This is a genomic window from Lysinibacillus sp. NPDC093197, from assembly GCF_044754025.1.
Lineage (GTDB): Bacteria > Bacillota > Bacilli > Bacillales_A > Planococcaceae > Lysinibacillus.
This window is the reverse complement of record NZ_JBIVOH010000001.1, coordinates 115,344-230,686: the sequence shown is the minus strand read 5'-3', so window position 1 is coordinate 230,686 and position 115,343 is coordinate 115,344. Positions and strand designations below refer to the sequence as shown.

The following is a 115,343-nucleotide window of genomic DNA, read 5'->3' as shown; positions in this document are numbered from 1 at the left end:
CCAGTAGATTTAAGAGGCAATTACGAAGAAATTAATGTATTCCTTAAAGATGAAAATGACAATGTTCGTGGTGGTATTCTTGCTGAAGTATGTTGGAATTGGCTAGAGATTCACACGTTAATGATAGATGAGGACATACGAAAATCGGGATTTGGCACAAAATTATTACTAGAACTCGAGCATATGGCTTTAGCAAAGCAGTGCGATTTTATAAAGGTAGATACATTAAGTTTTCAAGCGTTAGAATTTTATGAAAAGCACGGTTATCAAATATTTGGGACGTTAGATAATGTAGGTAGAGACTTTAAGCATTACTATTTGAAAAAAGATTTAACTAAGAAATAAATGGAGGTTTAACAATGCACAATTTATTTACAATCGACTGTGGTGAAATTTTATTGAGAGAGTTTAGTAGTGAAGATGTCGATGGAATTTATAAGCTTACTTCACAACCAGAAGTATATGAGTTTTTGCCAGATTGGTGTTCTACGAGAGAACAACGATTAAACTGGATAATAAATGACGAAATACCTTCCAATAAAGCATTTTTATCTGCTATTCCTAATATCAATGGTCAAAATTATTTGAAACTAGCAATCATATTAAAGGAAACTGGGGAATTCATTGGTTTTTGCAATACCGGGCCAAAAGAAGAGCTAAGTGAACCAAATCAAGAAATTGCCTATGCTATGTCGAAACATTTCAGAAATCGTGGCTACACAACTAAAGCAGTAAAAGGTTTACTACATTTCTTATTTGAACAGACAAATATCGAACAACTGAATGCTATCGTTCAACCCCGCAATGTAAGTTCTTTGAAGGTGATTGAAAAATGTGGCTTTGTTTTTAAAGAAAATATAGAAATAGATGCTCTAATATATCGACATTACATATTGCATATAGAGGATTGGAAAAATAGAAAAGTTCATTAATTGTATCTAATAGTGCATGTGACTCTTAGTCACCAATTATTAGAGCTAATCGCATACCAAATTTACAATAATTATAATTAATGCTACTATTTATGTACCATTTAATATAACAATACAATAAGTAATACTACTATTAATTTGGATAAAACATAATGGGAGTAGCTGCCAATAACATATACCTATTTTAATATTTTTGTCTTTAAAATTACGTCAAAAATGATAATAGGAGAATAAATATGATTGAATTGAACACAGAAAGATTAAGAATACTTGCGCTAAATGCAGAAAGTCTAAGACTACTCATTGATAACCCAAAGAAGTTGGAACTTCAATTATCATTAAAGAAATCAGATAGCTTTTTAGATGCGGAACTTCAACAAGCGATGGAAATTCGACATGCTAAGTTGGTACGTGATAAGGAAAATTATATGTGGTATACCAATTGGTTAATTGTGTCGAAAAGTCAAAACTGTAGTGTTGGAGGAATCATGTTAAAAGGTCTTCCAAACGACTATGGTGAGGTAGTAGTAGGGTATTACACGTTGCCTGAATATCAAGGAAATGGCTATATGACAGAAACGATTAATTCTATGAAAAACTGGTTGTTAAGCAAGCCTAATGTGAAATTTGTTGTTGCTGATACTGAAAAAGATAATATCGCATCTCATAGAGTATTAGAAAAATCAGGTGCTGTACTTTATAAAGAAACTGCGGAATTATTGTATTGGAGATTTGGCTGAACATAATTTCTACTTACTTGCTAATCCTAAATTAGCTCTATGGTGGGAGAACGCAAATATTTTACCATAAGGGTTGAAAATGTATTTTAACATTAGTTAAACTAAAAAATTAAAGAGCCATCGTATTTACGATGGCTCTTTTTGTTATGAAAAAGTCAAAAAAATGCACATTTTAGTCTGAAATCGTACTATACGCTTCATTGTATTAATCCCTATCATTAAGCACATTTCGTGTCCTTCGATTAATTACGTTTAATATTGTAATATAGTTCTGAAAATCTTCCACTGTAAATTGCTCAAGATTCTTCAAATGGCTTCCGTACTCTTCTTCATCGAGCTTTTTATGATATTCATACACTAACTTTCCTTTTGATGTTAATTCGATAGTCAATTCTCGATAATTGTTAGGATTTCTATATTTAATTGCTAAATCCTTTTTGATAAGTTTATCGACCATTTGAGAAACAGCACTTTTTGTGCGATTCGTTATTTCCGCAATTTCAGAAGTATTTGTTTTTACTTTATCGCCAATTAAGTTCAGAGTATGTACTTCTATCATGTAAAGCTCATCATCAGTACCATATTTTCTTGGGATATTTTCGTATGAACTAATCAGCCTAGATGTCTCGTAAAGCGTTTCCATTAGTTCATAAAAAACTTTCTCCTTATCCATCACCCAGCCTCCTTTCAATAATTTATAGAGGATTATTATTTTATTCTAACATATTAGAAAATCTTATAATGAAAGTTACTTGCAAAACAAATAATTTTTAAAAAAATCTGAATTTTTATATTGACCATTTTACAGTTAAGGTGCTAAACTGAGAAAAATTAATTTTAAACGTTTAAAAAAATGTATTTAAACAGAATTATTTGTGAATTGTTAGAGGGGGGAGAAAGTATGCAATACAATTTTGATGAAGTGGTTCAGCGCCGAAATACGTATTCCTTAAAGTGGGACGGTGAGGAGTTAATCAAACAAATTGGTTATACAGAGAGATATGATCATGAAACGATTCCACTGTTTACAGCTGATATGGATTTACCAGTACCTCAACCATTGATAGAGGCGCTTCATAAAACCGTCGATCATCGTATTTTTGGATACTCTATTTTTCCAAACGAGTATTATGAAGCGATACAGCATTGGTTTAAAAAAAGACATAATTGGACGATTGAAAAAGATGAAATTGTTTTCAGTCCTGGAACTGTTCACGCATTAAATATCGCGGTAAGAGCATTAACTAAGCGCGGTGAAGGTATCATAATCCAACGTCCTGTTTACCCACCATTCACAGCTGCTATTGAAGGGAATGGCAGGGTTGTTCGTAATAATGCATTGATTCGAAACAGTGATGGCAATTACACCATTGATTTTGAAGATTTTGAAGCGAAAGCTCAAGAAGAGAACACTAAAATGTTTGTTCTTTGTAATCCACATAACCCGACAGGTAGAATTTTTACGAATGAAGAATTGAAAAGGCTTTCACATATTTGTGAAGAAAACAATGTCATCATTGTTGCGGATGAAATACATGGAGACTTGATTAGAAAAAATCAAACCTTTACACCATTAGCTAAAATTGCAAGTAATACAGACCATATTATTACTTGCACGGCCATCAACAAAACGTTTAATGTCGCTGGTCTACATTGTACGAATGTAATTATTTCAAATCCTGAAATTCGAAAGACCTTTAGCGAAAAAATGGGCATGCAGTTACCATCTCCATTTACAATTGCTGCTCTTATAGCTGTTTACAATGAAGGGGAGGAGTGGTTGGAACAATTAACCGAATATATTGACGACACAATGATCTATGTGAAAAGTTTTCTAGCTGAAAAACTGCCAACGGTGAAAGTCACTATACCTGAAGGAACTTACGTTATGTGGATGGACTTTAACGGATACGGTCTTTCAGCAAAAGAAGTTCATCATCGAATTTATAACAAAGCGAATGTACTGCTTGAAGATGGAGACTTGTTTGGAAAAGAAGGTGATGGATTCCAACGAATTTGCATTCCATCACCGAGACCACTTATTAAAGAAGCACTTGAAAGAATTGCTAAGGAATTTCAGGATATCGAAACAAACACTTAATTAGAAAGGTGAGAATAATTATGAAAACTTCCTATGAACTTGAAACGTTAAAATGGGCACAAGAAATAGAGGACTATGTAATTGGAATAAGACGAGATCTTCATAGACACCCCGAGATTGGTTTACACGAAGTAAGAACAATCAAAGTAGTAACAGAAGAGTTAAGCAAACTTGGGATTGATTATGAGATTGTCCCTGACGGTGGCATTATTGGCTTTATCGATGGAAATCAAGCTGGAAAAACTTTAATACTTAGGGCAGATTTAGATGCACTACCGATGAAAGAGGAAGCTACTAATTTAAAAATGAAAAAAGTAGTCGTTTCTAATACCGATGAAGCTGCTCATACTTGTGGTCATGATGGACATACCGCCATGCTATTAGGTGCTGCGAAAATCTTAAGTCAACATAAAGACAAAGTGAAAGGTAGAGTGCTACTCGCTTTTGAGCAAGGGGAAGAAATGGGCGGAGGCATTTTTAACCTTTTAAAGCGATTATGCGAAATTGGGGCAGACGGTGTTTGGGGCATCCATTTAAAATCTGATATGCCGACAGGAAAGATATCTGTTGAAGCAGGGCCGAGAATGGCAGCTTCGTTTAGTTTTAATGTTGTCATAAAAGGAAAAAGTGGTCATGGCTCACGACCAGATTTATCAGTTGCGCCATTAGATTGTTTTACAGACTTTTATAGTAATTTGAAAGCGATGCGATTAAGCTCTTTAGATCCGTACAAAACGATTACTTATTCAATCGGAACAATTAATTCGGGCACTGCAATAAATATTATCCCAGAAAGTTTACAGTTTTCAGGCACTGCAAGATATTTAGATTTTGAACAAGGTGCTCATGCTGCAAATGAATTTAAGAGAATACTAGAAAAGGTTTGTGAATTACATCATTGTACTTTTGAATTTATTACAGAGCCTAAGGAATGTGATTTAATTGTCAGCAACCAAAAAGATTGTGCTCAACTAGCCATAGCTGCAGTAGAAGGTGCAGTTGGGGTAAATGCTTTACATTCCACACCAGCGTGGATGGCTTCCGAATCATTTGCCTTTTACGAAAAGTATTTTCCTGGTGTCTTTGCATTCGTTGGGATACAAAATATAGAAAAAGGAATAGGGGCAGAACATCATAATGTTTATTTTGATATCGATGAAGATGCATTAAAGCTTGGTGTAGCGGCTACTGTTCAATACACAATCAATTTTTTAGATAATGAAAATCAAATAGAATTTACTCCTGACAAAAGAGATATTAAAAGTTTATTTGTTGAGAACGGTTTTGCGCAGTTAGTAAGACATTAAGCTACATTCAAAAATTGATTGAATAAAAGGAGATAGAAAAATGACACGAAAAAGACTTTGTTACTTACTATCGTTCATTGCATATTTTGGAATGCCTTTAGGAATCCCCTTTATTAGAAGTTCCGAACCTTACGTTCTAGGTCTTCCATTTCTGTTATTCTGGATGGTTTTATGGATTTTGTTAGGGACAGGCTTAATGCTAATAGTGCACCGATTAAACCCTAATGCTAGAGAGGAGTTAGAATAATATGATTATTTCAGTAGGAATCATTGCATTTTTCTTATGTGTTGCTTTACTTTTAGGTGTTATAGCGAGTAGAGGAAAAGATATGAGCCTAGAGCAATGGAGCGTTGGTGGCAGAGGATTTGGCTCAATTTTCATTTTTCTATTAATGGCCGGCGAAATATATACAACTAGTGCATTTTTAGGTATTAGTGGCTGGATGTACGGAAAAGGCGGCGCTGCATTTTACAATATTATGATGCTCAACTATGTTATTGCATATTGGTTAACACCTAAAATATGGGGTTATGGAAAGAAACATAAATTACTATCGCAATCTGACTTTTTTGAAAAAGCCTATAAAAGTAAAGCGCTTGGCATGCTTGTAGCTGTTGTAGGGTTAGCGGCTTTAATCCCTTATTTAATTATCCAACTAAAAGGTCTAGGCATTATTGTTTCTGAAGCTTCCTATGGTGCAATTGATCCGAAAATTACGATTTGGATTGGCACAATTGCTATGATTGTCTATGTAATGGTTTCCGGCATTCATGGCTCAGCTTGGACAGCGGTTATTAAAGATTTTCTTATTCTTGGTGTAGTGTTATTTTTAGGGATTTATTTACCTTTCCATTATTATGGGGGCATTCAACCAATGTGGGAGGCAATAGAGGTTGCTAATCCAGGGTTTTTATCACTGCCAGACTCAGGTTTGAGTGCATCATGGTATGTATCAACGATGATGTTGACTTCATTAGGGTTTTATATGTGGCCACATACATTTGTTGCTACATTTTCAGCGAAGAGCGGGAATGCCTTAAGGAAAAATGCGATTATGCTCCCTATTTATGCTTTATTTATCTTATTTGTTCTTTTTGCGGGAGCAGCAGCTATTTTACAAGTTCCAAATCTTTCAGGTGGGAATGTAGATTTAGCATTATTTAAAATTTCCACACAAACATTTAATCCAGTTATTGTTGGCTTTATTGGTGCAGCAGGGCTGTTAACTGCCATTGTGCCAGGTTCATTAATCTTAATGTCTGCAGCAACACTCTTTGCAAAAAATATTTTAAAACCGCTTCGACCTCAAACTACGGATCAGCAAATTGGAATCATTGCACGTTATACAGTTCCTGTGGTGGCATTGATTGCATTGTATTTTACGTTTAGTGGTGGAGGAGCTATTACATTATTATTCTTAATGGGTTATGGTCTCGTTACGCAATTTGCACCTGCCGTTGTTTTTAGCTTTTTTAAGAAAAATCCATTCACAGTACAAGGCGTATTTGCAGGGATTATAGTTGGTGTGGCGATAGTTGGTTGGCAGGCTGCTACTGGCACAAATTTAAGTAAACTGTTCCCAAGTTGGCCATCCTATTTGCAAGACATCAACATCGGTTTCCTTGCATTAGGTGTTAATATATTTGTAAGTTTAACAGTTAGCGCGTTTACGAGAAAGGGAATCGTTATGAATGATGAATCTTCCAACGAAAGTGCAGTAGAAAGTATTTCATAAGTATTATTTTCAGAAAATTATGAATATTATTTATAAATTAAAAGATAAACGGAGGCATTTCTAATGGAGAATAATAGTCTATACCAAAAATCATCTATTCGTAGATTACCTGAGCTTGCAAAACTAACACCTGAGACATTTAAAGCATTTGCTGAATTCGATAAATTAGCGCTTTCTGATGGCATAATTCCTAAAAAAACGAAGGAGTTAATTGCGATTGCAGCTGCGCATGTCACTGGTTGTCCTTATTGCATCGATGCTCATGTTACGAATGCAAAAAGATTAGAAATTTCTAAAGAAGAAATAGCAGAAGCGATAATGGTGGCCACTGCTTTAAAAGCTGGCTCTGCTATAGCGCATAGCTTAAATGCATTACAGGCATATGATGGAGAGAATAATGAAGATTTATATCAAAAATCAAATCTTGCTCGCTTTAAAGAACTGAATCAATTAAGCCCTGAAGCTTTTCGTGCATTTAATAAGTTTGATTTAGAAGCATTGAAGCCAGGACTTTTAAGTAAGAAAGACAAAGAGTTAATCGCTGTTGCGATTGCCCATATAACTGGTTGTGCATATTGTATTGAAATTCACGTCAAAAATGCGAAGAAGTTAGAAGTTTCCCGAGAAGAATTAGCAGAAGCTATTTTTGTTGCTACAGCGTTAAAAGCAGGATCAGCGCTTGCTCATAGTGTGAATGCACTTAATGCGTATGACTTGTAACAATAAACAATTAGAATAAGGATGGATTAGCAAATGACACAAATCATTTATACGGACATGGCACCGAAAGCGATTGGACCCTATTCTCAAGGGGTAATTGTAGGAGAGTTATTATTTTTATCAGGACAAATTCCTGTTGATCCAACATCTAATGACGTAGTAGAAAGCGAGATTATAACACAAACAAATCAAGTTATGAAAAATATAGCAGCTATTTTAGAATCTCAGCATCTTTCTATAAAGAATATTGTTAAAACGACAATTTTTTTAAAAGACATGCAACAATTTTCACTTGTAAACGAGGAATATAGCAGACATTTGGGAAATCATCGTCCTGCGAGATCCACTGTAGAGGTAAGTCGACTTCCAAAAGATGTCCTCGTAGAAATCGAAGTCATTGCAACATTTAAAAACTAAATGGAATTATTTTAAAACGATGAGACATTGCCTATCAATTTGAGGGAATGTCTCTTTTCGTTTTATTCTTTCAAGCCTGCTGCAAAAAAAGGACCATTGAGCGTAATGGTGGATAATATTTGAGCCATTTCTTGTGGTGTTTCTTTTCGATCTTCCAGCAACCATTGTTGAATAACGCCGATATGTGCTGAAGCGATATAAGAAACTAAGTATTCTCCTGGAACTAGTAATTTGGCGGGCTTTATTGGATTGTCAGTACTTTCAAATAACGTTTTCCACATAAAGTTTTTTAATTTTGTTTGAAAAGATAAATCTCCATTGGGGCCTAAAATCGCCTTCATAAATTTTCTATTGCGATCCAAAAATTCAAAAATTAATACGGCAATTTCAAGTGGTTGTAAGCTTGAATTTTTCGCATTTAAGCTTGCCATTAATTTTGCTATATTTTGCTTTGCGATATTTGATATTTCTAGCATAAATTCTTCTTGGTAGCGATTCATTAAATCGTACTTATCTTGATAATGTGCGTAAAATGTTCCTCTATTAATTTTGGCTTTTGTTGTAATGTCCTTAACTGTAATCGACTCAAAGCCTTTTTCTTCAATTAATGCTACAAATGCATCTTTAATGGACTCAATTGTACGAACTACACGTAAATCATTGTAATTTTCTTTCACATTCACTCCTCCTAAATTTTATCCGACATATTGCTGGAATGTGTTCTGTAAACGACATCAAGACCATTTTTGATCATTGAATGCATAAGATGTCGCACTTATAATTCAAGTTGTAATAAACAACAGGTTGTTCATTATTATAACTCAAAAGAGGAGAGGTAATGAAATGTTCAAAAATAAATTGGTTTGGTTTGCGCCCATTCTTGCATTAGTCGTTATTTTTGTTTTTTCGCTCACTTTATTTCCATCAGTGCAAGCAAAACCAAAAAATTTACCGATAGCGATTGTCAATGAAGACCAAGGGGTTGATATTCCGAATCAACCACATGTAAATTTAGGTGAAAGCATTATTGAAATGATTCAAAATTCAGTAGAAGCGGGGAAAGATGAAGAACCTGCAGTTAAGTGGGTTATTGTAAAAAGTAATGAAGATGTTCAAAAGGGATTAGATGAACAAAAATACTATGCAGCGCTTGTATTTCCGAAAGATTTTAGTGTCAAACAAGCATCTTTACAAACTGCAGAACCTACTTTACCCGAAGTTCATATATATATTAATCAAGGTATGAATATGGCAGCTTCAACGATAGCAGGGCAAGTTGTAAATGGGGTAGTTGATAATATCAACAATAATGTACGTACACAACTCTTTGCAGGATTTTCATCACATGGAGGAACTTTAACGGTAGAGCAGGCTTCGAATTTAGTCACACCCATTTCAAAAACCATTACGAATGTAAATGCAACGGGAGACCATAGTGCAAACGGCAATGCGCCTATTTCTTTGTTTCAACCATTATGGATGGCTATTATGGTAAGTGCAGCCATCGTCTATCTTGCAATCAGTAAAATAGCTATTACTACACGTAAAGAAAAGCTTTCTGTAATGATAGGTCAAATTATTATTGGGGCGATGGTAGCTTTCGTTGTAGGTTTCGGACTTACATGGATAGTAGACGGTATGGTAGGAATCGAAATTCCTTCATATATGGATACTTCCTTATTTTTAACTATTACCTCCTTTAGTTTTTTCTTATTAATAACAGCCGTAATTTCATGGCTTGGCATTCGAGGAATAGCTATTTTTGCACTAATGCTATTCTTTGGTGGACCACTGCTTGCATTAGCTCCTGAAATGATGTCTTCTTTTTATCAAAATTGGATATACCCATGGTTGCCAATGCGGTTTATGGTTGAAGGTTTACGAGAACTCTTTTTCTTTGACAAAGGTTTTTCTTGGAACAACGCCGTATCAGCCCTTGTATGGATTGGAGCAGTTAGTTTAATTGCTATTTTTGCATCCGTTTTAAAAACTAAAGCAGTGCGTTTGGAACAAGGAGTACAAGATTGAATAATCATTATATTTAAAAGTCAAATAGGGTTTCAGAGTGTAGACAAACGGCATCAAGTATAATTTCTTGATGCCGTTTGTCATTTTTTTAAACATTTAATAGATATAAATTAGAATCTCTTTTCAATGTGTTCTGTTGATTGAAGTGAAAGGCTAGCGACTCCTGCGGGAAAGAACATAATGTAAGACGCAACAGACCGCGCGTATAGCGAGGGGTGTGGCTTACGTTATGCCCGCGGAAAGCGCTAGCCCGTAACGGAAATCAACTGCAGGAGACGTCTTCTATTTTTTTGATTATATCTCATGTTTATACTTCTTCTCTCATTAGTCTCTTTGCCATCATCCATAACCACAAATTTTTCATTGCCTATTAAGTTGATTAAAGCGAAAGGCTAGCGACTCCTGCGGGAAAGCACAAAACGTAAGACGCAACAGACCGCGCGTTAGCGAGGGTTGTGGCTTACGTATGTGCCCGCGGAAAGCGCTAGCCTGTAGCGGAAATCAACTGCAGAAGTGTTTTCTTTTAAAGTAGATGCCATATAAATAAACACTATCAAAAAGATAAATATAGAATATTCTGTTAACTGGTGATAAAATTACAAGTATAAACATATAGTACAAGTTAAAAGTCATACTGTTCGTATTTTTTTCAAGGAGGTATTCATGATAAATAAAAATGATTACGAGAATGTTGCCTTTAACCAATTAGAAATGCTTCGAAATGAAATTAATAGAACGAAAATGAATAGAAATTTATTCAATAAAATTGATAACTATTATGTACTTTGTATTTATGAACAACAGAAAATTGCCAGCAATGATAACACGACCAAAGCTATTACATTGACTAAAAATGTAATCTCCAATTCTTTTGTTATTTGGGATCGTACCTATAAAGAGAGCGAACAATTATTCATGAATTTACGAATTTCTTCAAGAAATCGCGTAATTATTGAAATAGCAAAAAACATCGTTTCATTTTTACTGCAAAAATACGAGGACCAACTAAACGAATCACAGAAGCGAAAATCAACACATCGTAATGCACTTCAGCTTGAAAAATATGTCCTTCGTATGGAGCATATTATCAAAGCAAACACGTTTCTTGGAGAAGATACTGCATGGGAAGAGTTTTGCTCTTGGTTTCAAGTCTATTTAACAGAATGGGTACTTGAGGAGCTAGAAAGTTTAATTGGTTATGAAATGATGGATCAGATGAGCAATGAGGAATTAAATGAAGTATTTTATCAACAAATGACGAAAAACCTGTCATCAAATGATACGTTTATTTCAAAATATACAAACATAGTGAATAACTATATGACAGAATGGTTTCATAACATTATTGCATCAATGAAGCTAGCAGTTTTAACAGTAGAAGAAATTGAATCTATGTTGCAAATAACTGCATCTAAGAATCAGGATTCCCAGCCTCTTAGTAAAACTATCGCTTTTACATTAGGCGTAGAACATCATCTACATGTCATGAATAATGCCCCTTATCAATATGTGAGGGAAGCACTTTATAAAAATAGTTTTCAAAACATCGAAACTACACCATGGCCCACAACACCTTTATATAAAGGTAATTTAGAAGGAATTATTCAAATACGTCCATATCACACTACTGAGCACTCCTTCGCTACACAATTGTTGATAGAGAAAGCACATAATCAAGCGCAAAACTTAACAGATTTAGACGTAGATATGTTTGATGCATTATGTAGTATTTTTTTATCAAAAGCACGGTATACAGAAGATATCATTGAAATACACTTTACTGATTTATTGATGATTCGCGGCTTGAAACCAAAGTTAGGTGGTGAAGGGAGAAGAGGCGGTTATGAGCAGCAACAAAAGGACAAAGTTTTGCAATCGCTTACAAAAATTCAGAGCTTATGGCTCGAATTAAATAAAGCAACGGTCTATGAAAAAGGAAAAGCTGTTCAAACGCAGCTCCAAGGACGGACATTCCTTTTTGTCGATCATAATCGGAAAGAATATGATATCGCACAATTAGATAATCAAAAAACATTTACATTTACAGTTGATAAAGTTTTTACAAAGTATTTGTATGGATCTGGACGGCAAATTGCCCTTTTACCTATTCAAACGCTTCATTACAATCCGTACAGTCAAAAATGGGAAAAACGATTAGCGAGATATTTTAGTTGGCGATGGCGAACACAAGCAAGAAAGGGCGATTTCTTGCAGCCAAATAAAATTCGAACTTTACTAGAGGCAATTGGAGAAAATGTAAATGAACGCACACCATCCCGTACGAGAGACCGCTTAGAAAAAGCATTGGATCAATTGCTGGAAGATGGCGTACTATCTGCTTGGCATTATCATAAATGGGATGAAACAATTGCTAATAATAAAGGCTGGGTTCGGTTATGGTTAGATGCAACCATTCTTGTTGAACCACCTGAAATTATAAAAGAACAATATCGGTCTATTGAAAAAACAAAAAGTACAACTCATTATGCACTAGATTTCCAAGACAGTGCCCAACATAAAGCGAAAGGAGCCACAATTGGTAATCAATTAAGAGCGATACGCAAGCAATTTAATTTGTCTCTTTTACAAGTTTCAGAAGAACTTGAAATTTCACCTTCTTATATTAGTAATATAGAAAGAGGGGTTAAAACCCCCTCCGTCAAAATCCAAACTAATATAAGTCGCTGGTTGCAAAAGTTTATTTAAAAGAATATTTATAACTGCCTTCATATATCGAGCAAATACGATATAAAAGGGCAGTTTTTTTATTTGTCGCCACCTATCTGCTATTTTCATTTTTGCTCCTTTCACCATTTCTACGGCTTTTATCTTGTACATTGCTAATCATTTAAATGGCGTATATTTCGTTTTTTAGCTTTTATCCTTCCCATAAGTCGAGGTTATCGTGCGTAGATGTCGTGAGTAGTGTGTACACGAAATAAAACACAAATTTTTAAACCCTTGCTATAACTACGTTTTTCACATGTTTTTCTTTTTTTTACTCCCTAATAATTAAATCATTTTACATGTATTTATTTTCAGAATATTTAAAATGGGTTCGTTACAATAGACAACATAATCAATTGTTTTTCTATTATTGGAAACCGAGGTGAAATAATGAATAAAGAATTGAAAGCTTATGAATCGCTAGAACCATTGTTTAATCCAAAGTCTGTTGCAGTACTTGGTGCTTCCACAAATCCATATAAAATTGGATACATTCAATTGAAAGCGCTTATAGACGGCGGTTTTGCTGGAGACATTTATCCTATTAATCCGAAAGCTAGTGAAATAGAGGGCCTAACTTGCTATCCTTCAATCACAGCTGTCCCAGGGGATATAGATTTAGCAATATTTTGTGTCGGTGCGGAACAAATTCTGGACAATCTTAAGGCATGTGCGAAGAAGAATATAAAAGCAGCAATTATTTTCGCATCTGGATTCTCTGAAACTGGGGAAGAGGGTGTACTGTTACAACAGGAGTTAGCTAACATCGCAAAGGAAAATGGCATCCGAATCATAGGTCCAAACTGTGTTGGGTTAGTTAATACAACGAATGGAATGATTGGCACGTTTTCACCAGCTATTTTGGCAGTACCATTACATGAAGAAAAAGCTGTGGGCTACGTTTCGCAAAGTGGCGCATTTGGTGTATTAACGTATATGGCTGCAGCGCAAAATGGTTTAAGTTTTAATTATTTTGCAAGTGTTGGAAATGAAATGGAAACAGAATTTTCAGATGTAGTAGAATACATGATTCATGATCCAAAAACAAAAGTCATTACAGGCTATTTAGAAGGGGCTAAAGATACTAAGAAGCTTCGACGTTTAGCAAAGGAAGCACTTAATCGTAACAAGCCAATTGCATTGATGAAAACAGGCAAAAGTTCAGCCGGCAGCAGAGCAGCTGCTTCACATACAGGCTCGCTTGCGGGATCAGATTTAGTTTACGATGCATTTTTCAGGCAGAGCGGTATCGTTAGAGTCGATGATTATGAAGATATTATTACGTTTTCAAAGTTATTTTTATCTAATAGACTACCACAAGGGAAAAATACAGTGTTAATTACAAGTTCGGGTGGACGAGGTATTAACGAAGCAGATCGATGCGAAGGGCTAGGGTTAAATATTATTGCGCTAAGTGAAAAGACAAAGGCAGAAATTAAAAAGCATGTTCCATCTTACGCAAGTGCAATCAACCCAATTGACTTAACAGCTGCCGCTTCAGTAACGAATCCAGAATTATATATAGCGCCACTTCGAGCACTTGTAGCTGATCCAGAAGTTCATAATATTATCTTAACTGAATTTCCGTTGTACTGGGAAGCAGATAATCCATACTTACAGGAGTTTATCGATATATGTAAAAACTCAGATAAATTCGTCTTTATTACGACATTCCCATTAGAAGGCATGTCTGTCCCTAAAGGAAAGGATGAACTTGAGAAAAATGGCATTCCTGTCATTCCAGGTAATTTAAATCCAATCAAAGGCTTAGCAAAGCTTGTAGAATATAGCGAAAGTTATAGGAAACATCAACAAGCAACGGTCCAAGAAGAGGATTCCGCTAAGAAACGAATAGACATGTCACATGTAACTGGTTCGACATTAAGTGAAGCCCAAGCAACTGACATTTTAGATCTTTACGGGATTCCAACAACAAAACGTACTGTCGCTACGACGGCTGATGAAGCTGTTCAGTTTGCGAATAGGATTGGTTACCCAGTCGTGTTAAAAGTCGATTCAGCGGATATTCCACATAAAACCGAGGCAGATGCAATTCGACTAAATGTTCAATCAGCGAACGATGTAATGAAAGCGTTTACCGAAATTTATCACAATGCAAGAAAATACAAAGCAGATGCTCAAATCAACGGTATTTCTGTTCAGGAAATGCTTCCTGAAGGAACAGAGGTCATTATCGGCGCAACAAAGGATCCGAATTTCGGTCCAGTAGTCATGTTTGGCTTAGGCGGTATTTTTGTTGAAGTATTTAAAGATATTTCATTTAGAGTGGCGCCACTAACAAGGGCTGATGCCGTTGAAATGATTGAAGAAGTAAAAGGCAAAGCGCTTCTGACAGGGGCACGTGGAAAAGCGCATGGCGATATTGAAGCCATCATTGACGTGTTACTGAAGGTATCGAAGCTTGTCACTGAAAATGAAGAGATAATAGAAGAATTAGATATTAATCCTTTAATCGTCTATGAAGACGGCGTAAAAGCAGCAGATGCAATGATCGTCGTGCAGAAAGATGTGTTAGAAAAGTCAGTAGTCAGGGGGTAAGGATATGGAGCTAGATCAAAGCTTAATTGGTTTAACAGGACCACAATACGTTTTTGAAGTAGAAAAAAGGCACATTCGCCAATTTGCCGAAGCAATTGGTGATCCTAATCCATTATATGTGGATGAAGAATATGCAAAATCAACTATTTATGGCAGCATCATTGCACCACCAAGCTTTCCGGTCGCGATAGGAGCTGACAGTGGGCAAGGAATTAATTTGCCGTTAGATTTTAGTCGCATGCTGCATGGAGAGCAAGAGTTCATTTATCATCGTCCAATTCGCCCAGGTGATCGTTTGCACTGTCAAATGAAAGTGACTGACGTATATGAAAAAGAAGGAAAAAATGGGCCAATGCAGTTTTTAGTAATGGATACAGAAATGAAGGATGAAGAAGGCGAACTAGTTGTAATTAGTCGTACAAATATCATTTATCGTGCTGTAGCGAGTAGCAAAGCGTAAATAAGCTGTTGAACGAAGATACAGATGTCTTCGTTCAACTTTTAATCCATCACTAAAGGGGGAAAAAACATGCTTCAATTTAAAAATTTACATGAAGGACAAAAGCTCGAACCACTTTTGAAGCCTGCTGTTACAAAGGTACAGCTTGTGAAATATGCCGGTGCATCAGGGGATTTCAATCCGTTACATACAGATGATGCATTTGCGCAAAGTATTGGGATGCCGGGTGTTATTGCACATGGCATGCTTGTAATGGGCTTTCTTGGTCAGTACATGATGGACCTAGCAGGTACTTCAGCTGCACCGACTAATTTTAAAATGCGCTTTGGTGCGATGACAAGACCTGGTGATGAAATTACATGTTCTGCCATTGTCAAAAAAATTTATGAAAACGAAGCTAAACAATTCGTTGATTTAGAACTATATGCGGAAAAAGCTCCAGGAAAAGTAGTTGGATTTGGAGAAGCGACATTACAAATGATTTAACAAATGGAAACAAGGAGGTTGGCAATATGGCTACTATTAAAGATCGCTATGCCATTGTAGGCGTAGGAGAAAGTGAACGTTCGAAAAATTCAGGTACAACACCTTTACATTTAGCATTAGACGCTGCCCGTGCTGCGTTAAAAGATGCAGGTTTAGAAGCGAGAGAAATCGATGGCTTTATGAGCTACTCTGAAAATGATTCTTGTACATCCCATCAGTTAGCAACCTATTTAGGCGCGCGACCGAAATATGTTAAAGACATTATGGGAGGCGGAAGCAGTACAGAAATGTTAATTGCGGATGCCATCGGATTAATCGAAACAGGTCAAGTCAATACCGTGTTAATTTATCGTGCAATGAATGGCCGCTCTGGCGTTCGTATGGGCGGTGGTGGCTGGGATGTAAATATGCTTCAAGGGGCAATGGATGGCGGAAGTTTTTTCATTCCTTATGGGGCAGGTGGACCAGGTCAATGGTTCGGCTTATTCGCTACGCGTCATATGCAACAAACAGGACTTACACACGAACATTTAGGGCACGTCTGTGTGAGCTTTTATGAGCATGCACAACGAAACCCAAAAGCGTTCTTCTATGGTAAGCCATTATCAATGGAAGAGTATTTAAAGACACCATCTTTAAGTTATCCATTTAATAAACATGATTTTTGCTTAGAATCAGACGAGGCGAATGCCATTATCGTCACATCCGCTGAGAAAGCAAAGGATTGCAAGTCAAGACCTGTCTATATTATGGGCATTGAAGCGAGACGGACTGTATCACATGCGCATTACTGGACGAATTTAGATGAAGTAGCATCAGACTTCGTTGCACCTTCCCTTTATAAAAAAGCAGGGGTTACACCACAAGATATTCAAGTCGCTTCGATATACGATTGCTTTAGTTGGGTAGTACTGCGCCAATTAGAAGCATATGGCTTTGCTGCACGTGGCGAAGTAGGTGATTTCGTTGCAAGTGGCAATTTAAAAATGGGTGGCAAGCTTCCTACGAATACAGCAGGGGGCATGCTATCGGAAGGTTATACGCATGGCATGAACAATGTCCTTGAAATTGTTCGTCAAATTCGTCACGAGTATAAAGGTACTGATCGTCAAGTCGAAAATTGCGAAATAGGCATTTGTACTGGCTGGTCTGGCCCAGATATTGCGGGTGCAATGATTTTAAGAAACTAGGAGGGAAAATCATGAGTTATCAAAAACCAATTCCACTTAAAACACAAGACAATCAACCATATTGGGATGCAGCTGATCGGCATGAGCTAGTCCTACAAAAATGCGAAACATGTAATTCTTATAATCACCCACCTGGCCCAGCTTGTTCAAAATGCGGTTCCACAGAACTTAGCTGGGAAAGTCAAGGTTCGGCTATTACGGGAACTATCTATTCGTATGTTGTGTCGTATCGCCCGTTCCTACCGGGTTTCCAAGATGATTTACCAACGATTATTGTTGTCGTACAACTAGATAATTTAAAAGAAGTAAAAATAATTGGCAATGTGCTTGCATGTCCACCAGAGGAAGTAAAAATCGGCATGCCTGTAAAAATGACATGGCAGGATATTACGGAAGATCGAGCTCTTCCACAATGGATACAAGCATAACAGATTAATATCGTTTTAAAAGAAAGGAATGATTACATGGATTTTTCATTTACGAAAAAGGAAGAGCAATTTCGTCAAGAGTTAAGAACTTGGCTAGAAGCGAACTTACCAGATGGATGGTTACAAGGCGAAGTGCAATTAGATAAGGAATCAAAAGAATATGAGTTATTTTTACGAGATTGGCAAAAGAAACTATATGAAGGTGGTTGGGCAGCGATTGCGTGGCCTAAACAATATGGTGGGCGCAATGCAACGCTTATGGAGGAAATTGTCTATCAACAAGAGATGGTACGTGTCAAAGCACCACCGTTAATAAATTATGTAGGTCTGCATATGGTTGCACCGACATTGATGCAAATTGGTACGGAAGAACAAAAGGAAAAATATATCGAAAAAATTATTACAGGTGAAGAAGTTTGGTGCCAAGGTTATTCAGAGCCGAATGCAGGATCAGATGTAGCGGCTATTCAAACGACAGCTGTAAAAGATGGTGACCGTTGGATTATTAATGGGCAAAAGGTTTGGACGAGTTTCGGTCATGTAGCGGATCGCTGCTTTTTAATAACTAGAACGAGCCGACTAGAGAAAAAACATAAAGGTATTACAGTATTCCTTCTCGATATGCATCAGCCAGGGGTGGAAACACGACCAATCGTCTCAATGGATGGTCAAAAAGATTTTAATGAAGTGTATTTAAATGATGCCATTGCGTATGATGCAGAAATTATCGGTCAAGTAGATGAGGGCTGGAAGGTTATCATTGCTCTTCTAATGCATGAACGAACTGGAATTGGTGGTCAAGTATTTACGCTAGAGCAACAATTCAATGATCTAGTTGCGTTAGCTAAGGAATTGAATGATGAAGATGAGCCGCTTATTAAAAATCCATTCATTCGTAAAACAATGGTGGATTTATACACTCGTTCACGTGGGTCACTATTAAACTATTATCGAAATTTAACAAAGCAATTGAAAAATGGCCATCCTGGTGCAGAAAGCTCTATGGATAAACTACTTGTTAGTGAATTAACAAAAGAACTGTTTGCGCAAGCGATTTCGATGCAAGGCCATCATGGCGTCCTATGGAAAGAAAACGCATTAATGGATCGGTCCTATTGGCAGGACAATTATTTGTACTCTTTTGGTCAGACAATTGGCGGTGGAACAAGCGAAATACAAAAGAATACCATTGCTGAACGAATTCTAGGTTTACCAAAAGATATGGGTCGATAAAAAGCGGGGGTGTAAGATATGGATTTCTCTTTAAATCAAGAACAAGAAATGTTTCGAAACTATGTACGTAAATATTTAGATGATGTCGGACAAACAAAAGTAGCCCGTGAGTTTACAGAAGGCAATACAAGCTCATTTCAAGCACTGTATGCTGGATTAGCGGAACTTGGCTGTGCAAGTGTGAATGTGTCAGAAGAAAATGGTGGTATGGGGCTAGGTCAGTTAGATTTAGTACCTATTTTAGAAGAGACAGGTCGAGCATTGCTTCCAGGCTTATATTTAGAAACAAATGCTTTAGCGGTACCGTTATTGGAGAGATTTGGTACTGAAGACCAAAAAGCTAAATATTTATCAGCTATTGCTAGTGGTGAGCATACCTTTACTGTTGCATGGTTAGAGCCTAGCGGAAACTATAAGCCTTCAAATGTAAAATTAAGTGGCACATTGCAGGATGACGTTCTAACGTTGAATGGTGTGAAATCATTAGTTCCAGACGTTGAGCTTGCCAATAGCTTACTCGTTCTAGTGCGTACTTCTGAAGGGCAAGGAGCGGAAGGAATATCATTAGTAATCGTTGATTGTGATGATGTGTCACTACAAGTGCAACCGCAAAAAAACATGGATGAAACCCGTTTGCTTGCAGAAGTGACTTTTAATAATGTCCAAGTTTCAAGTCAGCAAATTCTTGGCACTATTGATCATGGGTGGGATGTTTTGCAAGAAGGTCTATTATCATTTAATGCAGCCCTTTGCTCATCGATTGTTGGAAGTATGGAAAAAATCGTTGAAACAGCCGTTGAATATGCGAATATTCGTGAACAGTTTAATCAACCGATTGGTAGATTCCAAGCGATTAAACACAGATTAGTCGATATGAAAATGGATTTAGAAACAGCTCGTTCGTTAGCCTATTATGCAAACTGGGCGATTGAAAGTGATGCTGCTGATAAAGTTGAAGCGGTTTCAAGTGCTCGCTTATTTGCTACCGAGGCATTTATAAAAGTCGCATCTCAAAGTATTCAAATTCATGGTGGGATTGGTTTTACTGAAGAAATTGATTGCCATCTATATGTGAAAAGAGCGCGTTTCTATGAAAATTATCTAGGAAGCACACAGCAATATTATGAGCAGGCAGCAGTTGCCTTAGGTTGGTAGTAGATTATCTTACGTCTTAAACATTGCAAAGGCACTATGCTGCAATGTTTAAGCAAATCTCATATTTGAAAGGGTGGGAAAGACATTGAAAACATTGAATAATTTGAAAGACTATCAAAATGTCATTAACGGGAAGGCAATTCCATCATCTTCAGGTAATAAAATGGATAGCTATGATCCGGCAACTGGTAAGGTGTGGGCAACCATTCCTTGTAGCACTGTCGAAGATGTTGAAGCAACGGTGACGGCTGCTCGTACTGCCCTTCCAGGTTGGTCAGCGCTTCCTGCTAGTGAAAGAGCAAATTATTTACGTCGTATTGGCGATATGATTGCACAATATGGCGATGAATTGGCTGAACTAGAAACGAAAGATAATGGTTGGGTTATTCGTGAAACAAAGTTCGGACTTATTCCTATCCTATCAAGTATGTGGTATGATGCCGCAGCGGCAGCTACTAATGTTGGGAGTAAAGGCGAAACCGCGCAACTTGGGCCAAATACTGTAGGATTTACAATGCGTGAACCTTATGGAGTCGTAGTAGGCATTATTCCTTGGAATTCAGCATTATGGACATTTACGGTGAAAGCAGCAGCGGCACTTGCTGGTGGCAACACGGTCATCATTAAACCATCGGAATTAGCAGCAGCTGCACCGCTCCGTTACGGAGAACTTATTCAAAGTATTTTACCACCAGGCGTTTTAAATGTTATTTCTGGTACAGGCGCTGAAGTGGGCGATGCGCTCGTTCGTCATCCAAACGTCAATAAAGTAAGCTTAACCGGTTCAGGGAAAACTGCGAAAGCAATCGCCGAGTCCACTGCGCAACATCCTAAATCAATGGTATTAGAATTAGGTGGCAAATCACCGAATATTGTTTTTGAAGATGCTGATTTAGCGAAAGCAGCAAATGGCGTCACAGTAAATGGTATTTTCACAGGCAATGCAGGACAGCTTTGTGTCGGCGGCTCACGAATCCTAATTCAACGATCTGTCTTAGATAAAATGATTGCTCTAATGAAAGAAGAAATAACAACACATATTCAATTGGGCAACACATTAGACATGCAGACGCCAATGGGACCAGTTGCCAATGAAATGCAATATAAAAAGGTTTGCTCCTATATTGAGCTAGGGCAACAAGAAGGTGGAGAAATCATCGTTGGCGGACGCTTCGGTGGTGCCAACTTGTTACCAGGTCAAGATGATTTAGCGGATGGCTATTGGATCGAACCGACCTTACTAAAAGTAGAAAGTAATAACTTGCAAGTTTGCCAAGAAGAAATTTTTGGGCCAGTTGCTGTCGTGATACCATTTGATACAGAAGAAGAGGCACTTGCCATTGCCAATGATACAGAATACGGATTAGGTGCCGGTGTTTGGACATCTGATTTAAATCGTGCACATCGAATGATTCGCTCTATCGAATCTGGAAATGTGTGGGTAAATACGTATCGCATCGTTGGAACTGAACTTCCATTCGGTGGACAAAAAGCGAGTGGCTTTGGTACAGACTCTGTACTCGAATTCACACGTGAAAAAACATGCTATATCCAAATTGGCTAACGTCTAACGACGGATAGACAGGTATGAAAATATAATCGTTAGGACAAGTAAACATGAAACGGGGAATAGTATGCCACAAGCAAAAAATGGACTATTTTATGGATGGTATATTGTTTTAACAAGCTTCTTGATTATGTTTTCGGCATTCTCCATTGTAAATTCTCTACACAGTTTATTTCTTGTGCCGGTAACAAGCGAATTAGGCATGACAAGAACGACTTTTTCAATTGTACTTTCCGTTGGAGGTCTTGGTGTTGCGATAGCTTCACCTTTTATGGGAAAGCTCCTTGCTAAAGGCAATATGAAGTTAATAATGTCTGTATGTGTTATTTTTGCAGGCTGTGGCTTTATGTTGTATTCCTTTGCGCAGTCGGCAATCTATTTTGCCATCATCGCTTTTTTTATAGGGGTATGTGTTGCTGGATTTTCCAATATTCCTATCTCCATTATGCTAACGAATTGGTTTTATGAGAAAAAGGGGCTAGCAATGGGATTGGCATTCGCTGGATCAGGTGTCGGGACGGCAGCACTTAGCCCTATTTTAACAACGTTAATTTCAAATTATGGTTGGAGAACAACTTATGTCATTGCAGGCGTACTAATTATCGTTATTTCATTGCCATTAATTTTATTTTTCACTAAGAAAAACCCTGCTGAAAAAGGGACGATGGCACTTGGTGCAGATCGTGTCCAAGAGGAGCAAGCGAATACGGCTCAATCGGGTTTAACGCTGGCTGAGGCAAAGAAATCAGGCGTGTTTTGGCTATTTATTTTCGGTGTCGTATGCTTTGCGCTTGTTGCAGGCGGGGTACAAATGCATATACCGGCTTATTTAATTGATATTGGCCATCCTGCGTTATTTGCTGGAACAATTTTCGGTCTGTTATCTTTATCAAATACTGTTGGAAAGCTAATTCTTGGAGCCATATTCGATAAATTTAGAACAACTGGCGGAATCCTATTTGTCGGTGTTTGTATGACAATAGCGATGGTGTCATTGCTAATGGCAAACGCTAAGAGCTTTGCATTTGTATTCGCGATCGCTTACGGATTTAGTATTGTCATTGCCACAATCGGCCCTCCGTTTATGACAGATGATTTGTTTGGCAAAAAAGATTTCGGTGCCATTTTTGGCTTCGTACAGGTATTCTTCGTTGCAACGAGCTCACTAGGCGTTATCGTTTCTGGTCTTATCTATGACCTTACAGAAAGCTACAAAGTGGCATGGATTATTTTTCTAGGTTTATTTATTCTTAGTATGCTTTGTATTTTAATCGCAAATAGTATGACAAAGAAAAAGCGCTCAAATGTTGAGGAAATTGTTATGGAAGAAAGTATTGAAGTTATTTAATATCGTTCGTATTTTTAAGAGAGTTTCCTCCAACAGGAAGCTCTCTTTTTGTTATGGCTTCATCAGCAACGTCAAGAGACTGATTGTAGCCTACTGCATTAAGTTAAAACTAATCAAATGAAAAAAGCAGAAATGGTGATCAATCCCCATTTCTACCTATCGATTAAGCAATTCGGCAAAGAGGAATCATAGAAAAAACCTATGATTATTATAGAAATTATAGAATTGATTGATAGGTGGTCGTTTTTTATAATTTTATATAAGCACTAATTATTGCGAATGGGGGAGGAACTACTGATGACAAACATTGCTGGTATTCATATACCTGACAGCCAATTGGCATTAGACGCACAGGATATTTTAAAGGAACATGGTTCACAATTGCTGTGGAATCATTCAAATCGAGTGTATTTGTTCGGTGCGCTACAGGGCGAAAAAGCAAAGAAAAAATATGATGGAGAGCTTCTATACGTAAGTGCCTTGTTTCATGATTTAGGCCTAACAAAGCATTATAGTAGCGAAGACAAACGCTTTGAGGTGGACGGTGCCAATGCAGCACGTCAATTTTTAGCCCATTATCAAATTGATGAAAATGCCATTCAGTTAGTATGGGATGCCATCGCCCTCCATACAACAATCGGAGTTGCTGAGCATAAAGAAAATGAAGTGGCATTGCTCTATGCAGGGGTAGGGCTCGATGTGATGGGAGAAGGCTATTATAATTTGACTGATGAAGAACGCAAAGCCATTATAAAAGCATTTCCACGGAATCAATTTAAAAAAGAAATTTTGCCAGCCTTTTTTGAAGGATTTAGACATAAGCCTGAAACAACATTTGGCAATATAAAATCGGATGTCTGTGCACTATATATTCCAGACTATAAACCTAAAAATTTTTGTGATTGCGTATTGCACTCACCTTGGTCTGAATAAATTAAGCGTAGATAAGGGGGATATATTGATGTTAAAACTTGCACAAAAGAAAATTCGACATGAAGCATTACAACATAAAATTGTATCAGCTCAAGAGGCCGCATCTTGGATAAAAGATGGCATGTTATTAGGGATGAGTGGCTTTACACGGGCGGGTGATGCAAAAATAGTACCACTAGCACTTGTAGAAAAAGCAAAAACGGAAAAATTCCAAGTGGACGTTTATACAGGAGCATCACTTGGTCCAGAGGTGGATCAACTGATGGCTGAAGCAGGGATTATTCGTAAGCGTGCACCTTATCAAGGTGATCCAGCTATTCGCCAACTAATAAATAGTGGAGAAGTATTGTATACAGATGCCCATGTATCGCATAATGCCGAATTAATTCGCCAAGGAATCGTTGGGCCGATTGATTATGCGATCATTGAGGCTACTGCGATTACTGAGGATGGCTTGCTTATACCGACTACCTCTGTAGGAAATTCTCCAATTATTTTACAAATGGCTAAAGAAATTATTATTGAACTAAACGTTTCGCATCCTGATGCACTGGAAGGTATTCATGATATCTATATACCAGATGTACAAGGGAAAAGGGAGCCAATCCCATTAACGCATGCAGGGGAGCGAATCGGAACAATCGGCATGCCAATAGATATGACAAAGGTACGTGGTATCGTGCTATCTGAACAAGCAGATGCGCCTTCTACAATTGTACAACCAGATGAAGAAACTGCTAATATGGCAGAGCATTTACTTAATTTTCTACGTGATGAAGTGAAAGCTGGCCGTTTAACAAAAACGTTAGCACCGCTCCAATCTGGTGTAGGATCGGTAGCAAATGCCGTTTTAAATGGGTTTTTAGAATCTGAATTCGAAGATTTAGAAATCTATTCGGAAGTATTGCAGGATGCGGTATTTGAGTTAATCGACGCAGGCAAAGTGAAATCTGCTTCTGGGACATCCATTACATTGTCAAAAGAACGTGGTGAGCAAGTATATAGTCAACTAGAAAACTATTTAGACTGTTTGATTTTACGACCTCAAGAAATATCGAATCATCCTGAAATTATCCGCCGTTTAGGTTTGATTTCGGTCAACACAGCACTTGAAGTTGATATTTATGGAAATGTAAATTCTACACATGTTTCTGGAACGAAGATGATGAATGGTTTAGGAGGTTCAGGTGATTTCGCACGCAATGCACGTTTAGGTATATTTGTAACGAAGTCCTATGCCAAGGGCGGTACTATTTCAAGTATTGTCCCGATGGTCTCTCATGTAGATCATACCGAGCATGACGTAGACGTTATTGTGACAGAGTTTGGTGTAGCGGATTTACGGGGCTTAGCACCAAAAGAACGTGTACCATTAATCATCAATCATTGTGCACATCCAGATTATCGTCCGCAATTATGGGCGTATTATCATGCTGCAGTAGAGAAAACAGGCAATCATCATACACCTCATTTACTTGAAGAAGCACTTTCATGGCATGTGCAACTTGCGAAAACAAAGACAATGAAAAAATAAAGCGAAAGATGGCTAAGTTTAGTACTTAGTCATTTTTTTCGTTAGCCCATAATATAAATCCACAGAACTTCACTTATTTACAGCGAAGTTTTGTGGATTTGTTTTGTTAAGAAGATTTTATTAATAGATGAATAAGATTTAGACTCTCTTTTGAAATAGAAAAACCAGCTTTTTTAAGTCCATTAATCATTAATTGAATGTAAGCTTTCGCTGCAAAATTAATGAATTTATCTTTTCTATATAATAGGACGATTTCACGTTCTAAGGGAGGATTGAATATTGTGCGCTTGCAAATCGTATTGGAATAATATTGGTCATAAAGTGTTTCTGAAATAATTGTTGCGCCAACATTTTGTTCAACTAAATTAAAAATGGCTTGAACACTCGCAGTTTCTATTTTTGGGTGGACATGAAGCTTTTCTTTACGCGCTACACGATCAATCAATTTCCTGCATTGATTGATTGCTGGAAACAAGATAAGTGGTGTCGTTAATACATCTTGAAAGGCGATTTTTTCAGACTCTATAGGATAATCACGATGTGCTACAAATAGCAGTTCTTCTGTAAACAGTGGAATCATGATAAGCTGCTCTTCTTCATAATCAAAATATTCTTGTTTATAGGAAATAGCAAAATCAATTTTATTGTCTTTAACCTGTTTTAATAAATCATCTGAACTATTAATACATACTTCTAAATCTGGGTAATCACGATGGTAGTCTGCTAAATAATTGGACACCAAATTTGTTAATTCACCAGGTAACGTACCAATTACTAATTTACCTGCTTTTAATTGTTTCAAGTCAATGATTTGATTGCTTGTATTATCGATGGCACGAAATATATGAATACATTGCTCATGCAATATTTTACCGGCTTCTGTAATCGCGATTTTTTTCCCTATACGATCAAAAAGTGGAATGCCAAGCTCCATTTCCAGTACTTTAATTTGTTGGCTTAGCGTTGGTTGAGAAATATTTAATTTTTCAGCAGCCTTTGTAAAATGAAGTTCATCACATAGTACTTTAAAGTATTCAAGCTGGCGTATTTCCATAGACGTACCTTCTTTATTTTTTTCTAATATTATAACATGCTTCAAATAGAGAATCTTACAATCTAGCGAATGACAACTTGGTTTTGATAATGCCAAAAGGCTTGTAAAAGATGGATTGTAATAGTAATTTTCAGCTTCGAAAGCCTACAAATCACGCATCTACAACCATCTTGTGAACCTAAAATTCCAGATTAAACGAGCGAATAGAACGTTTAGTATAAAGTGCTATCGGTTAACCTAATTGTATTAAAAAATACTTAAATGGAGGTGTGTAATGCTTGGATAATATGGCTAATTTGAATTTTCCTCCGTTAATGGTTGAGCTATTAGAAAAGTTTTCACCTTCCGATGACACAAACTTAAAGCCTTTACAAATAGAAGATAATACAGTATTTATCTTTTACTTAAAATCAGCAATAGATGGTGCTAAATTGCACGAAATGCTCATAAAGCCTTTTTTCGAAATGAAATCAAATAAAAGTTTTACATTCTATATTGAATCGTTACCGAACTTAACAAAAATGCAATGTGGGGAAGAGCTTCTAATCGAAATAACGAAGGGCTATGTACTATTAGCGATTAATGATGCTTTTTATTTGATTGATATTAAATTAGTCAATTCAATGGCTTTACAACAAACACTCATTGAGCCTACTGTATATGGACCTCAAACAGCATTAAGCGAGGATATTGAAACGAATTTAAACATCATTCGCCAGCGTTATCATGAACCAACATTAAAGTTTGACACGCATGCTTTAAAAGGAAAAAGTCACAAGACTTTAATCATTATGTATGATGAAAGAACAGTAAAGCAATCTGTTCTTCAAAATATTCAAGAAAAAATAGAAAATTTAGACGTCCCGCTTATTCAATCTACTGGAGAATTACAACTACACCTAAATGGCTCTAAATTTTCCCTTTTCCCCATTACCATTTTGACGGAGCGACCTGACCGTATTTCTTACAATCTGGCGGCAGGGAAAGTGGTAATTATGTTAAATGGGAGTCCTCAAGCTTTAATTGCTCCCGTTGTATTTTTTGACTTTATGACATCGATGGAAGATAACTACCATACTTACTGGATAACTACTTTTACATTAATTCTCCGGTATATTGGTTTATTTGTCTGTTTTGTATTACCTGCTATGTATGTTGCGATAACATCCTATACGCCAGACATACCAAGAACCGAATTGGCACTTACTGTTGCTGGGAGTCGAGTAGGCGTTCCATATCCGTCCTTTATCGAAGTAATATTTATGCTTATTTTTATGGAGTTTCTTACAGAGGCAAGCATACGATTGCCAAAGGCTATTAGTGCAACGGCTACGACAGTTGGTGGGCTAATTTTAGGGACTGCGGTTACTGAAGCTACATTAGCATCGAATATAATGATCATTATTGTTTCAGCTGTTGCCATTACAAGCTTTGTCATCCCGATTAGTGAGATGAGTTTTTCTATTCGAATTTGTAGGTATTTATTAGTCATCTATACTACGCTATTCGGTATGATGGGGTTAATTTTAGGATCTATATGGCTGCTAATGTTTTTAGTAAATAAACGGAGTTTTGGTGAGCCATATTTAAAAGTGTATTGGCGGTCAGATAGGAAGGAATTAGAGGTGCAATCAAAAAGATGAGCAGGTATCTATATTACTTTATACTTGTCACAATGGTTACAAATCTTATTGCATCAGTGCCCAGAATTTTAATGAGAGATAGTAAAGACGGCGTCATACTATCTATGATAATTGCAGTCATTTTCGGGGCTATTCTTACTATCATTGTCATTAATTTATTTAGTTACTTTCCAAATAAAAGCTTTCCAGAAATAATGAAGAAGAGTACGCCTAAATGGTTTTATTATCCCGTCTTATTCTACTTTGCCTGTTCATGGTTTGCAGCGGGGCTCATTACACTTACAACGTATGTCTTTATGTTTAATACATTTTTGTCCTATGAAACCTCTATAACCATTACGACACTTGCATTTTTATTGGTCATTTCTTTTGGCTTGTTCATAAAAGAAAAAAGTGTTCTTTATATGACTGAGCTAATATTAATCATTTTTTTACCAGTCATTATCTTTTTAATCATAAAAATATATACTGAACCAAAATTAGAATGGGACTTTGTCAAAATTGCATTTACGTACATCAATGATTATCCTAGCTATAATTCTTTTTCAGCATCTACGTATATTTTTATTGGCGCAGTGAACATCATTATTTTTAATAAATATATTAAAATAAAGAAAAAAGCCGGATTAAAGCAATTTGCCATATTAGGTATTGTAGGTGCCTTTACTTTATTTACAACTTATTTTATACCGATTGGATTTAACGGCTTCGAACAAATTGAAAATCTTACGTTTCCATGGATTACTACAAGTGATTCAGTACGTATGAAGTATTCACTTATTGAACGCGTTACGTTTCTTTTTGTCATTGTATTTATTGCGGTTGCCTTTATTAGCTTATTAATACATTGGTATGTGTCGTTAAAATTATTTGAAAGCATATTCCATTTTAAAAAATTGAAATGGAAAGAAACAAACCTCACACCTTTTTTAGTTGTACTTCTATTTGGGTTAATTGCATTAGCTACGACACGTGTCATAAATGAATTTGAATTAGTGAAATTATCAATGCTTTTTTATGATTTATTACCGTTATTTTACGGTGTGTTAATCGTTAGTTTACTAACTGCTAAACGGAGGCTCAAATTATAATGGCACATTTAAAATATTTTGCTATGATGGTTGTCGTTATGAGCTTTCTTACGGGCTGTGGATTTAAAGATATTGATAACCGAGTATTTGTTACAGGAATTGGAATTGATCCTTCCGAGAATGAGGAAGGGACGTATAGAGTCACTTTGAAATTAGCGATACCTGTTTCCATCAAATCAAAGAGTAATACTAGTTCAAGTTATCAGTTTTTAGTGCATGAGGGAGATAATATCGGAGAGATTATTCAAATTTTAGAGACTCATACAGATAAAGTTTTAGAGTTTGGACATGCAAAAGTTATTTTAATAAATGAAATACTGTTAGAAGAAAATTTAAAAAATTTTATGGATTATTTATTTAGAAGAGGGGATATCCAATCTATTGCATATATAGGTGCCGCTAGAGATTCTGCTGAAGAGGTGTTAAGAACTTTACCAAAAGGGGAATCTGTAGTAGCTTCTCCACTAACAAAGTTTTTTGGTGAAACAGGGAATGATAGTCCTTATGTCGTTTCTGTCTATTTATATGAAATTCGAAGGGATTTTCACAGTAAAGGGATAGATGCAATACTACCTATCGTTGAGACCAACAAATCAGGTACACAATTAATCGTAAATAAATTATTAGTAGTAGGCGATAAAGGGAAACCACTGGAACTGACGTCTAAATATACGCAAGCGTTTAATGCGCTTAAAAATAGCGTTCCTGGATATAGTTTTAGACTCGATAGCGAAGGTTACAAATTATTAATAAATATGACGACAACGAAAATGAAATACAACATCATACAAGAAAATGGACAACCGAAATCTATAAAGGTTAATGTTGAAATGTCTGGTACAATAAGTCAGTCAAATAAGACGTTATTAATGGATAAATTGGAAGACTATAATAAATTAGCTTCGAGAGAAATAAAACAGGAATTGGAAAAAATGTTTACTTCCTTTCAAGAAAAAGACCTCGATCCTTTTGGATTTGGACTGAGGTACCGAACAATGCAATTACATCAAAAGGGTACCATTAAAAAGTGGGAAAATGCTTATCCTGCATTACCATTTGATGTAACCGTAGACATCAATTTAAAAACTACAGGAACCATTGATTAATTTCTTTATAGGTTGTTATCTAGCACTTGTTAAGAACATGAACGATTAAATAATTTAAAGGGCCTTTCTAAATAGAAAGGCTTTTACATTTTATAAAAGCATATGTGTGGCAGAAGCGGAAGAACAATTTAAGGTATCTTTGCATAAGACATTCGTTCAAAGTCAGATGAAACAAAGATGTACCACAAGAAAAATTCTTCATCCATCGAAAAAGTAGACGAGCATCCTGAAAGAATAAGAAACAAAAGAGTTAATAACGAACATTTTTAAGGTAATTACATTTTAATGTTCGTATAAATTAATTGAAAATGCGCCTTGCTCATCAGCCGGACACTAGGCTAAATGTTTAAAACACGAACAATACATTGAATGCAAACTTAACATGGATGTTGAAATGTGGGAGCGGTATAAAATACATGAACGAATGGAATTTAATATTTTTGGGTCAGGATCGAATCAGCAGGGAAGAAATCAGTTGGAGGGGCTATTAACACCTGCATTGCAAAAAAGATGGTCACCTTTCACTAGCACTTTCATGGTGGGGGGGGATATGGTCAATATGGCATTTGCCATTATGGTTTATAGTTGGTTCAAATCAAACGAGCATGAATTTTCTTTGGTTTACACTTATTGCTTTAGCATTATCATTTTTAATGACAATCATTAATCAATACACGGTAAGTATTTTTCTCTGTATTATATTTCATGCTTTGGTCAATTCATTTTGGGAAGTGTATATTCCAAATTCAAATGTTTCGTCCGGGTTACTTACGCTTGTCTTTGCACTAATTATTTTTATTGCATTTGAAGTCTATCAAAAGAAGAATATAGCAAAACGTCATCATTTTCTTAATGGATAACAATCCATGAAGAAAATGATTTTATTTTAAAAGAGCGTTACTACACAACAATGTAGGAACGCTCTGATTGTATTTAATCGTATAAATTAGATGCGCCAGTGTCTATTTGGGCTTCAAAGTAACGGTTCCAAGGAAGACTTACATCTGAATCAGTTAATGTAGGAGCAGAATTAAAGAATACTAGACCTAAGCTTCTAGGCCCATTCATTTTTTCGATAACACGTCTGCCAGAAAAAGATTTAACAACCTCATTTTGTGCAGCTTGCATTTGAGTTAGCAGGTAATTATCAATAGCTTTTATTTGAGAAGATGACATTGTACTAGATTGTTCAGGCACACCACTTTTCATATTCCAAACATTACCTTTGTACGTATTAACAATTTCTTTTTTAACATTTTCTTGTCGATTCGCCTTGTAACCATAATCTTCGATAATTCGATCAATTGACAAAGAAGCAAAAGCTTTTGAAGCATCTCTCAGTTTAGTAGGATCTGTTTCATATTTCATAAAATTCATCCTTGAGCCTGCAGTACCTAAAGCAATACCCATACGATTTCCTAATGTATTCCAGGCAGAATACGCAAGCATACGAGAGGCATTTGTTCCCGCTAATATGTTGCTCATTATATAACTATCAGCATGATCACTATAAAAATCCAACACAACTGTAGGTATACTGTTTACCATATTGCTTTCAAAAGCAGAAACTAACGCACCGCGATAAATGGATGCAGGACTTAAAACTAGAAGACTGACATCAGCTGAATTTTTATCGGTTACATAAGTACCACCACTAATTTCAATTTGTTTCTTTAAAGTAGCGTGTACATTTTCATAACCGTATTCATCCTTAATGACCGTTGTTTTGCCGTCTGTTCCAAAATATTCAACATAGTATTTTAAAGATGGCTGATTGTAAAGCTCTTTCGTCATACGAGCTAATAAGTTTAGAGAAATACCGTCAATATCAGATACAATTCTTGATTTAGCGATCCCTAAGACGTTATTTTGTTGCCATGTAAGCCAATTAATCTCATTAGTTTGAATTGTATTTTCCAATGGATTTGAATCATCTACACCGAAAACGGCATAATCAATTTTACCAGCAGATGTTTTGTCAACGACTATTTTGTTTAAATCGAACTTTCTAGCTCTAGCTGCATAATATTTAGATTTTGTTGCTTCAGAAAGATTAGTAAATTGAATTTTTCCACCACCAGCTGGGTTATCTTTAACATAAGCAATATCATAGTTAGCTTTAACATTGGCGTGGCTTGAAGAATTAAGATTGCGAGGAATTTTCCCAAGTATACGTAAATTGTCATAATCTTTCTGTGTCAAACCCTCGTATTCTAGCGTGGACGCAAAACGCATTACAGAATCAAAAACATAAATAGGCTTGTTAGGGAAAGCTTTATCAATTTCATCAATAATATTTAAATTAGAAGTCCCTTGAGCAGTTGAGTACGCTGGTGAAAAGCTTCTAGATTCAACTAAACCACCAGAATGAATCATGTCAGCCGAAAAGATAAATCCGTCTGCTAAATGGTCATTATCTTTAATCCATTGAATAACAGCAGAAGCATCACCGCCATGTGACCCTGTACCTGTATAGTCTTCTTGTAAATTAGTAGCAATAATGTTTTTAGGTGGCATGATTAATTTAATACCAGCCGCGGCTGCTGCCTTTTTAACGGTATCTGTGTTCATAGGTCTGTCGTCCAAAGGCACAAGCATAACTGTTTTGTTTGGATTAGCTACTTCTGGAATAGCTGCTTCAGCCTTTGAGAAAGGAAGACTGGACAATATGAGTCCTGCTGCTAAAACGGAAACCATAATCTTTTTCATTTTATTTTTTTTCAAAATCAACTCTCCTTAGTTATTTTATTATAGAAACTAAGGACTGATATAAACCAATCCCTAGTTTTATAATCCAGTAGTTTAATATGAATATTGATCAATTTCAGCTAGTAATGATGAGCCTGATTGCCCTTCATTAGCTGTGATTCGGTCGAGTTGGTGTCTAGGAGAATCTTTAAAGGCTACGCCAAATTTAACGGTAGGTGCTAAATCAAACCCTACTTCTAAAGCTACTTTCTCAACAGTTGCATTAGTCTGACCGTATGGATAAGCAAGTGTTTGCGTATTTCCAATCCCTATGTTGTTTTTAATAGCATTATAGGAGGCTTGTAAATCTGCTTTAATACGAGCTTCATATTGTGTTTGTGTTTCATTGTAGTACGGTGCTGAAAGTAAACTTTGACTAGCGGGACCAGTAACTCCATCATGCTTTTTGTGAAGATCATGTGTATGGCTTTGGATATCAATTAGACCAGAATTTTTCATCATTTGAGCTTGATTCCAATCAAAATGCTTTAAAGAACCAGGAGTTTGTCCCATTTGACTTGAAACGACAAACATTGTTGCTTTCATCCCATACTGTTGAAGTATTGGGAAAGCTTCTGTGTAGTTATTTTCATAGCCATCATCAAATGTAATAATAATTGGCTTATCAACCCCTGAAGGTAAATTGCCAGTAGTTTTATATGTCAAATACTCATCAAACGAAATACCATCAAACCCTGCATTTTTTAAGGCAGCAATTTGCTCTGCAAATTGTGAAGTCGGCATCTCTGCTCCAGAACCAGTTCCAGTAGGTGCAGTTGAACTAATGCTGTGATACATAATAATCGGAAATTTAAAAGTATCATGCACAATACCTACAACATAGTTAGGTGAACCATCCCAATTCACTTCTGTATTATTAAAACCTTGAGAGAACGTTCTAGTTGGAACCATTGTTCTCCCACCTTTTATATAAGGGGCTTGTGGCAGTGTAAATGGAACACCATTTTTGTAAGCTGTTTTACTTCCAACAATTACTTTAATAACTGTTCCATCATTATCTGTAATTGTACTTTCCTTTGTTGTCCCGTTATATACAACTGTTGCCCCCATAGAGGGGATAATTTGCGAAATTGGAACCATAGTTGTTCCATTTAAAAGCTCTGGTGCAGAATCGGATGTAAAAGTAATTTGTTTACCATTTACATAAACATCTGGAGAAGAAGCAGTTCCTGCAAAAGCTTTTTCTGTAGATCCTAAAACACCAAAACTAATCGCTAAAGCAAGAGAAGAAGAAAAGATTTTTTTACTCATTCCTTTAATCCCTTTTTGGAAATCATTAGTTTTCAAAAGATTTTTCGGCATTATTTGTAGTACACTCCTTTTTTATCCATAATTTCCTATCTCGCTGGCATATACCCGTTAAAGGTGAAAGCCAAACCGAAATCCTTTTTCTTCACTCCTATTACACCCAAGAAAGGGGGTTATTAGTACTACTGTTAATAAGAACTATATTAATATTATTATATTATAATTTATATTTCACTATTTTTTTGTTACTTATAGAAATTACCTCATTTTAAATAAACTACCATTTTTCCTTATATAGTTGTATTCAGTAATTTCGAATGAAACTAATAAATTGTCGTCTAATAAAATGAGCAGGGATTAATGCTAATTATTTGCATATCAAAATTGTACATAAGTCCAAACCTCTTCAAAGCTGAAGTTCAGTTTATTGCAAAAAAGCCGCTTCCCTTTAAGGAAACGGCTTTATCGATGCCTATAAACTTTGTGATTGGAAAAATGAGTGTAAATTACAGTCATTTAACAAAAGCTAACTGTTGAAAAAGCATTTACTGCAGTAGAGAAGAACAAATTTGGGTAGTTTATAAGTGAAGGGGAAATTAATCCATTCTAATTTGCTTGGATTTGAAAATTATAATACAGAATGCTTTACAAAAAGGGGACCGTACATGGAAATTTTAATCTCAATATTATTTCTACTCGTTTTATTATTAGTTACAAATGTGCTCGCACATTATATTCCTTTCATTCCAATTGCTCTTATTCAAATAGCAGTTGGCATTGTCGTTGCTTTAGTAACAAAAGATTTCACCTTTGAGATTGAATCAGAATGGTTTTTACTATTGTTTATTGCTCCGTTACTTTATTATGATGGGGCACATTTTCCTCGTGAACAATTATGGAAAATGAGGTTACCTATTTTAGGTAACGCAATTGTTTTAGTATTATTAACTACTATCATTGGTGGTCTATTTGTGCACTGGATGATTCCTTCAATACCTTTAGCTGCTGCATTTGCATTAATGGCTATTTTATCGCCAACTGACCCAGTCGCGGTAAATGGTATCGCCAAAAGAGTCCACATTCCAGACCATATAATGAATTTGGTTCGTGGCGAATCTTTAATTAACGATGCATCGGGGTTAATTGCGTTTAAATATGCTGTTGCAGCAATTGTAACAGGGTATTTTTCAATGAAATCAGCAACAATTGACTTTATGTATATGTTCTTTGTAGGCGCACTTATTGGGATATTCGGTGCATTATTTCTGTTTTGGATACGCCTCCAATTACGGCGCATAGGAATTATAGATGTAACATTTTACGTACTGCTACAAGTACTAGCACCCTTTATTTTATTTTTTCTATCCGAAGAAGTATTTCACGCATCGGGTGTTATAGCTGTCGTTGCAGGAGGAATTATTGCAACCATTATTAAAGAAAAAGCAGTAAGTATTATTGCACAGGAACATTTAGTAACACAGCATTTTTGGTCAATGTTAACATTCACATTAAATGGAATTATTTTTATTTTACTAGGATTGATGCTACCTACTGCAACAAAACTTATACTCGTCAGTGAAGAAATTAACAATAGTGTGCTCATTTTATATGTATTGGTTATTGGTTTTCTGGTGTTAGGTATCCGCTTTATTTGGACGATGTTTTTCGATCTACTGGATAAAAAACTATTTAAAAGTGAAGATACTTTAACATTTAAAGATCATATCGTGACAACACTTGTTGGGGTTCGAGGAACAATCACGATGGTAGGGATTTTATCGATACCGTTACTAACCAATCAAGGGGAACTATTTCCTGAGCGGCAATTACTTCTCTTCTTAGCTGCTGGTGTCATTTTATTTACCTTGGTAATGGCTACTTTATTTTTACCTTTTTTAAACAAGCAGGAAGCACCACAACAATCCAATTTAATGAATGAAAAACGAAAGATGATTGAACATGCAATTCAAAGTATTCAACTTGAAACAGATGAGGAAAATGCTCCAGTTGCTTTAAGTTTAATAAATCAATATAACGCCATGCTATTAAATATTGAGCTAGAACAATCAGAGGCAGTACTTCAAACTTACAAGCAAAAAATACTGGAAGCTAGGAAAGTTGGGATGGAATTAGAAATATTTTATACACATCAATATATGACTGAGCACGGATTTAATCAAACAATCCAACATGAAATAAACTATATTCTTAAAGAAAGAAAAGATATGTTGAATAACCGTTCATTTACTTTATTAAAACGTCGTTTGCGTAATTTTTCACATGAACGCAAGTTGAGCAAACTACCTATCGATATTGTAGAACAAATAAATAATGTAAAAAAAGATTTAACGGATTATGTATCATCTTCAATTGTAAGGCATGTGCAAGAAACGAATGAACATTCTTTAGATATTGCGCAAAAAGTGGCGATGTACTATCGTCACCCACAATATGCTACTAATAAATTGGATTCTTCCAAACAGGAGGAACTAAAAGAATACTTAGCTTTAATAGCAATTGAAACACAACGAAGCCTTATAAATGAATGGTATCAAGCTGGAAATATTAATAATGAAGTGGCAAAAGAATTAAGAAGATTTGTTATTAATCTAGAAAGTGTTATTTTACTTGAAGAAGAAGAGTAGAACGTGAATGCATAGGTTCATTCTTCTTCGGAATAAATAGTTGTATTCAAGTTACAACACCAGCTATTATCAAAATCAAAAAACTGTGAAAGTGAAAATTTTTGCTTGTAAAGTGAAATGATTGATTATATTATTTATATTAAATAATTGCATAAGGCGACATGACTATGGACGTCATGTTAGCGAATTAACAAAGAAAATGTTTAAATGCAGCGCCTCCTAGCATCTTAGGAGCGCTGCATTTTTTATTTTATTTAGGAGTGAGAAGATGGATAAAAGAATTTACCTACTTGCGATTATTACTTTTATAGTAGGTCTAGTTGAATTAGTTATTGGAGGATTGCTTCCACTTATAGCTGAAGATTTGAATATTTCATATGGCCAAGTAGGATTGTTAATCTCAATGTTTTCGTTAAGTTTTGCAATATCAGGTCCCATTTTATTGTCTTTAACCTCAAAGATGGAGCGCAAAAGGTTATTTCTAATTGTCTTGTTCATTTTCTTTGTGACGAATATGATAATTGTGTTGAGTGATTTGTATGTTTTCCTTATGGCAGCAAGAATTTTATCTGCTATGTGCGCGTCGCTCCTTGTTTCCTTGTGCATCACAATCGCTTCTCAAATAAGCGATGATTCGCATACGGCAAGAGCAATTGGCCTTGTATTAATGGGGGTTAGTGCTTCTCTCGTTTTTGGAGTTCCGTTTAGTTTATGGTTGGGAAGCGAATTAGGTTGGCGAGCACCATTTTTATTTATTGCCATTTTGACATTGTTGCTTATGTTAATAGTATTTTTCGCATTGGGAAAAATTGAGCCAAATAAGAAATTGCCTTTGAAAGCACAAGTAAAAGCGATAAAGGATAGAAAAATTTTACTTATTCATTCAATCTCTATCGTGTTTTTCACGGGTCACATGACTCTATATGCTTATTTAACACCATTTCTACAGTCAACACTAAATCTATCAGAGAAATCTCTTAGCCTTATGTATTTAATCATTGGTTTATTCTCGATATTTGGAAGTTTATTAGGTGGTTATTTTACAGATCGTATTAGTGCAAAACGGACTATTATTTCAGTATTGTCCTTATTTACAATAACTATTATTGCGATACCACTACTGAAATTTTCCGTTGTTCTATTCATTGGGGCAATATTATTATGGAGTTTGCTAAGTTGGTCACTGCAACCTGCTATTCAAAGCTATATCGTTTCTTCTGCATCTTCTACATCCGATATCCATCAAAGCTTAAATAATTCTGGTGCTCATATTGGGATGGCTATAGGCTCCACAATAGGTGGAACTATTATAGACTCATATTATGTTGAATTAAATGCAATAATCGGTGGTACAATTACTTGCATCGCAATAGTCATCTCTATAATAACCTTTAAAATGCAAAGAAAATTAGGGTAATTGGAGTAGGTTAATCAAAAATACTATATACAGTCAATTTTTTGTACAATACTGGCAAGAAAAAAAGAATGTAATCATAAATAGGTTAAATTAAAACTAGTCCCCTAAAAATGGAGGCTAGTTTTATTTTTTATGGAATAAGCTAATTGTGCACTTTAGTTTAAGCAGACATTTCACTTTTACAATTGAATATATTTTGAATTAGAAAGCTAATATTTAATTGTGGGGGAGATTGTATGAACACTTCATAAGCTAAGAATAAAGAGGATTTAAAAATTTCCATCGTCATACCCGCCCTAATTTCCAGCAGAAAGTTTGATAAACATGGCGACTGGGTTTTACTTAGACGTCCGAAAATGATTCTAGCCTATCTTAAAGGAACAGACCAAAAATATGCGGATGAAGCATATTATGAAAATCAAGACAGATAAAAGGGAACAGCTTGTATAAAATCTATATAAATAAATTGGCACGTTAATCGAAGAAGGATTAACGCTTTTTTTGTTGAAGTTATCAAAAGAAATAAGTCTGGCAGATTGTTATACCTAACGATAAAGGAGGAGAGGAATAAATGGTTAAACATTTAATTATCGGCGACGTAACACAAGAACTAACTTCTACGCGTCGCATTTTGGAACGCTTGCCCGAGGAGCATATGTCATGGCGGCCACACGAAAAATCGATGACGCTCGGCGGGCTAGCCACACACCTGATCAACCTATTAAATTAGCAAATTGCAATATTTCAGTACCAGGACTTTGATCTTGCTACAGTACCGCTACGGCGAGAGGCTTTAGAAAAACGCTCTGACATTCTGGATGAGTTTGATATGAACGTCGGCAAGCTTGAAAAGTTACTGTCCGAATGCGACGATAAAACGCTTGGCGAAGAATGGACACTGCGCCATGGTGATTATATCATCCAACGAGAGCCAAGAGCGATTTCGTTCCGGACCTTTGGTATAAGCCATATGGTCCACCATCGTGCGCAGCTTGGGGTATACTTACGCCTACTCGATATTCCGGTGCCAGGTTTCTACGGCCCTTCAGCAGACGAGGAAGCCCAATGAATTTGTAGAATAGCTATTCAATAAAAGGTAGTCAAAAATAAAAATAAATACACCCCCTTATTGATGTAGTAAGGGGGTTAATAGCGTTGAATTTAGTATAATTAGATACCTTTCATCTGTTTTATTGTGTGTCAGCTCATGTTATAATGAGGAGCTTAAGATAATTAAGACTTTTTTATTTGAACGGATGCCAAAAGAAGCCTCCGCAGAACGATAAAGTATGGAGGTGTATGAGAATGAATAAACGTTGGACGATTGGTGAAATTAAAAAATTTGTTGAAAACAATTCGGAAAGTAAGTTGCTAACGACGGAGTATCTCGGATTTTCTCAAAAGTTACTATTCAAATGTGCATGTGGTAATAACTTTGAAAAAACATTTGCGAAATTTAAAAATAAAAACCAAACAAAATGTGAAGTATGCCAACCTATAAAGGAATCACGCTAAACGTAGTGCCGATTTTTATTTTAAAATAATTGTCGTTATTTTTATTAGTTTGATTTAAATCACCTTATTTCTATAGTTACTTTATAGATGAGGTGATTTTTTGGATATTTATTACTGAGTAGATTTTGATAGTTGATAATATTTGTGAAAAAGATATTCTTTATTAAACTAATGAGTTGAGTTAGTTCAATAATAAGAATTAACTTACCGGGTTGTTACTTATCAGGCAATGAGGAAGCATCAAAACATGTAAAATTCGATTTACCAAAAACAGGCGTATGTAGTATTAATCTTGTCAATCAAATACATGTTGTTAAAAAAGGACTATTAGTGCATGCTAACAGTCCTTTTAACTTAGTCTGTAGTTCAAAAGCTTTGAATAACTGAAGAAATAATTCAAAAAAACCGGCAAAATAATTGCGGTTTTAGGAACTTAAACTTATTTTGAATTATTTTCGTTTGCATAACGACCAGAAGCATATTTTTTGTTCGTTTCTGCTTGTTGATTTTGTTGTTTCACATGATTTACATCCGTTTCAGTCCCAAATTCCACATCCATTGATTTCATCGAGTTCGTTGAACCAGAAGCATATTTTTTCTTCGCTTCTGCTTGTTGATTTTGTTGTTTTACATGATTTACATCTGTCTTATATTGATTATTGTTAGCCATTGAAAATCACCTCCTGCAACTAGTCTGTACAGAAGATGATTTAGTATCCTTAATTTATTTTAGAAAAGGTTAACAAATCTCATTCAGGTAAAGTAACTTTGATAACTAAACGACGACCATCTAGATATAAGATATTTCACTTTATATAAAAATATAGCAATTTTTTGGGAAACTTGACTTATTTTTTATGAATTTATCTAAATATATTGTATTCATTTTAAATCTTTTTTAAAATGGAAGCGAATTCACATTTAAGTGCATGCACATTTGTTAATTAACATGAATTTCTTACTTTTAAGGAGGCATATTAATTATGAAAGCAGCAGTCGTAACAAAAGAAAAAAGTGTAAGTGTGGAAGAGAAACAACTTAGACCATTAAAACATGGTGAAGCATTAGTGCAAACAGAATTTTGTGGTGTATGTCATACAGATTTACACGTAAAAAATGCTGATTTTGGTGATGTAACAGGAATCGTTCTAGGACACGAAGGTATTGGTAAAGTTATTGAAGTAGCTGAAGGCGTTACTTCTCTAAAAGTTGGTGACCGTGTATCAATCGCTTGGATGTATGAAAGCTGCGGACACTGTGAATACTGCACGACAGGTCGCGAAACACTATGTCGTGACGTAAAAAATGCAGGTTACACAGTAGATGGCGCTATGGCTGAGCAAGTTATCGTATCAGCTGATTATGCTGTAAAAGTCCCTGATAATTTAGATCCAGCAGCCGCTTCTTCTGTAACTTGTGCAGGCGTTACAACTTACAAAGCTGTGAAAGTATCAAATATCCGTCCTGGGCAATGGATCGGGGTATTTGGTATTGGCGGTCTAGGTAACTTAGCTGTCCAATACGCTAAAAATGTTTACGGTGCAAAAGTAGTTGCATTCGATATAAATGATGATAAGTTAGCGTTTGCTAAAGAAGTAGGTGCAGACGTTGTCGTAAACTTATTAAATGAAGACCCAATTGCAAAAGCGAAAGAGCTGACAAATGGTAGAGGTTTAGATGCTTCAGTAATTACAGCTGTAGCTAAAACGCCATTCAACCAAGCGATTGATGTTGTAAAAGCTGGCGCACGCGTTGTCGCTGTTGGTTTACCTGTAGATACTATGGATTTGAATATTCCACGTTTAGTTCTAGACGGTATTCAAGTAATTGGCACATTAGTTGGAACACGTCAAGACTTACAAGAAGCATTCCAATTTGCAGCAGAAGGTAAAGTAGTACCGAAAGTAACATTACGTAAAATCGAAGAAATTAATGAAATTATGGAAGAAATGGAACAAGGTAAAATTACAGGCCGCATGGTTATTGACTTTACAAAATAAATGAATTGTTCATTGCAAGACAAGTGTAAATTAAATTTACACTTGTCTTTTTATTGTTATGGATATTTTATGTAAGGTAAGTAAGCTTGTAATCAGATAACACTACACACCAAATAATTTCGTTTACTTAAAATATATACCTTTGTCATATAAAAATCGTGATACTAATATTTTATGTTTAGTTGAAATCGAGAAAAATACATTAGGCTGTTAGTTCTTTATCAAATTATCTAACATGTAATTTTTTCACGACAATTTACCACGTAAAAACTATTTATATTTATTTACATTAGATATACCATTAAGTACTATTATGTTATACGATATATCGTATAACATAATAGTTTATAGAATGAAAGAAGGTTTGTAACCGATGGCATATAATGGGGGACCGATGACAGAAGCAATGTATTATGTATTACTAGCATTAATGCGCCCTAACCACGGGTATCAGCTAATGCATTCCATTACAGAAGTTTCGAATGGCCGATTAAAAATGGGACCGGGGACACTTTACGGTGTACTCTCCCGAATGCAAAAAGACGGTCTTATTTCATTAGCGGAAGATGATGGCAGAAGGAAGACCTATCAAATTACAACAGAAGGAGAGCAAGCGCTGCGTTTCGAGTACAGTCGATTAAAAGCGTTGATAAAAGATAGCCCCATTTTAGAGGAAGGTGATGAGCATGAATAAAATCGTCCGTAAACTTCGACCTAGTGATTATTGGCGCATCGGTGAACATGAATCTTGGTTTTCAGACATGGCAGCAATGGGGTTCCATCTAAAAAAGATGGGGTTACATTTCGCCCATTTTGGTAAAGGTGAACCGAAAAAAATGAGGTTCAGAATAGATGTATCCATAAATAAGAAGATTACGCCAGAACAAATACAGATGTATGAGGAAAGTGGATGGGATTATGTAACAAGCTATAATTTTTTTCACGTATATTCTTCACCCGTTGAACTCAACGCACCAGAACTACATACAGATCCCGCTGAGCAATCGCTATTCAACAAACTATTGTAACCGCCTTTATCGGATATACGACCTATAATGCGCTACAAGCAGCTTTTTCCATTCGTGCTTTGCGAAAAAATCTTATTGAAGGAAAACCGATTGATCATCATGCCCCTTGGAAAAAGCACTACCGATTAAATTCAACTTTAGCTTTCCTCATTACAGTAGTTATTGGATTGAGTGCAATACTTCCATTGTTACAGCTTGTAAAAGGGGAGACGAAAACATTGCCCAAAGAAAATGTAGATTTACCCATTGTCAGATTAGCAGATATCGAGAAAAATCCTGCATTAATTCGAGGAGAAACTTCATATATGAGAGATGGTGTTGATTGGGAAAACCGATATACATATAATTGGGGTCCATTAGCACCGGTGCAATATGATACAGATGAAAGTGGGATCGTTCCCGGAGAAATGTGGGAAGACGGGAGTGGTGAATATTCACCAAGTATTCATACGAAGGTTTATCAGTTGAGCATATCGGCTCTAACGGATAATCTGATCGCTGATTTAATAAAAAGATATAGGTATGGAGATAGTCATGAAGATTTTGTTGAAATAAATCATCCACAATTAGATCTATTGATTGTTCATGAGGAAGGGGCTTCAAAAGAAGTGTTTGCTTCTAATGGTAAAGCCGTTATATATGTTCGTTACTATGGATATGCAGAAATAAATTCAATAATAGAAAATCTAATAGAGAAGATTCATTTAATATCAGAATAAAAATTAATTCGACTTGTAGTAGACAGATTCAAACTCAATCTGGTCATAGCTCTAGCATTAGCAAATGCGGTTCTAAAGTAACGTCAAACAAGTTAGTTTGATGAAATCTTCAAAAAGGCTTAGCAGATTTTTCTAAGCCTTTTATTACTCTCTAGCTTCATTTCCATATTCTCAAGCATTTCATACATGGACAACATCCTCAATCGGCAAGTTCGCTTACATACGCTCTGGTTAGTGCTAACTCAGTATAGACCGCGTCTAGCTTGGCAAGATCAAATAAGGAATAGCCCAACTCAGCACTCTTTGTTTGTCCGCAATCTTGAATTTAAACCACATGTCACTTTTCATATTTGATTTGCCACGCCCCATTTGCACATTTTCTTTACTTTTTCGAACTTATTAAACTAAAGGCGTTCTCAAAAGAAATTTTCAAATTGAGTAAATATCTATTGCATATCAAAACATTAAATCATAATATAAGTATATAGTTATATACGGATAAATCACCTTTTTTTAACGAGGTGATTTAATTTAAACTAATATATAAGCAAATGATTATGTAAGGGGTGCAGATAATTGGAAAACACACTAATTGAAAAACAATTAAAAGCAGCAGCTGATTTGAACCGTATTAAATTACTTGCATGTATGAAAAATGGGGAGGTATGTGTATGTGATTTTGTGGATGTTTTAGGCATATCACAGCCAGCAGTTAGTCAGCATCTACGCAAATTAAAGGAGGCAGGCATTATTACGGAACGAAAAGTAGGGACTTGGAAACATTACCGTTTAGTAGAGGAACAAACGCCATTAATGAAGGGCATTTTAGAACAAATTCAGCCTTTAAACGGCTGCAACTGTAGCACAGATTGTAGCCATGTAGGGGGAACTGATAATGAGTAATGAATCTTTAACCAAACAGCTTTCTTTTCTAGATCGTTACCTTACCCTTTGGATATTTATTGCGATGGGTATTGGTGTTTTATTGAGTATTACGATGCCCAATATTGGTGAAGCACTAGAGTCCATGTCTATCGGTACAACATCGGTACCGATTGCTATAGGGTTAATTGTCATGATGTATCCGCCTTTAGCGAAAGTTAAGTATGAAGAAATGTGGCGAGTATTTAAGGATTGGAAGGTTCTTTTACTATCACTTTTTCAAAACTGGTTGCTCGGACCTTTTTTAATGTTCTTTTTAGCTATTATCTTTCTTCATGATTATCCAGAATATATGGCTGGACTCATTATGATTGGTTTAGCTCGTTGTATTGCCATGGTCATTGTATGGAATGATTTAGCACGTGGAGACCGTGAATATGTAGCTGGTCTAGTTGCCTTTAACTCTATCTTTCAAATTTTAACATATTCAATATTTGCTTACTTTTTCTTAAATGTATTACCTGGCTGGTTTGGTTTAGAGAATTTCCATGTCTCCATTTCCATGTGGGAGATTACAAAGAGCGTACTTATTTATTTAGGCATTCCATTTGCAGCAGGGTTCTTCTCTCGTTGGATAGGGATTAAGACGAAAGGGAAACAGTGGTATGAAGAAAAGTTCTTACCGAAGATTTCACCACTGACTTTAATTGCACTGCTGTTCACGATAGTGATGATGTTTGCCCTAAAGGGTGAGCAATTAGTCGAATTGCCACTTGATGTAGTTCGTATCGCAATTCCGTTATTTATATACTTTATTGTGATGTTTGCTGTTTCATTTTTCTCTTCACGTAAAGTTGGCGCATCTTATCCTGTTACAGCAGCTTTGTCTTTTACAGCCGCTAGTAACAATTTTGAGTTAGCTATCGCCGTAGCAGTTGGCGTGTTTGGCCTTCATAGTGGGGTGGCATTCGCTGCTGTTATTGGTCCACTTGTAGAAGTACCTGTTCTTATAGGACTTGTTTGGGTTGCCTTACGTTGGCAACAAAAATACTTTAAAACTAATAAATTATAAGGAGCAATCCTTATAAACTTTTAAATAAATGTATATCTATGCTATTTATATAAGGAAATGCTTATATAATAATAAAAGAGGAGAAGTTATTTATGAAATCAATAAAAGTAATCAATCAAAGTGGATCTTGTTGTACGCCTGCTACCGATATGGAGGTACAAAAAGGCATAAATAAATCCAATAATATTTTACCCATTGTAATAATTGGCGCAGGCCCAATTGGTTTAGCTACAGCAGCTCATCTAGTAGAACAAAAGCAATCATTTATTTTATTAGAGGCAGGACAGGAAATAGCACATAATATTCGTAGTTGGGGGCATGTTACGTTATTTTCTCCATGGCGATATAACATCAATAAAGCTGCAAAAGCTTTATTAGAGCATTCTGATTGGGTACAACCTAATTTAGATAAGTTACCTACGGGACATGAATTAATTGATCTGTATTTAAAACCTTTGGCAGAGTTAGGACAAATTAAGCCGAATATTCAATTAAACGCAAAAGTAGTAGGGATTTCACGACAATTTAATGACAAGATGAAGACAAAAGACCGAGTAAATCAATCCTTTAATGTTTATGTTGAAAAAGAGAACGACATCAAGGTCATAGAGGCGAGAGCTGTCATAGATGCGACAGGTACTTGGGGCAATCCAAACCCAGCAAATTCTACAGGAATATGGCTACAAAATGAAAAAGCATTAGCAAATCACATTGAGTATAGTATTCCAGATATAAAATCGAATTGTAAGAGATATGCCAATAAGAAGATTGCTGTTATTGGCGGTGGTCATTCAGCGATCAATACGTTATTGACACTTGCAGAATTACAAAAAGAAAATCCTTCAACAAAGTTAGTATGGATTTTGCGAAAAAATTCTGTAGAAGACGCTTATGGTGGCGAAGAGAAAGATGCATTAGCAGCACGAGGCGCACTCGGTTTCCGTATTCATGAATTAGTAGATACAGGTAAAGTTGAGGTAGTAACACCTTTCTATATTTCTCAGGTTAAAAAAGAAGAAAAAATTAATATTATTGGTACTTTAAAAGGTAAACAGAACGTATTAACAGGATTCGATGAGCTTATTGTCAATACAGGTAATCGACCTAATTTTTCAATAAACAGTGAACTGCGCCTATCTATTGATTCAGCCACTGAAAGTGTGCAAGCATTAGCACCACTAATTGACCCTAATGAGCATAGTTGTGGAACAGTAAGAGCACATGGAGAAGAAATACTAAGACAACCAGAAAAAGGCTTCTATATTGTCGGTGCAAAAAGCTATGGCCGCGCACCAACATTTTTAATGGCAACGGGCTATGAACAAGTCCGTTCAATAACATCTTACTTATCTGGCGATGAGGAAGCATCTAAACGTGTGGAATTGGATCTTCCGGAAACAGGCGTATGTAGTATTAATCTTGCCAATCAATCAAATACATGTTGTTAATGAATCGACTGTTAGCAAAAGTTTACAGTGTGTTGCAAATGAGGATGACTTAAATGAATTAGTCATTAAAAAGGACGCTTACTATGATGTAAGTGGATATACAAGTTATCCATTCATTTATGAAGTAAATTTTATCTATTCAGAATTGAGAGCAAAGCAATTACTGGCGTACCTCAAAGAAAATATTAAAAAAGGACAAATAGTAGAACTTTGGAGAGTATGGATTGGTCATGACGAGAATGAAATAAAAATACCGTACACTAGATGTTACTATGAAGAACTACCTCTAAATCATCTGGTACAAATATACAATTGGAACGATGGAAAATATAAAGAACAATATTGTATAGTTTTAGAACGATGATAATAGAAGAGCTCAAGTGATTTCTTCAAGTCTTTTTAACGTTTTATTGCTCATAGAAAGCATTTATTTCGCGCTGTGAGAGCGATTGAGATGGGTAAGAGTACGTAGAACTGAATCTCGATGCGTTTTATCGCGTTGTTATTATTGTTAAAATTAAGCATGAAATTAAAATTCTGCAAATAAACGCTGACATGAATCTACGGACAACCGAAAAGGCATTAAATTCTTGTCCAAATTCACATTCAAAAAAAACGAGACAAACTTGTTATATTTCAATAAGAAATAGTAGTTGATGGATAAGAACAATCGCAGTGGGATAAAATATTTGTGAACTTAAAAAGTTCAAATTTCAAGGATTGGGAGGACTAAATATGTCATCTGAAATGGGAGAAATACCTCGTACTGCTCGAGACATTAACGACGGAATTGTACATTTTGGTGGGCAAGCTGAGAGTGTTTTTAGTTCATTAGCTGAACAAGCACGACTTTCAATACAAAAGAAAGCAGACGACCTAGCTGCACAGTACCTTGATAATAAACCTAATCCAGACTATTATGAATGTGTTGAAAGTGTAGCAGAGGGAGTTTTGACAGCAGGGAACGAAATAAAGGCTAGCAGTGGTTCTTGGGGAGAATCGGTAGATGCAGCACTTGAGGCTGGGGTTGGAACTACCGCAGCAAAAATAGCTTGCAAAAGAATATCGATGGCTGAACATTAAGTTTAAAAAAGCGTAGGCGTAACATGCTTATGCTTTTTGCTATTTATTGATTTCTTTTATGCTCTCCGCATAGCAATAAATTTGCATAAAAAACGCAGCTAATAGATAGCCACGCTTGATAGTGTAATAAACGTTAACTCATCAAATTGTGAACGTGAGCTTCAATGGATTTAAGTTGATCTTTGTTAATTTTACTATGAGGTTGTGGTTGAAACCATTGAACTTCATTATCATGAAAGATTCCTCTATAGTCATTCCCCTCAATGTTTATTTTAAATTGAAAACGTTCGTGAATGTGACCTTCAAACAACGGTGTAATTACCTCAAAATTTTGTAGCATAATGACAATCTCCTTTCTTCTTTTTTGTTGAATTTTTAGTATTCCCTGAACTAATTTGCTTATGTCCTCATATTAGAAACGTAAAATTAAATAATAAGGCGAAAAAAATTAGAATTTCATAAGAGTAAAACAACAAAGTATATCTTTTAGTTCATAACTTAAAAGATACATACATATATGAAGATGTAGGAGCATTAATTATATCTTATTATACATTAAAGAGTAATAATGGTATTTTATAAATAGATAGACTTTTCACGCAATTAAAAAAAGTAGGAGGTTTCATTATGATATCTTTTTCTAAACCAGATGTAGAACAGTTTTTACGAACATTTTCGATTGGTGATTTTGCGGTTAGTCCAGATGAAAAACAACTAGTTTTCAGTACAAATTTAAGTGGCAAGTATAATTTATGGGCCATGAATTTACCAAATACGTTCCCGACGCAGCTTACTTTTATTGACCAAAGCTGTCATGGCCTTCTCTATGATAAACAAGGGCGATTCATCATTGCTGGTTTTGACCATAATGGGGACGAAAATACGCAATTTTATGGACTTCCACTTCAAGGTGGGACAATGAAGAAAATAATTTATGAAGAAGGAACTCGCAATGTTGGACCAATTTTATCAGAAGATGGGACCAAGCTTTATTATACTTCTTCGAAAGACAATCCAACGTATTTAAATGCATATGTCTATAACTTGGTGACTGATGAGGAAGAAACCGTTCTTGTCGGAAAAGATGCACCCACTTTTTTACTCGATTTTAGTCCGAATGAAGAGGTAGCCCTCTACTATAAACATTTTGCTAATACGTATACACTCCTATACGCCAAACGAGGAGAGGAACATATTCTTCTAACACCGCTAACAGATCAGCAACATACGGTCAGTGACGCAGTTTTTGTATCCGATGAGCTCATCTATTTATTAACGAATTACGATGCTGATTTTACGTATTTGGCTTCGTATAATTTAGAGACAAATGAGTTTGTAAAATTGAAAGATTTAGAGAATGAAAGCTTTACTACGTTGAAATATAACAAAGAAAATCATTGCCTGTATTTAATCAGTGAAAAAGGAGTAGAAGATCATTTATACATGCATGATTTGCTTTCGGATAATTGGGAAGAACTAGATTCACCATGCAGTGTCATTGAAAAACTGATAGTCACAAAATCCGGTAATTTGTATTTATTAGGAAGAGGAGCTACAAAGCCGCATAATATTTATCAACTGAAGGAAAATGGTTGGACATCTTTAACGGAATACACAGTTCCAGGTGTAGATCAAAGCGAATTAGTTGAACCAGATGTGATCACTTATTCTTCCTTTGATGGACTTGAAATAGAGTCCTTATTTTTCAAAGCTAAAAAGGAAAATGATAATGGTGAAATCATCTTTTGGCCACATGGTGGTCCGCAAGCTGCAGAGCGTAAATTTTTTAGAGCTTCCTTCCAATTCTTTTTAAATCATGGGTATAGCATCTTTGCTCCAAATTTCCGTGGTTCTACAGGCTATGGATTGGCTTTCATGAAAATGGTAGAAGGAGATTGGGGACACGGTCCACGTCTTGATAATGTAGCTGGACTCGACTGGCTCATAGAAAATGGATACGCGGAAAAAGGCAATATTTTATTGATGGGGGGAAGTTATGGAGGTTACATGGCGTTATTGCTTCACGGTAGACATGCTGATTATTTCAAAGCCGTAGTGGATATATTTGGTCCATCTGATTTGTTCTCATTTATCAACTCGGTTCCTGAAGACTGGAAGCCAGTTATGAATCAATGGGTAGGAAACCCTGAAAGAGACAAGCAAAAACTTATTGAATACTCACCATTAACGTATCTAGAAACTATGGTGAAACCAATGCTAGTTATCCAAGGAGCGAATGATCCACGTGTTGTGAAAGAGGAATCTGATCAAATCGTGCAAGCTTTAAAAGAAAAAGGTCGTGATGTCGAGTACATGCTTCTTGAAGACGAAGGACATGGGTTCTCTAAAAAAGAAAATGAAATTGCTGTTTATCAAAAAATCCTCTCATTTTTGAATCAATTCGTTGAATCTAAAGTGAAAGCGTAATGATGCGTTCATTGGAAAAAAGAATCCTCGACTGAGAAGATACAATGAGATTTAAAAAATCTTTCTTTAAGTAATGGTTGGAAGTTAATGAAAAAGACTAGGTTCTACAATCGTAGGACCTAGTCTCAATTGAAGTTTATTATTACTTAATATGTGAGCTAATAAGTATAAGTGTAATTCCAGTAAATAGGCAAATGATTCTCGTCACAGGAATTTTATCAGCTAGTCCAAATAATGCAATTGCAGTCGTTACGATTAAAACTGTTGGACCAACCAATGCAAGCATTGTATTAATATAGAAAGCTTTTTCTAAACTATTATACTTTAGCATTAAAAATCCAGCACTTACTTCAATACTCCCAGATAATACGCGTAAAATAACCATAGCAAGAATAGATTTTTCAATAATCGCCATCATCCTATCTTTATAAGTAATTTTCGCTTATATTTTAATTCCATCATTAGAAATAATTATAGACTTCTGTTTTAATGAAATATTAACATCAATATATGTATGATTCTAATCAAATAGAATCAGTTTTATATATCCATTTTCTGCTTTTAAAAATACATATAATAAAACCTAAAGATTTATGGGGATTTTAAAGTGATGAAGACCTACAAGTATATCAATTGAACAAAAAATATGTTTTCGAAAATTATATTTTCAGCTATTTTTGCAACAGCTAAAAAGTTGATAAGGAGTATTTCTCCTTATCAACTTTTTTCGTGTGCCGGGCATGTCTGCAATCTATCGAGTGCAAGTATTAAACCGAGCTTATTAGCAAAGGCATAAGGCGTTCGTGGTGACGCTAAATCTGAAGGGTTACATTTGGGAGCTTAAAAATACGATTTATTACTTTCAATAGTGCAAAATTTTACATAAAAAACGTGTTCTAAAATTTTCACTTCAAGTCATGTTACTGATTGTGAGTATATATATCTTTCCTTGGTGTTTACTCCAAGGTTTATAATTTAAACTGAATATACAAATTATACGAGGTGAATAGTTATGAATATTAAACAAGCTGCTGAAATGTTTGAATTAACAGTGGATACTTTACGTTACTATGAAAGAGTTGGCGTTATTCCGTCTGTTCATCGTAATGAGAACGGCTATCGCGATTATACTACGAGTGATTTGAACTGGATTTATTTAGCTAAAAATCTTCGTAATGCTGGGCTGTCAATTGAGTCTTTAATCGAGTTTGCGACTTTGGCTCAATTTCGAGAAATGCAAAATGTTGAAGAAGCTCAAAAACAAATATTGAGGGATCAATTGAAAGAGTTGGACGAAAAATTAGCTAAAATGAATCAAGTACGAGATTTACTGGTCTATAAAATTGAAACTTATGATGAACACATCGCTAAATTTAAGACTGGAGAAATGAATTCCGAAAACGTGGAAAAACTATGGGAGAGAAAAAGTGATTAAATCGCTTGCTATGGAGTCAACTCCAAAGTTTATAGTTAACAATGTAATCAAAAATAGTTGTTTGGAGGAATTTTGATGCAAACTGTTAAATTAAACAATGGAGTAGAGATACCAATTTTAGGATTTGGGACATTTCAAATTACTGACCCTATGCAAGCGGAAACTTCGGTAAAAGAAGCTATCAAGGCTGGCTACCGTCATATCGATACCGCGCAAAGCTATATGAATGAAGAAGCTGTAGGACGTGGAATTGCTAGTTCTGGCGTTTCGCGTGAAGAACTATTTATCACTACAAAAATATGGGTAGAAAATGTCAGCTCTGATGGTGTCAAGTCATCATTTGAGCGTTCTTTGAATCGTTTAGCCTTAGACTATGTTGATTTATTATTGATTCACCAACCATATAATGATGTTTATGGCGCCTGGCGTGCAATGGAAGAACTTCAGGAGTCAGGGAAAGTTCGTGCGATTGGTATTTCAAATTTTGCGGTAGATAGAGCTGTTGATTTAGCTGAATTTAACAAAGTAACTCCGCAAGTCAACCAAATTGAAATCAATCCTTTTCAGCAGCAAGTGAAAAATATTGATGCGTTAAAAGCAGAAGGCATAATGCCTGAAGCATGGGCGCCATTTGCTGAGGGGAAAAACGACATTTTCAATAATCCTATTTTAGTTAAAATTGGTGAAAAATACGGCAAATCAGTTGCACAAGTAATCACTCGCTGGTTAGTTGAACAAGATATTATTGTTTTAGCAAAATCGGTTAAACCAGAGCGAATTGTAGAAAATATTAATGTATTTGATTTTGAATTAACTGAGGAAGACAAGAAAGATATCGCGACATTAAACGAAGGAGAAAGCCAATTTTTCTCTCATGCTGATCCTGAAATGATTCGCTGGATGGCAAGCCGAAAAATCAATGTTTAATATTCTTTACATTATTGGCCATCACAAATAACTAAAAAAAAGAACCCATTTTGATTAATCTTTTTTTTCAAAATGAGTTCTTTTTGATTACAATAAATGCCATTTTGCATGAAGTTTTTAATTAAACTTTATTCCTAGGCAGGGGAGAAAGGAAGTATTTTATGCATTAAAATAAGCAAGCATTCGTTGGATCAATTTATAATTCGTCTGATTTCGATCGTAGATGGCACCAAAAGATAAGGAAAAATTAAAAGGATATCCGATTAACGGTATAGCCTTAATTCTGCCACTATCAATATATGGATCGTTTTCAATCATCATTTTGGAGACAATACTAACGCCTAGACCAGCTGCTACGGATTTTTTTATTACTTCCGGGTTATAAGAATGAAATATAGTGGATATTTGACTGTATCTTTCTTCAAATTCCTTCATTAAGTTTCTATAATAATGTTCTCCATATAAAATAAATGATTCACTTAGTACATCTTGCAATTGAATCTCAGAGTGTATCGCAAGAACTGATTTTGCTGAAACAAGAAGATAAAAATTACTTTGAAGTTTTAATGGATGAAAAATCAGCTGATTGTCTAACGATTGTGATTCGTTTGTTAATGTGATAAATCCAACATCTGCTTTTTTTTGCATGATTGCTTTAATCACATTATGATTTTCCATTTCTGAAATCGAGTAATGTACAAGTGGAAAATCTTTTTTGAAACTTACCAATGCATCTGGTAACAGGGTCATAAAAATGCTTGGAATAGTAGCGATTTCAACTTTTCCTGAAAAGGTTGCATTTTTGGATTGAATCTCCATTTTAAGTTGATTAGATTTTTGCAAAATATCCATTAACTTTGGAATAATCCACAGACCATCTTCGGTAGGTAATGTACCATTTCGAGAACGTTGAAATAATTGAATACCTAATTCCTTTTCAAGCATCGAAATGGACTGACTAATTGCTGATTGGGTGACATGCAATTGTTGTGATGCAATCGACATTGATTTATTCTCGACAATTGCTTTAACATACTCAAACTGTTCAAAATTCATTGGGGTCCTCCCATTAGTAAAACTAATACAAAACATCATTAAAGTTAATTATACATTAAATTAAATTAACTTTATAATAAATATCGTTATATTTTTAAATAGAAAGTGGGGAGGCAGAATTGGGTCGACCAAAAATTTGGACAAAAAATTTCTTATATCTTTGCGGTAGTAATTTTTTAATTGGTTTGATGTTTTATATGCTGGCGACAGTTTTTCCTTTATATGTGCAATCAGGAATGAATGGTAACCAACAACAAATGGGTTTAGTTATTACGATATATGTAATTGGTAGTGTAATAGCGCGTATTTTTTCAGGTTTATGGGTGGACCGCTTTGGTAATAAGAAAATAAGTATAATAGGATTTACTATATTTTTTATTGCTACGATATCCTATTTTGGTGTAATAAATGGGATCATTTTATTTTTATTTGTCCGTTTTATTCACGGAATGAGTTATGCAGTTGCTTCAACAGCAACAAACACAGCAGTAGTTTCTGTCTTACCACGTTCTCGTCAAGGTGAAGGAATTGGTTACTTTAGTATGTTTCTTAGTTTAGCCATGGTTGTTGGGCCATCAATTGGTCTACTTTTATGGGAAAGTGAAAATATTTATTTGCTATTAATTGTAGTTTCTATTCTTTCTGCAATTGCATTACTTTTAGTAACACGTGTCAAACTACCAGAAATGGTAAAACCAGTACCAACCGTAAAGAAAAAATTAAAATGGAATGATATTATAGAAATCAGAGCGTTGCCAATTTCTCTCGTGTCCTTTTTCTTATTTTTCTCCTATAGTTCATTATCAGGCTTTTTAGCATCTTATACGAAGGAAATTCATCAATCTTCTATAACTGGTTTATTTTTTATTGTCTTTGCCTTAATGATTGTTGTATTTCGCCCAGTAGTTGCTAAATTATTTGATCGCTTTAAGGAACATTATATATTTTATCCATCGATCATCGTTTTTACGATAGGTATGTTTTTGTTAAGTCAGGCTCATTCAGTAACGATTATTTTAATTGCAGGCACTCTTATGGGGCTTAGCTACGGTATTCTGTTCCCTTGCTTCCAAGGTCTTGCAATCAAACAATCGCCTGCTGTTAGAAGTGGGGCTGCTACTGCTACTTTCTTTTTACTAAATGATCTTGGATATGGTTTAGGCTCTTATTTCATGGGGTTCACAGCATCTATTAGCAGTTATCGAATAATGTATGTCTTTGCGGCTGTTATTTCATTTGTTTCATTAGTTATTTATTTGTTTTTATATCACTTCCCAGATAAAAAACATCAATCGGTTCAAACAGAAATTTAAAACCGTAATTTCGCGTCAATGGAGCTCGCAATTACAGGTGGGGAAGTTCGGTATCAAGAAGAAAGCTTACACAACGACTAAAGAATAGGGCGTTGTAAATATCCCTCCAAATATAAAGAACTAGCATGGTGTAGTAGGTTTGTAACTGGAGAAACAGAATGGCTAGAACCTTTATTTGATGAAAGGCACATAAATAATCAAACAATAAACGTATCGAATTTTTTATTTCGATACGTTTTTATGTTGATGTTCAATATAGATAGTGTAATAGGTAACAAAACTTTTTGATCTGGTGACAAGAGTTCTTGGCCATATACAGATATTATAGGTAATTGACAAGCCTTCCTCCTGGCCAAATAATTTTAGTTTACAGAATATAAATACTTTGCTCACACCTTTCTACTTATTGGATGCTTCTAATAATATATAAAGCTTTAACTGAAAGATTTCCAATCTTCCACAATCGGACGCACTTCTTTAGTAAAGAATGAGACTTTTTTAACAAAAGTATTTAAGCTAATGGGCAGGATTGTGAAATAAGTTCTTCTTTATAAAAACAAGAAAACCAATATTAGTGTGTAAAGAATGGAAATTCATGATGGGGGAATACTGTAGTTCTCTGTTGCAAATACAATTTAAAATAAAACCATATCAATACGGAGGTAAAAAATGAATGTCCTTGATTGTATCATTATAGGTGGAGGTCCTTCTGGCTTAAGTGCTAGCTTAACATTAGGAAGGGCCAGGAGAAACATTGCATTATTTGATGATGGAACAAATAGGAATAAAGTGACACAATCGTCACATGGATTTATTACTCGAGATGGGATAAAACCACAAGCATTTAAAGAACTCACGTTAAAAGAGGTGGAGAATTACCCGTCCGTATCTTATTTTACTGCAACAGTTACTGAAATTATTAAGGATATAGGTAATGAGCGATTTACTGTCAAAACATCTACTAGTCAGGAATTTGTTTCAGAAAAAATAATACTCGCCACTGGTATTCAAGAAATATTTACGATACCAAGTATCAAAAAGTTTTATGGAAAAAGTCTTTTTAGTTGTCCGTATTGTGATGGCTGGGAGCAAAAAGATAAGCCATTAGTGGTTATTGCAGAAAAAGAAGAGCATGTACTGCATCTGACTAAGTTAATTTATAATTGGTCGCAAGATTTAGTTGTCTTAACGAATGGAGTTCAATTATCTAATGAAGGTAAAATGGAGTTACAAATACACAATATCAAAATTATATCGGAAAAAATAAAAGACTTAATAGGTAATGACGGTTACTTACAAAAAATAGAGTTTGAATCAGGAGCAACAATTATAAGATCGGGTGGATTTGTTGCCCCATCTTATTATCGTCCAAATCAATTTGCTGAGAAGCTTGGCTGTGAAATTCATGAAAATGGAAAAGTTATAACAGATGGTGTTGGTAGAACATCCCAGAAAAATGTATATATTGCAGGGGAAACCGAAAGATCTAAACCATCCTCTTTAATGATTTCAGCTGCTAAAGGTAATAAAGCTGCGGTTTCAGTAAATACTGACCTAACGATGGAACGCTTCTGATTCGTCATAAGCCCTTTTGCTTCAACTAAATAGGTACTTAGCTAATATAATTACACATCAGCGCCAATGTGTTGCCACATATACTTCAAACATTGTGTTAGAGTTACTATAAGAAATTAAGAAGAACGGATTTTGATTTTAGAATTCGTTTTTTCTTTACTTTCTTCAAATTTAAAGACAATCCTGAACCATCGTACAGAGAGCAAGAATTTGGATTTAAATTGCTCAAACAAAATCTTGGAATTAATCAATCATAATCCTTTAACTATTAAAATGAATCTGAAGTTCGGTTAATTTTAAATATAGCGAGTGAAGTTTTTGCTACGTATGAAAGAAAGTAATTTGATTATTTTTGACACATCATTTAAACATTAAGTAGAGTATAAGCCATCGAGAGAGTGATTCTCGATGGCTTTTGGTTAAAGTCCTAAATTTGTTTATATATGAATTTTTTCGAAAATCCCAATTAATATTTGATGTGGATAATATCTCTTGTCTGATTAAATTGAAGTGCTGTAAATTTGAATCTACAGCACTTATTTAATTAGCACTTCTTTGAAGTTCAAGTGAGAGAAAGCTTGAACAGCGCTTTGGTAAACCTCAAGTGAAAGTAAAACATACACAAACGACGAAAAGAATATGAAATTGAAGTAATTTTAGAAATTGCATAAATATTTATACAGTTTCCTCTTTACTTTTAAATAATTATTTTGTAAGATAAAGCCAACTTCAAAAGTGGCCAGACCACTTTTGGATTCATTCAGTAAGAGACGCCATCATCTGAAGATGGTGGATTTTGTTTCTTTTTAGTAGGTATCCAAACACCTACTGAATGAAGATAAAGCCTTTGGATGCATTGTTTATCTGCGCGAAAGGAAAGCGACAGTAATAATTATTTTAAGGCGAATAGATTGACCGAGGAGTTGATCGTATGGATAAAAAAACCGAACAAAAGAAAGTGTTTTTAGATATCGTCCAACAATTACGACAACTTATTAAAATAGAAAAAATACAGGCTCGTGGCTGGTGAAAAGTCACCTTCCGAAAGAGTCCTTTCAGAACGTCTAGGTGTCGGGCGATCCTCTGTGAGAGAGGCATTGCGAAGTTTAGAGTTATTAGGTCTTATTGAAACGAGACATGGGGAAGGTACGTTTCTAGCTTCTACAAAAGCATCAGCTCGTAGAAATATTGTCGATGTTTATATTAGAAGATGAAAATCAAAAAGGATATCGAATTAACGCGACAAATTCATGGAAAGGAAGCCATTCGCGTTATAAGTTGTACAGAGACGCTGAGAACACTACCAGTGTGGGGTAGTTTTTTGTAAAGCTAGAGATAGAAAGTACGATTAATTGTCGGGATGTTTTACGAGAAATAATCATCACGGCAGGAAATCTTCTTTCACTAAAAGTCTGGTTTCAGTTAGCAGTTTATGCCGGTGACCGTTTAAATCGAAACTCAACAGAAGAAGAAAAATTAATCATTCAAACTATGTTGAAATCGATGCAGCTTGGCTATGAAAAAGAAGCAATAAAAGCTTACCAACAGTGGATGAATGCTGAACAAGGCATTTAGACAACAAAGGGGGAGTAAAACATGGTAATACGTAGCTTATTTAGTAAAAAGAAAGAGGACGGACAGGAAAAGAGATTTCCAGAAGGACTTATGACAAAATGTCCAGAATGCCGTCACATTCAGTTAACAAAGGAATTAGAAAAAAATCATAAAGTGTGTACAAAATGCGACCATCATTTCAAAATGACTGCACAGGAGCGCGTAGCATATCTCTTAGATGAAGGTTCATTTGTTTCAATGGATGATCATTTACAAACAAGTAATCCACTTAATTTCCCTGATTATGTAGAAAAAATTTCAGTGGCTAAACAACAAACGGGATTAAGCGAAGCTGTACTGACTGGGTTAGGTACTCTTGATGGAGAAGAAATTGTTGTAGCCATTATGGATTCTCATTTCCGTATGGGCTCAATGGGCTCCGTTGTAGGAGAAAAAATCACACGTGCCGTTGAAAAAGCTATTGAATTACGTGTACCGGTTATTATTTTTACTGCTAGTGGTGGAGCGCGCATGCAAGAAGGTATTCTATCATTAATGCAAATGGTAAAAACGAGTGTGGCATTAAAACGTCATAGTGAAGAAGGACTATTATTTATTTCAATTATGACGCATCCCACATACGGTGGCGTTTCAGCAAGCTTTGCCTCTGTTGGAGATATTAATATTGCAGAACCGCAAGCATTGATTGGCTTTGCTGGTCGCCGTGTCATTGAAGAAACATTAAGAGAAAAATTACCAAATGATTTCCAAAAGTCAGAGTTTTTACTAGCGCATGGTCAGCTTGATGCAGTTTTCCATCGGAAGGATTTACGAAATCAAGTAGCAATGCTCGTAAAAATGCATACAAAAGGCGGTGTGCAACATGTCTAAAAATTTCGCTTTTGAAGAACCAGTAGTACAATTACGAGAAAAAATTGATGAATTAAAAACGATTGCTACAGAGGCAGATGTAGATATGACAAGAGAAATCGAAAAGCTTGAAACACGTCTAACACAGCTAGAACAATCTATTTATGCCAATATGAAGCCATGGGATCGTGTACAGATTGCTAGACATCCAGAACGACCAACTACTTTACAATATATAGAGGCTATATGTGAAAACTTTATTGAGTTACATGGAGATCGTACTTTTGGTGATGATGCAGCTATTCTTGGAGGAATTGCTCTCTTTGAAGAACAGCCAGTAACAATTGTTGGACATCAACGAGGAAAATCAACGAAAGAAAATATTCGACGAAATTTTGGTATGCCACACCCTGAAGGATATCGTAAGGCATTACGTTTAATGAAGCAAGCTGAGAAATTTAAGCGCCCAATTATTTGTTTTATTGATACAAAAGGAGCCTATCCGGGTAAGGCAGCCGAGGAACGCGGCCCAAGTGAAGCCATTGCTAGAACTCTCTCTGAAATGGCGATTCTAACAGTACCAGTTATTAGTATTGTTATTGGGGAAGGTGGAAGTGGGGGTGCCATTGCGTTAGGGGTAGCTAATCGCGTCTTTATGTTAGAGAACTCAACGTATTCGGTTATCTCGCCTGAAGGAGCTGCATCGATCTTATGGCGAGATGGTAGCCTAGGGAAGCAAGCTGCAGAAGCCATGCGGATAACAGCACCTGACTTAAAAGAGCTCGACGTTATTGATGGAATAATCCCTGAAATAACTGGTGGAGCACACCGCAATGTTGCGAAGCAAGCATCTTATATAAAAGAATGTATAAGCGTCACACTAAAAGCATTGCATTCTCTAAATGGCGAACAATTAATTGAAGATCGCTATGAGAAATTCAGAAAGATTGGACAATATACAGAAGTTTAAATTCATTTTTAGGTTATTGGACATATGATGGAAGAAAAAAGATTTGTAATAAAGTTTGGTAAAAATAATTTCGCATTTAAATAAAACCCATTCATTTTGATCAAACTTCCAACCGTAAAAAGCCTTTTAGAGTTAATGCAGTACGGAAGTTTATTTTGAACCGGGATATGCGGAAAAAAATAAGAAGACACCAAAATCTAAACTTATTTGACATTAAGTAAAGTTTAGACTTTGGTGTCTTTAAAGTTTTTACTTTGATGTAAAAGGACATTTATCAGGCATATTTATTTAATACTATATACATTTTTCATTCACCTTATATTACCGTAAAACAGAGGCGACTTCATACTAAGTATAAAGATGTCGAAATGAATAGAGTGTACACTTTGTGTCCCAAACTGAGACATCTTTATGTCCTTGTACATGGAGTTAGAGGATATATTCAAGCCCTCCTCCTCGCCAAATAATTTTAGTTTACATAATATAAATTATAGGAAGTTACGTTTCATAGAAAAGTATACTTAGGATAGTGAGACAAAATTAAAATAAACTCAGATAATCGTTAAATCATCTGAGTTTATTCATCCTATTTAGTTAATGCCTTCATATCTGCTACGATTGTTTCAACAGGTACATTTGTAGCGCCGTCATAATCTTTCACGACAACTCCGTCAGCATTTACTAAATAAAAGCTCGACATATGTACAACTTGATCAGAATTCGGATCATTCTTTACTAATGAATTAAATGATTTTCGGGCAAATTGCTCAATATACTGTTGCTTATAGCCAGTTAGTAGCTGCCATTTGCTATCATCAATTACTGAATATGTTTTTAAATAATCTTTTAAAACATCTGGTGCATCTACTTCAGGATCTACACTAAATGCCACTATTTGATAATCTTTTACACCTTCATCCTTTAATGACTTCTGCACATCCGTCATATTATATGTCATCGGTGGACAAATCGAGTTGCAATTTGTAAATATGAACATGGCTAGCCACGGCTGTCCTTTTAAGCTCTCAAGGCTTACTTGCTCATTGTTTTGATTCGTAAATGAAAAATCCTCTACATCAATGCTCATTTCAGGTTCAAATTTATAACTGCCACAAGCTGCCAATATGGTGCTTAATACTAGTAACCCAACTAGCATGATCCTTTTCTTTCCCATCAAAATGTACACTTCCCTCCAATTTATCATCGTATTTTATTGTATAAATAATAAAATACAAATACAAGATAATGAACTTGAATCATTTCCTTCATTATGTCAAATGCCCTTAAACTGTATGTTTTTGGTATTCGAAGGCTAATTCCACACCTTTTATTCAGAAAATTTTCAAAAAAAATTCACAACATTTTTTTACTAATTTTCTTATTTCCCAATACGTCATTACGTTGTTATATAACAATATTTTTTTGCCATTCTTTTATTACTTACAATTTATACAAAAATAAGAAAAACATTAAATTTCTCTTTTGTGTTCATTTTTTCTCCTACATTCAATATTATTATCAATAAACTATTTCTAAAATACTATTTTACAAATAAAATGCGTTCTCTTTCTTACGGATAATTTCTATTAAATCCTTATTATTTCTACATTATTTCGACTATCTAAATTTAACTAAAAATTAAAAAAACTAAAAATTTAGTATTGCATTATAGGATTATACCTCATAAAATAAGTGAATATAACGACGAACAACAAAGAAATATGTCGTTTAAAACAGAAATATATAACTTTAGGGGGAATAATAATGGCTAACATTACTGGGAACAAAAACGTGCAATCAGTTGACTATAATGCAATTGAAGCTATGGAATCGTTCAACATTTTCGTGAAAAAGAAAAATACCTTCCTTTTCTCGATTACAGCAGGGTTTTTATTACTTTATATTCTATTGCCTATCCTTGCATTTCAGCCTGTACTACAACAAAAAATTATTGGCAGTATAACGGGCGTTTGGATCTACTCAGCAGGACTTTTCATCATGACAATTATTCTTTGTACAGCATATGTAAAAAAAGCTGCTTCATTCGATAAAGCTGCTGCTGCAGTTCTTGCAGAGTATCAAGCGAAAGGTGGAAAATAAATGAATTTAGTATCAGTAGGTTTCTTTTTAGGAATCGTAGGTTTAACATTAATCGTTACGTATATTGCAGCGAAACGCACTTCTTCTGCAAGCGATTTCTATACAGCAGGCGGTGGTCTGAAAGGATGGCAAAATGGTTTTGCAATTGCCGGTGATTACTTATCAGCAGCAGCATTTCTAGGCGTTTCTGGTGCTATTGCATTAACTGGTTTTGATGGCTTCTTTTTCTCTGTAGGTTATGTCGTTGCAAATTTAGTTCTATTATATGTAATAGCTGAACCAATGCGTAATCTAGGACGCTATACGTTGGCTGATATGTTAACAGCTCGCTTTAATGAAAAGCGTATTCGTGGTGTAGCTGCTACTGGAACAATTATTATCGTTATTCTCTATATGATTGCGCAATTAGTCGGTGCTGGAGCACTTATTAAGTTATTATTTGGCATTGAGTACTGGGTTGCGGTGCTAATCGTAGGAGTTATGATGACAACATATGTATTGTTTGGTGGTATGACGGCGACTTCTTGGGTACAAATTATTAAAGCTGGACTTTTACTATTTGGGACAGGTCTATTAGCAACACTTGTACTAATGAAATTTGATTTCTCATTAGTAAAGATGTTTGATACTATCTCTGCCGATCATGGCGATAAATTTTTAGTACCAGGTATGAAATACTCTAGCTCAATTGACTCTGTATCGATGATGATGGCACTTGTCTTAGGTACGTCAGGTTTGCCACATATATTAATGCGCTTCTTTACTGTGAAAGATGCGAAAACAGCTCGTTCTTCTATTTCTTGGACAACTTGGATTACGGCTATTTTCTTCTCGTTAACAATTTTCTTAGGCTTTGGTGCAATGCACTTTGTCGGTCTTGATAAAATCATCGCAGAAAGCAAGGCTGGTAATACTGCTGCTCCACTATTAGCTGAATTCCTTGGTGGTGATGTATTAATGTCATTCATCTGCGCTGTCGCTTTTGCGACAATTTTAGCGGTAGTCTCTGGTTTAGTATTAACAGGTGCATCTGCTATTTCTCATGATATATATGGTGAGATCATTAAAAACGGTAAATTAACTGAGAAACAACAAGTTGTAGCTGCTCGTACAGGCTCTATTTCTATTGCCATTGTTTCTATTATTCTTGCATTATTTGCTCAAAGCTTAAATGTTTCATTCTTAGTATCTTTTGCATTCTGTATCGGAGCTTCTGCTAACTTACCAGTTATTTTATACACAATTTACTGGAAAAAGTTCAATTCAACTGGTGCAGTTACTGCAATGGTAACAGGTTTAGTTTCCTGCTTAGTTTTAGGCGCAATGGGTCCGAATGTTTGGAGTCCAATAGAAGGCGCTGCACTCTTTGTTGGAAAGCCATTAGTGCCACTGGCAGTTCCTGCGATTATTACGATTCCGTTAGGCTTTATCGCTGGATACTTAGGTACAGTTCTTTCTGCAAGTAAAGTGTCTCAAGCTGAAGCAGATCGTATTTACAAAGAAATTCGTGTGAAAGCGAATACAGGTGTATCAGTTTCAGATATTTCTCATTAATAGACTTTTATCGTAATCTAACATCAATTATTAATAAAAAAACTCGACTTCAGTCGGGTTTTTTTATTTTTTTACTATAAAAATTCAAACATTTTACTTATTGAACAATACTATTTATTTTCCAAATTTAAGAAAATATCCATTTTCCACTAGAGAAATAGTGTTTATTTTTTCTGGAAAAAACGCATTTTTTCTCGGTTATTACATCCTCATTTTTGTCAAGAAGCTAGTAATATCCTTACTTCGTTGATTTATCTGAATATTCTAAAACCCTTTAATTTCTAGGCTTTGTCATGTATTTTCTGTTTCAAGACTATTTTTAAAGAAATTTTTTTTCCATAATTTTTCTGAAATGTATTGCAATTTTGTGAACTGTCTCATAAAATTAAGATGTGAATTCACAAAAGTAGCAAAATTCAGTATTTAAGCAGTAAAAATAAACACAAAATGGGGAATGTTTATGGCGAACAATCAAGCAAGCAAAAGCATTGTAATTGATTATGATGCAATTGCAAAACAAGAATCGTTTAAAGCACTTGTAAAAAAGAAGAACGCATTTCTTTGGTCAATCACTGTATTCTTCTTAGCAGCTTACCTGTTGCTTCCGATTCTTACATCTTACACAACAATCCTACACCAAAAAGCTTTTGGGGAAGTTACTTGGGTATGGATTTACGCAGCAGGATTATTCATTATGACTTGGTGCTTATGTCACTTATATGTTGCGAAAGCAAATAGCTATGACAAAGAAGCAAAAGCAATTATCGCTGAATATGAAAACGGAGGTGGCCGCCTATGAGCCCAATAGCAATATTCTTCTTCGTAGCAATCGTTGGTCTTACATTAATTATTACTTGGTGGGCATCTAAACGTACTTCTTCTGCGACTGACTTTTACACTGCAGGTGGCGGTTTAACTGGCTGGCAAAATGGACTAGCAATCGCTGGTGACTACTTATCAGCAGCTTCTTTCCTAGGTATCGCTGGTGCAGTTGCATTATTCGGTTTTGATGGATTCTTCTTCTCTATCGGTTATTTAGTAGCTTACTTAGTGGTGCTTTATATTGTAGCTGAACCATTACGTAACCTTGGTAAATTTACATTAGCTGACATGATTACAGCACGTTTTAACAGTTCAAAAGTTCGTGGTACAGCAGCATTAAGTACAATTACAATTGTTTTATTCTACATGATTGCACAACTAGTTGGTGCAGGCGCACTTATTCAATTACTTCTAGGAATCGACTATTGGGTTGCAGTATTAATCGTAGGTGTTATGATGACGACTTACGTTTTATTCGGCGGTATGACTGCAACTTCTTGGGTACAAATTATTAAAGCTTGTCTATTAATGTTAGGTACAGTCATTATTTCGTTTTTAGTGTTAAAAGAGTTCGGCTTCAGTATTACAAATATGTTCTCAGAAATGACTACTGCTACTGAAAGCGGTGCTGCATACTTAAATCCTGGTCTTAAGTATACAAACGGTATTGATACAATCTCGATGTTAATCGCACTTGTATTAGGTACTGCGGGTCTTCCACATATTTTAATGCGTTTCTTCACTGTAAAAGACGCAAAAACAGCTCGTTCTTCAGTAATTTGGGCTACTTGGATCGTAGGTATTTTCTATGTATTAACGATCTTCTTAGGATTCGGTGCAGCTGCATTCGTTGGTAAAGATAAAATTATTGCTGCTAACGCGGCTGGTAACATGGCTGCTCCACTTCTTGCAGAAGCACTTGGTGGCGACATTCTATTCTCATTCGTTTGTGCGGTAGCATTCGCAACAATCTTAGCGGTAGTAGCAGGTCTTGTACTTTCTGGTGCATCTGCCCTATCACATGATATTTATGGTCAAATCATTAAAAAAGGTAAAATTACAGAAAAAGAGCAAGTACTTGCTGCTCGTATCGGTTCTATTACTATCTCTATAGTTTCTATCCTTCTTGCTCTTGGTGCACAAACGCTAAACGTTGCGTTCTTAGTATCACTAGCATTCTGTATTGCAGGTTCTGCAAACTTACCAGTAATTATTTACACAATTTATTGGAAACGCTTTAATACTACTGGTGCAGTGACAGCGATGTTAACAGGTTTAATTTCTGCTTTAGTACTTGTAGCTGTATCACCAAACATTTGGAATCCAGTTGAAGGAAAAGCAATCTTCGTTGGTGAACCGTTAATTATGTTAACGAATCCAGCACTTATCTCTGTTCCACTTGGTTTCCTAGGTGGATTCATCGGAACTTTACTTTCTAAAGAATCTGATGATGCGAAATACCGCGAAGTTGATGTTAAAGCAAACACTGGTATTTCTGTGCAAGACGTATCTCACTAATATTATGACTAAAAACCTCGTAGGCATTGGCTTACGGGGTTTTACTTTTCTCTCCTTTTTCGGTAATATATTGGTAATATTATATGGAGGTATTATCATGGCACAATCTAAGGCTAAAAAGAAGCGTTTGCATTTAAAACGTACACAAGGTAAAGACGTTGAGAAAAAGCGTCAAACTTCCCCTTTCAGTACACATGAGCGCGTTACTAAAACGAAGCGTGCTACACTAGAACAAAATAGAACAAAGCATAGGAAACAGCCACATGTAGACGATTCGTCGTACTAGATGTGGCTGTTTTTGTCGTGTCTTTATAAATTATAAAATAACTTTGTATTTCGTGTTACAATTTTTGCCGCTTCTTGTGTTGTTAAGCCTTTAATAGTTGCAATAACTTCAATGGTTTTAGACATCATATACGGCGAAGTACGAGCTTTGTCAAATGGTCCTTCAAATGGCCAAGGACCATCCGTTTCAACCATCATGAGTTCCAATGGATATCTTTTAATCAATGCTTGAATTTCTGCTTCATAAACACAATCAGGTGTAATTGAAATATAATAGCCATTATGTATCATGCGCACAATCGCCTCTTCGCTTCCCTTAAACCAATGAAAATGTGCTTTCGTCACACCATGTTGCTCAAGTAAATCACATGCGATTAAAGCGTCTTCGTAAACAGCATGTAACACAATCGGTTTGTGAAGCTCTTTAGCCAATTTAATAAATTGTTCTAATAAATGTATATAAGGCTGCTCATCAATCTTCTGAGCTTGTCTGCGATAATAAGGTAACCCGACCTCTCCAACGGCAATCATCTCATTAGCATGAAGCCGTATCCAATCAAATAAAGCTTGTCTGTCCTCGTCACTTGGTAAAGATTGTTCAGGATGAAAACCATATGCTGCCTTAACCTTATCGTATGATTTCGTTAACTTCAGCGTTTTTTTACTCGATTGCAAGTCCATACTCACCGCAATGACATATTGTGCTTCTTCAAGTAGCAGAGGCACTTCTTCTTCCTTATACTGATCTAAATGAATATGTGCATCAATCAACATATGCATCGTCCTTTTCTTCTTTTAAGTAATGGAAAAGTTGTTGTTTTAATTGTGTAAATTGCGCACTATGGCGAATTTCCTCAGATCGTGGTCGTGCAAACGGAACTATTATTTCCTCCTTAATAGTAGCTGGACGTTTTGTTAAAACAATAATGCGATCTGCTAAAAATAACGCCTCTTCGATACTATGTGTAACAAACAGGATAGATTTTTTATGTTCCTCCCAAATCGATAACAGCCATGCTTGCATTTCTAATCTTGTAAACTCATCCAGCGCTGAAAACGGCTCATCTAAGCATAAAATTGGTTTCTCACTGACGATAGCTCGCAGAAATGATACACGTTGCTGCATGCCTCCTGATAAAGCATGAGGATAAGCATTTTCAAAAGAAGATAGGCCAACCTTTTCTAACCATTTTCTTGCAAGCTCTATATTAGGTCGATGCTGCAATTCTTCTACAATTGTGACATTTTCCAAAATTGTCCGCCACGGTAATAAGCAAGGTTGCTGTGGCATGTAACCAATAGTGCCTGTTTTTTGCTGAATGTCGTCTCCATTTAACAAAATAGCACCATGATTCAAAGGCGTTATACCTCCTATTAATTGAAAGAGAGTGCTTTTACCACTACCAGAGGGACCAATGATTGCCACAAATTCTCCTTCCTTTACTGTAAAGGATAAGTTTTTAACTACTTCAAGCGAGCCAAAGGATTTAGATATGTCTTGAATGTTCAGCATGTGATCCCCTCCCCTTTACAACTAGCTTTTCAACAAAACGAATAACGCCAAACAACAATAAACTTAACAATACAATCGCAAATATCGCCACAAATACACGATCCGTCCGAAACGATGATTGGGCAAGTGTCATATAAACACCAATCCCCTTTTTCGCACCAAGCCATTCCGCGATGACAGCCCCCATTACACTATATGTCGCTGCAATTTTTATACCAGAAAATATAGACGGATAGGCAAATGGCCATTCTAACTTCCAAAATGTTTGACCTTTTGTAGCACCTATCATTGCAAAATAATGCTTAAGCTCAGATGACGTTTGACGAAATCCATCCATTGCCGCAATAACGATAGGAAAAAAGCAAACGAGACAAATAATAATCAGCTTCGGTAACAGCCCAAAACCAAACCAAATAATTAATAAAGGTGCAAGGACAAGCACAGGCACATTTTGTGACACAATTAAAATCGGATACACAAATGCCCGTACCGTCGCTGAACGGTGTAATAATATCGCAACACTCAAGCCGAAAAATATACCAATAGCAAAGCCAAGTACCGCTAGCTGTATAGTAGCGAACACATGGGGCATGAACGTCTTATAAGAGTGAACACCCTCAGTAACGATGGCACTCGGCGCTGGTAATAGCCAATGTGGGATGTCAGCCAAACGGATAACGACTTCCCAAATAACTAACAGGAAGGCGATAAAAATAATCGACCTTCCTTTCGTTACTACTTGTTTCATCCTCGATACTTCTCCGTCAACGTCCCCATTGTAATGCCAGTTGGTTGATATAAAATTTTCACTTGCGTAATAACATTAATAGCACCCAATTCAATCATTTTTTTATTCATCTCTTCTATAATTTGGAGTAAGGTAGACAGTTCACCTTCCATTGTCGTTTCTAGTGGTTGCACTTCATAGCGCACACCTGAAGCATCAATGATCGCAATCGCCGCATCAACGAATGGAATCACATCCTCGTATTTTTCTGTTTTAGGTATAATTTGTACACTAATTAATGAATTAGCCATTTATTTTGCCCCTTTCTTTGGTAAGAAATCATTTGTAAAAGCTTGATCTGCATGAAATTCGCCTTCTAATACGTTGTTCTTTGTCATCCAGTCCGCATAGTTTTCCCAAACTGCTAATTTTTGTTCGCCCCATTGCGCCGCATCATCTTGATACTTGTTTGCTAACCATTCCTGACTTTTATGCACAAGTGCTTTATCTAAATCAGGTACCGCTTCAAGCAATATATCCGCTGCTTCACTAGGATGCTCAATAGCATACTCATAACCTTTTGTAGTAGCTGCAACAAATGCCTTTACCACATCAGGATTATCCTTAATCATCTTTTCATTCGTTGCAAGTACAGGTGTATAATAATCAAGTTGCTCACTATAGTCTGTTAAATACTGCATATTTAATTTTTCTCCACGAAGCTCCGCCTCAATACCTGTCCAAGCATAATAGATCCAAGCAAAATCTATATCCTTCTGCATCATTGTGAAAAAGTCTAAGTCTCCTGCATTCACGATATCTAATTTCTTTATATCAGCATTTTCTTTTTGCATTAGAGATTGTAAAACAGCTTGTTCTATTGGGCTTCCCCAACCACCATACGTTTTGTCTTCGTAATCTTTTGGTGACGTAATGCCTTTTGAAGCATCTGATGCAAAGCCAGATGTATTATGCTGAATAATTGCTGCAATCGATACAAGAGGCACGTCTTGAACACGTGCTTGCGTTATACCTTCCTGGTAGCTAACGCCAAACTGAGCTTTGCCTGATGCAACAAGTTGATCTGCCCCCGCATCACCAGGTAATAAAATGTCTACGTCTAAACCTTGCTCCTCAAAGTAGCCAAGCTTTTTCGCAACATAAAGTCCTGTATGATTCGTATTAGGTGTCCAGTCCAGTACAACGGATACCTTTTTCAATGTGCTTGTTTCCTCTTTGTCCTCTTTTTCGCTACAACCAACTAATGTTAATAATGCAGCAACAAGAACGAAAAACCACTTTTTCATGCTGTGTCCTCCAAGTCTAGTAGTTTGAAAGTGTTCACGATTGAATGTTTTCACCAGAAAAGGTATTCTCAGGCCATTTGCATCGCTTCTAATAGATTACTCCTAGTTTTAGGAGGAATAATGAATCCTAAACAAAAAAACGCCTAGGAGTTATCCCAGACGTTTGCAAACGGTATCAAAAAATAGTATACGAATATTTTTGAATAGATGTTCCCTACGCTGGTACGAGCCAAATCAGGTTCAAAGGGTCAGCATCTAAACGGACGCAATCTCAGCTGGCAACTTCCAGCCCCCCTACATTCTTAACTTATGAACTTTTCGTTGATTATTATACCCATATCTATCGTAAAATGACAAGCTAGTATTTTCGTAATTGATAAAAATGAGCTTCTATTGGACTATACAAGTATTCTGCAACATGACTTTTGCAAATAGAATATGCATGGAATTTGGAACATCAAAAATTCTCCAATACGAAACAGTTAATCTTTTGCAAAACCAACAAGTTAAAAAAGAGTTATTCTCCATACAACACGATATAACTTCCATCGCCCTTTGAAAAGATAGTTGCTATGTGTCATTTAGTTATAATTGAAATTAAACTAATTATAGAAAACATTTTTTCTTCGTGATTTTTGAGAGTTTGTGCTTTATTCAAAGTGTCAGGAGTGAGTTGATGAAAAAGCTTTTAAAAATTACCGTAGTATTTCTTGTTTTACTCGGAGCAGCTGGCTATGCTGTATGGCATTTAGGGACAAATATCGCTTCCGAAAAAATAATTGAAAAAGTGAAATCTAATTTAGATGACGAAAATTTAGAAGAAGTTAAATCTTATATCGAGAACGATTCGAAGGTTCAAGAAATTGTAAGCGAGGCAGCAACTACAAATCCGGATACTCTTCCCTTCCAAACTAAGGAAGAAGCGACACGTGTGTTAATTAAAAAAGTGGGCGTTAATCGTTTACTTGAAATTCAGGAACAAGCGCAAAACGGTTCAATTAGTAAGGATGAAGTATTATCCGAAATTGAAGGTAAACTGTCTGAAGATGAAATTTCTGCTTTAAAATATGTTTTATATAAGGAATTGAATAAATAAAACTAGCCATTTGAAAATTTCAATTAAAGATACAGAGACAAAGATTCATATAAAAATTTTCAATACAGCTAAGCACCACATTCGTGTTAGTGGATATATTAAAACAGGCTCGAGTCCTATTAAGTGAAATCGAGTCCTTTTTTCTATTATTTTTCTATTGTTGCTAGTTAAACTTAAGCGCACGATTGTTATATAATTTAAGCATTTACAACGTTAAACATAAAGATGTTATCAAATAAGATTTTGAGAAGCATTCAATTAGAGCCGTTGCAATTACTAAAGTTTTAATGTTGCGCATAACTTATAGTGACTTGAGTACCTTTTTCGTTAGATTGGATTGTACTCTGTAGTTCAAGCATTCGGCAAATATCTTCGATGATTCGTAGGCCAGTACCCTTTTCCTCCACATTAAACCCAACCCCATTATCCTTAAATATAATTGAGTTTTTTTGCAAAGTGATTTCCAATGTATCGCACACTGCATGGCGCAAAATATTTTGGAAGATATTATCAAATAATCTGTGCAACCAAATTTCATTACTCTTCCAATGGCATTTAGTTGAGGAATCGTTTAACACAATAGAGATTTGGTTAACTTTATATAAAAAATTCCACTTTAAAATGATGGTATTGATAAGTTTTGGAACATCTACTTTTTCCATGATTATATAGGAATTATCAACACGAGATAAGCGCTCAAAGTCATATTCATTGGATAACTTTGAAATATAGTTTATTTGTTCGTTTAAAGAATTGAAAATATCCTGATGTTGTGAAAAATCATTTTCGATTGTGTAAAGTTGTAAGCGCATAGCTGTTAAAGGTGTATTAATATCGTGGCGCAACTGAGTTAAAAGTTCTAGTTTCATTTGCTCTTGTTGCATTATTTCAATTTCCTTCGATATCGTCCGGTCAATGAGAAGGTTTACTGCATTGGTTAAATCCCCTAATTCATCATCTCGAGAGTAAGGAATCTTTTGAAGTCTCTTCTTGTCGTTACTCGCCAACTCCATAATGGTTTGGTTTAATTCATTAATTCGTTTAATTAATGAATTAATGGATTTGGAGAATAAAATAGCCAAAGTAATAAAACAGACGATAAATAACCCTAGCATAATTGGATAGGCTTTTGACTCAAAAAAATGTGTTTCTGTATCATTTGAAAAATGATTGTAAATTACCGTTACGATTACATTAATTACTACAATCGAAAGAGGAACACTGAATATAACCGACAATAGCAATAGTTGATATTTCTTTTTTAGTTTCATTGTTTAACACGGGTATTCATACGATAACCTTCTCCATATACATTTTGAATAATCACACCATCTGTATCCGCAATCTTGTTGCGGACCTTTTTAATATACACGTTAATTAAATTAGGATTACGATCTTCTAGCTGCCAAAGATAATCAATGAATTGTTCTTTAGATAAAATAAAATCTGCGTTTTCATAGAGGTAAAAGAATATTTTCTTTTCAAAGGCTGTAAATTCGACTTCTTTATTATTCTGATTATTAACGACACGCATATGAGTAACATCAATGGATAAATGCTGTATTTGTTTGTGAATTCCGTAAGAAGCAATTAATTTATTTTTTATTCGTATTAATAATTCCCTTGGATCAAATGGCTTCACCATGTAATCTTCTCCAATTTCAAGCCCTCTTAATTTACTATCAATGTCACTTCTAGCAGTTAAAAATATTATAGGAATATTATGCCCTAACTGATTAATTCGCATTGAAATCTGATACCCGTCCTCTCCAGGTAGCATAATATCCATAATAACAATGTCCACTTGCTTTATAACTGTATATAAAGATGCTCCATTTTCTAACCAGATTACTTTATAACCTTCTTTTTGAAGTATATTCTCCAATAAACTTCCAATCATTTTATCATCTTCTACAAGTAAAATTGTAAACAACATTTTTGTCTCTTCCTCACTATTTTTCAGCCATTTCTTGCAAGAACTTTTGGGTTTCTTCATAAATTTCAGTTGGATGGTACAAGTAAATACTGTGCTTGCTTTTTATTTGAATAACACTTGAAACTTCTAACTTCTTTGCGAAATCTTGATAGTCTTTTAGTGATGCTTTAGCAGCTTCAGAATTTTTATCAAGGTACGCATCAATAAATAAAATAGGGGTTGTTTTTGGAATAGATAATGCGGTAGACTTTTTGCTATTTTTTACGGAATGTAGCATTTCTTGTTCCATATCATTGTTGATTCCCTGTTTATTTGATACTGCTTTAAATATATCTTTTTCTTGTGAAGTCAGAAAATCTTTCTCTAAGACGGCATCGTTATATGCTAAAATCGGAAACACTCTTTGGAATCCTAATTCACTTAATATAGTTCCTGCCTTCATAAAAGCCTTTTCTACGAAACCTACCGGATGTTTTATATATTGAGAAGGTAAACCAATATCTAACGCCACAATCGCTTTAACTTCTTTCGGATATTTCTGCGCCCAATAGATAGCTTCGATTCCTGAAATAGAGTGTGGGACTAAAATATAAGGGGGCTTATTGCCACTTTTAAATAGTGCCTCCCTCGTTTGTTCTAATATTACATCTATATCTCGATTGTCGTTAAATTCATCACTATACCCATATCCTGCTCTTTCCACAACGGCAATTTTATTTTCTTTTGAAAAATGACGATACAAGCTTTTTAATTCATAAATAGGTGCTGCTACTGCTGAGCCAGCCATAAATACAAATGTATCTGCATTCTGACCTTCAGAATAAATGTTAATCTTCTTCCCATTAAAATCGATTAACTTGCCCGTATTATTCTCTAGTAACAATGTCTCTTTATTCTCTTTGAACTTATGGAAGCTAAATACAGAACCGATAAGCACAATCAATAAAGTGAAGAAACTTATCGAAAACCACTTCATCATTTTTTTCATTTTCTACTTGCCCCTTTCAATTATAAATACAAGGTTAAAGTAGAAAAATATAATTCTTATAAACTTTTGATAAATTTTTGAATGGTAATATCGACTGACTAAAGTTCGTGCACACATTAAAAAGTCACGAATGTTTTTAAATCAACGATTCGTGACTTTCCTTATGAGATTTTTATAGGTGTATACAGCAAGGTGTTTTCACTCGCTAACCCTAAAAAATGTTTTTCAACTAAATGGATCCTTTAACGAAACCGTTCGCTGATTCTTGAGATTACGCCCGTTTATTGTATTTCAAGTTTATAATTTCTACCAATTGGCTGCTAACCTGAGTACATTTAAAAATAAAATAACGCCTAGTTACTAATTACATTAAAAATTTTCTGTTGAGCATCTTTGGCTTCAGGGATTGGCATGACAGCAAACACATGAATCATTTTGGGATATACATAGGAAAAAGTCTTTATCAAAAAAGCCCAGTTCTCTGATAGAACATGGGCAAAGTAATTTGTTATTCTTCTTTTTTCGTTTTTACTACATGAGAAATGGCACCATCTGTAGCGATATCGACTTTAAAGGAGCCGTTTGAATGACGATCAGCGCGAGTTAACGCTTTGACATCAATGATTTCTTGCACGCCCTTATCTGTTTCAACAATAACCTGTTCCTCATCACTAGCCTTTACTACCGCAACAATTCGGTGTGGATTTGCTTTTAATTCTGTTAACACTTTTAAACCACGTTTTGCGCGACTAGCTATATCGACTTCTGCGACATTCATCTTTTTCACGGCACCACGTTGTGTAACAATGACAACATACTCCGTGTCAGACGGTTTTAATATTGTAACACCAACCAATGCTTCCCCATCTTTTAATGTAATACCTTTCACACCACCAGTTTTAACGCCAGTGACAGGCAGCTCTTCAATCGGGAAGCGAATAGCATATGCAGTATCTGTGATTAATAACAATTCGGCATCATCTGATACAATGTCCGCAAGTATCATTTCATCACCCGATTTCACATTCATCGTTTTAATCGGTTTAGAATAACGTGTAACGGCGTAATCAGCTAATGGTGAACGTTTGATTTGCCCTTCTTTTGTAGCCGTTAAAATATATGTGTTAGCCTGTTCAAACGAGTCAAAACCATAAACAGCAATAATGGTTTCGTCTTCACCCGTTGGCACAATACTTGATATATGTTGACCAAGATCCTTCCAACGAATATCCGGCAATTCATGCACAGGCTGATAAATATAATTTCCACGATTAGTGAACAGCAGTACATGATGCTGTGTATTTAACGTTGCCTCATACAGTAAATAATCCGAATCTTTCATCGCAAAATCTTGCCCATTGGACGCTGCGTGAGAACGAGTAGATGTACGCTTAATATAGCCATCTTTTGTCACTGTAACCACAACTTCTTCACTTGGCACAAGGACATCTAGCGTAATTTTAATTTCCTCAATTTCTTGTTCGATTTTCGAGCGACGTGGCTCAGAAAAACGTTTTTTAATGTCGAGCAATTCTTGTTTTATGACACGAATAAGCTTAGCCTCACTATGCAAAATACCTTCTAGCTTTGCAATTAGTGCATTTAATTCATCTTGTTCATGACGTAGCTCTGTAATATCCGTATTTGTTAAACGGTATAATTGTAAGCTCACAATGGCCTCAGATTGAACTTCAGTAAAGTCATACTTCACCTGTAAATTCGTTTTCGCATCACGCTTATCATTCGATGAACGAATCGTCGCAATCACTTCATCTAAAATAGAAAGTGCTTTAATCAAACCATCAACAATATGCGAACGGTCTTTCGCCTTTTGCAAATCATAAATCGAGCGGTTTGTCACCACTTCCTTTTGATGGGTTATGTACGCATCAAGTAGCAGTGGCAAGGTCATCATCGTAGGACGACGGTTATGGATAGCAATCATATTAAAATTGTAGGCTACTTGTAAATCAGTAGTTTTGAATAAGTAATTTAAAATTCCTTTTCCTGGCACATCTTTTTTTAGCTCAACTACGACGCGCAATCCTGTACGATCGGATTCATCACGAATTTCAGCAATGCCTTCAAGTCGTTTATCGACACGTTGTTCATCAATTTTCTTAACAAGATTCGCCTTATTTACATCATACGGTAATTCCGTAATAACGATTTGCTCTTTCCCGCCTTTTAATGGTTCAATAGCTGCTTGAGCACGCACAATAATTTTGCCGCGCCCTGTTTCATAAGCTTTTTTAATGCCATCTACACCTTGGATAATCCCTCCTGTTGGGAAGTCAGGGCCTTTAATAACCGTCATGAGCTCATCAACAGTAGCATTCGGTTGATCTAAACGCATTAAAACCGCATCTAACACCTCATTAAGTGCGTGAGGTGGAATATCCGTCGCATAACCAGCAGAAATCCCTGTCGAGCCGTTTACAAGCAAATTCGGGAAGCGAGCAGGTAATACAGTTGGTTCCATATCCTGATCATCAAAGTTCGGCACAAACTCCACCGTTTTTTTCCCTATATCACGTAGCATTTCAGCAGCAATTGCTGACAATCTTGCTTCTGTGTAACGCATCGCAGCTGGAGGGTCACCGTCAACGGAACCATTATTACCATGCATTTCAATCAACATATGGCGAGCCTTCCAATCCTGACTCATGCGCACCATTGCTTCATATACCGAACTATCACCATGTGGATGGTAGTTACCGATAACATTTCCGACTGTTTTTGCAGACTTACGGAACGGTTTTTCATTTGTATTTCCTTCTGTATACATCGCAAATAAAATACGACGTTGTACAGGTTTAAGACCGTCGCGCGCATCTGGCAACGCTCGGTCTTGAATTATATATTTACTATAGCGACCAAAGCGGTCACCCATTACTTCTTCTAAAGGTAAATCTTGAAACTTTTCCGTACTACTCATGCTTGGTCCTCCTCTTGTTGGATGAATTCATTGTCTAAAATATTTGAATCATCCTCCATGCCGAAGTCTACATTTGCTTCGATCCATTTACGGCGCGGCTCTACTTTATCGCCCATTAACGTCGTCACACGACGCTCTGCACGTGCGCCATCCTCAATCGTTACACGAATTAAAGTACGTGTGTCAGGGTTCATCGTTGTATCCCACAGCTGATCTGCATTCATCTCACCAAGACCTTTATAGCGTTGCAGAATATAGCCTTTTCCGACCTTTTTAATGGCTTTTTGTAAATCGTTTTCGGTCCAAGCATACTCAATGACCTCTTTTTTACCCACACCTCTAGATACTTTATAAAGCGGTGGTAATGCGATAAATACTTTACCTGACTCAATTAATGGGCGCATGTAACGATAGAAGAACGTTAATAGTAGCACCTGAATATGCGCCCCATCCGTATCAGCATCGGTCATAATGACGACTTTATCGTAAGCAGAATCTTCTACTGAGAAATCCGCTCCTACCCCTGCACCAATGGCATGAATAATCGTTGAAATCTCCTCGTTTTTCATAATATCTTGGAGCTTCGCTTTTTCTGTATTGATGACTTTACCACGTAACGGTAAAATTGCCTGGAATGTACGGTCTCGCCCTTGTTTTGCTGAACCGCCGGCAGAGTCACCTTCGACTAGATATAATTCATTTTTCGCTGCATTACGAGATTGTGCAGGTGTTAGCTTTCCTGAAAGAATCGTACTACCTTTTTTGTTTTTCTTCCCATTACGAGCATCCTCACGCGCTTTACGTGCCGCTTCACGAACTTGTTGTGCACGAATCGCTTTTCGAACAAGGGAAGCTGATAGCTCCGCATTCTCTTCAAGGACATATAAAACTTGCTCTGAAACAACGCTATCTACTGCAGAACGCGCCTCACTCGTACCAAGCTTACCTTTCGTTTGGCCTTCAAATTGTAATAAATGCTCTGGAATACGAACAGAGATAATCGCCGCTAAACCTTCACGTATATCTGTCCCTTCAAGATTTTTATCTTTATCTTTCAATAGACCAATTTTACGTGCATATTCATTGAAAACTCGCGTCAACGCAGATTTAGCACCTGTTTCATGTGTGCCGCCATCACGTGTACGAACGTTGTTAACAAACGATAAAATCGTTTCTGAATAGCCGTCGTTGAATTGGAAGGCAAATTCAACCTCGATATCATCTTGTTCACCCTCTACATATTTCACAGGATGAAGAACATCTTTTTCCTCATTCAAATACGCAACGAAAGCTTCAATGCCGTTTTCATAAAAGAAAACATCACCTTTGCCTTCCTCGCGTTGATCAATTAACTCAATTTTTAATCCTTTTAATAAAAATGCAGACTCACGTAAACGTTCTGCAAGCGTATCATAATTGAATTTTGTGACTGAAAAGATTGTGTCGTCTGGTAGGAAATGGACAAGTGTTCCTGTTTGTTTTGTTTGACCAATTTCTTCAAGTGTCGTTGCAGGGTGTCCACCGTTTTCAAAACGCTGCTTATACTTTTTGCCATCACGATGTATCGTTACTTCTAAAAATGTCGATAAAGCATTGACAACGGAAGAACCAACACCGTGTAAGCCACCACTCGTTTTATAGCCGCCTTGCCCAAATTTACCGCCTGCATGTAATACAGTGAAAATAATTTCAGGGGTAGGCTTGCCCATTTTATGCATACCTGTTGGCATCCCTCGTCCAAAGTCTCGAACACTTAAGCTTTGATCTTTATGAATAGTGACAATGATATGAGAACCAAAGCCAGCTAGTGCTTCATCCACCGCATTATCCACGATTTCATATACAAGGTGATGAAGTCCTCTGCCGTCTGTGGAACCGATATACATGCCGGGTCGCTTTCGTACCGCTTCTAATCCTTCTAATACTTGAATGGCGTCATCATTATAGACGCTTGGTGACTGTTTATTCGCCAAAAGATTCCCCTCCAAAAAACAAACGCATGTTCTGATTACGTTCTCATCCTAATAATAATAGCATTTCCTGTCAATAGCTAGTGACAGATATATATATTTTTGTTTACGCTATGGCGTAATGTCTTCTATGAATTTTGTTAAGCGACCAATCAAAGTCAGTTAACGGACATAAATAACTGCAACTGCCTGGAGCTTACTGCAATGACCACTATACAAAATCCACAACTATCGTCATAGGCTCTATCTTCATTCAGCCAGCAATAAACGCCAACTTCATGCTTACACTCAGCTTACCAAAACGTGATGAATAGGTGTTTTCTGTTGAATGATGATTTTTTATAGCTTCACATAGAAATTCAAGATAGACTTCTATTCTACCAAAGGAATGTGTGATTGACAAAATTGCCATTTTACCTATATTTTTAAGAAAGGGCTTAGGTATGGATACTATAATAGTGTCCTACAACCTAACATAAGCTAACATAAGCCTGTGACTTTTGAAATCATGGTGAAATATTTTCCTTTTGTATTGAATTCAAGGCCCATGATGAAATCTCCTTCATATCATTGTAGATTAAAGAGAAAAAGTGTAAAATACTTGTTACAAACTATTAGTACCAAGTGTTATTATTTGGATGAAAGGAGTCCACCTATGTTAAACGGACTTATTATTTTATGTGCCTATCTTATCGGCTCTATACCTTCTGGGTTATGGATTGGCAAAATATTTTACAAAACAGATATTCGCGAGCATGGTAGTGGCAATTTAGGTGCTACCAACACCTTCCGTATATTAGGAAAAAAAGCAGGTTTAGTTGTTACAATCATGGATATTTTAAAAGGAACAGCTGCTGTGTTATTAGTGACACTCCCTGTGTTCTCTGATGCCACGATTCATGGACTTATTTTAGGGCTTGTTGCGGTTATTGGTCATATGTTTCCTATTTTTGCAAGCTTCCGTGGCGGAAAAGCTGTTGCCACATCAGCTGGCGTCCTACTAGGCTATTCTTGGCCACTATTCATATTACTATTCATCGCATTTATCGTAACGTTAAAACTTACGAAAATTGTCAGCCTAACATCGATGATTGCTGCACTAGTTGCATTAATCTATTCGATTATTTATTTTTTTGTGACAGGCGATTTCGCATTAGCTATATTAGTAGCATTTTTATTTATTTTTATTGTTTATCGTCACCGAGCAAATATTACGCGCATTAAAAATGGTACTGAACCAAAAGTGAAATGGCTTTAACATGAAAGGAGTTCACACATGAATATTGCACTGACAGATGAAGCGCTTCAATGGTTTAAAAACGAAATGGAAGTCGAAACAGGTGATACAATCCGGTTTTATGCAAGATATGGTGGTTCAAGCCCTTTCCATGAAGGATTTTCTCTTGGGATGACTCGCGAAGAACCTCTCGAAATAGGCGTTCAAACTGTAATTGATGGTGTGACCTACTATATCGATGAGAAAGATTTATGGTTTTTTAACGATTATAACTTACACATTGACGTTGACAAACAACTTTACGAATTAAAATATGACTATTTAAAATAACACAGTGTTTCCTTTCACTAATATGAAAGGAAACACTTTTTTCATTTTGTGCAATAACAATCTTTAGTTTGCACTATTTGGTTTAGCTCTTCATAAAATTGACCATCCTCTAACTAGTCAATCTATACTTTGAGGAGGAAACATAATGCCAGTTTCAGAAAACAACAATACCTCCCAACAGCAAAATCCTTCTACGAATTTACTGCACACTTCTCTTTCAGAAAATATTTATACGATTAAAGAAGCGCTTGGTAATAGCAACGATGTAATTATTCGTGAAATTACACTTAATAAATTAAATAACCAATCCATCGCTCTAATTAACATTGATGGTATATCCGATAAAAATGTAATTACAGACTTTATATTAGAAGATTTGATGCTTGAAATTGACAATGGACCTGACAATAAAGTAACCAACATAAACGACTATATAAAAAAGCAATGCTTAGCGGTAGGTGGTGCAAAAGATATTGTAGATTTTACCGCATTTTTTGCCTCCATTCTAAATGGTGAAACAGTCATTGTATTAGATGGACAATCGGTTGCGATTGCGACAGACACTAAAAGCGCAAAAGATAGAGCTGTCACTGAGCCACAAACAGAGTCCGTGATTAGAGGTCCAAGAGAGTCTTTTACTGAAACATTGCGTACAAATACGGCACTGATCCGTCGAAAAATTAAAAGCCCTGACCTTTGGATAAAATCTCGAATTATTGGTGATGTAACGCAAACAGACGTAGTTGTTATGTATATAAACGGTATTGCCAATGACAAAATTGTCCAGGAAGTGCTAGACCGTTTAGATAATATTGTCATTGATGGCGTATTAGAAACCGGCTATATAGAGGATTTTATTCAAGACTCTAAATTCTCTTTATTTCCGATGATTTATAATACGGAGCGACCGGATGTCGTTGCAGCAGAATTGTTAGAAGGTAAAATCGCCATATTAGTAGATGGGACACCCCTTGTACTAACCGTCCCTGTAATATTTACATCTTTTTTACAGGCAGCAGAAGATTATTACCAAAATTGGATTATTAGTTCATTAATCCGACTTTTACGTTTTTTTGGTATTTGTCTTGCATTAGTAATGCCATCCCTCTATGTAGCCATTACTACCTTTCATCAAGAAATGCTGCCAACGGCAATGCTTATTAGTATCGCTTCACAGCGAGAAGGTGTGCCCTTCCCTGCTGTAGTAGAAGCACTGATTATGGAGATTGCCTTTGAAATTTTGCGTGAAGCAGGTTTACGAATGCCTAGAACGATTGGTCCAGCAGTTTCAATTGTGGGGACATTAGTAATTGGTCAAGCAGCCGTGGAAGCGGGCGTAGTATCAGCTGTAATGGTCATTATTGTTGCATTAACAGCCATTTGTAGCTTTTTGTTTCCTTCCTATGGCTTATCAAACACGATCCGTGTTCTACGTTTCCCATTGATGATTTTAGCCGCGATGTTTGGTTTATTTGGCGTTATGTTTGGCATTATGATAATCATTCTTCACTTATGTAGTTTACGTTCATTTGGCGTTCCATATATGAGTCCTTTTGGGCCACTCATTATAAAAGATCAAAAAGATGCGATGATCTTGTTCCCACGTAGAGATTTACGCACTAGACCGAGGTTGTTCAGTCAAAAAAATAAAGTAAGAGAACAACGATATCATGCAGAAAAAAAAAGAAATTAACATTAATGTGTAAATGAGGAATACGTCATGTCAAAAATGAAGATGATTTTCCTATTGTTAATCCTCACTTTATTATTAAGTGGTTGCTGGAGTAAGCGCGAGTTAAACGAATTAGCAATTGTCGTTGCACTCGGCATAGATAAAATAGACGATGAATATGAAGTTTCTATCCAAGTCGTGGATACTAGTGAAATTTCCTCTAAGCAACCTTCTAGTGGACGATCACCTGTCGTCACCTACCATGCAAAGGGAAAAAGTGTGTTTGAAGCAATTCGAAGAATGACGACATTAACACCACGGAGACCTTATTTTTCTCATTTGCAAATGGTAGTTATCGGTGAAAAATTAGCTGAAGTAGGAATAAACGAACCACTCGACTTTATTGCCAGAGATCATGAATTTCGAAACGACTTTGATGTCATTATATCGCATGGTTCAACAGCAAAAGAAGTACTAAATGTGTTAACACCAATTGAAAAAATGCCAGCCAATAAATTGTTAAATTCCATTAAGGTATCCGAAAAAGCTTGGGGTTCAACCTTATCTGTTACTACAGACGAATTACTTAACACCCTTAGTAGCAAAGAAAAAAGTGCTGTTTTAACAGCAGTTGAAATACAAGGTGATACTAAATTAGGAATAGACCAAACAAATGTCGAAAGAATTAAAACACCTGTTATTTTAAAATATGCTGGTATAGCGGTTTTTAAAGAAGATAGATTGGAAGGAATGTTATCAGAAGAGGAAAGCATTTCCTTTAATTTCTTAAATAATAAAATCGGTAGTACGATCGTAGTACTCGCCTGCCCAAACAAGGGAGACTTATCTACCGAGATTACACAATCGAAAGCGAAAATTAAAGGAGCTTTTGAAAAAGGGGTTCCTAAAATTTCTATCAAAATTGATGTAACCCAAAATATAGGCGAAGTAAATTGCGCAATTAATTTAACACAAAACAAAACCATTCGTTACATTAATAAAAAGACAGCAGAACAAATAAAAGAACAAACGAAAAAAACGCTCGATATAATTCAAAAAAATTACAAGTTGGATATATTAGGATTTGGAGAAGCACTCAATCGGGAAGATCCGAAAAAATGGAAAGAAATTCAAAAAGAATGGTCTACAATATATCCTGAGGTAGCTGTCGACATCAAAGTCAATATCATTACCCAAGGATTAGGCACGATTCAAAATTCATTATTGTACAGTTCAAAGGAGTAGTAGCCCAACTATGTTTATTACAATTGTTTTATTGTTTGCTTCTTTGATCATTGCCTTTAGTGTCATTCCCTCTTTAATGAAAAAGGGCGAAAAAAAAACCATTATCGTCTTTTCTATCATATTAACGATTGGTACTGCACTAAATATCGCCATTGGCTTAAAGAAGAACATTCCCAGTCCTTTAGATTTCATTACATTTATTTTTACGCCTATTAGAAAATTATTACTCACACTTTTTCAATAAGAAAATGAAATGAGAGGGTAGTGTACGATGGAAAAACAACTCATTAGCGCCAGACAATTTACAGTCATTACCCTTCTCTATTCAATTGGGACAGCCATATTAATTGTGCCGGCAAGTATTACAAAAGAACTTAAACAGGATGCTTGGATGGGTGCGGCTATTGGTGTACTTTTAAGCTTTTTATTAGTAAAGCTATTTGTTTCCTTAGGAAATCAAACCCCAAACCTTACATTTGTAGAAGCAAACGGAAAAATTTTCGGTAAATTCATCGGTGTATTGACATCACTTTGTTTTATGTCTTTGACCTTCTTTTCAGCAGGCGAATTACTATATTTTATCGGGATTTTTATGCAAACCGAAGTGATGCCTGAAACTCCTACTCTGTCCTTTGCTGTATTATTTACAATTATTATCGTTTTCGCCTCGTATTTAGGGATTGAAGTTTTTGCTCGTTCGGTGGAAATATTGTTTCCGATATTTTTATTAATTTTTATTATTTTTATTACTTGTATTTCCCCACAAATCAATATTGAAAATATAATGCCAGTCTATGAAACAGAACCAAAATCATTATTAGTCGGTGTACTTACCTTTATGAGTCTTTTTTCATTCCCGCTTGTTGTGTTGCTTATGTTTTTCCCTTCTGCAGTCAATGTGACAAAATCGGCTCAAAAAGGATTTTATATCGGCACACTGTTTGGAGGAATCGTATTAATCCTCATTATTGCCCTTTCAACACTCGTTCTTGGTCCGACTAATACATCAAGTAAAACATTTCCAAGCTATGCGCTCGCTCAAAGAATTTCAATAGGCAATTTTTTTCAGCGTGTTGAAATTATTATGGCTGTTATGTGGATTATATCTATTTATATCCGAACTTTTATTTATTTTCATGCAACGGTAATTGGCTTAGGACAAATACTGAAAATAAAAGATCCTCGGCCACTCATTTTACCACTCGGGATGTGTATGATTGCACTGGCTCAAATTGCTCATCCAAATATTGTGCATTCAAATAATTATAATCAGAAGATTTGGCCATTGTATTCGTCGGTTTTAGCCGTTTTATTACCATTGTTCTTACTAGTAGTCGCTAAAATTCGAAAAATTAAAAAGGCTGAAACCGAACAAAGCACCACAGATAAACAGCAAGATTCGAAGGCACAACAGGAGCCAAAAGAACAACAAGATTCAAATGCACAGCAAGACCCGAAGGCACAACAGGAGCCAAAAGAACAACAAGATTCAAAAACACAACAAGATTCGAAGACACAGCAAGAGCCAAACAAACCAAACTCAACCGAATCTCAATAAGGTAAAACAAAAACCTCCATTTCTCACTTTTTACAATTGAGAAATGGAGGTTTTTTATAACTGTATAATGTCAGTTAATAGTTTTGAATTAAATATGGTATTCAATTTCATCAACAAAGTCCCATTCGTACGGTGTTTCTTGGTATACATAATAGTTGAGCCAATTCGAAAATAGTAAATGCGTATGTGCTCGCCAAGTATTAATCGGCTCATTAGAAGGATCATTATGCGGGAAATAGTTAACAGGAATTGCAATATCAATTCCTTTTTCAACATCACGGTAATATTCATCAGCTAATGTTGTCGCGTCGTATTCTAAGTGACCTGTAATCATTATGTTCTTATTATCCTTTGACTGCACGATAAAGACGCCAGCATCTTCTGAATAGGACAGTAAACGTAAATCTGGGTGCTTACGTACTTCATCAATGGAAACCGATGTATAGCGTGAATGTGGCGCTGTAAATAAGTCACTAAAGCCACGCACTAGATCGACTGTTAAATCGGTAATGACATGTGAATATACACCAGAACATTTTTCCGGCAGTTCAAATTTACCGATACCGTAATGGTGATACAGTGCAGCTTGTGCACCCCAACATATATGCATTACGGACGTAACATTTTTCACAGACCAATCCATTATTTCTGAGATTTCTTCCCAATAATTCACTTCTTCAAATGCCATTTTTTCAACAGGTGCCCCTGTAATAATCATACCGTCAAAGCGACGATGGCGAATCTCTTTAAACGTCGAATAAAATAGCTGTAAATGTGATTTACTAACATTTTTTGATTCATGTGTTGCTGTATTTAAAAATGTAATATTTACTTGTAATGGTGTATTACCGAGTAATCGCAATAATTGTAGCTCTGTCTTTTCTTTTTCTGGCATTAAATTAAAAATTAAAATATTTAAAGGACGAATTTGTTGCGTTTTGGCGCGGTCTTCTTCCATTACGAATATTTTTTCCCCACGTAAATGTTCTCCAGCTGGTAAGTTTTTCGGAATATTAATAGGCATGTTGCATTCCCCTTTTCGTTAATTTTTTCTCTCTATCTAAATAAAATTAAAAAAATCCCCCTCATTCCTTTAGAGCAAGAATGAGAAGGATAATTATCACGTTCACTCTTATCTCTCAAAGGAAAAATCCTTTGGTGGAATTAGCACCTTTCTAACATTGTTAGAGGTTGCTGAAGCGTCATCGGGCCAAATCCCTCAGCTTCTCTTGATAAGATTATTTAATTAAAAAGAATTGTATCATGAACGATTAAGAATTTCAATAATACATAGAATATTTAGTATTTAAATGAATGGAAGCATATTTTTTGTTAAACACTATTATTAATTCTACCGAAAGCTTTTTGTAAGTTACGTAAATACGGCTTAAAGTTTTACCATCTATTAGCCTAAGTAGATGACAAACAAATGACAATTTACAGCCGATTACAGCAAAGTGGTGTAAATAGATTTTTGTACAAATAAATCGTAATGGTAATCAAAGAGGTATTATGTTAACATATACCTTTAGTAACAGAGAGGAACGTGAATATTTTGATTAAAATTGAACTCCCAAAACCAGACTTAGTAATTCGTCAACGTGAGCAAGTATTAAAACCTGGGGAAGTAGAAATCCCGCCATTCCATGGTTTTATTGATTTCCATAAAATCACTCGCGAAAAAGGTGGCATTTTCTTATTCTACAACGAAAAAAACGAGCTATTGTTTGTAGGGAAAGCGCGTAAAATTCGTCAACGCATTAAAAAACATTTTGAAGATAATGTATCACCTATGAAAAAGTACCGTGATGAAATTTTCAAAATTGAAGTATATGAAATTGATGATCCAATGGAACGTGAAATTTACGAAACATATGCAATTAACACATTCCGTGCAAAATATAATCTTGAAAAAGTATTTTATTAAAAAAATGCCGTTAGCATGTAACATGCTAGCGGTTTTTCTTTTCTTTTTACCTTCAAAAATGAAAAATACCCTGAGAGCTTTGTCCTCCCAAGGTATTTTGCTATTTAAATAAATACTTTTTCATCTTTAAATTTATTAGCTGTTAGGTAACTTACGATGACAAAAATAATGAATGAAGCCACTATTGGGATTGTCACTGTATGCATGCCAAAGATTGACGGATAAAAACGATCAATCACAATATATAACGTCATGCCCGTAATCATGGAAGCAATTGCGCCGTATTTATTAGCCTTTTTCCAATATAAGCCTAGAACAACTGACCAAATAAAGACCGCTTCTAGTCCGCCAAATGCAAATAAATTGAGCCACACAAGTAAGTCTGGTGGATTTAACGCAAATACAACGACCGCCAAACCAATTACTGTAGTTACGATGAAGCTTGCTCGCTTAATTTCTCCATCGTTGGCAGTTGGCTTCACGTAGTTTAAATAAATATCCTTCACAACTGTTGAACTAACTAACATAAGCAACGCATTAACTGTAGACATCGTTGCTGCCATTGGTGCTGCTAAAACAATACCCGCTAAAAATGGCGGTAAAACTTTTAACGTAAGTAGTGGCATTACCTTATCGCCAATTTCAATGCCTGGCATTACTGGACGCGCTAGTACACCAATTAGGTGCATACCGAACATAATTGTCCCAATGGCGATGGTACCAATAATAATCGCTAAATGCATACTTTTTGAATCTTTATAGCTCATGGCACGAACTGCAATTTGAGGTAGTCCAACTACGCCAACTCCTATTAAAATCCAAAATGTAGAGACATACAATGGTGTAAGTTCTCCTTCTGCACCAAATGGGGTCACTAGTTTTGGATTTTCTGCAACAAGGGATGTCATAATTTGATCGATTCCCCCACCTGCAACGATTGTCCCAATTAGTAAAATAACAGTACCTATTACCATTATCGAACCTTGTACCGTATCCGTTAAAGCTACAGCTCGGAAGCCCCCGATAATAACATAAATTAATACCGACGCTGCAAAAATAAAGAGTGCCGCAGTATAATTTAAACCAGTTAATGATTCAATTAAGCGCGCTCCACCTACCCACTGTGCCATCATCGCAGAAAATAAAAAGACAATAATACTAATTGCAGATAAAATCACGATGACATGACTGTTATAACGTTCACGTAAGAAATCTATTAATGTAATCGCTTGATAACGGCGAGCAATAATTGCAAATTTCTTGCCTAAAATCATTAATACAAAATAACCCGCAGGTAGTTGTGCCATCGCTAACAGTACCCATCCAAGTCCCTTATTATAAGCGACACCTGGTCCCCCAATAAAGCTACTTGCGCTTCCGTACGTGGCAATCATGGTCATTGCTAGAATAAAGCCTCCCATTTCACGACCACCAAGAAAGTATTCCTGTAAAAACGAGTTCGATGAACGGACATGTTTATTCGACCATATACCAATTCCAAAAATGATAATTAAAAATATGAAGAGCGGAAAAATAACTTGCCAATGCATTATTCATCCACCTCCCCATCTTCAAATGGAACATCTTTGAAAAAGAGTTTTAGGACGAGCCAAATTAAGACAATCATAAAAGCTGTTCCAGCGATACAACTATAGAAAAACCAAGCTGGGAAGCCCCAAACATATGTATATTTTGTTGGATCCCCCGAGCCTAGTCCATATGCAAAGCCGTACCAAATAGCAAAGTTGACAATTACAAGTCCAATGCCAATGAGCGCTTCACGATGCGCAATTTTAAAGCGTTGATCTTTCAATATAGAATCCCCCTAACCTACTCTATTTTACTGGTATGTAGGTATTAAGGGAAGCATTGTGAAAAAATAGCTAAAAAAATCGAAAGTTAGCGAACAATGCCTGTTGAATAAGGTTCTTGAAAGGCTCCTGTGGGAATACGCTTTCTGCCTTTTCGGGCGATTTTGGAGTTTTAGTGGCGATTCCACACTCCTTAGTGGCGATTTCGCATCTCCTATCTATCATCAAGAGCTTTTCAAATGCATGTGAAGCGCTTTTTTATCGATTTTGCCAACGATTGTTTTTGGTAATTCATCGATAACAATAATTTTTTTAGGGATTTTGTAGTGACCTAATTCGTTTCGACATAGTGCCTCCACTTCGTCAACTAGCGTAGCTGTCTCATGTTGGCAAACAATAAATGCCGTTACAATTTCGCCCCAATAGTTATCCGGTACCCCAATAACTGCCGCTTCTTTTACGAGCTGATGACGCAATAAACATTGCTCTACCTCTTGTGGATAAACATTTTCACCACCACTAATAATCATTTCTTTCGAACGACCGACAATATAAAAATAACCATCCTCATCCATTGTGGCTAAATCACCGGTCCTTAACCATCCATCACGTATCGTATTGTCAGTTTCCTGCTGATTATTCCAATAAAATCTAAACATATGCTTGCCTCTAACAAATAGCTCTCCTACCTCGTGAGCAGTGCAATTTTTTCCCTCTTTATTCATAATTTTTGCTTCATTAAATTGCATGCTTTTCCCTACTGCTCCTTTTTTTAAATAGGCATCTTCACGAGAGATATAAAAATTATTTGGTCCAGCTTCCGTTAATCCATAGCCTTCTTTAAAATAAAGTCCCTTGTTAAAAAATGCATCATATATTGGGAGTGGACACGGTGCCCCGCCAGATAAAAACACTTTCACAGATGGAAAACTACTTATCTGAAAGTAATTTGTTGAAATCATTGCTTGATACATTGTTGGCACAAATAAAGAAATTGTTGTCTTATAATGATTAATTGCTTTAAGAGCCGTTTCCGCTTCAAACTTATCTCCAATTACTACCGTACCGCCTGCCATAAGCAACGGGATGGATAAAGCATTTAGCCCCCCTGTATGGAACATCGGCATATAGTTTAACGTGCAGTCTTCTTCACATAGTCCCCAACTAATAATTGTATTAATTGCATTCCAATTAACAGAATTAAAGGACAGAACTACCCCCTTTGCTTTACCGGTAGTGCCACCTGTATAAATCATTAGCCAAGGTTCATTTAGATCCATTTCTATCGTGCTAGGAACGGTTGCCGATTGCGGAACTTGTTGGATTGGATGCATATTTTTTAGTTGTAAAGGACAGTGAATGTCCTGATCAAAAAGAAGCAAGGAAGGTGTAGCATCTGCAATAATTTCGTTTAGTTCCTTCGTATTGAGGCGCCAATTTAAAGGGACATAAATAAGCCCTCGTAATCCACAAGCAAATAAAACGGCAAATAGGTGCATATTATTTCTTGCAAAAATCGCTACACGACTACCCGTCTGTAACCCTTGTTTTTCGAAAAAACAGCTCCATTTTGCAATTTCATGTGTTAACTCTTGATATGTCCATTGTTCCTTTGTTTCTAGGTTAACTAAAGCTAAACGATGCGGTGTTAAAGATGCACGATTTAAAATCCAAGCTTGCTCTGCAAACATCTTGAACTCCTCCTTTATCACATCATAATAGCGCCATCCACATGGAGTGTATGGCCATGGACATAGGAAGCCTCTTCAGATGCTAAAAATAAATAAGCATTAGCGATATCCCTCGGTGTTCCTAATCTTTGAAGCGGCACAATCGAACGCATTTTTTCTAGCACTGTTTCAGGCATCTTTTTAACCATATCTGTCTCTGTAAAGCCTGGAGCTACAGCATTTACGTTAATCCCTTTACGCCCAAGCTCTTTTGCCCATGTTTTCGTCATACCTACAATCGCTGCCTTTGTCGCAGCATAATTTGTTTGACCAACATTTCCATAAACCCCACTTACAGAGGAAGTATTAATAATTTTTCCGTATCCAGCAGCAACCATATGGGGGCTAACCTCTTGCGTACAGTGGAAGACCCCTGACAAGTTCACATCCAGCACTTGCTGAAATTGATCCTCTGTCATTTTTGTCAGCATCGCATCACGCGTTATCCCTGCGTTATTGACTAAAATATCAATACGCCCAGCTTGCGTCATTACGGTTGTCACAAGCCTTTTTACACTGTCTCTGTCTGCGACATCAACCTGTACAAAGGAAGCTTTTTCTCCTAGCTGATTGGCTGCAATAATCCCCGCATTGTCATCAAAATCAGCAATAAAAACAAGGGCACCTTCTTCAATAAACCGTTCTGCAGCTGCAAATCCGATGCCATTTGCAGCCCCTGTAATAATTGCTACTTTATTGTGTAAGCGCATTATGTTCCCCTCCAAATTGTAAAAATGTTTCGATTTCTAATGTAAGTTGTTGTAAATCATCAATAAGAGGAGAATGACCACAGTTTTTCAAGCTAACAAACTGCGCATGCGTAGGTAAATCGAGCATTGTTTCATCATTCATTTGCTCTGTTATGACTAAATCTCGATCTCCTCTTAACACTAAAATAGGAATGTTAATTTGTTGTACATCATTCGTCCCTTTTGCTACTTCATTGTCGACAGCACTTACATTAAATGTATTTAAAGCATGATATACTTCAGCTAGATTTTTTTGCGTCTGCATATCTTCTACATATTCATCATAATGATCTGAATCTGGCTGATGATGAGTATAAATTAATGCATCCCAAATCGATTTTAAGCCTTGCGCATTTTTGCTATCATAGAAACCCTGGACTGTCTTAGTTTTAGACGTATCTACGAGTACTTCTTCATATGTGGAAGCCCTTTTGAAAGAGGATTGATTACCCGTTCCTAAATCACTGTAAAATGGATAGCCTCTAGTCGAAGCCGAAGCTAATAAAATCAGCCGTTGACAATAACCAGGGTAATTTGCGACAAACTGCATACTCACTGCTCCACCGGTAGACCAGCCAATCAAATCAAAGTGTTTTAATGCAAGCGTATCTACAAATAGTTTGACATCATCACTAAAATCTTTAATTGCGGTAATTGGTTGATGATAAGAAGAACCTCCAAAACCACGTAAATCTATGGCATAAATCGTGTATTTTGTATCTAAAGCTTCCACTAGCACATCCCAATGTTTAGAGGAGGTCATATTGCCATGAATTAATAATAAAGTATGGCTACCTCCGTCACGTTTACGATAAGCAATTGTTTCCCCATTTAATAGTTGAACTGTTTGTAACATTGCGCTTCCTCCCTATCCCCAACGAATTGTAATAGCTCCCCAGACATAGCCTATACCAGCACTTACAAGTGTTACGATGTCCCCATCCTGAATACGTTTTTCCTCTAATGCAAGCTGTAATGATAAAATTTGATCGATTTGTCCAATATGACCGTAGTTTTCTAAATAAATGGATTGTTCCTCTTGTAAGCCAAGTTCTGACAATATATAAGCATGTGCTGACTTTTTCATATGAAGCATCGCTAGGTAGCTAATATGTTCTTCTCTTAATCCACTCTTCGCTAAAGATGATCGAATGACCTTCAAAAAATTATTTAATGATTTTTGTTCAAGCCGCTCCTTCATGCCTACTGGATCTAATACATCTAATTGATATCGGTTTTGCGCTAAAAGTTCAGGAGTTAGTGGCTTCTTTGTACCTCCAACAGGGACTACAACATCCTCTGAAAAAGAACCATCCGTCATAATATCTGCCTCTAACAGGTGGTTTCTATCATAATTCTTTTGTAAAACAATAGCACCTCCACCCGCACCCAAATTATACATAAAGCGCGTTCGCGGATTTTCATAATCTATAAAATCAACATTACGATAGCCACCTGCGAGTAAAACGGTGTGAATAGCATCATCTGACTCCATTAAACTTTTTGCTAATTTAAGTGCCATAATCGTCGTACCACATCGTAATTGCACATCAAATGCCCAAGCATTGACTGCTCCAAGTTCGTCTTGCATTTTAATTGATGCCGTCCAAAGCGGATATTCCTTATGTTCCTCACCTATATAAATTACAACATCAATTGTTTTGGGCTCAATCCCTGCCTTTTGTAAGGCTTCTTGTGCAGCCCAAATGCCCATTTGCACAGTATGATCCTGCTCACCAGGAATTGGCTTTTCGTGTATGCCCATCTTCTGCCGAATAATGTGCTCGGGAATAGACGAAAGATGGGCTATTTCGCTTGATGTCATTTTTGTTTGTGGAATATAAATACCTGTACTGACAATGCCTACAGTCATTCAAATCGCTCCTTCTCATGCGACAGTGCCGATGGTGTTTTACGTCTTTCTTTAAGCTTTGCTCTCCATTTCCATACCATGAGCCGGATAGAACCGATAATTCCTTTTGGGAAAAAGATGACTGCTAAAATATAGAGAATCCCGAAGAAAATAATCCACCGCTCGAAAATTGGATAATCCCTAGCTAACCCTGAAAGTGTATGCTGTGCATATTCAATAACCGCTGCACCAAGCAATGGCCCCACTAATGTGCCTACTCCTCCTATAATCGTCATTAACAATGCATCAAGTGTTATATCCATCGTCATCACACTTGTATTCACAAAGCGCAGGGACAACGCATAGAGGGAACCCGCTAAGCTTGCTACAGTTCCAGCCACAATTGATGCAATTACTTTGTAGTGTAAAGTGTGAAAACCTAATGATTTCGTTCTTTGCTCATTTTCTCGCACAGCAATTAATATTCGTCCTGTAGGCGACTGAACAAATCGATACAGGGCAATAAAAATTACAACTAAACACGCTAATACAAAATAATAAAATGTAATTCGATCTTTAAAAATTTCTGGTGCTCTAAACGTAAATCCGTCATTGCCATATGTAATGGAACGCCATTTTTCAGCAACAACTAGAAATAGTCCAGAAAAAGCGAGTGTAAGCATCGCAAAAAAGTGACTTTTTAAACGCAATGTTAGTAATCCAACTAGGAAGCTTACAATACCTGCTAAAAACATTCCTATCACAATAGACAATAAAAAGATGGAAAGCGTCGTATCGACTTGTTTTAGCATAACTGCTGTTGTATAAGCTCCAATTCCAAAGAACATCGCATGCCCAAATGACACGATACCCGTATACCCGAGCAAAATATCGTAGCTCATTGCTAAAATACCAAAGATAAAAATTTGCGTTAATAAAATAATGAGTGTCCTCGAGTCATTAACGAATGGAAGAAGAACGAGAATAGCTAGCAGTAAAACAAAACTTAGATGTTTCCACGTCAGCTTTTTCATCATGTCGATCTCTCCTTTCCGATTGTAAATAAGCCTTGAGGTCGGAAAATTAACACGATAGCCATTAAAATCATATTGACAGCAAGTGATAACACAGGCACATAATAAGCCATAAAGCTACCAGCGAGCCCTACTAAAATGGCAGCGAGCAATGAACCAGAAAAACTTCCCATTCCACCAATGACGACGACGATAAAGCCTAAAATAGCATATTCCATCCCCATCTCGGCATAAATAACACCCGAATATGGCGCCATTAACATGCCACTCAATGCCGCTAACGCCGCACCTACCATAAAGACATATAAAAATACTTGTTTAATATGAATACCAAGCGCCTGCGCCATTTCTTTATCCTGTACACCCGCTCGCACAATTAGCCCGATTTTTGTTCGTTTTAGCATGTATTGGAAAATACCAAAAATCACAAAACCTACTATAATGATAAATAATCGATATTTAATAATAATGACGTCGCCTATTTCCCAGCTTCCTGCTAAATAGCTAGGTGTTTTCACTGACACACCATTCGGTCCAAAAACGACTTTAATCATCTCTTGTAAAACAAGCATTAACCCTAAAGTAATTAAAATTTGTTGGATATGATTGCCGTATACCGGTGTAATAATAAACTTCTCCGTCAGTAAGCCTAAAATAGCACCTGCGACGATTGCGCCTACAATGCCAATTAAAAAGCTTTCCGTGTACATATACGTAAATATTCCGGCGTAAGCGCCCCATACAAATAATCCACCGTGAGCAAAATTTAATACATCCATTAGCCCAAAAATTAACGTCAGTCCTGCTGCAAGCAAGAAGATTAACATGCCTGTAGCTAGCCCGTTGATTACTAAATTTACGATTAGCTCCAACGATACACACCTCCTTTATCCGATTCCAAGATATTTACGTTTTAACTCTTCATTTTGGATAAGATCTTTCATGTTTCCTGAATGAACCGTTCGACCATCATCTATTAATGTGTACGTATCACCAATTCGGCTCGCCATGATAAAGTTTTGCTCTACAAGGACGATGGACGTTTGCTTTTTCATTTCAACGATTGCCTCCATTACTTTCTCAACGACAATCGGCGCAAGTCCTTTTGACGGCTCATCAATTAAAATTAATTTACTGTCATTGATAAATGCTCTTGCCATTGACAGCATTTGCTTTTGACCACCTGAAAGATGACCGCCAGCCTTTTTCCAAAATTTCTTTAAATCCGGAAAAAGCTCGAGAACATATTGTTGTCGCTCCATTGCCGCACTGTCTTCCTTGCGCATTGCAACTTTCATATTTTCCTCTACTGTTAAATCCGCAAATATTCCTTGATTTTCAGGTACATAGCCAATACCTAATTTAGCCACTTTGTGAGTGGGGCTTTTTTTGATTGATTTCATTCGAAATTCGACATCCCCTTTAGAAGCGGGTGTTAACCCCATAATTGTTTTTAAAGTGGTCGTTTTTCCTGCGCCATTTCTCCCTAGTAAGACACTGACCTGCCCTTCAACGGCCTCAAAATTTACACCTTGCAAAATATGGTATTGCCCAATATGTGTATGAACATCATTTAATTTCAGTAAGGTGTTCATCGTACAGACCCCCTAAATAGGCATTTTGAACAGTTTCATTTTGCATAATGGCATCTGGTGTTCCATCTGCAAGAAGCTGACCATTAAATAACACCATAATGGAGTCTGACAAATCTAAAATCATATCCATCTTGTGTTCAATAAGCAAAATTGTTTTGTCGCCATTATTTTTTATCGTACGAATAACCTCTAAAATGGCAGGTACTTCTTCTAATGACATGCCAGCAGTAGGTTCATCGAGCAGTAAAATTTCTGTATCTAGCGCTAGCAACATGGCAATTTCTAACTTTCTCTTTTCACCATGGGACAACATCGTCGTCAGCGCCTCTCTTTTATTATCAAGCAAAACAAGTGTCAATAGTTCCTCCGCTTTTTCTGTAATTGCCTTATAACTTTTATGATGGCGAAACAATTGATAGCGTATTTTTTCTTTAGATTGCACTGCTAGACGTACGTTCTCTAAAACAGTTAAATTCGGAAAAACATTTGTAATTTGGAATGACCGTCCTAGCCCCATACGCGTCCTTTCAACCGATGATACTTGTGCAAGTGATTGCCCTTTAAAAAATACATCACCAGTAGTGGGCTTTAACTCCCCACTAATTAAATTAAAGAAGGTCGTTTTTCCTGCACCATTTGGTCCAATAATTGATTTCAAATGTTTTTCAGGCATCGTAAAGTTCACTTGATCGACTGCTGTATGGCCACCAAAACGAATTGTTAAGTTTTCTGTTCGTAAAATGGGCTCCATTTCAATCTCCTTTCTAGTGTTTCTATCACTCTTCATCTACTCTCAACAGAAATGAGATGAAGAGAGACAGAACGACGTATACTTCTGTCTCTCATTTGTTTGGAAAAGTCTAGTTCATAACAGGTGGCGCAGTTTCCTCAGGGCTTAGTTCACGAATGAGCACTGGCACTGGGTAATCAACTCCATCTTGTTGCTCTAAACGAATAGAATACATTGATTGTAAAGCTTGATGATCTTCTTCTCGGAAAGTCATCTTGCCTTTTGGTGTTTCAAATGACATACCTTCCATAATGCCGATTAGTTTCTTTGCATCTGTGTCCCCTTGTGATTTTTTCAATGCTTCTACAATTGAAATAGCAGCAGACATTCCACCAGGGGTAAATAAATCTGGTACTTCATTAAAGCGTTTTTGGTGCTCATCTACTAACCATTTATTCACATCATTTTGCGGTAACGTATGATAATAAACCGAGAATCCTTCCATTCCTATTAGCGGATTCATAAATTTTAGGGCGATAATATCTGGCGCACCTGTAGAAATTTTTATGCCTTTTTCTTGAATTTTAAGATCGGCAATTTGATTCCAAGGAGAATTTGCCCCAGCCCATACGACAAATAAGTAATCTGGCTTTGCATCAATTACCTTTTGTAAATTAGAGGTAAAGTCTGTTGCAGCTGGGTCTGCATACTCCTCTAGCACAATTTCTGCACCTAGTTTCTCTGCAGCTGTTTTAAATGCCTTCACACCATCCCAACCGAATGAATAATCTGGTGCAAACGTTGCAATTTTCACGCCTTTGCCTGCGATTGCAGCAGCTGCTGCGTATGCATCTTGTGAGGAGTTACGACCTGTGCGGAATATATAGTCATTAAATTCAGCACCTGTAATACTATCTGCTACAGCTGGTTCAACGACCATAATTTTCTCGTATTCCTCTGCTAGCGGTAATACAGCGAGCGTGTCACCTGAGCTAGATGAGCCAACTAAAAAATCTACCTTATCATCCTCTAATAGCTTTGTAGCCTTCTGTACCGCTACCTCAGGTTTCGTTTCTGTATCTTCATACACAATTTCGATTTTTTTACCATTTACCTCCATGCTGCCGTTTGTTGCATATTCAATACCTAAATCAAAACCACGCTGTGTTTGCTTACCATATGATTCGAGGGCACCTGTCAAAGAAGCAAGTACACCGATTTTAATTGTGCCCCCCTCAGCTTTCACTTCAGACCCTTTATCCTCATCATTTGAAGCAGGATCATCTGCTGAATTTTCTTTTGCCCCTTCTCCATTGCAAGCCACCATCATCAGTGATAAAACGGCTAACAGTAACCATAACCAAACCTTTTTCATCCCAAAACCCCTTTCAAAATGAATTGTAAAGAAAGCGCTTTCGTTGCTATGCACTAACTATATAAAAGTCCAGTTACAAATCAGTTACAAATTTCTTTCCCTAAACATAAGTAAATAAAAAAGAGCTCGGTACAAGACCGAACTCAAGTTATATAAATTTTTTACCCTACAAGAAAGAAGATCGATTTGATTCGTTTACTCGATCTAGCCACTCGCTCACAAGTGCATGAAAAATATTGGCTTGTTCAATTTGTAGATTATGACCTGCCCGATCTAAAATCGAGAATGTTGCTCTTGGGAATAACTCTATTACGTCAAATGCATCTTTATAGCCTACTACAGCATCTTGTTTTCCTAATAAAAAGAGACTTGGTTGATGAAAAATAATATCCTCTAGCTGAAATGAAAAGCCGTAGCTTTGTTGAATTTTTTCTAGAAAATGCTCATCTGCTATATGGCAACCAGCTAACACTTCATTTGAATACCGTTGCCAGTTATATTCATCCAGGACAACTTGGTGCGAACTAAAATCGTCTACTTCTTGTTTCGTTAATGTGTCTAAAAATGGTTGATCTACAGCGATGATCGAATGTGACGGCACTGTTCGATCTTGCTTTTCTGGTAAAATCAAAGGACAAATAAAAGCAGCACCTAAAATACGATCCCTATGAGTGTGCATAATACCTCTTGTTAAATATCCACCATATGATTCACCCACTATTACATAAGGTTGATCGGGCACGAATGTATTGATAAACTCTAGCACAGTCGCTAACATTTCATCTGAATTGCTGATGTTTTCATAATCCTTTGTTTTGCCCATACCTGGAAGGTCAATATAAATACGTTTCCAGCCATCACTTTCGTTAAAAATCGGTTCCATACATCCTTTCATAAGCCGATGGTCTGGAGAAAATCCATGTAACATCATGATTGGTATTCCTTCACCAATCACTTCATAATAAATATTTGCATTCGTTACTTTCCAAAATGGCATATATGCCCCTCCAATATTTCAACGTATAAGTGTGCTAATTCATTATTAAATCAAAAACAGCCATTGTCGATTCCATCGGTGATGTATTGAGTTCTTTTTGTAATTGTTGCACACATTTTTCATACCATTTTAATGCAAGAGATCGGTTTCCTAATTGATAATAACTATACATTAAAAGACGATACCCTTCTTCCCAAAGTACATCTTCTTGAATCATCTTTTCGGCATAAAAAATAGCTTGTTTAAACTGTTGTTGTCGTGTTGCATTTTGAGCTAATCGTTCAAGTACTTCAATATATAAAGTTTGCAGCTTATCACGATCTTGCGTCAGCCAATCGATTTGCTTTTTTTCAGCATATAATACATCTGTGTAACTATGGGCAGCGATTTGCAACCATTCATCTGACAATAGTGGATCAAATTCTTCCATACCTAGTGCATAATAATAATGAAAACGTTCTGCATCGATATGCAAAAATTGAATATGCTGTAGCTGATACATATTATTTTTACGATGAATAAAGAAGCTATCTTGACGAGCATTTCGATTCGGTTCAAGCACTTTTAATAAAGTGTTTAAAACTACTTTAAAGTCCCGATCCAATGTTTCTACTGACCGCTCTGGCCATAGTGCTTGTGCAATTTCCTCTTTGGGCATATACCTTTGGCGATGACAATATAAATAGACAAAAAGCTCCTTCGACTTTTCTCGCTGCCATTCTTTATCTCCTAATTTGCGATGATTTCTAATTAAATTTAAACTACCAAATAAATTTATTTGCATTTCATCAGCAGGATAAACGATATTCCCTTCCATTTGAAAATAATTCCGCATCGCAAGAATCGCTGTATGGTGTTCCTTACAGCTCTCACTATACTGTAATAGCTCATAAAAAATCGTTAAATTCGTTGGGCCGAGAATCGTTTTTCTTTGAAAAAAATAATCGTAGCCATTGTTCATACAATAACTAGCAAAATGCTGAAAACAATGTGTAAATGCTACTGCATTATTCTCTTTAAAGGCAATAACAGATTGGTAGAAAAAAACATGCATTTCCCCATATCGATCACCACAATCAAGGAATAGCTTTTGTGCCTTTGATAAAATTTGTTTTGCCTCTTGCCATTCATTACAAGAAATCATCACTTTTACTTCAGCAAGTAAAATAAGTGCTGTCATCCAAGCATCCTGAACTTGTTCCGTTTCCTGTAAGCCTAGTGCTAAGTACTTCCGAGCAGCGACATAATCCCCTAGTGCATGTTTGGCAATTGCAAGTCCCATATAAGGTTCAGCCTTTACTCGTGAAATATTTATTGTATTCATTAGCGCAATAGCTTTCTCATAAGCATCACAAGCCTCTACATAATTAGGGTAGTCTAATAACAGTAAAGCATGAGCTTTTCGATTATAGCCAACTGCCTCGATAAAAATGGACTTTTCACGTTCCCCTCTCCGAATACCATGCTGTGCAGAATACCAAGCTTCTTCGCCTTGACCTAATAAGGCGAAAACGAACGATGCTAAGAGCTCACTTTCCCTATGTGTGGCTACCAATTGAGGGGGCATTTCCAATCTTTTAATCAATAGATTTTTTGCCTCCAACAGCTGTCCCGTTCTTAACAATATCCGCACATCAACATTTGCTCTATATAAAACAGCCTCAATTAAATTTACTTCTTCTATAAATTGTTTTGCCTTTTGCGCTTTTCCTAAATTCACTAGATTTTCAGTATACTGTCGTTGTAATTCTACATGTTCTTCCTTGCTTAATGCCGCAACAGGAGCTAATTGTAATGCTTGTTTTAAATAGGGCTCTGCTAAAGCAGGCTGAATTGTATCAAGATAAATGTGCGCTAATCCAGCCTGTGCCTTCGTCATAAAAAGCGCATCATTATTATTTCTAGCAAGCTGCTCACTCATTTCGTAAGCTTGTTTCGCTTTTTCATAATAGGCACGGTATCGGTGGCACTCCCCTTCAAAAAAATACAAACGGTAATACTTCATTTTTACATCAGTCGAAAAACGATGAATTTTCTCTAATAGCCATTCAAACTGTCCAGCTTTTACAATACTCTCTGCATGATTTTGCAGTAGTTCACCACTAAAATTTGCATCATTTGATTTAAATGCATGATGTAAAATAGCATGAACATTGTTTTGATTAACGTAATATAAAGCAGCCTTTTTATGCAAATTCACATACTTTGTCGGAAACTGCTTCCACTTCATTTCTAAAAATCGGCTAAACAACGCATGAAAACGATAGGAGCCATTTTCAGCAACTGGTTGAATAAACAGATGTTTCTTCAATAACTGTTTTAGCGTGTCGGCGGTTTCTCTATTATAAAATTGCGTAATTAATTCCACTGAGAAAGTAGGGAAAATAGCTAAATTGAGTAGTGCATCTTGCTCGAATTTACGCATCTTTAAAAATACTTCTTCTGATAGGTAGGAAAACAGATCATTTGAATGAATCGTTAACCAGTAATCTAATGCTTCATTGTTCCATTGCTCAGCTAGCAATGCAATGCTAATTGCCCAACCTTCTGTAATATTTAATACTTTCGATATTTCATCTTCTGAAAGATGTATTGCTACATAATCTTCAAAAAAAACGGCAATTTCTTCATCTGTAAATGCTAAATCCGCTTCTGTAATAAAATGTGCTTTCATGTGAATTTTTAGTTTTCTAATAATATCCCAATTCGGTAATGTTCTAGAGGCAAAAATAAAGTGAATATTTGGAGGTGAAAATTCAATAATTTTCTCCATTACATAGTTAATATGAAATTCATGGTCTACTAAATGGTAGTCGTCAATAACGACGAAAAAGTTCTCTTGTATCTCACATAAACTATTAACAAATAGCTTATACCACCGATTCAATTCTTCGATTTTTGGAAAACGTGATAGCTGATTCCAATTATCAAATTGTTCACCAAATAGCGGTATAATTCGTCTAATACTATAAAATAAATGTCTTAGAAAGGGTAATATGTTATCGTCCTCTTCAGAAACACTATACCAAGAGAATTTACTTGATTCCGCATGTAAAAATTGTGCAAGAATAGTGGTCTTTCCATATCCAGCACCGCTATGAATAAATGTACAAGTATGTCCAAGACCTTTTTTCAGTTTTTTCATTAATGACGCTCTACGAATACAATGATTAGATGGACTAGGTGGAATACATTTCGATTGAATAATAATATCTGCTGTCATTACTTACACTTACCTCCCCATAATTACAGTAATACGGGTTGTGACATAAACTACATGCCATTCTTTTCGAATAGTTAAATTATTGACAGTTTACCATATACTATATGTAGTTTTACATTATTCCAATGAATTGTTTCTGCAATCCTAGTATTTTATGTGAGATAAAAGAGATTAAGTGTTAGATTAACTGCAATCAATTTAACACTTTTATGCTATGTCGTTGACGGTGGAGGCTTTCCACGGGCACATCGTAAGCCGTCACATTCGCTACGTGCACTTTGTTGCGGCTTACGTATTGTGCGTCACCCGCTGGAGTCATCACCTTCGCTACCATCAACTAGTATTTTTTGCAAATTCTTCTCCATAAGAGAAAATTAACGATTACTTTTCCCAGACTCTTATTTTATATAAACTAAAAAAACCCGACTATCTTTATAGATAATCGGGTTTTGAGCTTTAATTATAATAAATCCTTACGTAATTGCGCAGCTGATTTTGGAGATAACAGACCGAATGGAATATCGAGTACTGTTTTTGCCCCTTTGTCGCCTGCTTGGCTTAAACGGTGTGCTGCACGAGCATACGCTACAAGAACACTTGATGTGAAGTTTGGATTACTTTCAAGTTTTAATGAGAATTCTAGAATTTGTTTATCGTCAGCGCCACTTTCTCCACTGCGAATAACGAAACCACCATGTGGCATACCTGTATGATTTGCATTAAACTCTTCTTCAGAGATAAAGTTTACAGTTGTGTTATATTCATCGAAATAATTTGGCATTGTAACAATTTCTTGCTCTACTTTTGCCGAATCTGCACCCGTTTCAAGCACTACCCAACATTCACGTGCATGTTTTTCACGTGTTGTAAGCTCTGGATTTTCGCCATTTCGTACGCGTTCCACAGCATCTTTGATTGGTAAAGTATATTGAACAGCATTTTTTACCCCTTCAATACGACGAACTGCATCCGAGTGACCTTGACTTAAGCCATCACCCCAGAATGTGTACGTTGTACCCACTGGTAATACAGCCTCACCTAAGACACGATTTAATGAAAATAAACCTGGATCCCAACCTACTGAAATTACAGATACTTTACCAGATTTTTGAGCTGCTGCGTCAACTGCTTCGAAAAACTCTGGAATTTTCGCATGAGTATCAAAACTGTCAATTGTATTAAACCATTGCGCAAAATGTGGGCCTTGTTCAGGTAAATCAGTAGCAGAGCCACCACATAAAATCATTACATCAATGTCGTCTTGAAATTTTTCAGCATCATCTACTAAATATACGTTCGCGTTACTTGCAACGCTTACTGTTGAAGGATCACGACGTGTGAAAACTGCTACTAATTCCATATCTGGATTTTGCGAAATAGCGAATTCTACACCGCGCCCTAAATTTCCATAACCGACAATACCTACTCGAATTGCACTCATTAAAATTCCTCCTCACGTTAACGTGACAATGTGAAACCTTTCACGTTAAATCTAATTACAATAATACTTTGAGTTAGAAAAATTCACAATAGTTTGAGTACGTGTTTTTCTCGTGAAATTATACAAGTTTTCTATGATTTCTATACATGAATGGCATGAATACGGTTACAAATTATTAAAAAACATAACGAACCATTAAGTTTTCGTAAAAGGCTTGTAAATCAAGACTTTTTGCAACATAGGTCTTGTACAATATAAATAACGATAAAGGGGGCATGTTGAATGAAAGGTAATTGTTATTCACTATGTAAAACAGCGTTTTTTTTAAATCCCAAAGATAACGTCATTTTTGTTTCACCATGGAGGATTCCAGTCGAGGTAAAGTTAAGATATTCTACAAGCAAATACTTCAGTAATCAGCGAGCGAAGAGAAAAACACCTTGTCCTGCCAATATGCCTTTATCCGCCCCAATAATTGAACGTGATAGTAACAAAGCACATAACTTTTACCATAGTGAAAAACAAATAGCTCGCTGGTTCATTAAAAAAAGTGAGTACAATAAAGCACGATGCAACTGTGCTTTTTGCTAAATATTATTTATTGAATTTCTTGTGCTAATTGAAAAAGCCGTTTTTCATTTATAATGTGATAGCCATTCTTCTGTTTTTTTAAAATATTTTCCTCGCAAAACTGAGCAAGTACGTATAACAAATGCCGATATGAAACCCCTAAATACTCACATATTTCCGTATGTTTTTCTTTATAAATACCTTTGTCAGAAGAAAGCTGTATGAAAGCCGCTAATCGATTTTCCAGTGGATATGCCTGATTTTGAGTGTATTTTGATGTCATCTTAGATGCCTTTTCACCTAAAAATACACATAATTTACGTAAAAAAGGTGCATCCGCGAGTAACATTTCTTTACATGCCTGTGTAGCAATTGATAAACAGATCGTTTCTGTCACGGTTTGAATTCCCTTTGTGTATCTCGCCTCATTTAACAATTCAATTTCTCCCATAAAGCATGGTGCTTCAATATATTCAATCAGTGAAACTTTCCCATTTTTATGTGTCATATACAGTTTGGCTTTCCCCTCCATCATATAGTACATCGTATCTGGAAAAGACCCTTCTTTAAAAATCCATTCTCCCTTTTCAAATTTACATATTTCTATATATGGATGAATATCGAACGAAAAAAAATCATCAATTTGAAAATTTTCTATATAGTAAGAACGTTCTTCACCTGTAAGTTTTTGCATTTTTTTATTTACTCCTATTCAAAATATGAGATATCTCACATTATTGTAGCGGGGAACATGCTATTATTCAACATAGTTAAATGGAGGTACCAAATTTTATGAACAATCAACGATGGCTTTCTCAAAATTTCTTTGCTTTTTTTATTACATGGGGTATTTTCTTACCTTATTGGACAGGTTGGCTCGTCGATGCGAAGCACCTTACCGTATCTCAAGCGAGTGTCGTAATGGGCTGTGGTCTTTTGGCTCGTGCAACGTCAAATCTTTTTTTCTTTCCAATCCTTGCAAAATACGTACACAATAAACGACTTATTACAATTTTAGCAATTGGAGCACTGCTAACGGCTTTACTTTACATTCCAAGTACTAGTTTTATCGCACTTCTTTTTGTAACTATTTTATTTAGTATTTTTTATCCTGCTCTATTACCTGCCGTGGAAAGCAGCGCGGCAACGCTAGTACAACATGGCAACGTGCATTACGGTAAAAGCCGCTCTTATGGATCATTTGGCTTCGTTATAGCAGTACTCATTATTAGTATGTTAACAGGTGTTTTCGGCAAACAAATTATTTTTTGGAGTATGATCCTTGGTATCATCGGTATGTTATTAATGCAACAAATGGCAACACCAAAAGAATTACTTATTGTACCAACGAAAGAACAACGAGCAAAATCACTATCGATGAAAACATTATGGAGTATTAAAGGTTTTCCTATAGTGTTATTTATCGTTATTTTATTACAAGGTGCACACGCATCTTATTATAGTTATGGCTATATTTATTTAGAGGATTTACACGTTGATCCATTTTATATGGGCATGATTATTAACATCGCGGTTATTTGTGAAATTTTATATTTCATGAAGGCTGATACACTGTTTAATAAATGGCGCTCATCTTCACTATTGTTGCTAGCGGCTAGTGGATCGTCATTACGTTGGTTACTCATCTTCTTATTTCCAAACGTTTGGGTATTTATTGGCTCACAAGTATTACATGCCCTATCCTTTGCACTTGCACACTTTGCCTTTATCGGTTATTTAACGAAAAACCTACCGAAAGAACAAATTCCTAATGCACAAGGCTTATACTCAGCACTTGCAATGGGGTTAAGCACGGCCATTCTTACATTTTTAGGCGGCTATTTATACGAGATTTCCCCTGGTCTTGCCTTTGCCGCAATGCTGATTTGTACAGTGCCGGCAATCGGAATATTGCTAGCTACTCGAAATAAATTACAGTATTAATAAACAAGCAGGTGAAGAAGACTATGTAATCTTCCTTCACCTGCTTTTCTATATGTTCATTTTGGATAATAAGAAAATCCAGGGTATTTGACTACTGGCCATTTTTCCTTGCGTAAAGCATGGAGAAGTTCAGAATCAACGTGTAAATTGCTCTTTACTAATTCAGATGGTGTAAGCGCCATCCATTGATTTAATGAAACATCCTGGAATCGATCACTTTTAAATATTTCAAGGAACCATAATGTTTCAGTCCCCGTATTCTCAATATAGTGACCGTTTGCGAACGGCACGTATCCTACATCTCCCGCTCGATAATCAAAGGTTCTAGCTGTACCGTTTCCTGCAAACACGGTCATGCGACCTGTTCCTTGCAGGTAATATTGCCATTCATCATTATTCGGATGCCAATGTAGCTCCCTCATTGCACCAGGCTCAATCTCGACGAGTGCTGCGGCAATAGCTTTGGAGATTGGAAAATTCGTGGAATCTACAATTCTCACACTGCCACCAGGTGTTTTTATTGGCGTTTGGGCAAGCAGACTATGCTTAAATGTTTGAGGAATTTTACCGTAGGGGGATTGTACTTGCTGTGTTTCAATAGGTCCGGGGACTTTATCTTGATAAATGTACACTTGTTCTTTTGGTATATGATTAAAAGCATTCATCGGAACACCAAAATTAGATGACAGCACATCTTTCGGCGTATGCGCAAACCAGTCAGATATAGATAATGTATTCAAATCTGAAAAATGACCATCGTCAAACACTAATAGAAATTCACAGCCATCTTCAAGCCCTTGAATGGAATGAGGTATACCTGGAGGGAAATACCATAAATCTCCAGGTCCGACATCGGCAATAAAATTATGCCCATTTTGATCTACGGCTGTAATGCGAGCATGACCAAGAAGCATGTAGGACCATTCCGCCTGTTGATGCCAATGAAGCTCACGGACGCCACCAGGAGTCAAACTCATATTGACACCTGCCAACGTTGTGGCGATTGGCAAATCTCGCACAGTAATTTCTCGAGACCACCCCCCATTATTTAATGTCATATGTGTATCAGAAAAAGAAAATTTCAAGTTTGGTAAAAGGCCTGCATCTGTTATTGGGGGTACTAGCATATCTGGATTTTCTAAATCCCGCATAATATCTCGCGGCCCTTTATCCACCCCTCCCGCACCATCATTGCGAATAGGCTGCGGAACATAATAATAGCCCTCTGGCATGTTATCCAACTATTCACCTCTTCATCAAGTAGTCGTTATATAAAATGTATGATGCATCATTTGTTTTATTCTTTTAATGTAAGGTTCAGCACTTGTATTGATTAAAAATACAAAACCCCACTTTTGACCAAAGCTAGTCAAAAGTAGGGCTGGTATTTGAACCTGTATGTATTTGCATTTAAAAAAATTACTTATTCATTTGATGTTGAGTAAAACCTCGAACCAATAAAAGAATACCTACGATTAAGAAAATTAAACTGAAAAGCAACAACACATAGCCAGCATCAAAAAATGACTGATAGAAGGCTTCCTTACTTGTATACGGTAAGTTTGAGACTAGGATTGCCGTCACAATATATTGTGTTGCTATGAAAATTGCTGCGATAACAATAAACAATGCGCCCACAATTTTGTCTTCCATATTATCCTCCCTTTCAATGTTTAGAAAAGTGTATATTATTTTTTAATATAAACGAAATATTCAAAATAGTTGAAATCACTCTATTTTTTCTTAAAATTATTTATATATCAACTATTAAACGGGAGGAATATATATGAAATTTCATCTTTTAACCACTTAATAGTTTTAAATTTTTTCATCGCTTTCCTTATCGCCTCAGCTATTCAATTAACTAAAAGGCACCAAAATGCCAACACCACTATTCCATATGGAAGTATATTAATGAAAAGAGAAGAGGGATAGTATGTTTTCGAAAAAAAAGTCGATTGTAACGATTGTTTCAATGTCTTTAATTTCAAATTTAGTTATTGTGCCATTTAACCCTAGCAAGACTAAAGCAGTGGAAAATACAAATATAGTTGAAGCTACTGACAATGCAATATTTTCTGAACAACAGCTTGAAGAAGTTCAAATTATAGCAGATCATGTATCTTATGAAAGAAAAGATGGTGTAGGTGTTTTTACACTTTCTAATATTGCTGAGATGGAGATAAAATTACAAAATATTAATTCTATAATTACTGTAAATGAAATTAGTTCCGCAATAGCTGACATAAATACTAAATTAGCTGACGAAAACGGAAATGGCGAAACTACAGAATTACTAGTTAAATCTAGAAATCTTATTCAATATGGAACTGAGACTGCACCACGTATCGTAAAAAGATCATGTAGTAAATGGTTAGGTGGCTTGGGTCTTGCACATGTAACAGCTACTACAGGAGCAGGTCTATTATTAGGTATTTCAGGACCAGTAGGTTGGACAGTTGGGACTGGTATTGCTGCGGCTTACTATTTGGGGTCACTTGCATGTCCAAACTAAAAACTTTTTTGAAGAAATACCAACTTTCTGTTAATTTTTCAACTATCTTTCTATTTACGTGTCTAACCATATATCATATCACACGAACCATCTACCCTACTGTCATACTTTATATTCTAATGGTGTTAAACATATTTTCTTTTGAATATTTTTTGAGTCGTAAATACAATACTCCAAAAAAAAGAGCTATTCCAGCGACATTATATTTTATATTAACTGGCATTCTATCCTACTTAGGGTTTTTGCAGATAATGGATAAGTAATTGTTGATACTAGCCAATTAATATATCTAAAAAAAGCGTTTTGCTTCGTTTTTTCACGATACAAAACGCTTTTTTATATCCCTCAATATACATAGGAGATTTTTTTAGTACAATTTTTTCAAATGCGACTTTGCCACTTGAACTAACATCTCTATCCCATAGTACAATTCTTCTCGTGACGCATAAGCATATGAAAGACGAATATGCTGATTATCTTGAGCATCATAAATATAACCCGGATTGATGAGGATATTTAACTGCAATAACTTCATAAAAAATGATTTATCAACGATCGGTGCGTGAAATTTTAGCCAAATATAGAAACCTCCTGTTGGTTGTTCCCAGCTCGCACAGTCTTTAAATTTTTCATTTAATAATTTTTCAACAAAGCTTGCCCGCTTCTGGAGCTCTTGTCGTAACACTTTAATATGGCGTTCATACTTCCCTGATTGCAGCCAGTGCAACACAATTTCCTGCGAAATGGCACTTGAACCATAGTCTGTTTGCATTTTAATATCTGCTAATCGTTCAATCACTGTTATTGGTCCAATTAACCAGCCGATGCGTAGCCCAGGACTAAGTGTTTTGGAAACACTGCTAATGAATAAAATTTGTCAGCTATCATCCAGTGACTTAATTGATAAGTATTCTTCGTAAAAATTCAATTCTTGATAGACATCATCTTCAATTATGTATTTGCATTTTAATATCCGTTATTGTTGGATCGAACAACTAGCCAAATAAACTTGTCTGCAATTTACTCATCAATTTTATGAATTGTAAACCCTCTCACTATTAATACAACACCCAAGATAAAAAATATTATACTGAACAGAAATAATATATAGCCTGAATCAAAAAATGAATTATAGAATGCTTCCCGACCTACATACGTTAAATTCGAGACGATGACAGCCGTAACAATATACTGAGATGAAATTAAAATAGCCGCAATAACCAAAAACAGTGTCCCTATAATTTTGTCTTCCATAATATCCTCCCTTTCAATTTTTAAAAAAGTGTATATCATTTTTATAAAAAATAATATACACGAAATATTCAAAAAAAATGAAGTTGATTTTTTCCCCATTTTTCTTAAAATCATTTATATATCAATCATTTAAAGGGAGGAATATATGTGAAATCTACTATTTTAACCTTTTTATCAGCTTTTACAATATTTTCTATTGTATTTACTGTCGCAGCTTCAGGGAATGATAGTCAATTACAAAATATGCATAAAACTACAAACCCAAATATTTTTTATGATACGGAAACCCTTAAATACTTTGATATAAGAGAAAATGGTTATATCGACGAGATATACAGGGTTGAAGGCGGAAAAGTAGTTGAATCTATTTCTGTTGAAGAGTTTATTCTAATGGAGGAAAATGAAAAAAATGAATTTCAATATGCTCAAGACTCTTTCCCGACAATTTCCCCGTTGGCTGTTACTTGGAGCCATATTTACAATGAATTTAGCAACTACGAAACAAGAATATTCGGGAAGCGCGCTAGCATAATTCAGGAAAATCCAGGACCTGGTTCTGATACATTTACTCTCTCCTATGAATACAGAAACTTTTTCTACTAGTACAAGCCTTACTCATTTGCAACTTCGATCAATAGAGAATGGAGTTTCATATACTTTTTCAAACTCTAGAAGTATCAATTCTTCACACACAATGACAATAGAACCTGGCTATTCAGGGTATTGGCGATTTGATCCAAAAGTAAGAAAATCAATAGGTAAAATACGAAACTTGCTTCATGGACAATTTATATCAGAAACTTCCGTTACAACAATGTATCCTACCCATGTAAATGGTCAATTAGATGGGTGGTTGGTTGCTGTGAAAACTAAACTGTAAATAAAAAGCCTTTATAAGGCTTTTTTATTTTAAGATGAGAACTATGAATACAAAGCACTATTTTTTGTTATTAAATAAAAACAAAAACTACCCTTAAAAGGTTCTGTTTAAATAATGATTATCCCTCAGCAGTTTTGCTCAAAGATTCTCTAGCTACTCGATACATCATCTCTATCCCGTATTGCAATTCTTCTCGTGATGCATAAGCATATGAAAGTCGGATATGCTGGTTATCTTGAGCATCATAAATATAACCCGGATTGATGAGGATATTTAACTGCAATAGCTTCATAAAAAATGATTTATCAACAATCGGTGCGTGAAATTTTAACCAAATATAGAAACCTCCATTTGGTTGTTCCCAGCTCGCACAGTCTTTAAATTTTTCATTTAATAATTTTTCAACAAAGTTTGCCCGCTGCTGGAGCTCTTGTCGTAACACTTTAATATGGCGTTCATACTTTCCTGATTGCAGCCAGTGCAACACAATTTCCTGTGAAATGGCACTAGAACCATAGTCAGTTTGCATTTTAATATCTGCTAATCGTTCAATTACTGTTATTGGTCCGATTAACCAGCCAATGCGTAGTCCAGGACTGAGTGTTTTGGAAACACTGCCAATGTATAAAACTTGCCCACTATCATCCATTGATTTAATTGCTGAAGATTCCTCTTGAAAAAGTAATTCATGATAGACATCATCCTCAATAATAGGAATACGAGATTGTTTGCATGCCTCGTAGAGTTGCCTTTTTTCTTGCGAAGTCCACACTTCTCCAGTTGGATTATTTAATGTAGGTACCGCATAAAAAACAGCCTGTCTTTTTCTTTTCTTGTGCATTAATGATTGGGCGAGCTGTTCATCACGATCGATTGCCATCATTTGCATGCCGACAGATTGGAATGGATGAACTGAATTTAAATAGGACGTTTTTTCTTGAAATACGATAGACCCCTGCTCTAGCAAACCAATCGCAATGAGCTGCAACGCTTGTAGTGCACCAGAAACGATACAAACATTTTCAGGTTCAGCCTGTATGCCTCTTTTTTGTACATATTGGCAAATGGCTTCGCGCAGACGCTTATTGCCTTGAGGAGATGAATACCCTAAAGCTTTCGGCTGTAGGGATAACTCCTTTAAGGATGCCTCCATTTCGCTCGTTGGCAAAAGGCTTGGTGCAAGCTCTCCAGTTCCTAAGCGAATAATATCATCCCTTTGTTCATATTCGTTGATCAATTGAATGGTATGATAGTTTGGCTTGTGAAGACTTGTTTCAATATAAGTTTGCCAATTCGGTTGTCTTAGTTTAATTAAGGAATGCCAGGAAGAGTTCGCAACATAAATCCCTGAGCCTACTGTCGTTTCCAGTATGCCCGCTGCTTTTAATTCTTCTAGTGCTTGCTGAACAGTACTTCTGTTCACCCCTAGTTGCATCGCAAGCTGCCTTTGCGTAGGTAACTTCGTACCGGCAACCAAATCCCCTCGCTCAATGCGCTCTGTTGCCCATGCTACAATTTGTTGCTGTAAAGTCCTATCCCCATGTCTGGTTGGTTGCCAATTCATATTTTCACCTCATAAATTGGGTGGGTGAAATACCATCCAATTGGTCGTTTTCTTTTAGTTATAACATAGGTAGAATTAGTATGGAAAGGAGGGATTGTCTTTGGAGGCGTTTTTACATGGGATGCTATTAGCATTCGGACTTATATTACCGTTAGGTGTGCAAAATGTCTTCGTTTTTTCACAAGGCGCTACGCAACAACGTTTCATACTTGCCGTACCAGCTGCTATTACGGCAGCTCTTTGCGATACTTTATTGATTTTGCTTGCTGTTTTTGGGTTATCCGTTATTGTCTTGCAATTTGAATGGCTACGTATCGCTTTAATGTGCGTTGGTATCGTGTTTCTGTTGTACATCGGCTATAGTATTTGGCGCTCGACAGCAACCACTAGCGAAAAGAGCGAAGCAATGCCTGTCAAAAAACAAATTGTATTTGCGCTGTCTGTTTCGTTATTAAATCCACATGCTATTTTAGATACAATCGGCGTAATTGGCACAAGTGCATTAAAATATAATGGTACAGAACAAGTACTCTTTACTGCTGCATGTGTACTTATTTCATGGCTATGGTTTTTCGGTCTTACACTAGCAGGTGCATCTTTTAAAAAGCTCGATAGCTCTGGCAAGCTGATGAACATCTTCAATAAATGCTCAGCAATCTTTATTTGGGCAACCGCTATTTATTTACTTAGTGGTTTACTTTAATCTGGTACATAGTTTAGAGATACATTTTATAATAAATAGTTGCTGTAGTTGCATTGATATAACAACGTTTTTGTTTTATATACGTTTTAATGAGCATAACTTTTAATAAAGTTATTCACAATTTCAATGATGATTGCTCCAAGTCTCCTTTTATTCTTCTTTAATTTTCATCAAGACCACCCGTATGGAGTGGTCTTAATGTTTCAAAAATCTTCAATTTATAGTCATCTTTCTATAATTTTTAAATGAGTTTCTATCCTAGTAATAGCTATTCTGTATAGTCAGCTTCTTAATGCATATTTCCCCTTTGTGCTCACGTTATTAATAAAATAGCTATAGCTCTAGCGAGTGCTAACAAAAGAATTTTTTATTTTAATGAATCAAAAAAACCCAATTTCAAAATTAAATTGGGTTTTTCTTTTGTTAAATTTCTATAAAAAATCATTGGGACAAACATTAGCTTCATTTATCATTTCGATTTTACACTCTCTGTTAAGGCTAAAGCTCGATAAGTCATTACTTCCTACCGTTAGTATAGTTAATAATAGCAATGACATTTGAATTGATAATAAATATAATACAATCGCCAGACGTGCTAGAATCTCTGCACAATAGATGTGGTTTATATTTGCGCGAGACCTATTTCTATTTAATTTTGTTTCCTACCACAAGTGAAGATAAAAAATCTGAAATTAATTCATTACTATCAATAATATCTATCTTCAAAAGATTTCTATAAGAAACTATATATTGAATTGAAACGTTTATTTTGGCAATCATGAAAACCTCATATGTGGTGTAAGCTTTGTGAAAATCACCTCTATTTTATTTAAAAATATCTGGTTGTATATACTAACGATTTCTAATATATGAAAAATTGGAAAACCAAAAATGAAAATAAATTTCTTTTACTTTATTTCTTCAACAGCATTAATAAAAGCCTAGTATTTATTATTTTTCTACATTTAGAGGATACTATCCACTCTTTTCATGTAAATATCTAGTTTTAAAATATTAGAATTTTTTCAATACTCTGATTCATTATTATAAACTTAATTTATCATAAGGGAGGAGGATATAGAAATGAGCAAATTACAACCTATTTCGTCAGAAGAATTAGTAAAGTTTGAAGAAGTTCGTATCCTGACTGAAGGTCTAAGAATAATAACATTCGCTTAGTCCCCAAGAAGCACCCACTTCAAGCGTTAAGAATTGTTAGGTTTAGCTAGGTGGTGAGTAGTTTACAAAGTAAAGATGACAAGCCAGTAATCATTCGCCTAGGGGGGCTATTATGTTTAAAAATCATAATTTTGTTTTACTGTTTTTCTCTCGTTTTTTTAGTGTATTTGCGGATGCTATGTTATTTATAATTCTATTATCTATGTTGGGCAATTTTGGTATTCGCGCTATCGGACTTTCTATTTTCTTTATATTTTCTACACTCCCAGCAATTATATTTTCTTTGCCAGCAGGGGCAATTATTGAAAGAAAATACCTTCAAAAAGTCATGAGTTTTACTGATATAATACGATTTGTTTTAGTTGGATGTCTAGCAATAATTAACGCGATTCATTTAACACCTACTATAATTTATATATTTATCTTTGCCATTGTCCTGTGTAATATATTTTACATCCCGGCCAATTCGTCTCTATTGCCCAAAATTGTTAAGACGGAATATTTAGCGAATGCAAATAGCTATATCCAAATCACAATGCTCTTTGCAAAAATAGGTTCTTATAGCGTGGGGGCCTGGTTGATTAAAAGTGGATTGAGTTATTCTAGTTTGCTACTTATCATAGGCTCATTTTACATTATTTCGATGATTATGATTTTAGCAGTAAAGCCATATCACAAAAATTTATCAAACAACGAACCGAAAACTATCATACAAGACGTAAAAGCTGGATTAGCTTATATTAAAGTAAATAAATTATATAGTAAGCTGTTTCAAATATTTGGTGCTGCATGGTTAGTTGGTTCATCAGTGGATCTTTATTTAATATCGTATTTAGTGGAAATATTGGAACGACCACATGAAGATTTATATATAATTACCACATATAGTTTGATTGGAATTGGTTTAGGATCTTTAATATCACCTTACTTATACAAACGAATTAATCCTAAAATAGGGCTTTATGCTTCAAGTCTATTCTTTGGTATTATTATCGCTTTATTTTCATTGAAATTACCACTATCGGT

At 35.9% G+C, this 115,343-nt stretch carries 102 protein-coding genes, 4 pseudogenes and 2 riboswitches (2 of these 108 cut by a window edge); of the genes and pseudogenes, 65 read left to right on the top strand and 41 right to left on the bottom strand.

The window, feature by feature from the left end:
* The 3 genes from ACIP9G_RS01120 to ACIP9G_RS01110 all read left to right on the top strand — a co-directional run.
* On the top strand, positions 1 to 345 hold the 3' portion of the coding sequence (locus tag ACIP9G_RS01120; protein ID WP_401016745.1) for a GNAT family N-acetyltransferase. The gene continues 87 nt to the left of window position 1, outside the view; 345 of the gene's 432 nt are visible here — the last part of the coding sequence; the start codon falls outside the window, past its left edge; it ends in the stop codon at positions 343 to 345.
* A 14-nt stretch (positions 346 to 359) separates the two neighbouring features.
* On the top strand, positions 360 to 932 hold the full coding sequence (locus ACIP9G_RS01115; RefSeq protein ID WP_401016743.1) for a GNAT family N-acetyltransferase: 573 nt from the start codon (positions 360 to 362) through the stop codon (positions 930 to 932).
* A gap of 236 nt (positions 933 to 1,168) precedes the next feature.
* A complete protein-coding gene (locus ACIP9G_RS01110) occupies positions 1,169 to 1,672 on the top strand; it encodes a GNAT family N-acetyltransferase (protein WP_401016741.1) in 504 nt (167 codons plus the stop codon).
* Positions 1,673 to 1,877: 205 nt separating this feature from the next.
* Here ACIP9G_RS01110 and ACIP9G_RS01105 read toward each other — a convergent pair whose 3' ends face one another.
* On the bottom strand, positions 1,878 to 2,345 hold the full coding sequence (locus ACIP9G_RS01105) for a MarR family winged helix-turn-helix transcriptional regulator (protein WP_340824578.1): 468 nt from the start codon (positions 2,343 to 2,345) through the stop codon (positions 1,878 to 1,880).
* 228 nt (positions 2,346 to 2,573) lie between these two features.
* Between ACIP9G_RS01105 and ACIP9G_RS01100 the strand changes: the two genes are divergently transcribed.
* The 6 genes from ACIP9G_RS01100 to ACIP9G_RS01075 all read left to right on the top strand — a co-directional run bounded on the left by ACIP9G_RS01100 (position 2,574) and on the right by ACIP9G_RS01075 (position 7,953).
* The gene (locus ACIP9G_RS01100; RefSeq protein WP_401016738.1) at positions 2,574 to 3,773 is read left to right on the top strand and encodes a MalY/PatB family protein; all 1,200 of its coding nucleotides are present in this window, start codon (positions 2,574 to 2,576) and stop codon (positions 3,771 to 3,773) included.
* Between the two features lie 20 nt (positions 3,774 to 3,793).
* Positions 3,794 to 5,080 carry an amidohydrolase gene (locus tag ACIP9G_RS01095; RefSeq protein WP_401016736.1) on the top strand — a complete coding sequence of 429 codons (1,287 nt, stop codon included), beginning with the start codon at positions 3,794 to 3,796 and terminating at the stop codon, positions 5,078 to 5,080.
* A 40-nt stretch (positions 5,081 to 5,120) separates the two neighbouring features.
* Positions 5,121 to 5,327 carry a DUF3311 domain-containing protein gene (locus tag ACIP9G_RS01090; protein ID WP_340824582.1) on the top strand — a complete coding sequence of 69 codons (207 nt, stop codon included), beginning with the start codon at positions 5,121 to 5,123 and terminating at the stop codon, positions 5,325 to 5,327.
* Position 5,328: 1 nt separating this feature from the next.
* On the top strand, positions 5,329 to 6,816 hold the full coding sequence (locus ACIP9G_RS01085) for a sodium:solute symporter family protein (RefSeq protein ID WP_401016735.1): 1,488 nt from the start codon (positions 5,329 to 5,331) through the stop codon (positions 6,814 to 6,816).
* Positions 6,817 to 6,879: 63 nt separating this feature from the next.
* The gene (locus tag ACIP9G_RS01080; RefSeq protein ID WP_401016734.1) at positions 6,880 to 7,536 is read left to right on the top strand and encodes a carboxymuconolactone decarboxylase family protein; all 657 of its coding nucleotides are present in this window, start codon (positions 6,880 to 6,882) and stop codon (positions 7,534 to 7,536) included.
* 33 nt (positions 7,537 to 7,569) lie between these two features.
* Entirely contained in the window at positions 7,570 to 7,953 is a 384-nt protein-coding gene (locus tag ACIP9G_RS01075) for a RidA family protein (RefSeq protein WP_401016732.1), read from the top strand.
* 62 nt (positions 7,954 to 8,015) lie between these two features.
* Here the strand turns inward: ACIP9G_RS01075 and ACIP9G_RS01070 are convergent, their stop codons facing one another.
* Positions 8,016 to 8,630 (bottom strand): TetR/AcrR family transcriptional regulator, encoded by a 615-nt coding sequence (locus tag ACIP9G_RS01070; protein WP_401016730.1) that lies wholly within the window; start codon positions 8,628 to 8,630, stop codon positions 8,016 to 8,018.
* Positions 8,631 to 8,796: 166 nt separating this feature from the next.
* Between ACIP9G_RS01070 and ACIP9G_RS01065 the strand changes: the two genes are divergently transcribed.
* From ACIP9G_RS01065 to scpC, 13 genes are all read left to right on the top strand, one after another.
* Complete coding sequence (locus tag ACIP9G_RS01065; protein WP_401016728.1) at positions 8,797 to 9,981, top strand: YhgE/Pip domain-containing protein; 1,185 nt, start codon at positions 8,797 to 8,799, stop codon at positions 9,979 to 9,981.
* Positions 9,982 to 10,644: 663 nt separating this feature from the next.
* Positions 10,645 to 12,687: a helix-turn-helix domain-containing protein gene (locus ACIP9G_RS01060; RefSeq protein WP_340824590.1), complete on the top strand. Its 2,043-nt coding sequence runs from the start codon at positions 10,645 to 10,647 to the stop codon at positions 12,685 to 12,687.
* A gap of 411 nt (positions 12,688 to 13,098) precedes the next feature.
* Positions 13,099 to 15,267: an acetate--CoA ligase family protein gene (locus ACIP9G_RS01055; protein ID WP_401016726.1), complete on the top strand. Its 2,169-nt coding sequence runs from the start codon at positions 13,099 to 13,101 to the stop codon at positions 15,265 to 15,267.
* 4 nt (positions 15,268 to 15,271) lie between these two features.
* Positions 15,272 to 15,727 carry a MaoC family dehydratase N-terminal domain-containing protein gene (locus ACIP9G_RS01050; RefSeq protein ID WP_401016724.1) on the top strand — a complete coding sequence of 152 codons (456 nt, stop codon included), beginning with the start codon at positions 15,272 to 15,274 and terminating at the stop codon, positions 15,725 to 15,727.
* 69 nt (positions 15,728 to 15,796) lie between these two features.
* The gene (locus ACIP9G_RS01045) at positions 15,797 to 16,213 is read left to right on the top strand and encodes a MaoC/PaaZ C-terminal domain-containing protein (RefSeq protein WP_340824593.1); all 417 of its coding nucleotides are present in this window, start codon (positions 15,797 to 15,799) and stop codon (positions 16,211 to 16,213) included.
* 26 nt (positions 16,214 to 16,239) lie between these two features.
* Entirely contained in the window at positions 16,240 to 17,403 is a 1,164-nt protein-coding gene (locus ACIP9G_RS01040; protein ID WP_401016721.1) for a thiolase C-terminal domain-containing protein, read from the top strand.
* Positions 17,404 to 17,414: 11 nt separating this feature from the next.
* A complete protein-coding gene (locus ACIP9G_RS01035) occupies positions 17,415 to 17,831 on the top strand; it encodes a Zn-ribbon domain-containing OB-fold protein (RefSeq protein WP_340824595.1) in 417 nt (138 codons plus the stop codon).
* Between the two features lie 36 nt (positions 17,832 to 17,867).
* Positions 17,868 to 19,064, top strand: a complete 1,197-nt coding sequence (locus ACIP9G_RS01030) for an acyl-CoA dehydrogenase family protein (protein WP_340824596.1) — start codon at positions 17,868 to 17,870, stop codon at positions 19,062 to 19,064.
* An 18-nt stretch (positions 19,065 to 19,082) separates the two neighbouring features.
* On the top strand, positions 19,083 to 20,219 hold the full coding sequence (locus ACIP9G_RS01025; protein ID WP_401016719.1) for an acyl-CoA dehydrogenase family protein: 1,137 nt from the start codon (positions 19,083 to 19,085) through the stop codon (positions 20,217 to 20,219).
* A gap of 85 nt (positions 20,220 to 20,304) precedes the next feature.
* Positions 20,305 to 21,783, top strand: a complete 1,479-nt coding sequence (locus tag ACIP9G_RS01020) for an aldehyde dehydrogenase family protein (RefSeq protein ID WP_401016717.1) — start codon at positions 20,305 to 20,307, stop codon at positions 21,781 to 21,783.
* Between the two features lie 70 nt (positions 21,784 to 21,853).
* Entirely contained in the window at positions 21,854 to 23,134 is a 1,281-nt protein-coding gene (locus ACIP9G_RS01015) for an MFS transporter (protein WP_340824600.1), read from the top strand.
* Positions 23,135 to 23,428: 294 nt separating this feature from the next.
* Positions 23,429 to 24,067, top strand: a complete 639-nt coding sequence (locus ACIP9G_RS01010) for an HD domain-containing protein (protein WP_401018137.1) — start codon at positions 23,429 to 23,431, stop codon at positions 24,065 to 24,067.
* Between the two features lie 28 nt (positions 24,068 to 24,095).
* Positions 24,096 to 25,601 carry a succinyl-CoA:acetate CoA-transferase ScpC gene (scpC, locus tag ACIP9G_RS01005; RefSeq protein ID WP_401016714.1) on the top strand — a complete coding sequence of 502 codons (1,506 nt, stop codon included), beginning with the start codon at positions 24,096 to 24,098 and terminating at the stop codon, positions 25,599 to 25,601.
* A gap of 106 nt (positions 25,602 to 25,707) precedes the next feature.
* Here the strand turns inward: scpC and ACIP9G_RS01000 are convergent, their stop codons facing one another.
* Positions 25,708 to 26,655 carry a LysR family transcriptional regulator gene (locus tag ACIP9G_RS01000; protein ID WP_401016712.1) on the bottom strand — a complete coding sequence of 316 codons (948 nt, stop codon included), beginning with the start codon at positions 26,653 to 26,655 and terminating at the stop codon, positions 25,708 to 25,710.
* Between the two features lie 287 nt (positions 26,656 to 26,942).
* Here ACIP9G_RS01000 and ACIP9G_RS00995 point away from each other — a divergent pair, with 287 nt between their 5' ends.
* From ACIP9G_RS00995 to ACIP9G_RS00985, 3 genes are read left to right on the top strand one after another with little or no spacing between them, the layout of a single operon-like run.
* Positions 26,943 to 28,298: a spore germination protein gene (locus ACIP9G_RS00995; RefSeq protein WP_401018134.1), complete on the top strand. Its 1,356-nt coding sequence runs from the start codon at positions 26,943 to 26,945 to the stop codon at positions 28,296 to 28,298.
* Positions 28,295 to 29,389 (top strand): GerAB/ArcD/ProY family transporter, encoded by a 1,095-nt coding sequence (locus ACIP9G_RS00990; protein WP_401016711.1) that lies wholly within the window; start codon positions 28,295 to 28,297, stop codon positions 29,387 to 29,389. Before ACIP9G_RS00995 ends, ACIP9G_RS00990 begins: the two co-directional genes overlap by 4 nt.
* Positions 29,389 to 30,495 (top strand): Ger(x)C family spore germination protein, encoded by a 1,107-nt coding sequence (locus ACIP9G_RS00985; RefSeq protein ID WP_401016709.1) that lies wholly within the window; start codon positions 29,389 to 29,391, stop codon positions 30,493 to 30,495. Before ACIP9G_RS00990 ends, ACIP9G_RS00985 begins: the two co-directional genes overlap by 1 nt.
* A 933-nt stretch (positions 30,496 to 31,428) precedes the next feature.
* Here ACIP9G_RS00985 and ACIP9G_RS00980 read toward each other — a convergent pair.
* Complete coding sequence (locus ACIP9G_RS00980; RefSeq protein ID WP_401016707.1) at positions 31,429 to 33,219, bottom strand: DUF4127 family protein; 1,791 nt, start codon at positions 33,217 to 33,219, stop codon at positions 31,429 to 31,431.
* A 78-nt stretch (positions 33,220 to 33,297) separates the two neighbouring features.
* Positions 33,298 to 34,515 carry a polysaccharide deacetylase family protein gene (locus ACIP9G_RS00975; RefSeq protein ID WP_340824616.1) on the bottom strand — a complete coding sequence of 406 codons (1,218 nt, stop codon included), beginning with the start codon at positions 34,513 to 34,515 and terminating at the stop codon, positions 33,298 to 33,300.
* 662 nt (positions 34,516 to 35,177) lie between these two features.
* On the opposite strand from ACIP9G_RS00975, the gene ACIP9G_RS00970 reads away from it, so the two are divergent.
* From ACIP9G_RS00970 to ACIP9G_RS00950, 5 genes and pseudogenes are all read left to right on the top strand, one after another.
* On the top strand, positions 35,178 to 37,157 hold the full coding sequence (locus ACIP9G_RS00970) for a Na+/H+ antiporter (protein WP_401016703.1): 1,980 nt from the start codon (positions 35,178 to 35,180) through the stop codon (positions 37,155 to 37,157).
* A gap of 268 nt (positions 37,158 to 37,425) precedes the next feature.
* Positions 37,426 to 38,574, top strand: coding sequence for an MFS transporter (locus ACIP9G_RS00965; RefSeq protein WP_340824619.1), 1,149 nt, complete (start codon positions 37,426 to 37,428; stop codon positions 38,572 to 38,574).
* 296 nt (positions 38,575 to 38,870) lie between these two features.
* Positions 38,871 to 39,005, top strand: a pseudogene (locus tag ACIP9G_RS00960) (glycosyl transferase family 2); the annotation flags it as partial.
* A 140-nt stretch (positions 39,006 to 39,145) separates the two neighbouring features.
* Positions 39,146 to 39,643: pseudogene (locus ACIP9G_RS00955) on the top strand (DinB family protein).
* Positions 39,644 to 39,879: 236 nt separating this feature from the next.
* Entirely contained in the window at positions 39,880 to 40,089 is a 210-nt protein-coding gene (locus ACIP9G_RS00950; protein ID WP_401016701.1) for a hypothetical protein, read from the top strand.
* 439 nt (positions 40,090 to 40,528) lie between these two features.
* Here the strand turns inward: ACIP9G_RS00950 and ACIP9G_RS00945 are convergent, their stop codons facing one another.
* The gene (locus ACIP9G_RS00945) at positions 40,529 to 40,759 is read right to left on the bottom strand and encodes a gamma-type small acid-soluble spore protein (RefSeq protein ID WP_340824624.1); all 231 of its coding nucleotides are present in this window, start codon (positions 40,757 to 40,759) and stop codon (positions 40,529 to 40,531) included.
* Between the two features lie 313 nt (positions 40,760 to 41,072).
* On the opposite strand from ACIP9G_RS00945, the gene adhP reads away from it, so the two are divergent.
* The 9 genes from adhP (at position 41,073) to ACIP9G_RS00900 (ending at position 48,321) form a co-directional block, all read left to right on the top strand.
* Positions 41,073 to 42,089: an alcohol dehydrogenase AdhP gene (gene adhP, locus ACIP9G_RS00940; protein WP_340824626.1), complete on the top strand. Its 1,017-nt coding sequence runs from the start codon at positions 41,073 to 41,075 to the stop codon at positions 42,087 to 42,089.
* Between the two features lie 373 nt (positions 42,090 to 42,462).
* A complete protein-coding gene (locus ACIP9G_RS00935; RefSeq protein ID WP_401016699.1) occupies positions 42,463 to 42,783 on the top strand; it encodes a PadR family transcriptional regulator in 321 nt (106 codons plus the stop codon).
* Positions 42,776 to 43,117: a DUF2812 domain-containing protein gene (locus tag ACIP9G_RS00930; protein ID WP_401016698.1), complete on the top strand. Its 342-nt coding sequence runs from the start codon at positions 42,776 to 42,778 to the stop codon at positions 43,115 to 43,117. The genes ACIP9G_RS00935 and ACIP9G_RS00930 overlap by 8 nt, the downstream gene beginning before the upstream one ends.
* Before the next feature lie 218 nt (positions 43,118 to 43,335).
* On the top strand, positions 43,336 to 43,836 hold the full coding sequence (locus ACIP9G_RS00925) for a hypothetical protein (RefSeq protein ID WP_401016696.1): 501 nt from the start codon (positions 43,336 to 43,338) through the stop codon (positions 43,834 to 43,836).
* 576 nt (positions 43,837 to 44,412) lie between these two features.
* Positions 44,413 to 44,739: an ArsR/SmtB family transcription factor gene (locus tag ACIP9G_RS00920; protein ID WP_340824636.1), complete on the top strand. Its 327-nt coding sequence runs from the start codon at positions 44,413 to 44,415 to the stop codon at positions 44,737 to 44,739.
* Entirely contained in the window at positions 44,732 to 45,790 is a 1,059-nt protein-coding gene (gene arsB / locus ACIP9G_RS00915) for an ACR3 family arsenite efflux transporter (RefSeq protein ID WP_401016693.1), read from the top strand. Before ACIP9G_RS00920 ends, arsB begins: the two co-directional genes overlap by 8 nt.
* A 92-nt stretch (positions 45,791 to 45,882) precedes the next feature.
* The gene (locus ACIP9G_RS00910) at positions 45,883 to 47,238 is read left to right on the top strand and encodes an FAD-dependent oxidoreductase (RefSeq protein WP_401016691.1); all 1,356 of its coding nucleotides are present in this window, start codon (positions 45,883 to 45,885) and stop codon (positions 47,236 to 47,238) included.
* Positions 47,210 to 47,602 (top strand): hypothetical protein, encoded by a 393-nt coding sequence (locus tag ACIP9G_RS00905; RefSeq protein ID WP_401016689.1) that lies wholly within the window; start codon positions 47,210 to 47,212, stop codon positions 47,600 to 47,602. The genes ACIP9G_RS00910 and ACIP9G_RS00905 overlap by 29 nt, the downstream gene beginning before the upstream one ends.
* 371 nt (positions 47,603 to 47,973) lie before the next feature.
* On the top strand, positions 47,974 to 48,321 hold the full coding sequence (locus tag ACIP9G_RS00900) for a hypothetical protein (RefSeq protein WP_340824650.1): 348 nt from the start codon (positions 47,974 to 47,976) through the stop codon (positions 48,319 to 48,321).
* A gap of 133 nt (positions 48,322 to 48,454) precedes the next feature.
* On the opposite strand, the gene ACIP9G_RS00895 is transcribed toward ACIP9G_RS00900, so the two are convergent.
* The gene (locus ACIP9G_RS00895) at positions 48,455 to 48,661 is read right to left on the bottom strand and encodes a hypothetical protein (protein ID WP_340824651.1); all 207 of its coding nucleotides are present in this window, start codon (positions 48,659 to 48,661) and stop codon (positions 48,455 to 48,457) included.
* Between the two features lie 287 nt (positions 48,662 to 48,948).
* Here ACIP9G_RS00895 and ACIP9G_RS00890 point away from each other — a divergent pair, with 287 nt between their 5' ends.
* A complete protein-coding gene (locus tag ACIP9G_RS00890) occupies positions 48,949 to 50,748 on the top strand; it encodes a S9 family peptidase (RefSeq protein ID WP_401016686.1) in 1,800 nt (599 codons plus the stop codon).
* Between the two features lie 142 nt (positions 50,749 to 50,890).
* Here the strand turns inward: ACIP9G_RS00890 and ACIP9G_RS00885 are convergent, their stop codons facing one another.
* Entirely contained in the window at positions 50,891 to 51,166 is a 276-nt protein-coding gene (locus tag ACIP9G_RS00885) for a YqhV family protein (RefSeq protein ID WP_340824655.1), read from the bottom strand.
* A gap of 594 nt (positions 51,167 to 51,760) precedes the next feature.
* Between ACIP9G_RS00885 and ACIP9G_RS00880 the strand changes: the two genes are divergently transcribed.
* The gene (locus tag ACIP9G_RS00880; protein ID WP_401016684.1) at positions 51,761 to 52,183 is read left to right on the top strand and encodes a MerR family transcriptional regulator; all 423 of its coding nucleotides are present in this window, start codon (positions 51,761 to 51,763) and stop codon (positions 52,181 to 52,183) included.
* A gap of 75 nt (positions 52,184 to 52,258) precedes the next feature.
* Positions 52,259 to 53,110, top strand: a complete 852-nt coding sequence (locus ACIP9G_RS00875; protein ID WP_401016682.1) for an aldo/keto reductase — start codon at positions 52,259 to 52,261, stop codon at positions 53,108 to 53,110.
* 159 nt (positions 53,111 to 53,269) lie between these two features.
* On the opposite strand, the gene ACIP9G_RS00870 is transcribed toward ACIP9G_RS00875, so the two are convergent.
* Positions 53,270 to 54,166, bottom strand: a complete 897-nt coding sequence (locus tag ACIP9G_RS00870) for a LysR family transcriptional regulator (RefSeq protein WP_401016680.1) — start codon at positions 54,164 to 54,166, stop codon at positions 53,270 to 53,272.
* A 119-nt stretch (positions 54,167 to 54,285) separates the two neighbouring features.
* On the opposite strand from ACIP9G_RS00870, the gene ACIP9G_RS00865 reads away from it, so the two are divergent.
* From ACIP9G_RS00865 to ACIP9G_RS00845, 5 genes and pseudogenes are all read left to right on the top strand, one after another.
* A complete protein-coding gene (locus ACIP9G_RS00865) occupies positions 54,286 to 55,479 on the top strand; it encodes an MFS transporter (protein ID WP_401016678.1) in 1,194 nt (397 codons plus the stop codon).
* Positions 55,480 to 56,148: 669 nt separating this feature from the next.
* Positions 56,149 to 57,054 (top strand): NAD(P)/FAD-dependent oxidoreductase, encoded by a 906-nt coding sequence (locus ACIP9G_RS00860; RefSeq protein ID WP_401016676.1) that lies wholly within the window; start codon positions 56,149 to 56,151, stop codon positions 57,052 to 57,054.
* A 931-nt stretch (positions 57,055 to 57,985) separates the two neighbouring features.
* Positions 57,986 to 58,629 (top strand): annotated as a pseudogene (locus tag ACIP9G_RS00855) (FadR/GntR family transcriptional regulator).
* Between the two features lie 21 nt (positions 58,630 to 58,650).
* The gene (gene accD, locus ACIP9G_RS00850) at positions 58,651 to 59,499 is read left to right on the top strand and encodes an acetyl-CoA carboxylase, carboxyltransferase subunit beta (RefSeq protein WP_401016674.1); all 849 of its coding nucleotides are present in this window, start codon (positions 58,651 to 58,653) and stop codon (positions 59,497 to 59,499) included.
* Positions 59,492 to 60,448, top strand: coding sequence for an acetyl-CoA carboxylase carboxyltransferase subunit alpha (locus ACIP9G_RS00845; RefSeq protein WP_401016673.1), 957 nt, complete (start codon positions 59,492 to 59,494; stop codon positions 60,446 to 60,448). The genes accD and ACIP9G_RS00845 overlap by 8 nt, the downstream gene beginning before the upstream one ends.
* A 586-nt stretch (positions 60,449 to 61,034) precedes the next feature.
* Here the strand turns inward: ACIP9G_RS00845 and ACIP9G_RS00840 are convergent.
* Complete coding sequence (locus tag ACIP9G_RS00840) at positions 61,035 to 61,622, bottom strand: SCO family protein (protein WP_340824668.1); 588 nt, start codon at positions 61,620 to 61,622, stop codon at positions 61,035 to 61,037.
* A 590-nt stretch (positions 61,623 to 62,212) separates the two neighbouring features.
* Here ACIP9G_RS00840 and ACIP9G_RS00835 point away from each other — a divergent pair.
* The 5 genes from ACIP9G_RS00835 (at position 62,213) to ACIP9G_RS00815 (ending at position 66,728) form a co-directional block, all read left to right on the top strand.
* Positions 62,213 to 62,548, top strand: a complete 336-nt coding sequence (locus ACIP9G_RS00835) for a DUF485 domain-containing protein (RefSeq protein WP_401016670.1) — start codon at positions 62,213 to 62,215, stop codon at positions 62,546 to 62,548.
* Entirely contained in the window at positions 62,549 to 64,102 is a 1,554-nt protein-coding gene (locus tag ACIP9G_RS00830) for a solute symporter family protein (protein ID WP_401016669.1), read from the top strand.
* Positions 64,103 to 64,562: 460 nt separating this feature from the next.
* Positions 64,563 to 64,901, top strand: coding sequence for a DUF485 domain-containing protein (locus ACIP9G_RS00825; protein ID WP_340824673.1), 339 nt, complete (start codon positions 64,563 to 64,565; stop codon positions 64,899 to 64,901).
* Positions 64,898 to 66,442, top strand: coding sequence for a solute symporter family protein (locus ACIP9G_RS00820; protein WP_340824675.1), 1,545 nt, complete (start codon positions 64,898 to 64,900; stop codon positions 66,440 to 66,442). Before ACIP9G_RS00825 ends, ACIP9G_RS00820 begins: the two co-directional genes overlap by 4 nt.
* A 97-nt stretch (positions 66,443 to 66,539) precedes the next feature.
* Positions 66,540 to 66,728: a hypothetical protein gene (locus ACIP9G_RS00815; RefSeq protein WP_340824676.1), complete on the top strand. Its 189-nt coding sequence runs from the start codon at positions 66,540 to 66,542 to the stop codon at positions 66,726 to 66,728.
* A 23-nt stretch (positions 66,729 to 66,751) separates the two neighbouring features.
* Here the strand turns inward: ACIP9G_RS00815 and ACIP9G_RS00810 are convergent, their stop codons facing one another.
* From ACIP9G_RS00810 to ACIP9G_RS00790, 5 genes are read right to left on the bottom strand one after another with little or no spacing between them, the layout of a single operon-like run.
* Positions 66,752 to 67,501 carry a TatD family hydrolase gene (locus ACIP9G_RS00810; RefSeq protein ID WP_401018132.1) on the bottom strand — a complete coding sequence of 250 codons (750 nt, stop codon included), beginning with the start codon at positions 67,499 to 67,501 and terminating at the stop codon, positions 66,752 to 66,754.
* Positions 67,491 to 68,240 carry an ABC transporter ATP-binding protein gene (locus ACIP9G_RS00805; RefSeq protein ID WP_340824677.1) on the bottom strand — a complete coding sequence of 250 codons (750 nt, stop codon included), beginning with the start codon at positions 68,238 to 68,240 and terminating at the stop codon, positions 67,491 to 67,493. Before ACIP9G_RS00805 ends, ACIP9G_RS00810 begins: the two co-directional genes overlap by 11 nt.
* Positions 68,215 to 68,988 carry an ABC transporter permease gene (locus tag ACIP9G_RS00800; RefSeq protein WP_401016667.1) on the bottom strand — a complete coding sequence of 258 codons (774 nt, stop codon included), beginning with the start codon at positions 68,986 to 68,988 and terminating at the stop codon, positions 68,215 to 68,217. Before ACIP9G_RS00800 ends, ACIP9G_RS00805 begins: the two co-directional genes overlap by 26 nt.
* Entirely contained in the window at positions 68,985 to 69,278 is a 294-nt protein-coding gene (locus ACIP9G_RS00795; RefSeq protein ID WP_340824680.1) for a thiamine-binding protein, read from the bottom strand. The genes ACIP9G_RS00800 and ACIP9G_RS00795 overlap by 4 nt, the downstream gene beginning before the upstream one ends.
* Positions 69,279 to 70,274 carry an ABC transporter substrate-binding protein gene (locus ACIP9G_RS00790; RefSeq protein ID WP_401016665.1) on the bottom strand — a complete coding sequence of 332 codons (996 nt, stop codon included), beginning with the start codon at positions 70,272 to 70,274 and terminating at the stop codon, positions 69,279 to 69,281.
* Positions 70,275 to 70,468: 194 nt separating this feature from the next.
* Positions 70,469 to 70,580: riboswitch (TPP riboswitch) on the bottom strand.
* A gap of 370 nt (positions 70,581 to 70,950) precedes the next feature.
* On the opposite strand from ACIP9G_RS00790, the gene ACIP9G_RS00785 reads away from it, so the two are divergent.
* Entirely contained in the window at positions 70,951 to 71,370 is a 420-nt protein-coding gene (locus ACIP9G_RS00785; RefSeq protein ID WP_401016663.1) for a hypothetical protein, read from the top strand.
* A gap of 284 nt (positions 71,371 to 71,654) precedes the next feature.
* Here ACIP9G_RS00785 and ACIP9G_RS00780 read toward each other — a convergent pair whose 3' ends face one another.
* The 5 genes from ACIP9G_RS00780 to parE all read right to left on the bottom strand — a co-directional run bounded on the left by ACIP9G_RS00780 (position 71,655) and on the right by parE (position 79,205).
* On the bottom strand, positions 71,655 to 72,641 hold the full coding sequence (locus ACIP9G_RS00780) for a sensor histidine kinase (protein WP_401016661.1): 987 nt from the start codon (positions 72,639 to 72,641) through the stop codon (positions 71,655 to 71,657).
* Positions 72,638 to 73,306: a response regulator transcription factor gene (locus tag ACIP9G_RS00775; RefSeq protein WP_401016659.1), complete on the bottom strand. Its 669-nt coding sequence runs from the start codon at positions 73,304 to 73,306 to the stop codon at positions 72,638 to 72,640. The genes ACIP9G_RS00780 and ACIP9G_RS00775 overlap by 4 nt, the downstream gene beginning before the upstream one ends.
* Before the next feature lie 16 nt (positions 73,307 to 73,322).
* Positions 73,323 to 74,294, bottom strand: a complete 972-nt coding sequence (locus tag ACIP9G_RS00770) for an alpha/beta fold hydrolase (protein ID WP_401016657.1) — start codon at positions 74,292 to 74,294, stop codon at positions 73,323 to 73,325.
* Between the two features lie 508 nt (positions 74,295 to 74,802).
* The gene (parC, locus tag ACIP9G_RS00765; RefSeq protein ID WP_401016655.1) at positions 74,803 to 77,232 is read right to left on the bottom strand and encodes a DNA topoisomerase IV subunit A; all 2,430 of its coding nucleotides are present in this window, start codon (positions 77,230 to 77,232) and stop codon (positions 74,803 to 74,805) included.
* Positions 77,229 to 79,205: a DNA topoisomerase IV subunit B gene (gene parE / locus ACIP9G_RS00760; protein ID WP_401016653.1), complete on the bottom strand. Its 1,977-nt coding sequence runs from the start codon at positions 79,203 to 79,205 to the stop codon at positions 77,229 to 77,231. The genes parC and parE overlap by 4 nt, the downstream gene beginning before the upstream one ends.
* Before the next feature lie 652 nt (positions 79,206 to 79,857).
* Here parE and plsY point away from each other — a divergent pair.
* The 6 genes from plsY to ACIP9G_RS00730 all read left to right on the top strand — a co-directional run bounded on the left by plsY (position 79,858) and on the right by ACIP9G_RS00730 (position 85,244).
* The gene (gene plsY / locus ACIP9G_RS00755; RefSeq protein WP_401011451.1) at positions 79,858 to 80,460 is read left to right on the top strand and encodes a glycerol-3-phosphate 1-O-acyltransferase PlsY; all 603 of its coding nucleotides are present in this window, start codon (positions 79,858 to 79,860) and stop codon (positions 80,458 to 80,460) included.
* 18 nt (positions 80,461 to 80,478) lie between these two features.
* Positions 80,479 to 80,769, top strand: a complete 291-nt coding sequence (locus ACIP9G_RS00750; RefSeq protein ID WP_401016651.1) for a HesB/YadR/YfhF family protein — start codon at positions 80,479 to 80,481, stop codon at positions 80,767 to 80,769.
* A 145-nt stretch (positions 80,770 to 80,914) separates the two neighbouring features.
* The gene (locus ACIP9G_RS00745; protein WP_401016649.1) at positions 80,915 to 82,462 is read left to right on the top strand and encodes a spore germination protein; all 1,548 of its coding nucleotides are present in this window, start codon (positions 80,915 to 80,917) and stop codon (positions 82,460 to 82,462) included.
* Between the two features lie 27 nt (positions 82,463 to 82,489).
* A complete protein-coding gene (locus ACIP9G_RS00740; protein ID WP_401016647.1) occupies positions 82,490 to 83,686 on the top strand; it encodes a Ger(x)C family spore germination protein in 1,197 nt (398 codons plus the stop codon).
* Between the two features lie 10 nt (positions 83,687 to 83,696).
* Entirely contained in the window at positions 83,697 to 83,930 is a 234-nt protein-coding gene (locus ACIP9G_RS00735; protein ID WP_401016646.1) for a hypothetical protein, read from the top strand.
* Between the two features lie 27 nt (positions 83,931 to 83,957).
* Positions 83,958 to 85,244, top strand: coding sequence for a GerAB/ArcD/ProY family transporter (locus ACIP9G_RS00730; protein ID WP_401016644.1), 1,287 nt, complete (start codon positions 83,958 to 83,960; stop codon positions 85,242 to 85,244).
* An 88-nt stretch (positions 85,245 to 85,332) separates the two neighbouring features.
* Here the strand turns inward: ACIP9G_RS00730 and metA are convergent, their stop codons facing one another.
* Entirely contained in the window at positions 85,333 to 86,268 is a 936-nt protein-coding gene (gene metA, locus ACIP9G_RS00725) for a homoserine O-acetyltransferase MetA (RefSeq protein ID WP_401016642.1), read from the bottom strand.
* A gap of 105 nt (positions 86,269 to 86,373) precedes the next feature.
* A riboswitch (SAM riboswitch) is annotated at positions 86,374 to 86,483 on the bottom strand.
* Positions 86,484 to 86,799: 316 nt separating this feature from the next.
* Here metA and ACIP9G_RS00720 point away from each other — a divergent pair.
* Entirely contained in the window at positions 86,800 to 87,171 is a 372-nt protein-coding gene (locus ACIP9G_RS00720) for a nucleotide excision repair endonuclease (RefSeq protein WP_401016640.1), read from the top strand.
* 104 nt (positions 87,172 to 87,275) lie between these two features.
* On the opposite strand, the gene panF is transcribed toward ACIP9G_RS00720, so the two are convergent.
* From panF to yeiL, 15 genes are all read right to left on the bottom strand, one after another.
* Positions 87,276 to 88,721, bottom strand: a complete 1,446-nt coding sequence (gene panF / locus ACIP9G_RS00715) for a sodium/pantothenate symporter (RefSeq protein WP_401016638.1) — start codon at positions 88,719 to 88,721, stop codon at positions 87,276 to 87,278.
* On the bottom strand, positions 88,721 to 88,984 hold the full coding sequence (locus tag ACIP9G_RS00710; RefSeq protein WP_401011469.1) for a YhdT family protein: 264 nt from the start codon (positions 88,982 to 88,984) through the stop codon (positions 88,721 to 88,723). The genes panF and ACIP9G_RS00710 overlap by 1 nt, the downstream gene beginning before the upstream one ends.
* 222 nt (positions 88,985 to 89,206) lie before the next feature.
* Complete coding sequence (locus ACIP9G_RS00705) at positions 89,207 to 90,673, bottom strand: class I adenylate-forming enzyme family protein (RefSeq protein ID WP_401016636.1); 1,467 nt, start codon at positions 90,671 to 90,673, stop codon at positions 89,207 to 89,209.
* Positions 90,674 to 90,690: 17 nt separating this feature from the next.
* Positions 90,691 to 91,422, bottom strand: a complete 732-nt coding sequence (gene fabG, locus ACIP9G_RS00700; protein ID WP_401016634.1) for a 3-oxoacyl-ACP reductase FabG — start codon at positions 91,420 to 91,422, stop codon at positions 90,691 to 90,693.
* Positions 91,406 to 92,317: an intracellular short-chain-length polyhydroxyalkanoate depolymerase gene (gene phaZ / locus ACIP9G_RS00695; protein WP_401016632.1), complete on the bottom strand. Its 912-nt coding sequence runs from the start codon at positions 92,315 to 92,317 to the stop codon at positions 91,406 to 91,408. The genes fabG and phaZ overlap by 17 nt, the downstream gene beginning before the upstream one ends.
* Before the next feature lie 12 nt (positions 92,318 to 92,329).
* The gene (locus tag ACIP9G_RS00690; RefSeq protein WP_401016630.1) at positions 92,330 to 93,334 is read right to left on the bottom strand and encodes a 3-oxoacyl-ACP synthase; all 1,005 of its coding nucleotides are present in this window, start codon (positions 93,332 to 93,334) and stop codon (positions 92,330 to 92,332) included.
* Positions 93,331 to 94,350, bottom strand: a complete 1,020-nt coding sequence (locus ACIP9G_RS00685) for a branched-chain amino acid ABC transporter permease (RefSeq protein WP_401016628.1) — start codon at positions 94,348 to 94,350, stop codon at positions 93,331 to 93,333. Before ACIP9G_RS00685 ends, ACIP9G_RS00690 begins: the two co-directional genes overlap by 4 nt.
* Entirely contained in the window at positions 94,347 to 95,219 is an 873-nt protein-coding gene (locus ACIP9G_RS00680) for a branched-chain amino acid ABC transporter permease (protein WP_401016626.1), read from the bottom strand. Before ACIP9G_RS00680 ends, ACIP9G_RS00685 begins: the two co-directional genes overlap by 4 nt.
* Before the next feature lie 15 nt (positions 95,220 to 95,234).
* On the bottom strand, positions 95,235 to 95,942 hold the full coding sequence (locus tag ACIP9G_RS00675; RefSeq protein ID WP_401016625.1) for an ABC transporter ATP-binding protein: 708 nt from the start codon (positions 95,940 to 95,942) through the stop codon (positions 95,235 to 95,237).
* Positions 95,917 to 96,693, bottom strand: a complete 777-nt coding sequence (locus ACIP9G_RS00670) for an ABC transporter ATP-binding protein (RefSeq protein WP_401016623.1) — start codon at positions 96,691 to 96,693, stop codon at positions 95,917 to 95,919. The genes ACIP9G_RS00675 and ACIP9G_RS00670 overlap by 26 nt, the downstream gene beginning before the upstream one ends.
* A gap of 109 nt (positions 96,694 to 96,802) precedes the next feature.
* A complete protein-coding gene (locus ACIP9G_RS00665; protein ID WP_401016621.1) occupies positions 96,803 to 98,047 on the bottom strand; it encodes a substrate-binding domain-containing protein in 1,245 nt (414 codons plus the stop codon).
* A 166-nt stretch (positions 98,048 to 98,213) separates the two neighbouring features.
* Positions 98,214 to 99,044, bottom strand: coding sequence for an alpha/beta fold hydrolase (locus ACIP9G_RS00660; protein ID WP_401016619.1), 831 nt, complete (start codon positions 99,042 to 99,044; stop codon positions 98,214 to 98,216).
* A gap of 34 nt (positions 99,045 to 99,078) precedes the next feature.
* Complete coding sequence (locus tag ACIP9G_RS00655; protein ID WP_401016617.1) at positions 99,079 to 102,267, bottom strand: AfsR/SARP family transcriptional regulator; 3,189 nt, start codon at positions 102,265 to 102,267, stop codon at positions 99,079 to 99,081.
* Between the two features lie 460 nt (positions 102,268 to 102,727).
* A complete protein-coding gene (locus ACIP9G_RS00650; protein ID WP_401016615.1) occupies positions 102,728 to 103,708 on the bottom strand; it encodes a diaminopimelate dehydrogenase in 981 nt (326 codons plus the stop codon).
* A 598-nt stretch (positions 103,709 to 104,306) separates the two neighbouring features.
* Positions 104,307 to 104,972, bottom strand: coding sequence for a transcriptional regulator YeiL (yeiL, locus tag ACIP9G_RS00645; protein ID WP_401016613.1), 666 nt, complete (start codon positions 104,970 to 104,972; stop codon positions 104,307 to 104,309).
* A gap of 98 nt (positions 104,973 to 105,070) precedes the next feature.
* On the opposite strand from yeiL, the gene ACIP9G_RS00640 reads away from it, so the two are divergent.
* Complete coding sequence (locus ACIP9G_RS00640) at positions 105,071 to 106,222, top strand: MFS transporter (RefSeq protein WP_401016611.1); 1,152 nt, start codon at positions 105,071 to 105,073, stop codon at positions 106,220 to 106,222.
* Positions 106,223 to 106,278: 56 nt separating this feature from the next.
* Here ACIP9G_RS00640 and ACIP9G_RS00635 read toward each other — a convergent pair whose 3' ends face one another.
* Together ACIP9G_RS00635 and ACIP9G_RS00630 are read right to left on the bottom strand one after the other, a co-directional pair.
* Positions 106,279 to 107,454 (bottom strand): oxalate decarboxylase family bicupin, encoded by a 1,176-nt coding sequence (locus tag ACIP9G_RS00635; protein ID WP_401018131.1) that lies wholly within the window; start codon positions 107,452 to 107,454, stop codon positions 106,279 to 106,281.
* Positions 107,455 to 107,641: 187 nt separating this feature from the next.
* Positions 107,642 to 107,875: a hypothetical protein gene (locus tag ACIP9G_RS00630; protein WP_401016609.1), complete on the bottom strand. Its 234-nt coding sequence runs from the start codon at positions 107,873 to 107,875 to the stop codon at positions 107,642 to 107,644.
* Positions 107,876 to 108,158: 283 nt separating this feature from the next.
* On the opposite strand from ACIP9G_RS00630, the gene ACIP9G_RS00625 reads away from it, so the two are divergent.
* Positions 108,159 to 108,737, top strand: coding sequence for a hypothetical protein (locus tag ACIP9G_RS00625; protein ID WP_401016607.1), 579 nt, complete (start codon positions 108,159 to 108,161; stop codon positions 108,735 to 108,737).
* A 367-nt stretch (positions 108,738 to 109,104) separates the two neighbouring features.
* Here the strand turns inward: ACIP9G_RS00625 and ACIP9G_RS00620 are convergent.
* Positions 109,105 to 109,692, bottom strand: a pseudogene (locus ACIP9G_RS00620) (aminotransferase class I/II-fold pyridoxal phosphate-dependent enzyme); the annotation flags it as partial.
* A 65-nt stretch (positions 109,693 to 109,757) separates the two neighbouring features.
* Positions 109,758 to 109,991: a hypothetical protein gene (locus ACIP9G_RS00615; RefSeq protein WP_401016605.1), complete on the bottom strand. Its 234-nt coding sequence runs from the start codon at positions 109,989 to 109,991 to the stop codon at positions 109,758 to 109,760.
* Positions 109,992 to 110,138: 147 nt separating this feature from the next.
* Between ACIP9G_RS00615 and ACIP9G_RS00610 the strand changes: the two genes are divergently transcribed.
* Positions 110,139 to 110,594 (top strand): hypothetical protein, encoded by a 456-nt coding sequence (locus tag ACIP9G_RS00610; RefSeq protein WP_401016603.1) that lies wholly within the window; start codon positions 110,139 to 110,141, stop codon positions 110,592 to 110,594.
* A gap of 395 nt (positions 110,595 to 110,989) precedes the next feature.
* Here ACIP9G_RS00610 and ACIP9G_RS00605 read toward each other — a convergent pair whose 3' ends face one another.
* Complete coding sequence (locus ACIP9G_RS00605; RefSeq protein ID WP_401016602.1) at positions 110,990 to 112,435, bottom strand: aminotransferase-like domain-containing protein; 1,446 nt, start codon at positions 112,433 to 112,435, stop codon at positions 110,990 to 110,992.
* A 100-nt stretch (positions 112,436 to 112,535) separates the two neighbouring features.
* On the opposite strand from ACIP9G_RS00605, the gene ACIP9G_RS00600 reads away from it, so the two are divergent.
* On the top strand, positions 112,536 to 113,138 hold the full coding sequence (locus ACIP9G_RS00600; protein ID WP_401016600.1) for a LysE/ArgO family amino acid transporter: 603 nt from the start codon (positions 112,536 to 112,538) through the stop codon (positions 113,136 to 113,138).
* Between the two features lie 1,291 nt (positions 113,139 to 114,429).
* Positions 114,430 to 115,343 carry the 5' portion of an MFS transporter gene (locus ACIP9G_RS00595; protein ID WP_401016598.1) on the top strand. 304 nt of this gene lie beyond the right edge of the window, so only the first 914 of its 1,218 coding nucleotides appear in the window; the start codon lies at positions 114,430 to 114,432; its stop codon lies off the right edge, out of view.

Coding starts and splice junctions, on each gene's coding strand:
- ACIP9G_RS01115 (WP_401016743.1), top strand. CDS start 360: ATGCACAATTTATTTACAATCGACTGTGGTGAAATTTTATTGAGAGAG.
- ACIP9G_RS01110 (WP_401016741.1), top strand. CDS start 1,169: ATGATTGAATTGAACACAGAAAGATTAAGAATACTTGCGCTAAATGCA.
- ACIP9G_RS01105 (WP_340824578.1), bottom strand. CDS start 2,345: ATGGATAAGGAGAAAGTTTTTTATGAACTAATGGAAACGCTTTACGAG.
- ACIP9G_RS01100 (WP_401016738.1), top strand. CDS start 2,574: ATGCAATACAATTTTGATGAAGTGGTTCAGCGCCGAAATACGTATTCC.
- ACIP9G_RS01095 (WP_401016736.1), top strand. CDS start 3,794: ATGAAAACTTCCTATGAACTTGAAACGTTAAAATGGGCACAAGAAATA.
- ACIP9G_RS01090 (WP_340824582.1), top strand. CDS start 5,121: ATGACACGAAAAAGACTTTGTTACTTACTATCGTTCATTGCATATTTT.
- ACIP9G_RS01085 (WP_401016735.1), top strand. CDS start 5,329: ATGATTATTTCAGTAGGAATCATTGCATTTTTCTTATGTGTTGCTTTA.
- ACIP9G_RS01080 (WP_401016734.1), top strand. CDS start 6,880: ATGGAGAATAATAGTCTATACCAAAAATCATCTATTCGTAGATTACCT.
- ACIP9G_RS01075 (WP_401016732.1), top strand. CDS start 7,570: ATGACACAAATCATTTATACGGACATGGCACCGAAAGCGATTGGACCC.
- ACIP9G_RS01065 (WP_401016728.1), top strand. CDS start 8,797: ATGTTCAAAAATAAATTGGTTTGGTTTGCGCCCATTCTTGCATTAGTC.
- ACIP9G_RS01060 (WP_340824590.1), top strand. CDS start 10,645: ATGATAAATAAAAATGATTACGAGAATGTTGCCTTTAACCAATTAGAA.
- ACIP9G_RS01055 (WP_401016726.1), top strand. CDS start 13,099: ATGAATAAAGAATTGAAAGCTTATGAATCGCTAGAACCATTGTTTAAT.
- ACIP9G_RS01050 (WP_401016724.1), top strand. CDS start 15,272: ATGGAGCTAGATCAAAGCTTAATTGGTTTAACAGGACCACAATACGTT.
- ACIP9G_RS01045 (WP_340824593.1), top strand. CDS start 15,797: ATGCTTCAATTTAAAAATTTACATGAAGGACAAAAGCTCGAACCACTT.
- ACIP9G_RS01040 (WP_401016721.1), top strand. CDS start 16,240: ATGGCTACTATTAAAGATCGCTATGCCATTGTAGGCGTAGGAGAAAGT.
- ACIP9G_RS01035 (WP_340824595.1), top strand. CDS start 17,415: ATGAGTTATCAAAAACCAATTCCACTTAAAACACAAGACAATCAACCA.
- ACIP9G_RS01030 (WP_340824596.1), top strand. CDS start 17,868: ATGGATTTTTCATTTACGAAAAAGGAAGAGCAATTTCGTCAAGAGTTA.
- ACIP9G_RS01025 (WP_401016719.1), top strand. CDS start 19,083: ATGGATTTCTCTTTAAATCAAGAACAAGAAATGTTTCGAAACTATGTA.
- ACIP9G_RS01015 (WP_340824600.1), top strand. CDS start 21,854: ATGCCACAAGCAAAAAATGGACTATTTTATGGATGGTATATTGTTTTA.
- scpC (WP_401016714.1), top strand. CDS start 24,096: ATGTTAAAACTTGCACAAAAGAAAATTCGACATGAAGCATTACAACAT.
- ACIP9G_RS01000 (WP_401016712.1), bottom strand. CDS start 26,655: ATGGAAATACGCCAGCTTGAATACTTTAAAGTACTATGTGATGAACTT.
- ACIP9G_RS00995 (WP_401018134.1), top strand. CDS start 26,943: ATGGCTAATTTGAATTTTCCTCCGTTAATGGTTGAGCTATTAGAAAAG.
- ACIP9G_RS00990 (WP_401016711.1), top strand. CDS start 28,295: ATGAGCAGGTATCTATATTACTTTATACTTGTCACAATGGTTACAAAT.
- ACIP9G_RS00985 (WP_401016709.1), top strand. CDS start 29,389: ATGGCACATTTAAAATATTTTGCTATGATGGTTGTCGTTATGAGCTTT.
- ACIP9G_RS00975 (WP_340824616.1), bottom strand. CDS start 34,515: ATGAGTAAAAAAATCTTTTCTTCTTCTCTTGCTTTAGCGATTAGTTTT.
- ACIP9G_RS00970 (WP_401016703.1), top strand. CDS start 35,178: ATGGAAATTTTAATCTCAATATTATTTCTACTCGTTTTATTATTAGTT.
- ACIP9G_RS00965 (WP_340824619.1), top strand. CDS start 37,426: ATGGATAAAAGAATTTACCTACTTGCGATTATTACTTTTATAGTAGGT.
- ACIP9G_RS00950 (WP_401016701.1), top strand. CDS start 39,880: ATGAATAAACGTTGGACGATTGGTGAAATTAAAAAATTTGTTGAAAAC.
- ACIP9G_RS00945 (WP_340824624.1), bottom strand. CDS start 40,759: ATGGCTAACAATAATCAATATAAGACAGATGTAAATCATGTAAAACAA.
- adhP (WP_340824626.1), top strand. CDS start 41,073: ATGAAAGCAGCAGTCGTAACAAAAGAAAAAAGTGTAAGTGTGGAAGAG.
- ACIP9G_RS00935 (WP_401016699.1), top strand. CDS start 42,463: ATGGCATATAATGGGGGACCGATGACAGAAGCAATGTATTATGTATTA.
- ACIP9G_RS00930 (WP_401016698.1), top strand. CDS start 42,776: ATGAATAAAATCGTCCGTAAACTTCGACCTAGTGATTATTGGCGCATC.
- arsB (WP_401016693.1), top strand. CDS start 44,732: ATGAGTAATGAATCTTTAACCAAACAGCTTTCTTTTCTAGATCGTTAC.
- ACIP9G_RS00910 (WP_401016691.1), top strand. CDS start 45,883: ATGAAATCAATAAAAGTAATCAATCAAAGTGGATCTTGTTGTACGCCT.
- ACIP9G_RS00900 (WP_340824650.1), top strand. CDS start 47,974: ATGTCATCTGAAATGGGAGAAATACCTCGTACTGCTCGAGACATTAAC.
- ACIP9G_RS00895 (WP_340824651.1), bottom strand. CDS start 48,661: ATGCTACAAAATTTTGAGGTAATTACACCGTTGTTTGAAGGTCACATT.
- ACIP9G_RS00890 (WP_401016686.1), top strand. CDS start 48,949: ATGATATCTTTTTCTAAACCAGATGTAGAACAGTTTTTACGAACATTT.
- ACIP9G_RS00885 (WP_340824655.1), bottom strand. CDS start 51,166: ATGATGGCGATTATTGAAAAATCTATTCTTGCTATGGTTATTTTACGC.
- ACIP9G_RS00880 (WP_401016684.1), top strand. CDS start 51,761: ATGAATATTAAACAAGCTGCTGAAATGTTTGAATTAACAGTGGATACT.
- ACIP9G_RS00875 (WP_401016682.1), top strand. CDS start 52,259: ATGCAAACTGTTAAATTAAACAATGGAGTAGAGATACCAATTTTAGGA.
- ACIP9G_RS00870 (WP_401016680.1), bottom strand. CDS start 54,166: ATGAATTTTGAACAGTTTGAGTATGTTAAAGCAATTGTCGAGAATAAA.
- ACIP9G_RS00860 (WP_401016676.1), top strand. CDS start 56,149: ATGAATGTCCTTGATTGTATCATTATAGGTGGAGGTCCTTCTGGCTTA.
- accD (WP_401016674.1), top strand. CDS start 58,651: ATGGTAATACGTAGCTTATTTAGTAAAAAGAAAGAGGACGGACAGGAA.
- ACIP9G_RS00845 (WP_401016673.1), top strand. CDS start 59,492: ATGTCTAAAAATTTCGCTTTTGAAGAACCAGTAGTACAATTACGAGAA.
- ACIP9G_RS00840 (WP_340824668.1), bottom strand. CDS start 61,622: ATGGGAAAGAAAAGGATCATGCTAGTTGGGTTACTAGTATTAAGCACC.
- ACIP9G_RS00835 (WP_401016670.1), top strand. CDS start 62,213: ATGGCTAACATTACTGGGAACAAAAACGTGCAATCAGTTGACTATAAT.
- ACIP9G_RS00830 (WP_401016669.1), top strand. CDS start 62,549: ATGAATTTAGTATCAGTAGGTTTCTTTTTAGGAATCGTAGGTTTAACA.
- ACIP9G_RS00825 (WP_340824673.1), top strand. CDS start 64,563: ATGGCGAACAATCAAGCAAGCAAAAGCATTGTAATTGATTATGATGCA.
- ACIP9G_RS00820 (WP_340824675.1), top strand. CDS start 64,898: ATGAGCCCAATAGCAATATTCTTCTTCGTAGCAATCGTTGGTCTTACA.
- ACIP9G_RS00815 (WP_340824676.1), top strand. CDS start 66,540: ATGGCACAATCTAAGGCTAAAAAGAAGCGTTTGCATTTAAAACGTACA.
- ACIP9G_RS00810 (WP_401018132.1), bottom strand. CDS start 67,501: ATGTTGATTGATGCACATATTCATTTAGATCAGTATAAGGAAGAAGAA.
- ACIP9G_RS00805 (WP_340824677.1), bottom strand. CDS start 68,240: ATGCTGAACATTCAAGACATATCTAAATCCTTTGGCTCGCTTGAAGTA.
- ACIP9G_RS00800 (WP_401016667.1), bottom strand. CDS start 68,988: ATGAAACAAGTAGTAACGAAAGGAAGGTCGATTATTTTTATCGCCTTC.
- ACIP9G_RS00795 (WP_340824680.1), bottom strand. CDS start 69,278: ATGGCTAATTCATTAATTAGTGTACAAATTATACCTAAAACAGAAAAA.
- ACIP9G_RS00790 (WP_401016665.1), bottom strand. CDS start 70,274: ATGAAAAAGTGGTTTTTCGTTCTTGTTGCTGCATTATTAACATTAGTT.
- ACIP9G_RS00785 (WP_401016663.1), top strand. CDS start 70,951: ATGAAAAAGCTTTTAAAAATTACCGTAGTATTTCTTGTTTTACTCGGA.
- ACIP9G_RS00780 (WP_401016661.1), bottom strand. CDS start 72,641: ATGAAACTAAAAAAGAAATATCAACTATTGCTATTGTCGGTTATATTC.
- ACIP9G_RS00775 (WP_401016659.1), bottom strand. CDS start 73,306: ATGTTGTTTACAATTTTACTTGTAGAAGATGATAAAATGATTGGAAGT.
- ACIP9G_RS00770 (WP_401016657.1), bottom strand. CDS start 74,294: ATGAAAAAAATGATGAAGTGGTTTTCGATAAGTTTCTTCACTTTATTG.
- parC (WP_401016655.1), bottom strand. CDS start 77,232: ATGAGTAGTACGGAAAAGTTTCAAGATTTACCTTTAGAAGAAGTAATG.
- plsY (WP_401011451.1), top strand. CDS start 79,858: ATGTTAAACGGACTTATTATTTTATGTGCCTATCTTATCGGCTCTATA.
- ACIP9G_RS00750 (WP_401016651.1), top strand. CDS start 80,479: ATGAATATTGCACTGACAGATGAAGCGCTTCAATGGTTTAAAAACGAA.
- ACIP9G_RS00745 (WP_401016649.1), top strand. CDS start 80,915: ATGCCAGTTTCAGAAAACAACAATACCTCCCAACAGCAAAATCCTTCT.
- ACIP9G_RS00740 (WP_401016647.1), top strand. CDS start 82,490: ATGTCAAAAATGAAGATGATTTTCCTATTGTTAATCCTCACTTTATTA.
- ACIP9G_RS00735 (WP_401016646.1), top strand. CDS start 83,697: ATGTTTATTACAATTGTTTTATTGTTTGCTTCTTTGATCATTGCCTTT.
- ACIP9G_RS00730 (WP_401016644.1), top strand. CDS start 83,958: ATGGAAAAACAACTCATTAGCGCCAGACAATTTACAGTCATTACCCTT.
- metA (WP_401016642.1), bottom strand. CDS start 86,268: ATGCCTATTAATATTCCGAAAAACTTACCAGCTGGAGAACATTTACGT.
- panF (WP_401016638.1), bottom strand. CDS start 88,721: ATGCATTGGCAAGTTATTTTTCCGCTCTTCATATTTTTAATTATCATT.
- ACIP9G_RS00705 (WP_401016636.1), bottom strand. CDS start 90,673: ATGTTTGCAGAGCAAGCTTGGATTTTAAATCGTGCATCTTTAACACCG.
- fabG (WP_401016634.1), bottom strand. CDS start 91,422: ATGCGCTTACACAATAAAGTAGCAATTATTACAGGGGCTGCAAATGGC.
- phaZ (WP_401016632.1), bottom strand. CDS start 92,317: ATGTTACAAACAGTTCAACTATTAAATGGGGAAACAATTGCTTATCGT.
- ACIP9G_RS00690 (WP_401016630.1), bottom strand. CDS start 93,334: ATGACTGTAGGCATTGTCAGTACAGGTATTTATATTCCACAAACAAAA.
- ACIP9G_RS00685 (WP_401016628.1), bottom strand. CDS start 94,350: ATGATGAAAAAGCTGACGTGGAAACATCTAAGTTTTGTTTTACTGCTA.
- ACIP9G_RS00675 (WP_401016625.1), bottom strand. CDS start 95,942: ATGAACACCTTACTGAAATTAAATGATGTTCATACACATATTGGGCAA.
- ACIP9G_RS00670 (WP_401016623.1), bottom strand. CDS start 96,693: ATGGAGCCCATTTTACGAACAGAAAACTTAACAATTCGTTTTGGTGGC.
- ACIP9G_RS00665 (WP_401016621.1), bottom strand. CDS start 98,047: ATGAAAAAGGTTTGGTTATGGTTACTGTTAGCCGTTTTATCACTGATG.
- ACIP9G_RS00660 (WP_401016619.1), bottom strand. CDS start 99,044: ATGCCATTTTGGAAAGTAACGAATGCAAATATTTATTATGAAGTGATT.
- ACIP9G_RS00655 (WP_401016617.1), bottom strand. CDS start 102,267: ATGACAGCAGATATTATTATTCAATCGAAATGTATTCCACCTAGTCCA.
- ACIP9G_RS00650 (WP_401016615.1), bottom strand. CDS start 103,708: ATGAGTGCAATTCGAGTAGGTATTGTCGGTTATGGAAATTTAGGGCGC.
- yeiL (WP_401016613.1), bottom strand. CDS start 104,972: ATGCAAAAACTTACAGGTGAAGAACGTTCTTACTATATAGAAAATTTT.
- ACIP9G_RS00640 (WP_401016611.1), top strand. CDS start 105,071: ATGAACAATCAACGATGGCTTTCTCAAAATTTCTTTGCTTTTTTTATT.
- ACIP9G_RS00635 (WP_401018131.1), bottom strand. CDS start 107,454: ATGCCAGAGGGCTATTATTATGTTCCGCAGCCTATTCGCAATGATGGT.
- ACIP9G_RS00630 (WP_401016609.1), bottom strand. CDS start 107,875: ATGGAAGACAAAATTGTGGGCGCATTGTTTATTGTTATCGCAGCAATT.
- ACIP9G_RS00625 (WP_401016607.1), top strand. CDS start 108,159: ATGTTTTCGAAAAAAAAGTCGATTGTAACGATTGTTTCAATGTCTTTA.
- ACIP9G_RS00615 (WP_401016605.1), bottom strand. CDS start 109,991: ATGGAAGACAAAATTATAGGGACACTGTTTTTGGTTATTGCGGCTATT.
- ACIP9G_RS00605 (WP_401016602.1), bottom strand. CDS start 112,435: ATGAATTGGCAACCAACCAGACATGGGGATAGGACTTTACAGCAACAA.